At 35.3% G+C, this 115343-nt stretch carries 99 protein-coding genes, 1 tRNA gene and 2 riboswitches; of the genes, 74 read left to right on the top strand and 26 right to left on the bottom strand.

Annotated elements, in window-relative coordinates; translation table 11 throughout:
- Positions 1 to 794 precede the first annotated feature (794 nt).
- The 8 genes from CLV90_RS18195 (at position 795) to CLV90_RS18160 (ending at position 11921) form a co-directional block, all read left to right on the top strand.
- A complete protein-coding gene (locus CLV90_RS18195; protein ID WP_133688937.1) occupies positions 795 to 3893 on the top strand; it encodes a SusC/RagA family TonB-linked outer membrane protein in 3099 nt (1032 codons plus the stop codon).
- A 21-nt stretch (positions 3894 to 3914) separates the two neighbouring features.
- Positions 3915 to 5363 carry a RagB/SusD family nutrient uptake outer membrane protein gene (locus CLV90_RS18190; protein WP_133688936.1) on the top strand — a complete coding sequence of 483 codons (1449 nt, stop codon included), beginning with the start codon at positions 3915 to 3917 and terminating at the stop codon, positions 5361 to 5363.
- 17 nt (positions 5364 to 5380) lie between these two features.
- Positions 5381 to 7297 (top strand): PKD domain-containing protein, encoded by a 1917-nt coding sequence (locus CLV90_RS19560; RefSeq protein ID WP_133688935.1) that lies wholly within the window; start codon positions 5381 to 5383, stop codon positions 7295 to 7297.
- A 183-nt stretch (positions 7298 to 7480) separates the two neighbouring features.
- Positions 7481 to 8392, top strand: a complete 912-nt coding sequence (locus CLV90_RS18180; RefSeq protein WP_133688934.1) for a polysaccharide lyase family 7 protein — start codon at positions 7481 to 7483, stop codon at positions 8390 to 8392.
- Positions 8393 to 8400: 8 nt separating this feature from the next.
- Complete coding sequence (locus tag CLV90_RS18175; RefSeq protein WP_243835552.1) at positions 8401 to 9363, top strand: polysaccharide lyase family 7 protein; 963 nt, start codon at positions 8401 to 8403, stop codon at positions 9361 to 9363.
- A 224-nt stretch (positions 9364 to 9587) separates the two neighbouring features.
- Positions 9588 to 10289, top strand: a complete 702-nt coding sequence (locus CLV90_RS18170; protein WP_133688933.1) for a FadR/GntR family transcriptional regulator — start codon at positions 9588 to 9590, stop codon at positions 10287 to 10289.
- Between the two features lie 207 nt (positions 10290 to 10496).
- A complete protein-coding gene (locus CLV90_RS18165) occupies positions 10497 to 11768 on the top strand; it encodes an Nramp family divalent metal transporter (RefSeq protein ID WP_133688932.1) in 1272 nt (423 codons plus the stop codon).
- A 78-nt stretch (positions 11769 to 11846) separates the two neighbouring features.
- Positions 11847 to 11921 (top strand) — tRNA-Val (locus CLV90_RS18160).
- 17 nt (positions 11922 to 11938) lie between these two features.
- Here the strand turns inward: CLV90_RS18160 and CLV90_RS18155 are convergent.
- Complete coding sequence (locus tag CLV90_RS18155) at positions 11939 to 13216, bottom strand: UDP-N-acetylmuramoyl-tripeptide--D-alanyl-D-alanine ligase (protein ID WP_133688931.1); 1278 nt, start codon at positions 13214 to 13216, stop codon at positions 11939 to 11941.
- A 63-nt stretch (positions 13217 to 13279) separates the two neighbouring features.
- Positions 13280 to 14947: a gliding motility lipoprotein GldJ gene (gene gldJ, locus CLV90_RS18150; RefSeq protein ID WP_133688930.1), complete on the bottom strand. Its 1668-nt coding sequence runs from the start codon at positions 14945 to 14947 to the stop codon at positions 13280 to 13282.
- A gap of 440 nt (positions 14948 to 15387) precedes the next feature.
- Between gldJ and porV the strand changes: the two genes are divergently transcribed.
- From porV to CLV90_RS18105, 9 genes are all read left to right on the top strand, one after another.
- Positions 15388 to 16536, top strand: a complete 1149-nt coding sequence (porV, locus tag CLV90_RS18145; protein ID WP_133688929.1) for a type IX secretion system outer membrane channel protein PorV — start codon at positions 15388 to 15390, stop codon at positions 16534 to 16536.
- A 127-nt stretch (positions 16537 to 16663) separates the two neighbouring features.
- Positions 16664 to 17152: a cytidine deaminase gene (gene cdd, locus CLV90_RS18140; protein WP_133688928.1), complete on the top strand. Its 489-nt coding sequence runs from the start codon at positions 16664 to 16666 to the stop codon at positions 17150 to 17152.
- A gap of 188 nt (positions 17153 to 17340) precedes the next feature.
- Positions 17341 to 18339, top strand: a complete 999-nt coding sequence (gene pdhA / locus CLV90_RS18135; protein WP_133688927.1) for a pyruvate dehydrogenase (acetyl-transferring) E1 component subunit alpha — start codon at positions 17341 to 17343, stop codon at positions 18337 to 18339.
- 4 nt (positions 18340 to 18343) lie between these two features.
- Entirely contained in the window at positions 18344 to 19984 is a 1641-nt protein-coding gene (locus CLV90_RS18130) for a pyruvate dehydrogenase complex dihydrolipoamide acetyltransferase (protein WP_133688926.1), read from the top strand.
- An 87-nt stretch (positions 19985 to 20071) separates the two neighbouring features.
- Positions 20072 to 21121, top strand: coding sequence for a M28 family metallopeptidase (locus CLV90_RS18125; protein WP_133688925.1), 1050 nt, complete (start codon positions 20072 to 20074; stop codon positions 21119 to 21121).
- Complete coding sequence (locus tag CLV90_RS18120; RefSeq protein WP_133688924.1) at positions 21121 to 21801, top strand: SDR family NAD(P)-dependent oxidoreductase; 681 nt, start codon at positions 21121 to 21123, stop codon at positions 21799 to 21801. Before CLV90_RS18125 ends, CLV90_RS18120 begins: the two co-directional genes overlap by 1 nt.
- Positions 21802 to 21803: 2 nt before the next feature.
- The gene (locus tag CLV90_RS18115; RefSeq protein WP_133688923.1) at positions 21804 to 22406 is read left to right on the top strand and encodes a SprT-like domain-containing protein; all 603 of its coding nucleotides are present in this window, start codon (positions 21804 to 21806) and stop codon (positions 22404 to 22406) included.
- A gap of 1 nt (position 22407) precedes the next feature.
- Positions 22408 to 23487, top strand: a complete 1080-nt coding sequence (locus CLV90_RS18110) for a mannose-1-phosphate guanylyltransferase (protein WP_133688922.1) — start codon at positions 22408 to 22410, stop codon at positions 23485 to 23487.
- Positions 23488 to 23489: 2 nt separating this feature from the next.
- The gene (locus tag CLV90_RS18105; protein ID WP_133688921.1) at positions 23490 to 24965 is read left to right on the top strand and encodes a DUF389 domain-containing protein; all 1476 of its coding nucleotides are present in this window, start codon (positions 23490 to 23492) and stop codon (positions 24963 to 24965) included.
- On the opposite strand, the gene CLV90_RS18100 is transcribed toward CLV90_RS18105, so the two are convergent.
- Both CLV90_RS18100 and CLV90_RS18095 read right to left on the bottom strand, forming a co-directional pair.
- Entirely contained in the window at positions 24962 to 25729 is a 768-nt protein-coding gene (locus tag CLV90_RS18100) for an ABC transporter ATP-binding protein (protein WP_133688920.1), read from the bottom strand. The genes CLV90_RS18105 and CLV90_RS18100 overlap by 4 nt on opposite strands.
- Positions 25729 to 26466 carry an MlaE family ABC transporter permease gene (locus CLV90_RS18095; protein ID WP_133674652.1) on the bottom strand — a complete coding sequence of 246 codons (738 nt, stop codon included), beginning with the start codon at positions 26464 to 26466 and terminating at the stop codon, positions 25729 to 25731. Before CLV90_RS18095 ends, CLV90_RS18100 begins: the two co-directional genes overlap by 1 nt.
- Before the next feature lie 117 nt (positions 26467 to 26583).
- On the opposite strand from CLV90_RS18095, the gene pafA reads away from it, so the two are divergent.
- On the top strand, positions 26584 to 28251 hold the full coding sequence (gene pafA / locus CLV90_RS18090; protein ID WP_133688919.1) for an alkaline phosphatase PafA: 1668 nt from the start codon (positions 26584 to 26586) through the stop codon (positions 28249 to 28251).
- A 1-nt stretch (position 28252) separates the two neighbouring features.
- Positions 28253 to 29041 carry a glutamate racemase gene (gene murI / locus CLV90_RS18085; protein WP_133688918.1) on the top strand — a complete coding sequence of 263 codons (789 nt, stop codon included), beginning with the start codon at positions 28253 to 28255 and terminating at the stop codon, positions 29039 to 29041.
- Here murI and CLV90_RS18080 read toward each other — a convergent pair.
- Positions 29028 to 29528 (bottom strand): dihydrofolate reductase, encoded by a 501-nt coding sequence (locus tag CLV90_RS18080; RefSeq protein WP_133688951.1) that lies wholly within the window; start codon positions 29526 to 29528, stop codon positions 29028 to 29030. The two genes, murI and CLV90_RS18080, sit on opposite strands and share 14 nt — an antisense overlap.
- Before the next feature lie 11 nt (positions 29529 to 29539).
- On the bottom strand, positions 29540 to 29941 hold the full coding sequence (locus CLV90_RS18075; RefSeq protein WP_133688917.1) for a 2TM domain-containing protein: 402 nt from the start codon (positions 29939 to 29941) through the stop codon (positions 29540 to 29542).
- 54 nt (positions 29942 to 29995) lie between these two features.
- Between CLV90_RS18075 and CLV90_RS18070 the strand changes: the two genes are divergently transcribed.
- Both CLV90_RS18070 and CLV90_RS18065 read left to right on the top strand, forming a co-directional pair.
- On the top strand, positions 29996 to 31081 hold the full coding sequence (locus CLV90_RS18070; protein ID WP_133688916.1) for an aminotransferase class V-fold PLP-dependent enzyme: 1086 nt from the start codon (positions 29996 to 29998) through the stop codon (positions 31079 to 31081).
- Between the two features lie 148 nt (positions 31082 to 31229).
- Entirely contained in the window at positions 31230 to 31526 is a 297-nt protein-coding gene (locus CLV90_RS18065; protein ID WP_133674658.1) for an isoamylase early set domain-containing protein, read from the top strand.
- Between the two features lie 75 nt (positions 31527 to 31601).
- On the opposite strand, the gene egtD is transcribed toward CLV90_RS18065, so the two are convergent.
- The 8 genes from egtD to CLV90_RS18025 form a co-directional block, all read right to left on the bottom strand.
- Positions 31602 to 32570, bottom strand: a complete 969-nt coding sequence (gene egtD, locus CLV90_RS18060; RefSeq protein WP_133688915.1) for an L-histidine N(alpha)-methyltransferase — start codon at positions 32568 to 32570, stop codon at positions 31602 to 31604.
- A 16-nt stretch (positions 32571 to 32586) separates the two neighbouring features.
- Entirely contained in the window at positions 32587 to 33747 is a 1161-nt protein-coding gene (gene egtB / locus CLV90_RS18055; protein WP_133688914.1) for an ergothioneine biosynthesis protein EgtB, read from the bottom strand.
- A 75-nt stretch (positions 33748 to 33822) separates the two neighbouring features.
- Positions 33823 to 34638: an energy transducer TonB gene (locus tag CLV90_RS18050; protein WP_133688913.1), complete on the bottom strand. Its 816-nt coding sequence runs from the start codon at positions 34636 to 34638 to the stop codon at positions 33823 to 33825.
- 3 nt (positions 34639 to 34641) lie between these two features.
- Positions 34642 to 35466 (bottom strand): thymidylate synthase, encoded by an 825-nt coding sequence (locus CLV90_RS18045; RefSeq protein ID WP_133688912.1) that lies wholly within the window; start codon positions 35464 to 35466, stop codon positions 34642 to 34644.
- A gap of 133 nt (positions 35467 to 35599) precedes the next feature.
- Positions 35600 to 37060 carry a NupC/NupG family nucleoside CNT transporter gene (locus tag CLV90_RS18040; protein ID WP_133688911.1) on the bottom strand — a complete coding sequence of 487 codons (1461 nt, stop codon included), beginning with the start codon at positions 37058 to 37060 and terminating at the stop codon, positions 35600 to 35602.
- Positions 37061 to 37077: 17 nt separating this feature from the next.
- Positions 37078 to 37707: a bifunctional nuclease family protein gene (locus CLV90_RS18035; RefSeq protein WP_133688910.1), complete on the bottom strand. Its 630-nt coding sequence runs from the start codon at positions 37705 to 37707 to the stop codon at positions 37078 to 37080.
- A gap of 85 nt (positions 37708 to 37792) precedes the next feature.
- A complete protein-coding gene (locus CLV90_RS18030) occupies positions 37793 to 38761 on the bottom strand; it encodes an electron transfer flavoprotein subunit alpha/FixB family protein (RefSeq protein ID WP_133688909.1) in 969 nt (322 codons plus the stop codon).
- 37 nt (positions 38762 to 38798) lie between these two features.
- Positions 38799 to 39539: an electron transfer flavoprotein subunit beta/FixA family protein gene (locus tag CLV90_RS18025; protein WP_133688908.1), complete on the bottom strand. Its 741-nt coding sequence runs from the start codon at positions 39537 to 39539 to the stop codon at positions 38799 to 38801.
- Positions 39540 to 39712: 173 nt separating this feature from the next.
- Here CLV90_RS18025 and CLV90_RS18020 point away from each other — a divergent pair, with 173 nt between their 5' ends.
- The 4 genes from CLV90_RS18020 (at position 39713) to CLV90_RS18005 (ending at position 46427) form a co-directional block, all read left to right on the top strand.
- Complete coding sequence (locus CLV90_RS18020) at positions 39713 to 40690, top strand: pyruvate dehydrogenase complex E1 component subunit beta (protein ID WP_133688907.1); 978 nt, start codon at positions 39713 to 39715, stop codon at positions 40688 to 40690.
- 105 nt (positions 40691 to 40795) lie between these two features.
- Complete coding sequence (locus tag CLV90_RS18015; RefSeq protein WP_133688906.1) at positions 40796 to 43297, top strand: DUF5686 family protein; 2502 nt, start codon at positions 40796 to 40798, stop codon at positions 43295 to 43297.
- A 72-nt stretch (positions 43298 to 43369) separates the two neighbouring features.
- Positions 43370 to 43897, top strand: a complete 528-nt coding sequence (locus CLV90_RS18010; protein WP_133688905.1) for an inorganic diphosphatase — start codon at positions 43370 to 43372, stop codon at positions 43895 to 43897.
- Between the two features lie 106 nt (positions 43898 to 44003).
- On the top strand, positions 44004 to 46427 hold the full coding sequence (locus CLV90_RS18005; protein ID WP_133688904.1) for a sodium-translocating pyrophosphatase: 2424 nt from the start codon (positions 44004 to 44006) through the stop codon (positions 46425 to 46427).
- Between the two features lie 61 nt (positions 46428 to 46488).
- On the opposite strand, the gene CLV90_RS18000 is transcribed toward CLV90_RS18005, so the two are convergent.
- Positions 46489 to 47193 (bottom strand): energy transducer TonB, encoded by a 705-nt coding sequence (locus CLV90_RS18000; protein ID WP_133688903.1) that lies wholly within the window; start codon positions 47191 to 47193, stop codon positions 46489 to 46491.
- A 206-nt stretch (positions 47194 to 47399) separates the two neighbouring features.
- Here CLV90_RS18000 and CLV90_RS17995 point away from each other — a divergent pair, with 206 nt between their 5' ends.
- The gene (locus tag CLV90_RS17995; protein ID WP_341777696.1) at positions 47400 to 48428 is read left to right on the top strand and encodes an App1 family protein; all 1029 of its coding nucleotides are present in this window, start codon (positions 47400 to 47402) and stop codon (positions 48426 to 48428) included.
- A gap of 3 nt (positions 48429 to 48431) precedes the next feature.
- Here the strand turns inward: CLV90_RS17995 and CLV90_RS17990 are convergent, their stop codons facing one another.
- Genes CLV90_RS17990 through CLV90_RS17980 form a run of 3 tightly spaced genes read right to left on the bottom strand, consistent with a single transcriptional unit; the run spans position 48432 to position 50633 of the window.
- Positions 48432 to 49034: an aminotransferase class IV gene (locus CLV90_RS17990; RefSeq protein ID WP_133688902.1), complete on the bottom strand. Its 603-nt coding sequence runs from the start codon at positions 49032 to 49034 to the stop codon at positions 48432 to 48434.
- The gene (locus tag CLV90_RS17985; RefSeq protein ID WP_133688901.1) at positions 49018 to 49992 is read right to left on the bottom strand and encodes an aminodeoxychorismate synthase component I; all 975 of its coding nucleotides are present in this window, start codon (positions 49990 to 49992) and stop codon (positions 49018 to 49020) included. Before CLV90_RS17985 ends, CLV90_RS17990 begins: the two co-directional genes overlap by 17 nt.
- Positions 49993 to 50018: 26 nt before the next feature.
- Positions 50019 to 50633 carry a deoxynucleoside kinase gene (locus CLV90_RS17980; protein ID WP_133688900.1) on the bottom strand — a complete coding sequence of 205 codons (615 nt, stop codon included), beginning with the start codon at positions 50631 to 50633 and terminating at the stop codon, positions 50019 to 50021.
- A 195-nt stretch (positions 50634 to 50828) separates the two neighbouring features.
- Here CLV90_RS17980 and CLV90_RS17975 point away from each other — a divergent pair, with 195 nt between their 5' ends.
- The 14 genes from CLV90_RS17975 to CLV90_RS17910 all read left to right on the top strand — a co-directional run bounded on the left by CLV90_RS17975 (position 50829) and on the right by CLV90_RS17910 (position 70583).
- Complete coding sequence (locus CLV90_RS17975; protein ID WP_133688899.1) at positions 50829 to 51686, top strand: GLPGLI family protein; 858 nt, start codon at positions 50829 to 50831, stop codon at positions 51684 to 51686.
- Positions 51687 to 51725: 39 nt separating this feature from the next.
- Positions 51726 to 54404 (top strand): TonB-dependent receptor, encoded by a 2679-nt coding sequence (locus CLV90_RS17970; protein WP_133688898.1) that lies wholly within the window; start codon positions 51726 to 51728, stop codon positions 54402 to 54404.
- Between the two features lie 258 nt (positions 54405 to 54662).
- A complete protein-coding gene (gene metK / locus CLV90_RS17965) occupies positions 54663 to 55919 on the top strand; it encodes a methionine adenosyltransferase (RefSeq protein ID WP_133688897.1) in 1257 nt (418 codons plus the stop codon).
- A gap of 317 nt (positions 55920 to 56236) precedes the next feature.
- Positions 56237 to 56362 (top strand): hypothetical protein, encoded by a 126-nt coding sequence (locus CLV90_RS19555; protein WP_279586554.1) that lies wholly within the window; start codon positions 56237 to 56239, stop codon positions 56360 to 56362.
- Positions 56363 to 56382: 20 nt separating this feature from the next.
- Positions 56383 to 56580 (top strand): hypothetical protein, encoded by a 198-nt coding sequence (locus tag CLV90_RS17960; protein WP_133688896.1) that lies wholly within the window; start codon positions 56383 to 56385, stop codon positions 56578 to 56580.
- Positions 56581 to 56966: 386 nt separating this feature from the next.
- Positions 56967 to 58910 (top strand): CocE/NonD family hydrolase, encoded by a 1944-nt coding sequence (locus tag CLV90_RS17955; RefSeq protein ID WP_133688895.1) that lies wholly within the window; start codon positions 56967 to 56969, stop codon positions 58908 to 58910.
- 93 nt (positions 58911 to 59003) lie between these two features.
- Positions 59004 to 59336: a DoxX-like family protein gene (locus tag CLV90_RS17950; protein WP_133688894.1), complete on the top strand. Its 333-nt coding sequence runs from the start codon at positions 59004 to 59006 to the stop codon at positions 59334 to 59336.
- 14 nt (positions 59337 to 59350) lie between these two features.
- Entirely contained in the window at positions 59351 to 60085 is a 735-nt protein-coding gene (locus CLV90_RS17945; protein WP_133688893.1) for a DUF2071 domain-containing protein, read from the top strand.
- The gene (locus tag CLV90_RS17940; RefSeq protein ID WP_133688892.1) at positions 60076 to 60831 is read left to right on the top strand and encodes a class I SAM-dependent methyltransferase; all 756 of its coding nucleotides are present in this window, start codon (positions 60076 to 60078) and stop codon (positions 60829 to 60831) included. The genes CLV90_RS17945 and CLV90_RS17940 overlap by 10 nt, the downstream gene beginning before the upstream one ends.
- Before the next feature lie 777 nt (positions 60832 to 61608).
- Positions 61609 to 61712: riboswitch (SAM riboswitch) on the top strand.
- Positions 61713 to 61844: 132 nt separating this feature from the next.
- The gene (locus CLV90_RS17930; RefSeq protein WP_133688890.1) at positions 61845 to 63119 is read left to right on the top strand and encodes an O-acetylhomoserine aminocarboxypropyltransferase/cysteine synthase family protein; all 1275 of its coding nucleotides are present in this window, start codon (positions 61845 to 61847) and stop codon (positions 63117 to 63119) included.
- A 137-nt stretch (positions 63120 to 63256) separates the two neighbouring features.
- Complete coding sequence (thrA, locus tag CLV90_RS17925; RefSeq protein WP_133688889.1) at positions 63257 to 66643, top strand: bifunctional aspartate kinase/homoserine dehydrogenase I; 3387 nt, start codon at positions 63257 to 63259, stop codon at positions 66641 to 66643.
- A gap of 229 nt (positions 66644 to 66872) precedes the next feature.
- Positions 66873 to 68330, top strand: a complete 1458-nt coding sequence (locus CLV90_RS17920) for a hypothetical protein (protein ID WP_133688888.1) — start codon at positions 66873 to 66875, stop codon at positions 68328 to 68330.
- Positions 68331 to 68340: 10 nt separating this feature from the next.
- Complete coding sequence (locus CLV90_RS17915; RefSeq protein WP_133688887.1) at positions 68341 to 69372, top strand: hypothetical protein; 1032 nt, start codon at positions 68341 to 68343, stop codon at positions 69370 to 69372.
- A 41-nt stretch (positions 69373 to 69413) separates the two neighbouring features.
- Positions 69414 to 70583, top strand: a complete 1170-nt coding sequence (locus CLV90_RS17910; RefSeq protein WP_133688886.1) for a trans-sulfuration enzyme family protein — start codon at positions 69414 to 69416, stop codon at positions 70581 to 70583.
- A 90-nt stretch (positions 70584 to 70673) separates the two neighbouring features.
- On the opposite strand, the gene CLV90_RS17905 is transcribed toward CLV90_RS17910, so the two are convergent.
- Both CLV90_RS17905 and CLV90_RS17900 read right to left on the bottom strand, forming a co-directional pair.
- On the bottom strand, positions 70674 to 71405 hold the full coding sequence (locus CLV90_RS17905) for a carbonic anhydrase family protein (RefSeq protein ID WP_133688885.1): 732 nt from the start codon (positions 71403 to 71405) through the stop codon (positions 70674 to 70676).
- A 209-nt stretch (positions 71406 to 71614) separates the two neighbouring features.
- Positions 71615 to 72142, bottom strand: coding sequence for a hypothetical protein (locus tag CLV90_RS17900; protein WP_133688884.1), 528 nt, complete (start codon positions 72140 to 72142; stop codon positions 71615 to 71617).
- A gap of 87 nt (positions 72143 to 72229) precedes the next feature.
- Between CLV90_RS17900 and CLV90_RS17895 the strand changes: the two genes are divergently transcribed.
- From CLV90_RS17895 to CLV90_RS17795, 21 genes are all read left to right on the top strand, one after another.
- Positions 72230 to 72640 (top strand): RrF2 family transcriptional regulator, encoded by a 411-nt coding sequence (locus tag CLV90_RS17895; protein WP_133688883.1) that lies wholly within the window; start codon positions 72230 to 72232, stop codon positions 72638 to 72640.
- Between the two features lie 200 nt (positions 72641 to 72840).
- Positions 72841 to 73104, top strand: coding sequence for a DUF2061 domain-containing protein (locus CLV90_RS17890; RefSeq protein WP_036156290.1), 264 nt, complete (start codon positions 72841 to 72843; stop codon positions 73102 to 73104).
- 14 nt (positions 73105 to 73118) lie between these two features.
- Positions 73119 to 73742: a phosphoadenosine phosphosulfate reductase domain-containing protein gene (locus CLV90_RS17885; protein ID WP_133688882.1), complete on the top strand. Its 624-nt coding sequence runs from the start codon at positions 73119 to 73121 to the stop codon at positions 73740 to 73742.
- Positions 73743 to 73790: 48 nt separating this feature from the next.
- The gene (gene cysD, locus CLV90_RS17880) at positions 73791 to 74741 is read left to right on the top strand and encodes a sulfate adenylyltransferase subunit CysD (RefSeq protein WP_243835551.1); all 951 of its coding nucleotides are present in this window, start codon (positions 73791 to 73793) and stop codon (positions 74739 to 74741) included.
- Positions 74742 to 74823: 82 nt separating this feature from the next.
- A complete protein-coding gene (locus tag CLV90_RS17875) occupies positions 74824 to 76071 on the top strand; it encodes a sulfate adenylyltransferase subunit 1 (RefSeq protein ID WP_133688881.1) in 1248 nt (415 codons plus the stop codon).
- 158 nt (positions 76072 to 76229) lie between these two features.
- Positions 76230 to 78320 carry a HEPN domain-containing protein gene (locus CLV90_RS17870; RefSeq protein WP_133688880.1) on the top strand — a complete coding sequence of 697 codons (2091 nt, stop codon included), beginning with the start codon at positions 76230 to 76232 and terminating at the stop codon, positions 78318 to 78320.
- A gap of 5 nt (positions 78321 to 78325) precedes the next feature.
- Complete coding sequence (gene cobA / locus CLV90_RS17865) at positions 78326 to 79165, top strand: uroporphyrinogen-III C-methyltransferase (protein WP_133688879.1); 840 nt, start codon at positions 78326 to 78328, stop codon at positions 79163 to 79165.
- Between the two features lie 88 nt (positions 79166 to 79253).
- Positions 79254 to 80315 (top strand): NAD(P)/FAD-dependent oxidoreductase, encoded by a 1062-nt coding sequence (locus CLV90_RS17860; RefSeq protein WP_133688878.1) that lies wholly within the window; start codon positions 79254 to 79256, stop codon positions 80313 to 80315.
- 157 nt (positions 80316 to 80472) lie between these two features.
- Positions 80473 to 80603: riboswitch (SAM riboswitch) on the top strand.
- Between the two features lie 100 nt (positions 80604 to 80703).
- Entirely contained in the window at positions 80704 to 81693 is a 990-nt protein-coding gene (locus CLV90_RS17855) for a homocysteine S-methyltransferase family protein (RefSeq protein ID WP_133688877.1), read from the top strand.
- 47 nt (positions 81694 to 81740) lie between these two features.
- Positions 81741 to 82094 (top strand): four helix bundle protein, encoded by a 354-nt coding sequence (locus CLV90_RS17850; RefSeq protein WP_133688876.1) that lies wholly within the window; start codon positions 81741 to 81743, stop codon positions 82092 to 82094.
- A 10-nt stretch (positions 82095 to 82104) separates the two neighbouring features.
- A complete protein-coding gene (gene metH, locus CLV90_RS17845) occupies positions 82105 to 84846 on the top strand; it encodes a methionine synthase (RefSeq protein ID WP_133688875.1) in 2742 nt (913 codons plus the stop codon).
- Positions 84847 to 85016: 170 nt separating this feature from the next.
- Positions 85017 to 85970 (top strand): methylenetetrahydrofolate reductase [NAD(P)H], encoded by a 954-nt coding sequence (metF, locus tag CLV90_RS17840; RefSeq protein WP_133688874.1) that lies wholly within the window; start codon positions 85017 to 85019, stop codon positions 85968 to 85970.
- A gap of 115 nt (positions 85971 to 86085) precedes the next feature.
- Positions 86086 to 87183, top strand: a complete 1098-nt coding sequence (locus CLV90_RS17835; protein ID WP_133688873.1) for an acyloxyacyl hydrolase — start codon at positions 86086 to 86088, stop codon at positions 87181 to 87183.
- Positions 87184 to 87187: 4 nt separating this feature from the next.
- On the top strand, positions 87188 to 88003 hold the full coding sequence (locus CLV90_RS17830) for a head GIN domain-containing protein (RefSeq protein ID WP_243835549.1): 816 nt from the start codon (positions 87188 to 87190) through the stop codon (positions 88001 to 88003).
- Positions 88000 to 89133: a serine hydrolase domain-containing protein gene (locus CLV90_RS17825; protein WP_133688872.1), complete on the top strand. Its 1134-nt coding sequence runs from the start codon at positions 88000 to 88002 to the stop codon at positions 89131 to 89133. Before CLV90_RS17830 ends, CLV90_RS17825 begins: the two co-directional genes overlap by 4 nt.
- Positions 89134 to 89204: 71 nt before the next feature.
- The gene (locus tag CLV90_RS17820; RefSeq protein WP_133688871.1) at positions 89205 to 90524 is read left to right on the top strand and encodes a hypothetical protein; all 1320 of its coding nucleotides are present in this window, start codon (positions 89205 to 89207) and stop codon (positions 90522 to 90524) included.
- A 343-nt stretch (positions 90525 to 90867) separates the two neighbouring features.
- Positions 90868 to 91695 carry a prephenate dehydratase gene (locus tag CLV90_RS17815; protein WP_133688870.1) on the top strand — a complete coding sequence of 276 codons (828 nt, stop codon included), beginning with the start codon at positions 90868 to 90870 and terminating at the stop codon, positions 91693 to 91695.
- Positions 91692 to 92840, top strand: coding sequence for a pyridoxal phosphate-dependent aminotransferase (locus CLV90_RS17810; RefSeq protein WP_133688869.1), 1149 nt, complete (start codon positions 91692 to 91694; stop codon positions 92838 to 92840). Before CLV90_RS17815 ends, CLV90_RS17810 begins: the two co-directional genes overlap by 4 nt.
- 72 nt (positions 92841 to 92912) lie before the next feature.
- Positions 92913 to 93779, top strand: a complete 867-nt coding sequence (locus tag CLV90_RS17805; protein ID WP_208295143.1) for a prephenate dehydrogenase — start codon at positions 92913 to 92915, stop codon at positions 93777 to 93779.
- A gap of 5 nt (positions 93780 to 93784) precedes the next feature.
- Positions 93785 to 94867, top strand: a complete 1083-nt coding sequence (locus CLV90_RS17800; RefSeq protein WP_133688868.1) for a bifunctional 3-deoxy-7-phosphoheptulonate synthase/chorismate mutase type II — start codon at positions 93785 to 93787, stop codon at positions 94865 to 94867.
- 155 nt (positions 94868 to 95022) lie between these two features.
- The gene (locus CLV90_RS17795; RefSeq protein WP_133688867.1) at positions 95023 to 97113 is read left to right on the top strand and encodes an OmpA family protein; all 2091 of its coding nucleotides are present in this window, start codon (positions 95023 to 95025) and stop codon (positions 97111 to 97113) included.
- Between the two features lie 60 nt (positions 97114 to 97173).
- Here the strand turns inward: CLV90_RS17795 and CLV90_RS17790 are convergent, their stop codons facing one another.
- Entirely contained in the window at positions 97174 to 97614 is a 441-nt protein-coding gene (locus tag CLV90_RS17790) for a hypothetical protein (RefSeq protein ID WP_133688866.1), read from the bottom strand.
- Positions 97615 to 97804: 190 nt separating this feature from the next.
- Positions 97805 to 98617, bottom strand: a complete 813-nt coding sequence (locus CLV90_RS17785; protein WP_133688865.1) for a hypothetical protein — start codon at positions 98615 to 98617, stop codon at positions 97805 to 97807.
- A gap of 97 nt (positions 98618 to 98714) precedes the next feature.
- Here CLV90_RS17785 and rsgA point away from each other — a divergent pair, with 97 nt between their 5' ends.
- The 10 genes from rsgA to CLV90_RS17730 all read left to right on the top strand — a co-directional run bounded on the left by rsgA (position 98715) and on the right by CLV90_RS17730 (position 108020).
- A complete protein-coding gene (gene rsgA / locus CLV90_RS17780; RefSeq protein WP_133688864.1) occupies positions 98715 to 99668 on the top strand; it encodes a ribosome small subunit-dependent GTPase A in 954 nt (317 codons plus the stop codon).
- On the top strand, positions 99665 to 100117 hold the full coding sequence (gene dtd / locus CLV90_RS17775; RefSeq protein ID WP_133688863.1) for a D-aminoacyl-tRNA deacylase: 453 nt from the start codon (positions 99665 to 99667) through the stop codon (positions 100115 to 100117). The genes rsgA and dtd overlap by 4 nt, the downstream gene beginning before the upstream one ends.
- On the top strand, positions 100117 to 100443 hold the full coding sequence (locus CLV90_RS17770; protein ID WP_133688862.1) for a nucleotide pyrophosphohydrolase: 327 nt from the start codon (positions 100117 to 100119) through the stop codon (positions 100441 to 100443). Before dtd ends, CLV90_RS17770 begins: the two co-directional genes overlap by 1 nt.
- Before the next feature lie 37 nt (positions 100444 to 100480).
- The gene (locus CLV90_RS17765; RefSeq protein WP_133688861.1) at positions 100481 to 101710 is read left to right on the top strand and encodes a 3-phosphoshikimate 1-carboxyvinyltransferase; all 1230 of its coding nucleotides are present in this window, start codon (positions 100481 to 100483) and stop codon (positions 101708 to 101710) included.
- Between the two features lie 79 nt (positions 101711 to 101789).
- A complete protein-coding gene (gene queA, locus CLV90_RS17760; protein WP_133688860.1) occupies positions 101790 to 102839 on the top strand; it encodes a tRNA preQ1(34) S-adenosylmethionine ribosyltransferase-isomerase QueA in 1050 nt (349 codons plus the stop codon).
- A 104-nt stretch (positions 102840 to 102943) separates the two neighbouring features.
- The gene (gene rlmN / locus CLV90_RS17755; RefSeq protein ID WP_133688859.1) at positions 102944 to 103987 is read left to right on the top strand and encodes a 23S rRNA (adenine(2503)-C(2))-methyltransferase RlmN; all 1044 of its coding nucleotides are present in this window, start codon (positions 102944 to 102946) and stop codon (positions 103985 to 103987) included.
- Between the two features lie 443 nt (positions 103988 to 104430).
- A complete protein-coding gene (locus CLV90_RS17745; protein WP_133688857.1) occupies positions 104431 to 105408 on the top strand; it encodes a polyprenyl synthetase family protein in 978 nt (325 codons plus the stop codon).
- A gap of 146 nt (positions 105409 to 105554) precedes the next feature.
- Positions 105555 to 106118, top strand: a complete 564-nt coding sequence (locus tag CLV90_RS17740; RefSeq protein WP_133688856.1) for an RNA polymerase sigma factor — start codon at positions 105555 to 105557, stop codon at positions 106116 to 106118.
- Positions 106105 to 106848, top strand: coding sequence for a hypothetical protein (locus CLV90_RS17735; RefSeq protein WP_133688855.1), 744 nt, complete (start codon positions 106105 to 106107; stop codon positions 106846 to 106848). The genes CLV90_RS17740 and CLV90_RS17735 overlap by 14 nt, the downstream gene beginning before the upstream one ends.
- Positions 106849 to 106937: 89 nt before the next feature.
- Positions 106938 to 108020, top strand: coding sequence for a hypothetical protein (locus CLV90_RS17730; RefSeq protein ID WP_133688854.1), 1083 nt, complete (start codon positions 106938 to 106940; stop codon positions 108018 to 108020).
- A 58-nt stretch (positions 108021 to 108078) separates the two neighbouring features.
- Here the strand turns inward: CLV90_RS17730 and CLV90_RS17725 are convergent, their stop codons facing one another.
- Positions 108079 to 108330, bottom strand: a complete 252-nt coding sequence (locus CLV90_RS17725; RefSeq protein ID WP_133688853.1) for a zinc-ribbon domain-containing protein — start codon at positions 108328 to 108330, stop codon at positions 108079 to 108081.
- 372 nt (positions 108331 to 108702) lie between these two features.
- On the opposite strand from CLV90_RS17725, the gene dnaG reads away from it, so the two are divergent.
- A complete protein-coding gene (dnaG, locus tag CLV90_RS17720) occupies positions 108703 to 110688 on the top strand; it encodes a DNA primase (RefSeq protein ID WP_133688852.1) in 1986 nt (661 codons plus the stop codon).
- Between the two features lie 72 nt (positions 110689 to 110760).
- Here dnaG and CLV90_RS17715 read toward each other — a convergent pair whose 3' ends face one another.
- Positions 110761 to 111390, bottom strand: a complete 630-nt coding sequence (locus CLV90_RS17715) for a response regulator (RefSeq protein WP_133688851.1) — start codon at positions 111388 to 111390, stop codon at positions 110761 to 110763.
- A gap of 166 nt (positions 111391 to 111556) precedes the next feature.
- The gene (gene nadE, locus CLV90_RS17710) at positions 111557 to 112345 is read right to left on the bottom strand and encodes an NAD(+) synthase (RefSeq protein WP_133688850.1); all 789 of its coding nucleotides are present in this window, start codon (positions 112343 to 112345) and stop codon (positions 111557 to 111559) included.
- A gap of 70 nt (positions 112346 to 112415) precedes the next feature.
- Here nadE and gldB point away from each other — a divergent pair, with 70 nt between their 5' ends.
- Entirely contained in the window at positions 112416 to 113393 is a 978-nt protein-coding gene (gene gldB, locus CLV90_RS17705; RefSeq protein WP_133688946.1) for a gliding motility lipoprotein GldB, read from the top strand.
- The gene (gene gldC / locus CLV90_RS17700) at positions 113394 to 113735 is read left to right on the top strand and encodes a gliding motility protein GldC (protein WP_133688849.1); all 342 of its coding nucleotides are present in this window, start codon (positions 113394 to 113396) and stop codon (positions 113733 to 113735) included.
- On the opposite strand, the gene CLV90_RS17695 is transcribed toward gldC, so the two are convergent.
- Entirely contained in the window at positions 113732 to 114391 is a 660-nt protein-coding gene (locus CLV90_RS17695) for a hypothetical protein (RefSeq protein ID WP_133688848.1), read from the bottom strand. The two genes, gldC and CLV90_RS17695, sit on opposite strands and share 4 nt — an antisense overlap.
- Between the last annotated feature and the right edge of the window lie 952 nt (positions 114392 to 115343).

Genomic DNA, 115343 nt, shown 5'->3' with positions numbered 1-115343 from the left:
AGTTGGTGTTATTTCTTATTTTATTTCCACTTTGTACGTAATTGTATTTGGTGATTATCAATTGTTTATTGTCATCACTACTCAGCCATCATATCACCTTCCTATATTTTTAGCAAACCTTTTTTATAGAGAATAGGTAAAAATTCAAGTTTAATTCTGGGTATTATATAGAATTTAACTTTAAATGGTGAACTAGTTTTTACAATGCGGTAAATTATTTGATTCATTGTAATTCTCTTCAAGAACTGTCATTCTAATCTTAGTTTAATCTTTCGGAGACCAATATGTACCGATGTTTTCTTTGATTTAGAAATAACCAGATATTATGATTATTAATTATGAAATACTTAATATAAGATGGCTTTATTGTGTTAAATCTTAAAATTTTGAGTGTTTATTAGTTGAAGTAATTTTTTTTAACAAGATAATAACATATATTTGGTAAACCAGTTTGATGAACCAATTTGGTAAACCAGTTAAAATATCACTTGAGACAAATTTTTACTAACTAAAAAAATAGACATGAAACCTTAAAAAAAAACGGCAGAAAAAAGGATGGGTGCTCGCCTTCTTTTTTTAATTGATAATCACTTCATTTAGAAAGGAGTATCACACAAACATGTAATTATTGCCATAAAACTATTTTCTTGCTATAATAAAAGTTGTATTTAACTATAAATAGGAATAGGTGTATTGGTAGAATGAGGATTTCAATGTGAAAACAACATCACATTTGTAAGTTGATGCAATAATGGTATTAACAAATTCAATAGAACTAACTTAATTTAACAGAAATGAATTTTAGAATTAAACTTTTTATGATTGCAATGTTGCTGGTCAATGTGCAATTATTTGCTCAAGAAGCTTATAGCTTATCGGGTACTGTAGTAGATGTAGACAACGTGCCTATACCTGGAGCAAATGTACTTGTGGCGAACACAACAAAAGGTACGCAAACAGATTTTGACGGTAATTTTACCATTCAAGTTACTAGCGGTGATTTGTTACGTATCTCATATATAGGGTATGGTACAGAATCTGTTGCTATTGTAGCTCAAAATAATGTAAGTATTACTTTAAAAGAAGATACTAGTCAACTAGACGAGGTTGTTGTAGTTGGTTATGGTACACAAAAGAAATCGTCTATAACAGGATCTGTTTCTAAGGTAGTAAATGAAACTTTAGATCAAATCGCAGTTTCAAGGGTCGATGATGCGTTAATTGGGCAAGTGTCCGGTGTTAATATTCAGGCTACAAGCGCTGAGGCAGGTGCTGCTCCTACTATTAGAATTAGAGGTGTTGGTTCTGTAACGGCAGATTCTGGACCTGCATTAGTGGTCGATGGTATTGTCGTGAGTTCTGATTTTCTTGGGAATATAGATATGAATGACGTTGAATCTTTTGAAGTTTTAAAAGATGCCGCATCTGCTGCTATTTATGGTAGTGAGGGTGCTAACGGTGTTATTTTAATTACTACTAAAAGTGGTAAGGCAGGTAAAACGAAATTCAGCTATCAAACCTACACAGGTCGCAAAGAAGCACATGGTAGTGATGATTATAGAAAAAGTGTTTCGAAATGGGCGGCTGAAGAACTTGCTGCTACAGGTGAACTTTCAAATGAGACACAATATGCTCAATTATTAGTAGCTACAACAGGCGTTGATAGAGATTGGCAAGATGTTTTCTTTGATGGCGGTAATATTACAAGTCATTCATTCTCTGCCAGAGGAGGTTCAGAGGATACGAAATTCAGTGCTTCTTTAAGAGCTTTACATGATGAGGGTGTTGTAATTACAGATGATTATAAATTGTATACTGCAAACTTGAAAATGGATACGAAATTTGGTAAAAAGATGCGATTTGGACTTAGTGTAACACCGTCTTATTCTAAACAAAGAAGTTTGCCGACATCCATACACAATCCAATACGCCAATCTCCATGGTTGCCTATTTATCATACTGCTGAATCACTTCAGTTTATAGATAGGGATGTATATCCTGATGTTGGGGTTGGTGATTACTTCTACGAAAATCACTTGTTAAATTTAGATATCAACGGTGACGGCAGTACAAGTAGACCACGTACCTCTGGTGATTCTAACCCTTATGCGCAATATGTTGAAAGAGAGCATTATGAGTACAATACTAATTTATTTGGATCCACTTACTTAAGTTATGAAATTTTGCCTGGTCTTAAGGCTAAAACATCATTAGGTGTTACTTTAGAGCAGCGTAAAAGAACTAGATGGGATGGTACAAAACACCATGCATCTGGTAATAGTAGAGCTCAATACAATCTTCAAAATAGAAATCGTGTAAGATTGGTTTCAGATAATCTTTTAACATACAATAAGACTTTTGGTAATCACGATTTAGATTTGTTGGCAGGTATGACCGTACAGCAAAGATCGAGTCAAAATAGTGAGGTGACCGGTAACGGATATACCAATGACTTGTTGAAGAACTTAGAGGGTGCTACTGCTATTTCTGAATTTGAAGAGGTAAATGTAGTACGCAAAAAAGTAGGTTATTTTGCTAGGTTAAACTATGCTTATAATGATAAATATTTGTTTAATGCCTCTTTTAGACGCGATGGTAGTTCTGTTTTTGGTCTAGATACAAAGTATGGTAATTTCCCTGCAATATCAGCTGGTTGGAATGTTGCTAAAGAAGACTTCTTAAAAGATAGTAAAATCATCAATAATTTAAAATTTAGGGTTAGTTACGGTTTAACTGGGTCAGAGAATTTTAATGTAGGTGACGATAATATCAACACATATCCTTATTTAGCATTATTGAATAATACGAATGCTGTTGTAGACGGAAATGTAGTTACAGGTGTATCACCACTAAACATAGCTAATGCTTTGCTGCAATGGGAGGCGTCAGAAGAATTTAACCCTGCAGTTGATTTCGGGTTTTTTAATAACAGAATATCTGGGTCATTAGATTACTACCAAAGAACTAGTGATAAATTACTATTGGAAAATCCAGTGTCTTATATAACAGGGTTTAGTAGTGGTATTGTAAATCTAGGTGAAGTTCAAAATACAGGATGGGAATTGGAATTAAGGACCAAAAATATCTTAACCGAGAAATTTAGGTGGAATTCTACTTTTATTGCCTCTACCAACCAAAACGAATTATTAAGTTTTGGAGATTCTAATAATGCATTAATAGAAGATACTTATGGTAGAAACTCGCAATGGATTAATCGTATTGGTGAACCTATTTCTTCTTTCTGGGGTTATGTAGTAGATCCAACATATTCAGATGTGGAGTATAGAACAACTTATGTAGACAATCCATGGAACAGAATTAATGGTGAAGCTCAAGATACTAAAGTATTGGATCTGAATGGTGATGGTATTATTACCGCAGAAGATAAAACAATACTTGGTGATCCTTATCCGGATTTAATTTACAGTTTCACCAATGAATTTCAGATAGGGAATTTTGATTTTTCTTTCATGGTTCAAGGTAGTTTAGGGGCACAAGTAAATAATATAGGTGATGAATATTTTTATAACTGGTTCGGTAATCAAACGAGAAGTGGTGGTGCATTACAGGCAGTTGCTGATGGTTATGTGTCTGATGTTTCTTTTATTCAAGAAAAGGTATTGACTAGCGAGGTAATCGCAAGTGCAAATTACTTATCATTAAGGAATGTTAATTTAGGTTATAATTTCTCGCGTGAGTCTTTAGATAAATTTGGGTTGACCGGTTTAAGAGTTTATGGAACAGCACAAAACCTATTATATATCACCGCAAACGATTATCATGGTTTTAATCCAGAATTTATAGATGGTTCTGATCCAAGAGCTTATGGGTCTCAACGTGCGGGTACACCTATATTCAGTACGTTAACTATAGGTATGAACATCGATTTTTAATTTTAATACACACAATACATTATGAAACATATAAAATTTTTAGTCTTTGCGATTACAGGTTCTGTTTTTTTGTCCTGTAGTGATGAGTTTTTGAGCCCATTACCAGAGACTGCTATAGCCGTAGAATCGTTTTTTCAAACAGACGCAGACGTACTATCTGGTATTTATGGTATCTATGACGGTTTACAAGGTGTTAATGAAAATACAGAAGGCAACGAAGCTAATGCCAATAGAGGTGTTCAATTAGAGCATCTTTTGACAGAGCATCGTTCTGATAATACAAGAACACAAACATTAGAAGGGTCTAAAGCCGATTTTCACAGATATGTAGTAGACGCTACTAACGTAGAATCTGAAGATTATTACCAATCAATGTATGAGGTCATTTTTAGAGTTAACAATATTTTAGATTATATAGATATTGCAGACGCGGCTAATCAGCCTAAATACACGGCAGAAGCAAAGTTTCTACGAGCTTATGCTTATTTTAATTTAGTTAGACTTTATGGTGAGGTGCCATTGGTTACAGAGGTAGTACTGTCAGATGATAAAGAAGCGCTTTTTACTAGAGTATCTGTAGAACAAGTGTATGCGCAAATTGTATCAGATTTACAAGAAGCGGTAAGCGTATTGGATAATGGTTCTAAATCGAGAGCTTCTAGAGCTGCGGCACAAGCCTTATTGGCGAAAGTATACATGACACAACCTGACCGTAATTATGTAGGTGCACAACAATTATGTGACGCTATAATTAGTAGTGGTAGATTTTCGTTAATGTCAGACTACAATGATGTCTTTTACTCTGAACTAAATGATGAAATTATTTTTGCAGTACAGTATGTAACAGGAAATGCACAAGAAAGTCAAGGTTTCTCGGCTGAGTTTACTTCTACTTTTCGTCAAGGTGGCGATGATGGTCAAAATATTGTAAATGATAATTTAATTGCAGACTTCACCGCTTTAGGAGGGGATAGAACAAATGTTTCCTATTTTACTTTCCCTACTAGAACAGAAGTAACTAAGTTTTTGCCAGATGGATCTGATTTTTCAGTGTTTCCGCCAACATATGGTAACAATGCCCGTGATGCAGGGAATGATTATATCGCGATTCGTTATGCAGATGTACTTTTAATGCGGGTTGAGGCTTCTATTGGTACAGGAACTAGCACATCAGATTTAGGTGCGCTAATGGCTTTTCAAGAAGTAAGAGATAGAGCATTTCCAGATACCGCTCCAAACAGTGTATCAAGTGTATCTAAAACTGAGCTGCTTGCAGAAAGACGAGTAGAGCTGGCATTTGAGAATCAACGTTTTTTCGATCTGTTAAGGTTTGGGGTGGCAGAAACAGTATTGAGTGCGCATGCAATAGAAATGGGCTACATTTTTACTGCAAGGTCATTATTATTGCCAATTCCAGCAAGTGAAATTAATTTAAGTGGAGGTTTGTTAACACAAAACCCAGGGTATTAATATTAAAATAAAAAACTATGAATCGTAAATTAAGTATATTAAATAAAGCAAAACTGCTGCTGCTATGTTTGGTGACGGCTGGTTTTGTGGCTAGTTGTGTAAATGATGAGCTTTTTAGAGATGATTTACCAGGTGCAAATTCACAGGTTGATACTGCTTTTCCTGCAGCTAGCTTTTCATATGCAGCATCTATAGATGATTTTAAAACCATTACTTTCAGTAATTTATCTTCTGAAGCAAGTAATTTTATTTGGGATTTTGGTAACGGTAATACCACAACAGATAAAGATGCTTCATTCACCTTTGATGGTGAAGGTACCTATCCTGTAACCTTAACCGCTACAGATGCAAACGGTGTTACTGGTTCCACTACTGTTGAAGTACTGGTTGTAGAAGGTCCGTTTCAACCAATTATTTTAGAAGCAGGCTTTGAAGATGGTACTTTGCCAGATGGTGGTGGAGATGGTCGTGATTCTTGGAGAAATAACGATTTAGGTGGAGTAATTCAAATTACTGGAAGCCCGGTAACATTTGGTGATCAAGGTGCTAAATTACCAACTCCTGCGGGAGATCGTGTAGGTTATCAAGAAATTACTGTAGAACCAGATTCAAATTATGATGTTAGTTTCTGGTACACTATGTTAGGTGGTTCTTCAGATCCATCTATGACTGTTGCTATATTAGGTGTCACCGCAAATGGCGGAACTTTTACGACGGATGCAGAGGTTTTAGAAGGTACAATTGCTTCAGTAACTGTTACAGATGATTCTGAGCCAGACGTTTATGTACAACAAAAATTATCTTTTAATTCAGGTGTAAACAATACCGTGGCAATTTACTTTACTAATGGTGAGGTTGAAGGAAGACTTGATGATTTTACCATCGACATAGGTGCAGCAGGTGCAGTGCCACCATCTACAGGGTTTACTTCTGTTCAAAGTGATGAAAATTACTTGGAGTATTCCTTTACTAATTCTTCCACTGGTGCAACAAGTTTCGAATGGAATTTTGGTGATGGTAACACTTCAACAGAAGAAACACCAACTCATATTTATGAAAGTGCCGATACGTACACTGTAACATTAACTGCTACAAATGATTCTAATTTATCGGCTGAGTTAAGTAAGAATATTACTATTTTGGCACCGGTAACTGCAGCTTTTACCTTTGAGGTTGACGCAGCTGACTACCAGACATATTCATTTATGGATGCCTCGGAAGATGCTGTAATGCTTTTATGGGAGTTTGGAGATGGCTTCCAATTTACGGGCATGAATCCTTCACACACTTATGAAGAAGATGGTATTTATACAGTGAAATTAACTGCTACCAGTATTACGGGTAATACAAGTGAAGCTTCTGAACAATTGACAATAGCAGAAGGTTTTGTTGTTGAAGTTCTTAACGGTGATTTTTCAGCTGGCTCTTCTAGTTGGAAACCTTCAAGCTTTGACGGTAGTAATACCAATGCATTTAATACTAGTTCTGATGGTGATGTGTTTGATTATGGCGGTGTAGATACAGGTTCTAAAACACCGGGTGCCAAATATTCAAGTAGCTCTACAATGGTAGGTCCGCTTGAGAATTTATCAAGAACATCTGATACTAGGGCTGCTTATCAAGAAATTACGGTAGAAGCTAATCAACAATATACGATTGAGTTTAGTGCAGCCATAACAAATAGTGGTGATGCTGTTTATGTAGAAATATTAGATGGTTGGTTTGATGGAAATGGTGCAGATGCGTTTGCTAGTTCTACTGGCACTGGTCCTTTGGCAAGAGCTGTAGTTGATGTTGCAAATGGCAAAGGTAATTTTTCACTCGGTTCAGATGTTTTTACATCTAATGCTAGTGGTCAAGTTACCATTTGGATGTATTCTTTAACAACTGCAGATGCTTGGGTTGATAATATTAAAGTTACAGCAGTAGATTAATGAATCTATTATAATCTGTTTTGAATTCCGTTTACTTATTAAATCCAATTCAAGTTATAGATTGTAATTCATTATAAAATAAAAGCCACCCAATTCTAAATTAGAATGGGTGGTTTTTTAAAAATTTAATAGAAAACTAAAAACTAGCTTAATTTTCAGCTGGGTCAATTATTAATAGATGCTATGAGATTTTTTGGGTGTAAGGAATTTACTTTTGTTCTAGTTTTATTTTTGACTTTTAATGTTAATTCTCAGAAAAAAGATAATAGTGTAGCTGGATCTGAGGTAAAAGTTCGGAAAGTCAAAAAAAAGAAGAAAATTAAGATACCTAAGATCGACTTAAGTAACTGGAAAGTAACGATACCTGAGGGAAAAGGAAAAGGAGGCGCAATAAGTGTTGAACCGCCCGAGATTTTGAATTATGCTACAAATGAGACTTTAAAGCCTTATATGTACAATGATTCAACGAAAGGAGCATTAACATTTTACGCTTACCCAACTACAGCGACCACAGCAAATACTAAATATTCAAGATCAGAACTTAGAGAGCAAATGGTGCCGGGTAATGATAATGTCAATTGGACATTTAGTCAAGGCGGTACTTTAAAAGCTAAACTTTCAGTTGATGAGGTCTCTAGGGATAGTAATGGTAAATATCATAAAATTATCATTTTACAAATACATGGTAGATTAACCAATGAACAAAAAAACTTAATAGGTCAAAAAGATAATAACGCACCACCTGTATTAAAGATTTATTGGCAGAATGGTAAGATTAGAGTCAAAACAAAAAAGCTCAAATTTTCAGGCGTAAACGCTGTAGGTATATTACATGAAGAAGCTTGGACAGATGATGAAGGATTTAATTTTGAAGAAGAAGTAGGCTTTGGTAAATTTCAAATAGAAATTAAAGTTACTGAAGGTAAAATGGTAGTATCTCTCAATAATTCAGAATTTGCCGTTTATGATGATGCTAATATGAAACGTTGGGGCATATTTGAAAACTACTTTAAAGCAGGTAATTATTTTCAAAGTAGAGATGAAGGTTCTTTTGCAAAAGTTAGTTTTTATGAACTTGAGGTTGAGCATAAATAATTAGAAATATGATAAATAAAATAATAGAAGTAAGTAAACAGATGAGCTACCAGTTCATTATAGTTTTTACTGTTATAATTTCTATGTGTAGTTGTAGTAACGATTCTGAGGTAAATGAGCCAGAAGTTATTCCAGAGGTAGTGGTTGAAGAAGAAGTTGAAGAAACTCCTGAGCCTGAAGTGGAAGAAGAAGTAATAGTAGAAGGGGTTGATTTCTTTTTACCTAATATTGATTTAAGTAACTGGAAAGTGACATTGCCTATCGGTAGTCCTGATGAGGTTGAGCCACCAGAGATTTTAGATTATGCTACAGATGAAAAGTTAATGCCATATATGTACAATGATTCTACAGATGGTTCACTAGTATTTTATACCTCGCCAGGTTCTTCAACAGCAAATTCCTCCTATTCAAGAACAGAGCTAAGAGAACAAATGGTTCCCGGAAGCAACAGTACAAACTGGACATTTGCTCAAGGTGGGCGTATGAAAGGTACCTTGTCAGTACCAGAAATAACAACAGATGCAAGTGGAGATTATCATAGAACTATGGTAATGCAGATACATGGTAGACTAACAAATGCGCAACGAGATTTAATAGGTGAGAATGATAATAATGCTCCTCCGATATTGAAAATTTATTGGGAAAATGGAAAAATTAGGGTCAAAACAAAAATCCTAAAAGATGTTAATGCCTCAGATGAACAAATATTACATACCGATGCTTGGGGCGATGATGAAGGCTATACTTTCCCTGATGAGATAGGTACAGACATTTTCACTTTTGAAATTATTGCATCTAATGGCAGATTGGAAGTTATCTTAAATGAAACCGAATCTGTGGTATATGAAGACATTCATATGGAAAAATGGAGTGTTTTTGAAAATTATTTTAAAGCAGGGAACTATTTGCAAACCCTAGATACTGGGGCTTCTGCTAAGGTTAAATATTACGAATTAGAAGTAACACATTAGTGTTTTACGATTAATATACCTAGTGTAAATAAGAAAATTGTTTGAGTTAGATTTGTTGAAATGAATTTACTGGTCTTTTTTAGGCCGGTAAGCTTCATTTAACTTTAGGGTTTAGAACTGAGTAATAATACGTTGAAAGCTAATTTTACACAATTGTTAATTTGTGTTACTAATTTTCAGCAAACTGTTTTACTAATCATTTTTCTATTAATGACAAGCTATATATGAAAATAGAAATCCTCACAAGGACCGAAAACCAAGAAATACAAAATGATATTGTAATTCAGATTCGAGATTTAATGAATCATAAAAATCTCGAACCTGGTGATAAATTGCCTTCCGAGAGATCCCTTTCAGATAAATTTGGAGTTAGTAGAACAAGTGTTCGTGAGGCGATTCAAAAATTAGAGTTTTACGGAATATTAATTTCAAAACCACAAAGCGGAACCTTTGTAGCAGATATTGGGCAGATCGCTATGAACGGTATGGTCAATGAAATTTTAAGATTGGAAGAGCCAGATTTTAAATCTTTAGTTGAAACTAGAATATTGTTAGAACTTAAAACGGTTAGACTGGCTGCTAGAAGGAGAACAAAAGAGGACTTGAAAAGATTAAAAAAATCTTTAGATGCTTACAAGCAGAAAGTAGATAATGCAGAAGACGCTGTTCAAGAAGATTTATTATTTCATTTAGCAATAGCTAAGGCAAGTGGTAATAGTACTTTAAACACATTCATGCTGATTATTATACCGGAGATATTGACCAATTTTGAAAAATACCATGTTTGTGATAAAGACATGGCCTTTAAAGGTATTCAAGAACATCAAGATATTTTTAATGCAATTAATGATCAAAATCCGCAATTAGCACGAGAGAAAATGAAAGTGCATTTCAAAAACCTTTACCAATACTGTTATAATATTTAATTTTTTTACTCGAATACTCTTAAAGAACTATCGCAAAAAAATCTAAACTATATGCTGTAATTCATAATAGGCTTTCTGTAAAAGTAAAATACTTGATCTATTTCTATTAAGTAATATAATTATTACAATAAGTGTTCAAATAAATTGAATAAAAAAATACTGCGCTAGTTTTACTTTTTCCATCACATGTAGTTAAAGAACAAATAGATGAGTAAGCCAAATAAATTATCAATCTGGAAAAAAATATTGGCGGTGGTTCTCGCTTTCGGACCAGGTATATTTGCCATAGGCTACACCATAGGTACGGGTAGCGTAACGTCAATGATCGTAGCTGGTAGTACATACGGCATGCAACTTTTGTGGGTGCTTCTTCTAAGTTGTGTTTTTTCGGGTTTATTAATGTATGCATACGGAAATTTCGCATTAGTTACCGGCGAAACAGCACTGTATGCATTTAAGAAACATTTAAAATGCGGTAAGTTAATTGCCATTCTAATAGTTTTAGGTATTTCATTTGGTCAGTGGAATTCCTTAATGGGTATTTTAGGTATTTCTGCCAATATCATTTATGAGATTTTTCTAATATACTTTCCAAGTTTAAAAGACCTTAAATATGAAGCGGTATTGTCAATAGCTATTGTCGTAATAGTTGTATTCTATGGGTTTTTAATGGTTGGTAAATATGCCTTTTTTGAGAAAATACTTGTCATTTTTGTCACGATTATGGGGCTCTCATTTATCATTTCTTTGTTTATGGTATATCCTTTACCTATTGAGATTGTGAAAGGGTTGGTACCAACAATCCCGAAAGTGGAAGGTGGTCAAATGATGGTAGCGGCTTTTGTGGGTACCACAATGGCGGCCGCAACTTTTCTCTCACGCCCACTTTTTGTAAAAGGAAAAGGGTGGACTATAAAAAATCGTTCGCAACAACAGAAAGATGCGTTAATTGCGGCTACGCTGGTGTTCTTGATAAGCGCATCTGTAATGGCTGTGGCATGCGGAGCATTGTTTCATCAAGGGAAACCAGTAACCCAAGTATTGGATATGGTGAATACTTTAGAACCTGTCGCAGGTAAATTTGCGCTTACGCTGTTCTTTTTTGGTACCCTAAGTGCGGGTTTATCATCAATATTTCCTTGTTTGTTAATTGCACCGATATTGTTGGCAGATTATCAATCGGGTGAATTAGATACCAATTCAAAACAATTTAGAATTATAACGGCGACTGCCTGTGTGTTTGCTTTAATTGTACCTGTTTATGGGGCAAACCCTATTGAAATGCAGATTTTATCGCAAGTTTTTAATGTGTTTGTTTTGCCATTGGTGATACTAGGGATAATTCTTCTTATAAATAACAAGAAATTAATGAACAATTATAAGGCGGGGGTTTGGCTTAATTTAGGGCTCCTTGCTGCACTTTTCTTTTCTTGTGTAATTTCCTATAATGGCGTTGTAGTATTACTAGATTATTTTTAGTTCAAAACAATTTTATAGTATCGCTTCTAATTAAAATGGGATAAGTAGTATCTTTACAGACTTGTTTAAAGTTTTAACGGGATATTAGCTCAGTTGGTTTAGAGCGCTGCCTTGACAGGGCAGAGGTCACCGGTTCGAATCCAGTATATCCCACAAAAAGATTTATATATTTAAATCAAATCTAAAACACGCTCTAAAGCCATTCCTCTAGAACCTTTAATCAATATAGAAGATTTAGGGTGTAATGGGTTTTTAGTTAGGTGAGATTTCAATTCTTCAAAATTCTTTAGTTTAATGGCGATTGAATCAGTTAGATAAAAATTCTCTCCAACCAATATTAGTTCTTCAAAATTTAGGCCAGTGGCTAAATCTGAAATATTTTGATGTTCTTCTTTTGCAGACTCGCCTAATTCGAACATATCACCCAGAATTATAACTTTTCGTTGCTTATTTAAAGAATGAAAGTTTTCTAATGCAACACTCATGCTAGAAGGGTTGGCATTATAGGCATCTAAAACAATATAGTGCCCCCTATTATTTAATATCTGGGATCTATTGTTATCCGGAGTATATTTTTCAAGCGCCTTTTTTGTGTCATTTAACTCCACATTGAAATATTTTGCGATAATAATTGCACCACAACAGTTCGAGAAGTTATATGCACCAATTAAATTAGTCTCCATACGAATGTCTTCTACTAATAGGTGAACAAAGGGTTGAGCCTCTGCCAGTTTAATAGTATAGTATTTAGAATCCGTAGAACTAAAACCAAGTTTTTTGGTGTAAGTGCTTAGCTTAGTTTTTTGAATAGGGTCGTCAGCATTTAAAAAAATGTTCTTATTATGAGAGGTTAGATATTCATATAATTCGCTTTTTCCTTTAATAACGCCCTCAACACCTCCAAAGCCTTCTAAATGTGCTTTTCCAAAATTAGTAATATACCCATAATCTGGTTCCGCAATTTTGCAAAGAAATTCGATTTCTTTAATGTGATTTGCGCCCATTTCTATAATGGCAATTTCTGTGTCGGGTTCTATAGTCAATAATGTCAATGGAACACCTATATGATTGTTGAGGTTGCCCTTAGTAGCTATAGTTTTGTAAGTGGTACTTAAAACGGCATTAATAAGTTCTTTAGTGGTGGTTTTGCCATTACTACCGGTAAGACATATAACTTGCGCTTTAGATTGTTTTCTATGAAAATTTGCAAGCTGTTGTAGAGTTGTCAAAACATCTTCTACAAGAATTGTTCTATCATCAATTAGATATTCTTCTTCGTCGATAATGACAATGCTTGCTCCGCTATCAAGAGCTTTTTGAGCATAGGTATTACCATTAAAATTGTCTCCTTTTAAAGCAAAGAATATATCGTTCGCTTTAATTTTTCTGGTATCTGTACTGATTGAAGGGTTCGCTAAAAAAGCGGAATGTAAATCTTGAATTTTCATAAAATCGAAGATAAAAAAAAGCCCCTTAAGAAAGGAGCTTTTTTTAGTATGTAAAGAGAAATATTATTTAGCTTTTTTTCCTCTAACTGTTTTGTTTTTTGTTTTTGACTTAGAACCAACTCTAGACATTGCACATCTAAAACCAATGTAATCAGTAGCCATGTATTGTGGCAAGTATCTTCTTTGAGCTGGATCTAACCAGTAGGCTCTATCTCTCCAAGAACCACCTTTGTATACTCTAACTTCATCATTAATTAATGTAGTTCTGTTGTTAGAAACGTCAAAACCTTTAACAAGATTTCCTAATGAATCTCTTTCTACAGAATGTTTAGGAGAGTTGTACATTTTTTTGTTTGGATCTTCTTCTTCACCGTCATTAAATCTGTTGTAAAATCTTGAAGAGCCCGAATCACCATCTCTGTACCCTCTGTTATCACTAGAAGAGAAATTTGTTCTTAAATACGTTTCTTCCTCATCAACAGGTACCATTTTAATTTCACCTGGTAAGTTTACTGCGACTACTTTTCCGTTTGGCAAAGTATCATAAACAATAGAATCTCTTAAGATGTTTACTTTACCATCTTCGCCTATTGCGGTTTTCATGTAGATGTTACCTCTGTAGTAGTTGAAATCACTTACTTCGTCATCAACTATTGGACGGTAAACATCGGCAGTCCATTCGGCAACATTACCAGCCATATCATAAAGACCTAAATCATTTGGCTTATATGACATTACTTGAGCTGTAATATCCGCACCATCATCAGACCAACCTGCGATTCCGCCATAGTCACCTTTACCTTGTTTGAAGTTTGCTAATTGATCACCTCTGCCAACACGTTGGCCGTTTCGAGTGTAATCACCTTCCCATGGATATTTTTTTCTACCTCTGTAATTGTTATATTCTCTTTGTCCAACTTGAGCCTGAGCAGCATATTCCCATTCAGTTTCAGTAGGCAATCGATATTCTGGCATAATAATACCGCTACTTCTTTTTGCGAAAGTAGACGTGCTATCTTTTTTCATTTTACCTTGAAGAGAATCAATTTGTCCGTTATAAACAGATTCTGGTCTGTTTAAGTAAGCTTCAGTACTAAAGGTACCTTGAACTTCACCTGTAGCCGCTTGGTATTTTGCGTCTTCAGATAGGTAGCCTTCTCTTTCAAGCATTACCTCGTTTACACGATCAGTTCTCCATTCTGCAAATTGAGTTGCCTGAATCCAGTTTACACCAACAACAGGGTATTCTGCATATGCTGGGTGTCTCAGGTAATTATTTGTCATGGTTTCGTTAAAACCTAATCTGTTTCTCCATACTAAAGTATCAGGCAAAGCACCAACATAGATATTAGTGTATTTCGGATTTTCTGGAGGGTAAACACTTTTTAAATAGTCAAGGTATTCTAGATACATAACGTTAGTTACCTCAGTCTCATCCATATAAAAAGACTGTACATGTTGTGCAGTTGGGGTATTGTTCCAATCATGCATTACATCATCTTGTACCTTACCTTTAGTAAATGTACCACCTTCAACAAATACCAAACCCGGAGCGGTTTCTTGCTCTTTAAAGTCGGTATTGTATTGAAAACCACCTTCTTTGGCATTTATCTTCCAACCTGTAGCTCTAGAGGTATTTTTTCCAGATGAGGATTTAGAACAGCTACTTACTGTAAAACCTCCTACTAATACCGTACATGAGAGTACAACTTTTATTAAATGTTTTTTCATAATTAGGACTTGAGTTCAATTTACATAAACTATAGTAGTTTGGTCGCTACAGAATATGATACTATAATTTCTTTTAATTTGTTTGTCACTTTCGCTCAATAGAACGGTGTTTTTATGAGATTATTTTACAATTAAAAATAATTTTAAAAATCTCATATCGAACTGTCAATAAATTTGAGCTCGCTTAATTAGGTAAACGGTTAAAACGGTTAATTAGTATGGTTTTGAATATTTCTTTTTGAAAGCTTTGAAAACTGTTATTATTGTGTATTCTAATTTAAGGAAAGAACATTTAGTGTGTGATGAAAAATAAAATCTTATAAAAAACTTAAGATTCATGCAAGATAACGGGAAAATGTGCGTTTACATGTAAAATATTAAAGCTTGAAATAGGGTAATCACTATATTTCACCTTTAAAAATTTAAAGAACCATTTTAAAATGAGAAAAATCTCAATAATTTTCTTTGTATTAATCGTAGGTAAAGTATTTGCACAAGATAATCAACGTGTTATTACCACAGCTGTACCTTTTCTGACAATTGCAGCAGATGCAAGGTCTGCAGGTATGGGAGACATGGGTGTGGCAACTTCTACAGATGCCTTTTCCCAACAATGGAATCCTGCTAAGTTCGCTTTTGCAGAACGTAAAATGGGTATAGGTGTTAGTTATACTCCTTATCTAGAAAGTATAATTACCGATATTTCATTATTGAACGCTAGTTTTTATAATAAACTAAATGACCAGAGTGCATTTGCAATGAGTTTACGATATTTTACTTTAGGTGAAATAGAATTAAGACAATTTGCAAATGACCCAGGTACGATTGCTAAACCAAATGAATTGGCGCTAGATGGTTCGTATTCTCTAAAATTGAGTCCCACATTCTCTATGGCTGTAGGTGGTAGATACATTAGGTCTAATTTAAGATTGCCTCAAAACGGTACAGAAGATTCTCAAGCTGCAGGCTCTTTTGCAGTAGATGTAGCTGGTTACTATAGGTCCAATGAAATAGCTTATAATAATTTTGATGGTAGATGGAGAGCAGGTTTCAATCTTTCTAATATTGGGGGGAAAATTCAGTATGATGCTGGCGGACAAGAAAATTTCTTACCTAGTAAGTTAAGTTTTGGTGGTGGGTTTGATTTTATTTTAGATCAAGACAATGTAATCGGTATTACAACAGAATTTACCAAGTTGCTTGTGCCTACACCACAAGATTATGATGGTGATGGTGATGTAGATGCTGCGGATAATGATATTTACCAGAACGAAAGCGGGTTCAGTGGTATTTTTAATTCATTCTCTGATGCACCAGATGGTTTTAGTGAAGAGTTAAAAGAATTTACTTGGGCTTTAGGTGCAGAATATGTGTATCAAGATGCCTTTATGATTAGAACGGGTTATTTTAATGAAAGTGAGGAGAAAGGGTCTAGAAAGTTTTTTACCTTAGGTGCTGGCTTTAAATTTAAAGCGGCGCAAGTAGATTTATCTTATTTATTCTCGACTTCTCAGGTTAGAAATCCTTTAGAGAATACGCTCCGTTTTTCTCTAACCTTTAATTTAGGAGAAGAATTTTACAACGATTAAGATTAAAAATATATTTTAAGAATAAAAAAACCTGCGATTGCAGGTTTTTTTATGCGGTAATTTTTTTAATGGTAAATTTATATAGTCACCAGATATATATTTGTAGATTGAAACATTTAAATAAAATATGGTCAACAAAAAGAAAATAAGTTTTGATATTACGGTATATGATTCGTTCAATGAACTGAAAATTGATGACCAAAAATTAATGTCAGCTGCTGTTAGTGCAAGACAGAGAGCTTATGCGCCTTATTCAAGTTTTAATGTTGGTGCTTCCGTTTTGTTGGAAAACGGAGAAGTTATAGAAGGTAATAACCAGGAAAATGCATCATATCCTTCAGGCTTGTGTGCAGAAAGGGTAGCTGTATTTTATGCGGGTGCGAAATATCCAGGAATGAAAATTAAAGCAATTGCGATTACGGCTGCATCTTTAAATCATGAAGTAAGTGAGCCTGCAGCACCTTGTGGTAATTGTAGGCAGGCGATTTCTGAGTATGAATTTAGGCAAGGCGAACCTATTAAAATTTTATTGATGGGAGAAACAGGTAGTGTTATAGAGTGTAATTCTTTAGCAGATCTACTACCGCTCGGTTTCAACAGTAGTTTTTTAAATTAATTTTTCTTGCAAAAAGTATTGTAAATAAACACGTTATATAGTTTATTTGTTAAGCGTATAATTTCTGAATGGATTTGCTTCTAATATTTTTATCGATTCATTTATATGTGTATTTTTGCTGCTCTAGTATACATAGGTCATAATACCTCTGTTATCAATATAGAATTTTAAACCTTTAGTTAAAATTGATGAAAAAAATCACCAAGGAAACGTATTTGAAATGGTATGCAGACATGCTGTTTTGGAGAAAATTTGAGGATAAATTGGCTGCTGTATATATTCAGCAAAAGGTAAGAGGATTTTTACATTTGTATAATGGGCAAGAAGCTGTATTGGCTGGTGCACTACATGCAATGGATCTAACCAAAGACCGTATGATAACGGCTTATAGAAATCACGTTCAGCCAATTGGTATGGGTGTGGATCCTAAAATGGTAATGGCTGAGCTTTATGGTAAAGTTACCGGTACTTCTAAAGGTATGGGCGGGTCTATGCATATCTTTTCTAAAGAGCACCGTTTTCATGGTGGTCATGGCATCGTTGGTGGGCAAATTCCATTAGGTGCAGGTATGGCATTTGGTGATAAGTACGCTGGTAGAGATAATGTTACCCTATGTTATATGGGTGATGGTGCTGTTAGACAAGGAGCATTACATGAAACATTCAATTTAGCAATGCTATGGCAATTGCCAGTTGTTTTCATTTGTGAAAATAATGGTTATGCTATGGGTACTTCTGTGGCTAGAACATCTTTTTCTACAGAAATCTGGAAGTTAGGTTTAGGTTACGAAATGCCTTGTGGACCGGTCGATGGAATGAACCCTGTGACGGTTGCACAAGAAATGAGTAAAGCTATTGAAAGAGCTCGTAGTGGTGGTGGACCAACTTTTCTTGAAATGAAAACATACAGATATAGAGGTCACTCCATGTCAGATGCACAGCATTACAGAACGAAAGATGAAGTTGAAGAGTATAAGAAAATAGATCCGATTACTCAGGTTTTGGATATTATTAAAGAAAATAATTACGCAACTGAAGCCGAAATCAAGGAAATTGACAAAAATGTCAAATCAATGGTTAAGGAGTGCGAGAAGTTCGCAGAAGAATCAGATTATCCACCTATAAACCAATTATACGATATGGTTTACGAACAAGAGGATTTTCCATTTGTTGAACATAAATTTTAATTAGATGGCTATAGTAGTAAATATGCCCCGTTTAAGCGATACCATGGAAGAGGGTACCGTAGCTAAATGGTTAATAAGCGTTGGAGATAAAATTCAAGAAGGAGATATATTAGCCGAAATCGAAACTGATAAAGCAACGATGGAGTTCGAATCATTTAATGAGGGGACGTTGTTGCACATTGGTATTCAAGAAGGTGATACTGCCCCTGTAGATAGTCTTTTGGCTATTATCGGTGATGAAGGTGAAGATATTTCAGCTTTGTTGGGTGGCGGTGCGGCTGTTGCAGAAGATAAATCATCTGAAGCGGAAGTTGATACTGAAGATTCAGATGAAGAAGCGAATGGTACTGGTGAAATTCCTGAGGGAGTTGAAATTGTAAAAATGCCTCGTTTAAGTGATACCATGGAAGAAGGTACTGTGGCAACATGGTTGAAGAAAGTTGGTGACGATGTTGAAGAAGGTGACATATTAGCAGAAATCGAAACCGATAAAGCTACGATGGAATTTGAATCTTTCTATAATGGAAAACTATTATATATAGGAATACAAGAAGGTGAATCTTCACCTGTAGATGCTGTGTTGGCAGTTATAGGTCCAGAAGGTACAGATATCGATGCTGTTTTAAATAACAAATCAGGCGGAAGTAAAAAGAGTGCTGCAATCGAAACTAAGAAGGAGGATAAAAAATCAGATGATACTTCTGATAATAAAGAGGCTTCAATTTCGGTGGTCGATGGTGAAAGAATTTTTGCTTCTCCCTTAGCTAAAAAAATCGCTGCCGATAAGGGTATCGATTTGGCTAAAGTTTCTGGTTCTGGTGATAATGGAAGAATTACAAAAAAAGATATAGAAAATTATACACCAAGTGCCGCCGCTGTTTCTGCTCCAGCAGCTACCGCAAGTGTAAAAGCTGATAACGCAATCGCTGCCCAACCTGTATCAATGGCTTTGCCATCTGGTGAAGAAGGTACCGAAGAGGTTAAGAACTCTAATATGCGTAAGGCGATAGCTAAGGCATTAGGTAATTCTAAATTTAATGCTCCACATTTCTATCTTACCATTGAGGTAGATATGGATAATGCAAAAGAATCTCGCGCACAGATCAATAGCTTGCCAGATACCAAAGTGTCATTTAATGACATGATATTAAAGGCATGTGCAATGGCACTTAGAAAGCACCCTCAGGTTAATACTTCGTGGAGTGCCGAAACTACAAAGTACCATAAGCACATTCATATGGGTGTTGCTGTTGCTGTTGATGAGGGTTTAGTTGTGCCAGTTATAAAACACGCCGATCTATTAGGTTTAACGCAAATAGGTAGTGCCGTAAAAGATTTAGCAGGTAAGGCACGTAATAAGAAAATTGCTCCTTCAGAAATGGAAGGCAGTACGTTTACGGTGTCAAACCTAGGTATGTTCGGTATACTTGAATTTACTAGTATTATCAACCAGCCAAATTCAGCAATACTTTCGGTTGGGGCAATTGTTGAAAAACCGGTTGTTAAAAATGGTGAAATCGTAGTGGGCAATACAATGAAATTGACGCTTGCTTGTGATCATAGAACTGTTGATGGTGCTGTTGGAGCTCAATTTCTTCAGACATTAAGATATTTTGTTGAAAATCCGGTTACTATGTTAGCATAGAAAATTGATTTTAAAAATAGAATTAGAAAAGCATCCTTTCATCGGGATGCTTTTTTTTTATCTTTATATTCTAAATGTATCCTTGTTATGAAATATTTAAGCTTAGTACTTCTCAGTACACTGATTCTTAGTTGTGGTGGGGCGAAAGTTGATCAATCAACAGTCTTGAATCCTACAAATCCGAAGGGAGTAAAAGGAACGGTTTTACGTAGTAGTACGGTTGAAAGTTCTGATGGTAAAGTTAATATGAAATCCTCAAAGCTGAAGGCGCATACCACTCCAGGCGACATTGAAAAAATTATGACGTTTTTAACTTCAGATAAGCTACAGGGTCGAGATACAGGCAGTGAAGGTATTGCAATGGCAGCCGATTATATTGAAGGTATATTTGAAGAGAATAGAATCGCACCTTATTTTACATCATACAGAGATACTTTAGAAAATTATAACGATGGCGTAGCTTATAACGTAGTTGGTTTTTTACCAGGTAATGATGAAAAGTTGAAAAACGAGTTTGTTATTATAGGTGCACATTATGACCATATCGGTTTAATAAGTGGCGGTGGAGATGATTCAATTGCGAATGGTGCAAATGATAATGCATCTGGTACAACCACAGTTTTAGAATTGGCGAAATACTTTGGCAAGTTGAAAGGGAATAAGAGAAATATAATTTTCGCATTGTTTACGGCTGAAGAAAAGGGGTTGCTAGGTTCTAAGCATTTGGCTTCAAAATTAAAGGCTCAAAATATTGATTTATATGCCATGCTAAATTTCGAAATGGTAGGTGTACCTATGGTCGATAAAGATCATAGTCTTTATTTAACTGGTTATGAGTTGTCAAATTTAGCAGACATCAGTAATTCGTACGCGCATAAAAATTTAGTAGGTTTTCTTCCGAAAGCAAAAGAGTTCAATTTGTTTAGAAGATCAGATAATGCTCCTTTTCACGATGAGTTCAATGTGCCTTCGCAAACATATAGCTCTTTTGACTTTACAAATTTCGGTGAATATCATAAAGTAGGCGATGAAGTATCGTTGATGGATTATAATTTTATGTCAACAGTTGTAAATGAAGCCATCCCTATGCTAGAAGGTATTATTAATGCACCAATAAAAGAAGTAAAATATAATTAATGGAATACGTAATTGTAACAGGTACCAGTAGGGGAATTGGTTTTGAATTGAGTAAGTTGTTGGCCGATGCCGGTTATAAAGTCTTGGCGCTGTCTAGAAATGAAAAACCGATTAAGAACCTTAACCATAAAAATATTGAGACATTTTCCTTTGACGTCTCTTCGGTAGTAGATAGAGATAATTTATTTAATTATTTAAAAGATAAAAAGGGTAATGTAATAGCACTTATAAATAATGCGGGCAAGCTGATTAATAAGCCTTTTTTAGAATTGACAGAAGAAGAGTTTAAGGTGGTATATGATGTGAATGTTTTTGGGGTTGCGGCTATGACAAGGTTGGTGGTGCCATTCATGAATACTTATGGTCACGTACTTACTATTAGCTCTATGGGTGGTATTCAAGGCAGTGCAAAATTTCCAGGTCTTTCGGCATATAGTTCGAGTAAGGGGGCAGTTCTTACACTAACAGAATTACTAGCTGAGGAATTTAAAGAAACAGGTCCGGCATTCAATGCACTCGCATTAGGTGCGGTACAGACAGAAATGTTAGAAGAAGCTTTTCCTGGTTATAAAGCTCCTGTTACTGCATTAGAAATGGCTGAATATATAATGGAATTTGCCTTGAAAGGTCAAAAGCTATATAATGGTAAAATATTACAGGTAAGTAGTAGTACACCGTAAAAATGCAAAAAACGTTAGCTAAATATCTTCCAGAATTGGCGGTTAGTCCATGTTATGAGCTAATTAAAGTTAGTCAGGTTCATTTAAAAATCGTGAATGAGCGTGTTACAAGGCATGGCGATTATAGAAGGCGAAAAGATGGTAATCATCAAATAACGGTCAATGCGTCTTTAAATAAGTACCGGTTTTTAATTACTTTAATTCACGAGATTGCTCATTTAATGGCGTTTGAGAAATATGGTCGACATATTAAGCCACATGGTTTAGAATGGAAAAAAACCTTTCAGCATTTAATGCTACCCTTTATACGACCAGAGATATTTCCTTCACAGCTTTTACCCTTATTGGCTAGACATTTTAAGAATCCGAAGGCAAGTAGTAGTACCGATGCCCAATTATCTATTGCTTTAAAACAATTCGATGAACAACAATCGGAAAAAACTTACGTTTACGAATTACCGATTGGGTGTGTGTTTCGCATCTATAATGGTAAATTATTTAAAAAAGGAAATAAACGAACTAAGCGTTATGAATGTGTAGAATTATCCTCAGGTAGGATGTTTCTGTTTCAACCTAATGCTGAAGTGGAATTAATAAAAAGCTGACATGAACAAAAATTATTATGCCGTTTTAATGGCAGGAGGAGTAGGATCTAGATTCTGGCCAATAAGCACAAGTGACAATCCGAAACAATTTCATGATATGTTGGGTACAGGTGATACCCTTATACAAAAAACATTTCAGAGGCTGAACAAATTTGTACCTACCGAGAATATTTTGATTCTTACCAATGAACGATATAATGATTTGGTGTTAGAGCAATTGCCAATGGTGAAACAAGAACAGGTAGTTCTTGAACCAACAATGAGAAATACAGCACCATGTATTTTGTATGCTGCTATGAAGATTCAGAAAATGAATGAAGATGCAGTTATGATCGTGGCACCAAGTGATCATTGGATTGAAGATGAGGACGCATTTGCAAAAGATGTTACAGCTTGTTTTAAAAAATGCGAAACCGAAGATGTGCTATGTACGTTAGGTATAAAACCTTCTTTTCCTAATACAGGTTTTGGATATATAGAATATAATAAGGCAGATAAAGCACAAATTAAAAAAGTAAATCAGTTTAGAGAAAAGCCAGACTACGAGACTGCAAAGGATTTTCTAGCACAGGGGAATTTTTTATGGAATGCGGGAATCTTCATGTGGAGTGCAAAGACAATTGTTAACGCATTTCAAAATTTTCAACCGAAACAATACGCATTGTTTAGAGATGGTTTAGTGTGTTACAATACCGATGATGAGAAGAAATTTATATCAGAAAACTATCCTAAGGCAGAAAATATCTCAATCGATTATGCCATATTGGAAAATTCAGAAGCTATTTACGTTAAAGAAGCAACTTTTGATTGGAATGATTTAGGTACTTGGGGTTCGTTATACGACAAGCTTGATAAAGATGAGAATAAGAATGCTATAGTAAATGCTAAAGTATTGACGGAAGACGCTAATGGTAATATGATTAGGTCTAAAGCTGGTAAAGTAGTTGTTGTAGACGGACTTAACGATTATATTATAGTTGATAAAGATGAGGTACTTTTGATATACCCAAAAACAAAGGAACAAGATATCAAACAAGTTTTAAATAAGGTAAAAGATACCTTTGGTGATGAATTCGCTTAAATATGGAGAACAATCTTAATCAAGATAACATTACCCCTAATAGTAATGAGGGTAGTGGTAGTGAAGAAGTAAAAAAAGATTTTCAAGGTCTTTTGGGTAGTGTTAAAACGTTTCTTTCTGAGCTGTTGGATATTAGAACCAACACAGATCAGCAGGCGACGAAAGAAGCTATTATTGCCGATATTCCTTTTAAGGGGCATACTTCTTGGATTTTGATTTGTTCTATTTTTATAGCATCTATTGGTCTTAACGCCAATTCTACTGCTGTAGTTATTGGTGCGATGTTAATTTCTCCCTTGATGGGTCCTATTTTAGGTATTGGTATGTCTGTGGCAATAAATGATATTGACACACTAAAAAGATCATTGAAGAACTTTGCCGTAATGGTAGTTTTGAGTGTAATAACAGCCTATTTATTCTACAGGTTTTTTCCGCTTAGAGATGAGTCTTCAGAACTTTTGGCAAGAACCGAACCTGATATTAGAGATGTTTTAATTGCATTTTTTGGTGGGTTGGCATTGGTTATTGCTCGTGCTAAGAAAGGTACAATAGCTAGTGTTATTTTCGGTGTGGCTATTGCAACAGCGTTAATGCCGCCATTATGTACCGTAGGTTTTGGTCTGGCAATCGGTAATTGGAATTATGCATCTGGTGCGATGTATCTGTTTATTATCAATACCATATTTATAGCTCTTGCAACCTTCTTGGTTATTAAGCTATTAAAATTTCCTATGGTTCGCTATGTGAATTCGCAGCGAAGAAAATTAATAGGTAGACTAGCATCTTTATTAGCTATACTGGTAATGATACCTGCGGGATTTACTTTTTACAGCGTTTTCAAAAAATCGTTATTCAATAGAGATGCCGAAACTTTTATAACAGAGAAAATAGTGCCTTATCAATTCGCAGGTGAAGGTAAATTTTTGAAAGATTTTAGTGAGGTAGATTATGATGCTGAAGGTAAGTCTAAAATAGAATTGGTTTTCATGGGTAATGACGGTATACCAGATAACGTAATTGCTACTTGGCGTGCCCAAATGGCTGAGTACAAACAATTGCAAGGAACTGAACTTAGCATTGTTCAAGGTTCTAAAAGTGACGAAGCAAATGAGCTCAAATATGTTAATGAGCTTTATGAGTCACAGAAAAGTATTCTTACCACTAAAGATGAGAAAATTCAGCTTTTAGAAAGTGAATTGGTACGTTTAAATCAGATATCATCAAATCAGATTCCTTTCAAAGAAATAAGTCTAGAGGCGAAAACAAATTATGAAAATTTAGAACGAATAGGTTATGCTTATTTGATTTCAACAGATTTTGCCAAAACGGATAGTATACCATTGTTTGAGGTGACCTGGAAGAAGGAAGCTAAAAGAGCAGAAACGGTTAAAGATATGACCAAGCTACAGGATTGGTTACGTCTAAGACTAAGTAATAAGAATATTCAGATTAAAGAAGTGCCTACAGAGAAGGGTTAATTTTGTTCTTGAATATACATTTGACGTACCTTTTTAAAAAGGTCAGATGAATATACAAAATTTGTCACCGCTTCATTATCGGTCTTAAAGATTTCGTTTTTGGTACCTTCCCATTCTAAGAGTCCGTCTTTAAGAAAAATTATTTTTTCCCCAATTTGCATTACCGAGTTCATATCATGAGTATTAATTACGGTAGTAATATTGTATTCTTCGGTAATTTCTTTGATAAGGTCATCAATAAGAATAGCAGTCTTAGGATCAAGACCAGAATTAGGTTCATCACAAAAAAGATATTTCGGATTCATAACTATGGCACGAGCAATAGCTACACGCTTTTGCATACCACCAGAAATCTCAGAAGGGAATTTATGATGCGCATCAATTAGATTAACTCTTTTTAGAACAGCATCTACACGGTCTTTCATTTCAGATTTAGACTGTTTGGTAAACATTTCTAAAGGGAACATTACATTACCTTCAACCGTCATACTATCAAATAGAGCGCTACCTTGAAATACCATGCCCATTTCTTGTCTTAAATCGCGTTTCTCGTCATTGGTAAGATCGGTATATAATTTTCCGTCATAGGCAATGCCACCTTCTTCGGGAATAAATAGTCCTAGAAGGCATTTGAGAAATACGGTCTTGCCCGATCCACTTTGTCCAATGATCAAATTGGTTTTTCCTTTTTCGAATGTGGTGGTAACCCCTTTAAGAATATGAGCATCACCAAAAGATTTATGTATATCTCGTACTTCTATCATTATCCTAGTAAAAGTTGGGTTAATATGTAGTTGAGTATGATAATTACAACACTCGTCCAAACGAACGCTGTCGTACTTGCCTTCCCAACCTCTAAAGCTCCACCTCGCATATAAAATCCATGAAACGATGGTATTGTAGCGATTACAAAGGCAAAAATCAATGTTTTTACAAATGCATAAGCGATATGAAAGGGTACAAAATCTGTTTGTAGTCCGGTTATAAAATCTTCACTAGTTAAGAATCCGCCGAAAACACCAGCCATCCATCCACCGAATATTCCGACGTACATTGAAATTGCAATTGCAAAAGGGTAAAATAGCATTGCAATTATTTTTGGGAATACTAAGTAATTTAATGAGTTTACACCCATTACCTCAAGCGCATCAATTTGTTCGGTAACTCTCATGGTACCGATACTAGATGTAATATATGATCCCACTTTACCAGCCATAATTATAGAAACGAACGTAGGTGCAAACTCTAATATTACAGATTGCCTTGTCGCGAAACCAATAAGGTTTCTCGGTATTAATGGGTTGGTAAGGTTGAGGGCAGTTTGTATAGCTACAACGGCACCTATAAAAAAGGAGATGAATATAATAATACCCAATGAGCTAAAGATTAGCTCATCTATTTCCTTAAAAATAAGTGATTTCATTATTCTCCATTTCGTAGGTTTTTTAAAAACCTCTCGGATCATAATTGCATAGCTTCCTACAGATGCTAAATAGTTCATTCTTTACAAATAAATTTCTTATCGTAAAAATAACAATAAAGGACTTGATTTAACCTCCGTTTAAACTTTAAACGTCGAAATTATTTACTTTTGCGTTTCAATCTCACCAGTATCAAAATGAAAATAATTTTAAGTACATCATTATTGATGGTTACATTGTTGTTGACAAGTAGTTTAACAGCGCAAAAGAAAAACAAAGATAATACGACCGACGATTTATTACGGGTGAAGCCAAAATTGGTGGTTGGTATTGTGGTAGACCAAATGCGATATGATTATCTAACCCGTTTTTATGATCATTTTGGAAATGACGGATTTAAAAGACTTGTAGAGCAAGGCTTTAATTGCAAGAACAACCATTTTAATTATGCGCCTACAAGTACAGGCCCAGGGCATACTTCTGTATATACAGGCACCACGCCAGCAGTACATGGCATTATCGGTAACAATTGGTACGATAAAGAAATAGATAAAAGTGTGTATTGTGCCGGCGATGATTCATACACTTCGGTAGGTACAACTTCAGATGCTGGGCAAATGTCACCGCACCGTATGGGGGTTACGACATTAACAGACGAGTTACGCTTAAATAACCAAATGCAAGGTAAGACCATTGCCATTGCTCTAAAAGACAGAGGTGCAGTTTTACCTGGTGGGCACACGGCTAATGCAGCGTATTGGTTTCATGGTGCAAATGAAGGGAATTGGATAACAAGTTCTTATTACATGAACGAGCTACCCAAATGGGTTAATGATTTCAATTCATCAGGTACGGCACAATCATATAAAAGAGAGTGGAATACGTTAAAAGATATCAAGGAGTATAGAGAAAGTGGAACAGATAATAACCTTTTTGAAGGAAAATTTGAAGGAGAATCTACAACCTCATTCCCTCATAATGCTCCGGCATTATTAGACAAGACCAAAGATTTTGATATTATAAAGGCTACACCTTTTGGTAATTCGTTAACTGCAGATTTTGCTATAGAAGCATTAAAGCAAGAAGGTTTGGGTAAAGATGATATTACAGATTTTCTTGCGGTAAGTTTTTCAAGTACCGATTATGTTGGGCATATGTATGGGGTGAATTCTAAAGAAGTTCAAGATACTTATTTAAGGTTAGATGCAGATTTAGAAAGATTGTTCAAGGCATTAGATAAGAATGTAGGAGAAGGGCAGTATACGTTGTTTTTAACAGCAGATCATGCGGCTATTGAAGTGCCAACGTATTTAAAGAGTGTAAAAATACCATCTGGTTATATAGAAACAGTAGCGAATAAAAAGAGGTTAGCCGAGTTTTTGCAGTATAAGTATGGTACAGAAGATATAGTTAAAAACTATTCTAACGATCAAATATTCTTAGATCATAAAATTGTAAAAAATCTAGATTTAAGTCTGGCAGAAGTTCAAGTTGAAATAGCACAAGAAATTTTAGATTACGATGCTATAGATAGAGTATATACTGCCAATCATATGTGGAGTACTAACTATACTTCTGGTATACCTTATATATTGCAGAACGGTTATAACCAAAAGCGATCAGGTGATGTATTGGTAGTGTTGAAGCCAGGTTTTATTTCTTATGGTTCTACCGGTTCTACACATGGCTCACCACAAATTTATGATACACATGCACCGTTATTGTTTTATGGTATGGGAATAAAACCGGGTTCTACATTTAACAGAACAGAGATTCCTGATATTGCACCAACCATTTCAGCGTTGTTAGGTATATCTTTTCCTAATGGTACAACCGGTAAACCTATAACAGAGGTGTTTAAATAATATGGATGATAGGCAAATAGGTATTTTTGATTCTGGTATTGGCGGCACATCTATATGGGGCGAAATACAAGAACTTTTGCCAAATGAAAATTGTATTTATTTGGCAGATAGTAAGAATGCGCCTTATGGTGAAAAATCTAAAGAGCGAATACTAGAGCTGAGTATAAAGAATACTGAATATTTATTAAGCCAAGGTTGTAAAATTATAGTCGTTGCCTGTAATACGGCAACGACAAACGCCATCGATTATTTAAGGGCGAACTATAATGTGCCTTTTATAGGTATTGAGCCGGCACTAAAACCTGCGGCTATAAATACCAAAACTAAAATTGTGGGTGTGTTAGCTACTAAGGGGACCTTATCGAGTAGTCTGTTTCATAGTACCTCAAAAAATCATGCTGCCGGTATAACAGTGTTAGAACAACGAGGCACCGGTTTAGTGGAGATGATCGAAAACGGAAACCTACAGAGCGATGAATTATACCAGTTATTAGAAGGTTATATAAAACCTATGCTCGAAAAGGGGATGGATTATTTGGTATTGGGCTGTACCCATTACCCATATTTAATTCCATTATTGAAAAAAATGTTACCAGAGAATGTAACTATTATAGACTCTGGTCAAGCAGTGGCGCGACAAACGAAAACGGTTTTAGAGGAAAATGAATTGTTAACAGGTGCTACACAACAAGGTTTACATCAATTTTATACCAATGGCAATGAAAAAGTGCTGGCTAGTATTTTAAATATGCCACAGTTAAATTTAAGCGTAGCTTTTAAAGACTTTTAAGCGTATTTTCTTTTTTAACGTAAGTCAAATAAGTGAAAGATAATTTATGTTTTTCGTCTGTAGGATGAAATTCTTGCTGCGTTAACATCCAATAGTTTTCGTCAATTTCAGGAAAGAAAGTATCTGCATTTTCAAAAGTGGCATGCACACGGGTAAGTTCTATTTTATCAGAACGTTTTTCTCCTTGCTTGTAAATTTCTCCACCACCAATTATAAAGGCAATTTCATTGTTAACTAAGTCTATAGCTTCATCAAGAGAGTGCACTACAATACACTCATCATAGTCTACCGAGTAATTTTTATCTCTGGTAATAATAATGTGAGTTCTGTTCGGTAAGGGCTTAGGAAAACTTTCATATGTTTTTCTCCCCATGATAATTTTATGACCGGACGTTAAGTTTTTAAATCTTTTAAAATCATCTGGTAAATGCCATAGCAAATCGTTGTCTTTGCCTAAGGCGTTGTTTTCTGCTGCCGCAGCTATCATTATAAGTGTGCTCAAAGTAATTTTTTTTTAGGTTCAGGTTCAATTGCGGTAGGTAGTTTTATTTCCTGTTCAATCTCTTTTTCCATTTCGGCAATGCGTTTCTTTTGCTTCGCTACTAATTTCTCACGTTGTGAACGTTCCCAGTCATTACCCATAAATTTATTGGTGACAAAAACATTGAAAATGTGTAGAACAAATAGAAATCCCCAAAAGGTAATTGCCCAAACGAACCAATTATATTCCTGTCCGTATTTCAATATTTTATTGATAAGCACCAAGAAAACACTACCAACTAAAAATACTACGAAATGTGTATAAAGGCGTTTTTTCTGTTTAATCCTTTTTTGAGCATTCTCTAATAGCTCATGCTGCTCTAAATCTAATTTGGAGGTATTTTTATTTCTAGAAAACATACTCTTCCTATCTTTGGTATAAAGATACAGGAAATGTATTATACGCTATAATCAATGGAAAAATTTAGAAAAGAATTCCCGGTATTAAGAAAAGGTATTTATGCGAACACCGCTGTGTATGGTTTGCTGTATGATTCTCTGTTAGAATGGCGGCAAGAGCATGATCTAGACTTTTTAGTAGATGGTAGCGATATGCGCGAACAATCTTTAAAAGTGATTTCAGATACGCGTACAAGCGTTGGTAAGTTCTTTAATTGTAAACAAGAGAACGTAGCATTGGTTAGCAATTTTTCATCAGGACTTAATGTGTTGTTAGAAGGATTGAATTCTAAGAAAAAGGTGCTACTTGTAGAGAATGATTATCCTTCTCTTAATTGGAGTTTTGAGAATAGAGATTTTGAGGTCTCCTATATAGCTATGTCTGCTGATTTAGAAGAGCGTATTCAAGAAACAATATCAAATCAGAAAATCGATGTACTTGCTTTAAGCTTGGTGCAGTGGCTTGATGGTTTTGCCATTGATTTAGGTTTTTTGAAAGATTTAAAAAAACAGCATCCTAATTTAATCATCATTGTAGATGGTACCCAGTTTTGTGGTAGTACTAGCTTTGATTTTGATAATTCAGGTATTGATGTTTTAGGTGCTAGTGCCTATAAATGGTTATTGGCTGGTTATGGTAACGGATTTATGTTGTTTTCAGATCAAGTTAAAAATGAGTTCGCAATAAATAATATTGGCTTTAATGCTGCCGACGGAGATTTTGATAAAAAAGATGAAATTAGATTTGCTAAGAAATTCGAGCCGGGCCATCTGTCATCGCTAATTTTTGGAAGTTTAAAGTTTTCTCTAGATTTTTTTGAAAGAATAGGGATGGATAAAATAACAGAACACAACCGTAATTTATCAGAAAAGGGAAAGTCAGAATTTCAAAAGTTAGGACTATTATCTGATGCTGTTACGGGGAGAAAGCAGCATAGTACCATTTTTAATATCAAAGCAAACGAAGCTACTTATCAAAAACTAATAGACAATGACGTGTTTTGTGCCCAAAGAGGCGACGGAGTTCGTTTAAGTTTTCATTTCTATAATACCGAAGCAGAAATAGATGCAATTGTAAAAATCTTAAAAACAGGAAAGTAGCTATTCACAATTAAGTAATTTTGTAGGGTTAAATTTCGTTGAACATCTATAAAAAGCATAAATATTAAGGATTTGATAAAAATTGCTTAAGTGTTGTAAATGAGTATTTTATTATGCTAGTTTTGCTTTAAATATTAAACTTAATATCATGGCAATTGCAAAAAAATATTTAAAAACTAAGCCAGTATGTAAGGTTACTTTTACGGTACCTACAGACGATGCAAAAAAAGTAGCTGTTGTAGGCGATTTCAATAACTGGAACGCAAAAAAGAGCGCATTGAAGAAACAAAAGAATGGCTCTTTTAAAGGGACTTTTGATCTTCCAAAAGAGAACTCATTTGAATTCAAATACATTGTTGACGGAGAATATGTAAACGATGGTGAGGCTGATCGTTACCAATGGAATGATTTCGCTGGTTCTGAGAATGCTGTATTAGAATTGTAATAGAAATAATACTGAAATATAGAAAGCCTGCTATTTTATATAGCAGGCTTTTTTTATACTATTTGGTAGTAGCATCTAAGCTTTTTTAAAGACACAGTTTTTATAACCATATGCTGTTGATTCATACGAAGTCGTCATTTTTAAACCAGATTCTTTCGCAAGCCAAGTAATTATTTCATCATCGTACTTTTGTGAAATTTCGGTGTGTATGGTCTCCCATTGCTTAAAACCGACGGTCAGCTCTAAATTTTTAATGTGTACAGTTTGTTCAATTTTTGAAACTAAATAACTCTTTGCGGTTCCTGTTTCGGGGTTATAGACTTCCCAATGTAAAAACTGCTTTAAATCAAAGTTTGCATTTAGTTCGGTGTTTATTCTTGCAAGAACATTTTTATTGAATGCTGCAGTAACCCCTTCTTTGTCATTATAGGCATCTAAAATCGTTTGCGGATTTTTCTTTTGGTCAAACCCCATAAATAAGAGGTCTTCAGGTTGCATTAGCTGTTGAATCTTATTCATGAAAACAACAGCTTGCTCATGCTCCAAGTTGCCAATATTAGAACCTAAAAACAAAATTATTTTTCTGTTCTCACGACTGTTTATTTCTTTAAGCGCTTCAAAATATGTGCCTTGAAAAGGTTGAACTTGTACATCAGGTAGTTCTATTTCAATAGATTGCTGTAATTGATTTAATGCGTTGTCACTTATATCAATGGGTACATAAGTAAAATCAATTTTTTGGTCGCTGAATTCTTTTAATAGAATCTTGGTCTTTTTTCCATCTCCAGCACCAAGTTCAATTAAGTCGAAGGATTCAAAACCAGTAAACAGATTTGAGATTTCTTCTTTATTGTTCTCAAGAATTTCATATTCAGAATCGGTAAGATAATACGTTGGCATTGCCATAATATCTTGAAAAAGCTTATCTCCTTTTTTGTCGTAAAAATACATTGAAGATAAGTGCTTGGGGTTATCTGTCAAGCCTTGGGAAACTTCTTTTTCAAAATCACTTATACTGGTAATTGTCGTCTTTGTGTCTTGCATGCGTAATCTGTCGTATTTATTTGGCTAACCTTATTCCGGTAAACTGCCATTTTAAATCGGTTGGAAAAAAGTTGCGATAGGTGTGTCTTGCATGTTTGTTAGGGGTTGCAATAGAACTGCCTCTGAGTACTTTTTGGTTTACCATAAACTTGCCGTTGTATTCACCTAAAGCTCCATCAACTTTTTTATAATTAGGGTAGGGTAGGTAGGCACTTTCTGTCCATTCCCAACGTTGTCCCCAGTTAAATTGTTCCTGAGCGGCTTCCCACTCAAATTCGGTAGGTAGGCGACATCCTTTATATTGAGCAAAGGCAAATGCTTCAAAATAAGAAACATGGGTAACAGGCGCATCTAAATCAACTTCAGTTAATCCATTAAGGCTATAGCAATGCCAAACGCCGTCAATCTCATGCCAGTATAATGGCGCTGTTACTTGGTTTTGCTGTACCCAATCCCATCCAGCGGCATGCCAAAGGTCGAAACGGTTATATCCGCCTGCTTTAATGAATTCAATGTATTCGGCATTGGTAACGAGTTTATTCGATATTTGATAATCATGAAGATATACTTTGTGTCTTCCTAATTCATTGTCAAAACAGAAGTCAGTAGAATTATGACCTATCTCATAAATTCCTTCACTCATAGAAATCCAGCTTTGAGTGTCTTTCTCAATGGTGAATTCCTTAAAAGTGTCTGAGTATTTAGGTAGTAACGGGTTGTTTCCGAGAATATATTTAATATCTGTAAGTAGTAATTCTTGATGTTGCTTTTCGTGATGTATACCAATTTCTAGAACGGCTAATAATGTGCTGTCTTCATTAGATGCTAGAAAGTTTTTCATTGCTTGAGTCACATAATGTCTATATTCATACACCTTATTTACTGAAGGTCTAGACAAATTACCGCGGTCTGCACGTACCACACGTTTACCTACGGTTTCGTAATAGCTGTTAAATACAAACGAGAAATCATCATCAAAAACTGTATAAGATTTATCGTATGATTTAAGAATGAATTCTTCAAAAAACCAAGTCGTATGACCTAGGTGCCATTTTGGTGGAGAGACGTCAATGATAGGTTGTACCACATAATCTTCAATTTCTAGAGGCTTGCAAATAGCCTCGGTATGCTCTCTGGTTTCTAAAAAGAAATCTAAGAACGTATCAGTACTGACCATGAAAACAATTTTTATGGAAAGTTAACTAAAAATGATCAATCCGTTTTAACCTGATAAATTAAGAAATTGATACTATCAAAGCTTGAAGTTAATAGGAATGGAGTATGGTACTTTTTTAGGTACACCATTTTGGCTTCCTATTTGAAATTTTGGCAGTAATGAAATAATTCTTCGAGCTTCGTTTTCTAAAATTGGTGCAGGACCTTTTGTTTTAATGTCACCAACATTACCTTCTTTGTCAATAGTGAACATGATACTTACTCTGCCACTGATCTTTTTTTCTAAGGCTTCTTTTGGATAAACAAAGTTAGAACCTATATGAAGTTGCATTAGGATATTAAACGTTTTTCTATCTGTTAAATCATTTACCCTTGTCTGATTTGGAAATAAAGGCACTTCTTCAATAACACCACCTTTGAAAATAGAACTACTATCTAGAGGAATTTTTTTTAATAGATTATCGTTTGTTAGGTAATCGTAATTCAAGCTGTATTTTGGTCTATTCTTAATAGGTTTTTTGTTATCGACTCTTAAAACATGCAATTCAGCAATTCTTTGATTGAGTTCTTTAGAGAATTTTTTATTCAGTTTTTTATCATTGATGTAAGTATGAATTCTTTCAACATTGATCTGATTTAAATTAATTAATTCGAAAGTTATCCTTGTTTTTAAAGTATCGATTTCCTGATTTCTCTTTTTTAATAAACCTTCTAATACATCAAGAACTTCATTTTCAATTTTAAGACTTAAGCAATCATTTTTATCTAGAGCATCTGCACACTCATCAATTATTATTTCTTCTTGTGGAAAATAAATAGAATCGTCTTGTGAAAAACAATTCATTGAAATGAAAGTACAAACGATAAGTAAAAGAGATGCTTTTAATTTCATAGTTTAAATAGCTACTTTCCCTTTTATATGAGGATGCGGATTATAATCTACCAATTCAAAATCTTCGAACTTGAAATCAAAAATATCTTTCACTTCAGGATTCATTTTCATTTTAGGCAATTCTCTAGGTTCTCTACTTAGTTGCAGTTCAACCTGCTCCATATGATTGTTATAGATATGGGCATCTCCGAAAGTATGAATAAAATCGCCAGCTTCATAGCCGCATACCTGAGCCATCATCATGGTAAACAATGCGTAAGATGCAATATTGAACGGTACACCTAAGAAAATATCTGCACTACGTTGGTATAATTGGCAAGATAATTTGCCGTCTGCAACATAAAATTGAAAGAATGCATGGCAAGGAGGTAAAGCAGCTTTACCATTAGACACATTTTCAGAAAATGATTTAGAAGTATCTGGCAATACACTAGGGTTCCAGGCAGACACTAACATTCTTCGGCTATTAGGATTGGTTTTTAAAGAATGAACTATTTCTTTAATCTGATCGATTTCATCATCGTTCCAATTTCGCCATTGATGACCATAAACCGGACCTAGATCTCCGTTTTCATCTGCCCATTCGTTCCAAATACGAACACCGTTTTCTTGTAAATACTTAATATTGGTGTCACCTTTCAGAAACCAAAGTAACTCATATACGATAGATTTTAAATGCAGTTTTTTAGTAGTGACCATAGGGAAACCTTCGCTGAGGTCAAAACGCATCTGATACCCAAAAACACTTTTAGTTCCTGTTCCTGTGCGGTCACCTTTTTGGTTTCCTTCATTAAGAACATGTTTTAAAAGGTCGTGGTATTGTTTCATAGCAATAGAATTATGTATACGCCAAATTGATTCATCAGCGTATTACAAAAATACTATTTAGATGAATTTTTGAGTGGGATTTAAAGTATGGGTTATGAAGATCTTATTAACTAAATTAAAGTTGGAAATATTATTACCCTAAAATCATACCCGCAATAGTTGCAGAAAGTAATGATGCTAATGAACCACCTAAAACTGCTTTCATTCCAAATTCGGATAAAGTCTTTCTTTGTCCTGGTGCTAGTGATCCAATACCGCCAATTTGAATACCGATAGAAGCAAAATTTGCAAAACCGCATAACATATAGGTAGCCATAATTACAGACTTATTGAACTTTAAATGTGGCATTGTGGCAATGTCTTTTAACTCTGCCAATTGTATATAACCTACAAATTCACTTGCAACCAATTTAATACCTAACAATTGCCCCATTAACATAATGTCTTCGTTTGCTACACCAATAAGCCACATTAAAGGAGCGAATATGGTACCTAAAATTGCCTCAAGAGAAAATTTAGAATACGAGGTATTTTCAGCTATCCAACTATTTAGGTGCGTAAAATCTCCGGTCCATTCTAGAATACCATTTACCATGGCAATAATCGCTACAAAAACTAAAAGCATAGCACCTACATTTACTGCAAGTTTTAAACCTTCGGTAGTTCCGTTTGCAATTGCATCAAGTACATTGGCACCGATTTTTTCAGAAGAAACGTGGACATCACTATTTACTTCTTCTGTCTGTGGGTATAGTATTTTTGATATTACTATGGCTCCAGGAGCTGCCATAACAGAAGCTGCTAATAAATGCTTTGCAAATACTAATTGTAACAATTCATCTTCGCCACCTAAAAAACCAATATAAGCAGCTAGAACTGCACCGGCAACGGTTGCCATACCACCAATCATGACCAATAGAATCTCTGACTTGGTCATTTTTTCTAGATATGCTTTTATCAATAAAGGAGCTTCAGTTTGTCCAAGAAAAATGTTTCCGGCTACCGAAAGACTTTCTGGTCCAGAAATACCCAACGTTTTGGAAAGTGCCCATGCAAGCCATTTTACTACTTTTTGTATCAATCCTAAGTAAAATAAAAGAGATGTTAGAGCAGAAAAAAATATAATGGTCGGTAGCACTTGAAAAGCAAAAATGTATCCGAAAGTACCTGTATCCACTACCAAACCTTCAAAAAGAAATTTACTGCCTGCGCGTGTAAATTCTAGTATACTGACAAAAATTCTTCCTATTTGTTCAAAAACCAATTGTACGAAAGGTATTTTAAGTACACCAATAGCAATAACCAATTGAAGTGCTAGACCAATTCCAACAGTTTTCCAATTGATAGCTCTTCTATTAGAACTGAATAAAAATGCCAACAGTAATAACACGGCCATGCCCAGAATACCTCTACCAAGACTATTAAATGAAAAGCCTTCATTAGGTTCCATGCCCATAACACTTGCAGTTGCTACATTCTCAGCCAGGGTAGTGTCAGTGGTACTTTGTATGGTTTGAGTTACGTCTACGTCTTGAGCAAAAGTAATTGTGGTAAGAATTAGTGCAAAAAATAGCAACCATTTGCCCTTTTTCATAAACTATTATTTAATGTTTAGTTGCGTTTAGAGATTTCATCTCTCAGTTTTGCCGCCTTTTCGTAGTCTTCGTTAGTGACTGCCTTTTTTAATTCTGCTTCAAGTTCATCTATAGTAAGTTCTGTATAGCCATCGCTAGCACCAGATTCTATTTCTATAGTTTCACCTTCTTGCAAAATTTCATCGACCATTATGCTGTCATCGTTGTCTTTTTTATCTTTCTCTTTAGAGGAAAATTTCAAGAAAATACCCGCTTTGTCCAATATGGTCTTATAGGTAAAAATAGGAGCGTTGAAACGCAGTGCTAAGGCAATAGCATCACTGGTTCTGGCATCTATGATTTCTTCGATACCATCTCTTTCACAAATAATGCTCGAGTAAAATACGCCATCGACTAATTTGTGTATAATAACCTGTTTGATCACGATATCAAACCTATCAGAGAAGTTTTTAAAAAGGTCGTGTGTAAGCGGTCTTGGGGGCTTTATCTCTTTCTCCAAAGCAATTGCTATGGATTGAGCTTCAAAAGCGCCAATTACTATAGGTAATTTTCTATCGCCTTCAACTTCATTCAAAATAAGAGCATAAGCTCCGTTCTGAGTTTGGCTGTAAGAGATACCTTTTATTTTTAATCGTACTAGACTCATAGATTTTCAACTAAAAAAGGCTGTTCGAATACTTGGGGCTCCAACTATACGAACAGCCCTTTAAGGGGCACAAAATAACAAAAAATTACCCGTTTTGTGCTTTAAAATCCTTTAATTTTTCAATCAATTGTGGAACTACTTCAAAGGCGTCTCCAACAATACCGTAATCAGCAGCTTTAAAGAAAGGTGCTTCAGGGTCGTTATTGATAACAACTTTTGTTTTAGAAGCGCTTACCCCAGCTAAATGTTGAATCGCTCCAGAAATACCGATAGCAATGTAAAGATTACTCGCTACTGGCTTTCCTGTTTGTCCAACATGCTCGCCGTGAGGCCTCCAGCCAAGATCAGATACTGGTTTTGAACAAGCTGTTGCAGCACCTAAGACATCTGCAAGTTCTTCTATCATTCCCCAGTTTTCTGGTCCTTTCATTCCTCTACCTGCAGAAACAACAACATCAGCATCTGCTATAGTGGCTTTACCTACAACTTTATCTATTTCAACAGATTTAGTGTCATTTGTAGCAGCATCTGTAGCACCACTAATTTCTTCAATAGAAATAGCTGTTTTGTTTTCCTGAGCACCAAAAGCATTATTAGATACACCTACTATTTTAATATCTGTATCTATTTGAGTGTGTGCAAAACCTTTATTACTGAAAGCAGTTCTTTTAACCGTAAATGGAGAAGTGCTATCTGGAGCCTGAACTACATTTGGTGCGTAACCAGCAGATAGTTTGGCGGCTAATAAAGGCGCTAAGTACTTTGTATCTGTGCTTGAACTCAAAATAACAACCTTTGCTTCTGTACTTTTAACTGCTTCAGCTATAGATGCTGAGAACGCACCAGCGTTAAAAGTTTCTAACGAGCCATCTTTAACGTTCATTACTTTTGAAACTCCATATTCGCCAAGAGATTCGCCCTCGGTAGTATTGAAAGCGATTGCTGTAACAGTTGTACCCATCATTTTGGCAACTGCAAAGGCATATGAGGCAACCTCGAACGCATTCTTTTTAAATTTCCCTTTTTCTGATTCTGTATATACTAAAACTGACATCTTTTTTATTTTTAATGGTTACCTAATACATAGGTTATTAAATGACTTTTGCTTCGTTATGTAGTAGGTCAATTAATTGATCTACACTATCGGCAAGCTTAACTTGACCTTTTGCAGCAGGTTTGTCGAACTTTTTATCTTCAGTTGCTTTAAGCCCATCAACAGGTTCAAGAACAGAAAGTGTTTTCTTTCTTGCCATCATAATACCTCGCATGTTGGGTATACGAAGATCACTTTCCTCAACAAGACCTTTTTGGCCGCCTACTACCAAAGGTAATGAGCTGCTTAATTTTTCTTTCCCGCCATCGATTTCTCTAACAGCTGTAACATTATTGCCATCAATTTCAAGGTTGATACAAGAGTTGATGAAATTCATATTCGTTAAAGTAGCTAAAATACCTGGTACCATACCACCATTATAATCAATAGATTCTCTACCGCCAATAACTAAATCGTAACCACCGTTCTTAACAACTTCTGCAAGTTGTTGTGCAACAAAAAATCCGTCGGTAGGTTCCGCGTTTACTCTGAAAGCTTCATCTGCGCCAATGGCAAGAGCCTTACGCATTGTCGGTTCAACGGTTGGGTCGCCAACAGTAGCTATATGTACTGTAGCACCTTGTTTTTCTTTAAACCACATAGCTCTGGTCAATCCAAATTCATCATTCGGATTAATTACAAACTGTACACCGTTAGTGTCGAATTTTGTATCGCCATCTGTGAAATTTATCTTAGACGTTGTGTCTGGAACATTACTTATGCAAACTAATATCTTCATGTTTAAAAAACTTTATATCAATGGTGACGAAGATAGCTATTTAAATCCTAATTTACTATGCATGCATAGTAAATTTTATAACTTTTTTTAAATATGGCATTCTATTTTTTGATATTATATTTCCTATTTTTGCTTGCTTTCTAGCATATAACAAAGAATAATATTTACCATACATGAAAACACTACAATTTAGGCAAGCAATAGCCGAGGCCATGTCCGAAGAAATGAGGAGGGATGAATCTATCTATTTAATGGGTGAAGAGGTAGCTGAGTACAATGGCGCTTATAAAGCTTCCAAAGGTATGTTGGACGAATTTGGTCCTAAAAGGGTTATTGATACTCCAATTTCCGAACTTGGTTTTGCTGGTATAGGAGTTGGTTCTACTATGACGGGTAATAGACCTATTATAGAATTCATGACCTTCAACTTTGCGTTGGTAGGTATCGATCAAATTATAAACAATGCAGCAAAGATCAGACAAATGTCCGGTGGGCAATTTCCTTGTCCTATAGTATTTAGAGGTCCTACAGCTTCTGCAGGTCAATTGGCGGCAACACATTCACAGGCTTTTGAGAGTTGGTACGCTAATTGTCCGGGATTAAAAGTTGTTGTGCCATCTAACCCGGCAGACGCCAAAGGATTGTTAAAAGCTGCAATTCGAGATAATGACCCTGTAATATTTATGGAGTCTGAACAAATGTATGGTGATAAAGGTGAAGTGCCAGAAGGTGATTACACTATTCCATTAGGTGTTGCAGATATTCGTAGAGAAGGTAAAGATGTAACAATAGTTTCATTTGGTAAGATTATTAAAGAAGCAGATAAAGCTGCCGATGAATTAGAGAAAGAAGGAATTAGCTGTGAAATTATTGATTTACGTACAGTTAAGCCTTTGGATTACGAGGCTGTCTTGAAATCTGTTAAGAAGACAAACCGTTTGGTTATTTTAGAAGAAGCGTGGCCATTTGGTAACGTTGCAACAGAAATTACCTATCATGTACAGGCACATGCATTCGATTATTTAGATGCGCCTATTGTTAAAATTAACACTGCAGATACACCGGCACCTTATTCTCCTGTACTGTTAGAAGAGTGGTTGCCAAATTATAAAGATGTTGTTGAAGCTGTTAAAAGAGTTTTATACAAATAAAAGATATACTTTTGTAAAGTACTTTAGCTTCTCCGACCAAGTCTGGAGAAGCTTTTTTTATTGGTATGCTATTTGCGAAAAAAATATCTTGAACGACTAATTTTAATGAGGGTAATATTTTTTACATTTTTAAGTCTATGTTTTTTCATAGCCCAGGGTCAGACCAAGGTTGGTGGTATTGTCATCGATGAGCAAGGTGAGCCTGTATCTTTTGCGAATGTCTTTTTTAAGAATTCTACAGAAGGCACCATTACAAATGACGACGGTAGGTTTTACCTGGAGTCGGAAAACGAGTACCCCACTGTAATCATATCGTTTATAGGGTATACAGATTATGAATTGCGGTTAGATTCTAAAGTTTCTTTTGATTTAAAAATTACACTTATTGAAGCTGCTGAGCAGTTAAACGAAGTGGTTTTAATTGCGGGTAAACAATCTAAAAAGAATAACCCTGCTATAGATATATTAAGAAAAATATGGGCTAAAAAGAGGCAAAACGGGGTTCGACAGTTTAATCAATATGCGTTTGATAAGTATGAAAAAGTCGAATTCGATCTCAATACCATTGATAGCTCACTAATTAAAAGTAAAATATTTAAAGGACTGGAATTTGTTTTTCAAGATTTAGATACCTCTCGTATTACGGGTAAAACCTATTTGCCAATTTTCTTAAACGAAACCTTTTCTAAAGTTTACGGTGATAATAGAATTAAAGAAGAGAAAGAAGAGGTACTTGGTAACAAAAACTCAGGTTTTGAAAACAATCAAGCTATTATTGCCTTTGTAAAAGATTTGTACCAGGAGTACGATGTATATAATAACTATTTGAAGTTCTTTGATAAGAGTTTTACGAGTCCGCTATCAAAAACCGGAGTAGATGTGTATAATTATGCACTTCGAGACAGTGCTTTTATAGATAATAAGTGGTGTTATAATATTGTATACTATCCGCGTCGTAAAAACGAACTGACCTTTAAAGGAGATTTTTGGGTGAATGATTCCACCTTTGCGGTAAAAAATATTAATCTTCAAGTAACCAAAAGTGCCAATATTAACTGGGTCAAAGATATCTACATTGAGCAAGATTTTGAAGTAATGAATGATTCTGTGTTTCTTTTGAAACGCGATTATATGTTGAGTGATTTCAGCTTTAATAAAAAAGAAGAATCAAAAGGATTGTATGGTAAACGAACAAGTGTTTATGATAATTACGAGTTCAATAAAGTTAAACCTAGAGAGGTCTATAAAAAAGATAGAAACCCGTTAGATGTTACGCAAATTATTAAAGACGATGCCTTTTGGGAACAGAACAGGTTAGAAAGTTTAAATAAAGATGAGCAGGGTATTTATAAGTTGCTAGACACCCTTAAGACCGTACCCAAATTTAAAACCTATTATAATTTTGTAAGTATTTTAGGTTCAGGTTATGTTGAGGTAGATAAATGGAACTTAGATTTAGGATCTGTTTATGATTTCTTCGGCTACAATACTGCAGAAGGCGCAAGAGTGCGACTTGGGGCAAGAACATACTATGGGCAAAATGATCTTTGGCGAGTTGAAGGATACACGGCATACGGATTCAAAGATCATAAATTTAAACACGGCTTGGCGGGTAAAATGCTGCTAGATAAAAATAGCAGATTAATCGTTTCTGGTGGTAACCGTAGAGACATAGAGCAACTTGGTGTTAGTCTAACGGCAACTAATGACGTTTTGGGTCGAAGTATTGCATCTTCTTCATTATTAACTGTAGGTGCAAATAATAGATTAACGAATATTAATTTAAGTGCACTTAATTTTGAAATTGAACCACTAACCAATTTAAAATTATCTGTAGGTGGTACGTTCAGAACCTTGAGTTCTGCATTGCCCGGTGATTTTAGTTTAGATTATGTAAATCCAGAATCTCCAACAGGGATTTCATCAGAAATTCGACAGTTTGATTTTAATGCATTGGTATTGTATACCCCAGGTAAGAAAACCATAGGTTTTGGTGTTGAACGTAGAGATGTAAATGATACATATAGTACTATATTGTTAAATTACACCAAAGGAACAAAGGGAGTGCTTGATAGCGATTTTGACTATAGTAAGCTTCAGTTTTCATATAGTCAGCCTTGGCAATTGGGTGGCTTTGGTAGATTGTTAAGTACAGTTGAGCTTGGTAAAACATTTGGTGAGGTTCCTTTAGGGCTGTTGAGTGTAGTACCTGGCAATCAAACCTTTTTCTCTAATTATGGCACATTCCCAAATTTAGATTTTTATGAATTTGTGACAGATACCTATGCGGCTGTACATTTGCAACATAACTTTAACGGTCGGTTTTTCTCTAGAATTCCGTTCTTAAGAAAATATAATTTAAGAGAAATTGTAGCTATTCGCGGAGTTTGGGGAGATTTGTCTGATGAAAATATTGCCTTAAGTGCCCCAGCGACAATAAATACGCCATTAAGAGCTCCATCAGATAAAATATATTACGAATATTCTTTCGGTATCGGTAATATCTTTAAGGTATTTAGATTAGATTTTAATTTTAGAGGAAATTATTTAGAAAATCCCGATGCGAGAAAGTTCGGTGTAACCGGTACGTTTGGATTTGTCTTTTAATTCGATTAATTTTTACAATTATAACAACTTAGTAACGTTTCATAAGAAACTATAAATTAAACAATTTTTAATATGGCAGCAGCAAAAGGCTTAACCTTTGATGTTTTAATAGAGATTCCGAAAGGAAGCAGAAACAAATACGAATACGATTTTGATTTACATAAAATTCGTTTTGACCGTATGTTATTTTCTTCAATGATGTATCCTGGTGATTACGGATTCATACCTGAAACTTTAGCGTTAGATAAAGATCCATTAGACGTTTTAGTAATGGGAACAGAACCTACATATCCAATGACGGTGATGGAAGTAAAGCCTATAGGCGTATTTCACATGACAGATGAGAAAGGTCCAGATGAGAAAATTATCTGTGTGCCGGTTTCAGATCCAATCTGGAGCAATAACAATGATATAAGTGATTTGAATCCGCATAGATTAAAAGAAATCGAACATTTCTTTCAAGTATATAAAGATTTAGAAGAGAAAAAAGTGGATACAGGCGGGTGGAGTGATGCTGCTAAAGCAATCGAAATTTATCACGAATGTGTTAAGCGATATGACGAGAGCGAACATAAAGCGAAGCGCACTTTTGTCATATAAATAATATTTTACTTTATAAAAGCCACTTTTTTTAATAAAAAGTGGCTTTTTTTATTCTATTCTAATTTACTACATTAGTCGAACTAACAACTAACAAATAGATTAAATGGAGTCAATGATGATTTACATGCCAATTTTTATGGCAGTACTAGGCCTAATTTATATGGGCATTAAAAGATCTTGGGTATTAAAGCAAAATGCCGGAGATGGAAAAATGAAAGAAATATCAGATTACATTTATGAGGGCGCCCTCGCCTTCCTAAGTGCAGAATATAAGCTTTTGGCCATATTCGTGGTAGTGGTAAGTGTTTTACTTGCAATAGTTTCTTTTATAGTGCCAACAACGCATTGGCTAATTGTAATAGCATTTATTTTTGGTGCTATATTTTCTGCTTACGCAGGTAATATAGGCATGAAAATAGCAACCAAAACCAATGTAAGAACTACACAGGCGGCACGTACAAGTTTGCCTAATGCATTGAAAATTTCTTTTGGTGGCGGTACCGTAATGGGTCTTGGTGTTGCTGGTTTGGCTGTATTAGGTCTTACAATATTCTTTATAGCATTCTTTCAATTTTTCATGGGCGGTGTTTGGACATCGACTATGGATATGACAATTGTTTTAGAAACCCTTGCAGGATTCTCTTTAGGAGCGGAGTCCATTGCATTGTTTGCTCGTGTAGGTGGCGGTATTTATACCAAAGCAGCCGATGTAGGTGCAGATTTAGTAGGTAAGGTAGAAGCTGGTATACCGGAAGATGACCCTCGTAACCCAGCTACAATTGCCGATAATGTTGGTGATAACGTAGGTGACGTTGCAGGTATGGGGGCAGATTTATTTGGCTCGTATGTAGCAACAGTTTTGGCAGCTATGGTTTTGGGTAACTATGTAATTAAAGATATGGGTGGCAGTATTTCTGATGCTTTTGGTGGTATCGGGCCAATATTATTGCCAATGGCAATTGCGGGTGCAGGTATTATTATATCTATCATCGGTACCATGTTGGTGAAAATAAAAAGCAACGATGCCAAAGAAGCTGAGGTTATGGGAGCTTTGAATATTGGTAACTGGACATCAATTGTTTTGGTTGCGATCTCATGTTTTGGCTTGGTTACTTGGATGTTGCCAGAAACCATGAAAATGGAATTCTTTGGTGAAGGACTTTTAGAAATATCTTCAATGCGTGTATTCTATGCCACTTTGGTTGGTTTAGTAGTAGGTGCAGTTATTAGTTCAGTAACAGAATATTATACCGGATTAGGGAAGTCTCCGATCTTAAAAATTGTACAGCAATCTTCAACAGGTGCAGGTACGAATATTATCGCAGGATTGGCAACGGGTATGATTTCTACATTCCCGTCAGTTTTATTGTTCGCGGGCGCTATTTGGGCATCTTATGCATTTGCAGGTTTTTACGGTGTTGCTTTGGCTGCCTCTGCAATGATGGCAACTACGGCTATGCAATTGGCGATTGATGCCTTTGGCCCAATATCTGATAACGCAGGTGGTATTGCTGAAATGAGTGAGCAAGAACCAATCGTAAGAGAAAGAACAGATATATTAGATTCTGTAGGTAACACGACTGCGGCTACAGGTAAAGGTTTTGCTATTGCTTCTGCAGCATTAACCTCGTTGGCATTATTTGCAGCCTATGTAACTTTTACGGGTATTGATGGTATAAATATTTTTAAAGCTCCGGTATTGGCAATGCTTTTTGTAGGTGGCATGGTACCAGTGGTATTCTCTGCACTGGCAATGAATGCTGTTGGTAAAGCAGCGATGGAAATGGTACAGGAAGTTAGACGTCAGTTTAAAGAAATACCTGGTATTATGGAAGGTACCGGTAAGCCTGAATATGATAAGTGTGTAGCTATTTCTACGCAAGCTTCTTTGAAAGAAATGATGTTACCTGGTTTATTAACTATCGGTTTTCCGTTGGTCATTGCATTCGTTCCTATGTTATTCGGAATGAACAAATTGGCAATTGCAGAAATGTTAGGTGGTTATATGGCTGGTGTTACCGTATCTGGTGTATTATGGGCAATTTTTCAAAACAACGCTGGTGGTGCTTGGGATAATGCCAAGAAATCATTTGAAGCAGGTGTTGAGATCAATGGTGAAATGACGTACAAAGGTTCAGAAGCTCATAAGGCAGCCGTAACTGGTGATACTGTTGGTGATCCTTTTAAAGATACTTCAGGTCCTTCAATGAACATCTTAATTAAATTGACTTGCTTAATAGGTTTGGTAATTGCACCAATATTAGGCGGTCATGCAGAAGAAGGTGTTGCATCGTTAAATGATACGAAAGAGGTTACTATAGAAATGAATGTAGAAAGTGCTGATTTGGCGGAAGCTATTGTTACTTATTCTACTACGGTAAATGGTGAATCTATTACTGAAGAAGCAGTTTATAATGGTACAAAAGCAGAGGTTGAAGCGCAATTGCAAGCATTTGAAAATGCAACAATTGCCAAGAAAGGAACCGCTACAGAAATTACTATAGAAAAAGTGGAGATTAATAAATAGTAATTTCACATTTAGAATATAAAAAAACCCTCAGCTTAGCTGAGGGTTTTTTGTTTTGTAACTATTGTAGTTTGAATGTGATTGGAATTGCAAAAGAAACTTTTACAGCAGCACCTCTTTGTTTTCCAGGAGTCATTTTTGGCAGTTTAGACAAAATTCTTACCGCTTCTTTTTCTAGTACATCATGCGGACCTCTTTTCAGAATAGCACCAATAGTGCCATCATTATTTATCATAAATTGAGTGTTCACTCTACCTTGAATATTCATTTCTTGTGCTAGTTCTGGGTAACGAAAGTTTTTACGAATATGCTTTTGCATCATGTCATTAAAACAAGCTCTTTTATCTTTTTCATTTTCACAACCTGGAAAAATTGGTACTTCTTCTATAGTTGTCCAAATTACATCGACTTCAACAGGTACATCTACTACTTCAAAATCTGAGGGATCTACAACCTCGGTTTCCGTATTTACTTCGATGGCGATAACTTCAGTTTCTTCAATAGGGTCATCATCTTCAATAATTTCTATCTCAGTTGGTAGAACTGGTGGTTTTGGTGGTGGAGTTACTTCTAATTGAAAAACAGTAGGCTCTTCTTCAATAGAGGGGTCAATATCGTTCATGGCTACATCAATATCATAGATGGGGTCAAATGATTTCCATTCTAAGGCAGTGTACACCATACCTAATACTAATAGTAGTCCGATTACAAAGAACATTCCGCTCTTTTTGTTCAGGTCATTCTGTGGATTCTTTTTTGGTCTCATAATATTTGAATTTTAGACTTGTATAAACAAGTAGGGTTATTATTTTTTTGCTTGTCTAAAACTATGGCAAACCTAAGGGCTGTGAAACGAGTAATGAGTTAACGCTGCTTTTGGGTGAGTGAAAGCACTTTTATTTTTTATCTACATTAGTAAAGGATATTTTAGAATGATAAAATCAATAATTATTGAAATAAAAATTTTAAAGGTTGCTGAAAGACCGTAATTTTATGCCCATGGGTATTTTTAAGAAAGATAAACTTCAAATCATCAACTTTCAGTCATACGGTAGCAATAGTCGCCTGTATGTTAGGGGTAGAGCTATTGAAGATGAAAATATCGATTTAGATCAGAAAGGTATTTTTAATCTGATGAAGAATACCTGGAAGCGTTTTGAAACGGATGAAATTAAAAATGCTCCTTTAAAAATTACCTTCTCCAATGGAGACACGGTTAATGGCGCTACAGATGAAGACGGATATTATCTAATTGATGAGAATATTGCGGGACTCCAAAAATTAGCAAATGAAGAAGGTTGGGTTACGTTCGAGTTATCGTTTACAAATTCCAATCTGAAACGAGAGATAATTTTGCAGAACCGTTTTCCGGGTGAGATGTTGATACCTAGTGAAAATGCCAAGTTTGGGGTTATCAGCGATATTGATGATACTATTCTGCATACTGGCGTTGTATCTTCGCTTAAATGGAAAGTGATTTTGAATACCATGTTCAAACGTGCGACCAAGCGATTACAATTGGAAGGGACTTCAGATTTTTACACAAAACTACACCAAGGGAAAACGGGTAATGAAGCAAATCCAATATTTTATGTAAGTCATAGTCCGTGGAATTTATACAGGTATCTTGAGCTTTTCTTAAAAACCAATAATTTCCCTAAAGGTCCTATTCTATTGCGTAGTATGGCGAGCTTTAAAATGAGGAAGAAAAGTGATGAGAAGCCGCAGAAGCAAAAAGAGATATCGAACTTATTAAAATCCTATCCAGATTTGAAATTTATACTAATCGGCGATAGTGGTGAAAAAGATGGGGATATTTATCAGGAGATTTCCACACTTTTTCCTGGTAGAATAAAAGCTATTTATTTACGAAGTGTAAATCACTCAAAACGAATGAAGAGAATAGAAAATCTATTTGTAGATTTTAAGGATATTCCCTTTTTAATGGTCAATAAAACAGCAGAAGCTATAGACCACGCCAAGAAAAACGGATTCATTTAAGCTTTAGTCCTTCTTAATGTTTTGAATGGAAATCCATCTGCTTTCATCAAAGTCATTGAGTGCATTGACCAACTGAAAACTTTCAAAATTTTGCAGTTCATCTACCGAAATAGATTTCTCGACAATACTATTTTCATCTAAAAGTCTAGCTCTGCAAGTACCTTCAAGCAGGGGAGTAGAAGGAGTTACTATTTGTTTGCCGTCAAAGAAAAGTATATTTGAGTAAGATGCGTCTGTAACTAGTCCGTTTTTAATAATCAAAACATCATCGGCCTCGCCTCTTTGTAAAAAAAGTGCATTTAACTTTTTGCGATTGTTCTTTTTTAAGGCGTAAGAAATGGTGTCGTCACTTACCAACTTTAGTGAGGTAGCTATGCTATTTTTATATTCAGAAATAGAGTAGCGAGTACCATTTTGTTTGTAACCTATGCGCAACTTATATTTTAAGTTGTCGTCTAAATTTGTTAGATGAATGCCGTCAAACAATGTATAAGTTGGGTGGGTTTTATACTGCTGCATATAAGATCTATGGAATCTAGCCTCATGGTATGCTACATTCTTAATTTGGCTATTTTCAATGCAAACGGATTCAAATAATAGGTACATATATTTTTTCTAAAAGTTCTTGGTATTCTTCTTCCATCTCGCTCAAATGAGTAATGCCACCGCCACTTTTGTAAACAAGTTTATCGTTCATTTTTTCTATAAATCGAATGCTTACAGCGCTATCGATTTGCTTTCCGTCGAAGACTCCGAAGATTCCGGTATAGAAACCACGTGGTGCGATTTCCGCTTTAGAAATAATTTCTAAAGTTTTCTCTTTAGGCGCTCCGCTTATGGATCCTGCCGGTAGTGTTTTTAGTAATAAAGAGGCAAAGTTATCTTTCCAATTCTCAGGTAATTCGCCTTGAATTTCAGTACTGGTCTGTAATAGTTCTTGATTTCCTTTTTTAATTTTATCTACGAATCTAAATTTATTTACCCTTACTTTTTTGGCAATCATAGAAAGGTCGTTGCGTATAAGGTCTACAATAGTATTATGCTCGTACAGTTCTTTTTTGTTGGAAAGCAATAATTCTTGTGCATTCGGTATGTCGCTATTTATCGTACCTTTCATAGGGTATGAGAAAATTTTCCCATTCTTGATTTTTAAATAGCATTCGGGAGAAAAAATAACGAATTTATCTTTGTATAAAAGCTTGTATGGCGCATGAGCTTTATGATAAATCTCATTTAAACCTATCACTGTGTTAAGAGCAGTAGGGAATGTAAGATTTAGCAAAAAGCTATTGCCATTATTTAGTTCTTGTTTAACGGTGTTAAAGGCTTTCTCATAAATTTCTTTAGAAACCAAGGTTGGTTTTAGGTCAAAATTTACACCTTCAAGCTTTGTGTGGGCAAGTGTTTGGTGGTTTCTATTATCTTTAATAGAAAAGAAGATGTTTTCTTTGGCAGCTTCTTCATATGTAAATACCTGTTTAACCGATTTTTTAAAATCGATTATAAATAAAAAAGGAATTCCATCTTGAAGAAAGTGGGTAACTTTTTTTTCAAAATTTTCCAATGGTTTCGGGCTTTTCGAAAGTGAACTTAAAATAGACCGTTAATTTGAGCATCAATCTTATTAAGTATGCTACCTAAATCTTCAGGGTTGTCAACAAAATCTAAATCATCAACATCGATGATCAATAAGTTTCCTTTTTCATATCCATGAATCCAAGCTTCGTAACGTTCGTTCAATCGACTTAAATAGTCAATAGAAATCGTGTTTTCATATTCTCTACCTCTTTTGTGAATCTGTTTTACCAGATTAGGTATAGAGCTACGTAAGTATATTAGAAGATCAGGCGGTTGCACCAAGCTTTCCATTAGGTCGAATAAACTAGAGTAATTCTGAAAATCACGATTGGTCATTAAACCCATCGCATGAAGGTTAGGTGCAAAAATATGCGCATCCTCATAAATGGTTCTGTCCTGTATAATTTCTTTTCCGCTTTCTTTAATCTGTAAAATTTGGCGGTATCTACTATTTAAAAAGTATATCTGAAGGTTAAAACTCCAGCGTTCCATCTGATTGTAAAAATCATCTAAATATGGGTTCTCAACAACATCTTCATAATGAGGTTCCCATTTATAATGTTTTGATAGTAATCTAGTTAGGGTTGTTTTTCCGGCACCGATATTTCCGGCAACTGCTATGTGCATAGAATTAAATTGATTAATGGTTGTGTTCTTATATCAGAATAAGATTCTGATGGTACAAGATACAAGATAACTACAGGAAGTAAAAACATATTTGTTGTATGGTATAAAAATAATTACCTGAATTCATTTATTAACAGATATCGATTAAACCAAAAGCGAAAAATAATGTCATACTTCTATATTTAATTTTAGAAAATGAAAAGATTTAATTGGTTTATAGCATATGCAATTGTTTTTATAGGTGTTACCGCGCAAGCACAAGATTTTCAAGGTAATGCAGTTTATCAGAGTAAAACGCAGGTAAATTTCGATTTTGGTAATAGAAATATACCAGAAGACCGAAAGAAATCTATGATGGAGCGTATGAAAAAGGCGAATGAAAAAACTTTTGTGCTCACTTTTGATAAAACAGCATCTTTTTATAAAGAGGAAGAAAAACTGGAACAACCAGGTGAAGGAGGTGGCGGTCGTGGTCCGCGCTTTGGTGCTATGGCTGGTACTGATGGAGATTTATATAAGAATATTAAAGATCAGCGGTATTTGATAAAGAATGAATTACTGGGTAAAATTTTCTTGATCGATGATGAATTAGAAGCCTTAGATTGGAAAATGGGCAGCGAATCTAAGAAAATAGGTAGTTATACTGCTTTTAAGGCAACAGCTACAAAGACTATCAAAAGACCAAATATGAGCGCTATTTTCAGAAGACCAGGTAGGGGTGAAGAAAATAAAGAGGAGGAGAATAAAGAAGAAGAATTTACGATAAAAGAAGTGGAAATTGTGGCATGGTATACTCCTGAAGTGCCTATTAATCAAGGTCCAGGATTATATTGGGGTCTTCCGGGTTTAATACTCGCCGTAAACGATGATGTTACAACTATTGTTTGCTCTGAAATTACGATGAACCCTTCAGAGAAAATTGAAATAAAAGCGCCAAGTAAAGGCAAGAAAGTAACGCAGGCAGAATATGATGAAATCTCTCGAGAGAAGATGAAAGAAATGCGTGAGAATTTTAGAAACCGTGGCGGTCGTGGTGGCGGTAGACCAAACTAAAATACTTTTTCATAATTCATTCTTTTTTATAGCAATCACATGATAAATAAAGTGCTTTTTGCCCTATTGCTGCTAGTAGCAACTATTGGTTCGGCTCAAGAAATATCGTTATCAGGTACCGTTAAAGATAGCTTGGGCGTTGGTGTAGATATGGCGAACGTTATTGCTATAAATACTGCAACACAAGGTTTAGAATCTTACGGAATTACCAACCATGCGGGACTCTTTAAATTGAAATTGAAAACAGGGGAGCAGTATACGGTAAAAGTGACTTACCTCGGTTTTAAACCAGAATCGTTCACATTTACTGCCGGCGAGCAAGATGCCGTTAAAGATATTGTCATGCAAGAGCAAGCGGCACAATTAGATGAGGTAGATGTTACCTATGAAATGCCGGTTTCTGTCAAAGGAGATACTATAGTTTATGATACAGATGCCTTTGTTTCTGGCACAGAAAAGAAACTAAAAGATGTGTTAGAAAACCTCCCGGGCATTGAGATAAACGATGACGGTCAAATAGAAGTAGAGGGTAAGACCGTAAGTAAGATCATGGTAGAAGGTAAAGATTTTTTTGACGGCGATACGAAGTTGGCGGTAGAGAATATTCCGGCGAATGCCTTAAGTAAAGTAGAGGTGTTGCGAAATTTCAATGAAGTTTCTCAAATGAAAGGGTTGACAAATGACGATGACAATGTGGCTTTAAATATAAAGTTGAAAGAGGGGAAAAAGAATTTTTGGTTTGGTGAGTTAACGGCAGGCTACGGTCCTGATGATAGGTATTTAGCGCACCCAAAGTTATTTTACTACAGTCCTAAATACAGTATTAATATCATCACCGATTTAAATAATATAGGTGAAGTGCCTTTTACCCGTAGCGATTATAGAAACTTTACAGGCGGATTCAGAAATTTGAATTCCAGGGGAGGTAGTTCCATTTCTACAGGTGCCGATGCATTAGGGCTTTCTTCGGCACAGAATAATAGGGCAAATGATATTGATACTAAATTTGCGGCGGCTAATTTTAGTTATGCACCCATGGAAGGGTTGGATTTAAGCGGATTCGGTATTTATTCATACACAGGTACGCTCATGAAATCTGAAGGTACCACATCATATATTGCCAGTAATGATATAGAAAGCACCACCACCAATACAGATCAAACCGTACATTTAGGTTTAGCAAAATTGAGTGCCAAATACAAACCTAATGAAGATTTTCAGTTAGATTTTGATGCACTTTTAAAACAATCGGATGATAGAGAGGAAGTTAACGTACTTTCCATTTCTTCCATTACCGATCAAATTGATGAGGTGAAAAAGCAGAAACCTTTATCGGTAAACCAGAATTTAAATATCTATTACACGTTAAACGAAAAGAACATATTTGCGGTAGAGGCACAATATTTATACGCTGATGAAGATCCTTTTTATGAGGCAATACGTAACGAATTTGCCTTTGTAGATATTTTCCCTGTAGATGAAAATCAAGATGTATATAATATCAATCAGGCAAAAAGTGTCGTGACCAATAAGGTCGATGCCAAGGTAGATTATTATAGGGTGTTGGGGAGCAAAAGCAATATTAATTTAACCTTAGGTACTACACAGAGTAATCAGAATTTCAATTCAAACATATTTCAGATTTTAGATAATGAGTCTGTTTTAAATATGAGCGGCGATGAGTTTGGTAATGAAGTAGGTTTTCATGTATCCGATATATATGCAGGCTTACATTACAAAGTTATTTCGGGGATATTTACTTTTAACCCTGGTGTTACGCTGCATCAGTTCAATGTTAAGAATGAACAATTAGGTACAGTGGTAGAAGATAATTTAACGTCTCTGCTGCCTGACTTGTATATTAACGCGCAACTAAAGAAATCAGAGAATCTTCGTTTTAATTATCGTGTAACCCGGTCGTTTACAGATGTCAGTAATTTTGCGCAAGGTTATGTGCTTAATAATTACAATTCGTTGTATAGTGGTAATCGCGATTTAGAAAGTGCATTGAACCATAATGTGTCGCTAAATTTTTTCAGCTTTAACATGTTCAATTTCACCAATATTTTTGCGAACGTGGCGTATACCAAAAGAATAGATGCATTAAAAAGCGGTGTGAATATTATTGGCATCAATAGGGTAAGTAGTACTATCAATTCTAACTTTGATGATGAATCTTTAACCGCAAGCGGAAAATATGAGCGAACGTTCGGTAAAATAAAAGCATCGTTACAAGGTAATTTGGGTTGGTCGACTACGAACAACTTGGTTGACAACGCGCAACGAACATCAAATTCATTAACACAGAATTATAATGCAGCGCTTTCTACCAATTTCAAAGACGCTCCTAATTTAGAATTAGGCTATAGGTATACGGTAAACAATTACGAGAATGGAGATTTAGAAACCACATTTTATACGAGCAGACCTTATGCTCGTTTTGATGCCAGTTTTTTAAAGAACTTCATATTTACGGTAGATTATGATTATTACAATTATACCGATGATGCCGATACCATTTCTAATACTTATAGTTTTTTAGAAGCTGACCTAACATACCAAAAGAAAGATAGCCGTTGGGAATATGGTATTAAAGGAACGAACCTATTAAACACTACTACATTAAATAGAGATAGTACCAACGAATTATTCTTTAGTACACAAGCCTATTTTGTACAACCTAGATATCTATTATTGTCTGTGAAGTATGATCTTTAATTCTAGCAGATTTAGGGCAAGAATTATCAAATCTTTTAATTGAGTCAATAAATAACATCATATTAAGAATTGAACAGAACATTTTTTCTATTTTTGCATCTGAATTAAAAAAGTGAGGAGGGATTTGACTGATTGCAACCTCTGTTTTAGCCTTAGGGTATAAAGCGAAAAAAATGCTAAAGCAGTTGATGTTGATATCACTTCGCATCATACTTCTTTTCGGCATTCATTCAAATCCTTTGAAAAAAAAAGATTGTTATGCCATATTTATTTACATCAGAATCTGTTAGTGAAGGACATCCGGACAAAGTTGCGGATCAAATCAGTGACGCGTTATTAGATAATTTTCTTGCCTTTGATCCAGAAAGTAAAGTTGCTTGTGAGACATTAGTAACAACTGGTCAAGTTGTATTAGCAGGTGAGGTAAAAAGTGATACCTATTTAGATGTACAGAACATTGCCCGTGAAGTCATTAATAAAATAGGATATACAAAAGGAGAATACCAGTTTAGCGGAGATTCTTGCGGAGTAATATCGTTGATACACGAGCAGTCTCAAGATATTAGCCAAGGTGTTGACCGTGGTTCAAAAGAAGAGCAAGGTGCTGGTGATCAAGGTATGATGTTCGGTTACGCAACTAGCGAGACTGAGAACTACATGCCATTAGCTTTAGATATCTCGCACAAAATTCTGCATACATTGGCAGAAATGCGTCGCGAGAATAAAGAGATTTCTTATTTAAGACCAGACGCTAAGGCACAGGTTACTATAGAATATTCAGATGCCAATGAGCCAATACGTATAGATACTATTGTAGTTTCTACACAGCATGATGCTTTTGATGCAGATGATGAAAAAATGTTAGCGAAAATTAAGTCTGACATTATTTCAATATTAATACCTAGAGTAAAAGCGCAATTGCCTGCAGCTACTCAGAAATTATTCGATGATCAGATCAAGTATCATATTAACCCAACAGGTAAATTCGTAATCGGTGGTCCGCATGGCGATACCGGTTTAACAGGTCGTAAGATTATTGTTGATACCTACGGTGGTAAAGGAGCTCACGGTGGTGGTGCTTTTAGCGGTAAAGATCCAAGTAAGGTAGACCGTAGTGCAGCTTATGCAGCACGTCATGCAGCAAAGAATTTAGTAGCTGCAGGTGTAGCAACTGAGATTTTGGTGCAAGTTAGTTATGCGATTGGTGTGGTAGAGCCTACCTCTATTTATGTAGATACCTACGGTACATCAAAAGTAGGATTGAGTGATGGTGATATTGCTAAGAAAGTAGCGCAGTTATTTGATATGAGGCCTTTTGCTATTGAAGATCGTTTAAAACTAAGAAACCCAATTTATTTAGAAACCGCTGCATACGGTCACATGGGGAAACAGCCAACAACTGTTACTAAGGTTTTTGAATCGCCATATAACGGTCGTATCGAAAAAGAAGTAGAATTATTCACTTGGGAAAAATTAGATAAAGTAGCAGAGATAAAGTCAGCGTTTAATTTATAACGTCATTGCGAGCAAAGCCAAGCAATCTGTTTATGATGAAATCATATTTCAATATGTCATATTTAGCGCAGTCGAAATACATTGCTGTTAGAAAGTATATTAATGTAGTATAAGTATTGTCTTTCAAATGATTATAATATAAGTGCCTCGTGTTTCACGGGGCATTTTTTTTGTTTTAAAATTACCTCACAAGCAAATTAACACCCCTTCACAACAAGTTAGAATGGTTTGACCACAAAATCTATTTTGTAGGAAAAGGATTACATATATTTGAAGTGTAATAATTAGAGAATTCCAAATCTCGCCACCTACAAAAGATGAAATATATAGTACTAGTACAAACGAAAAACGGACAACGTTTAGTTCAGGTTGAAGCCCCAAAAGTCAGCTTGTATTTAACACTGTTAAAAGGTATCGATTCTTTGAAAAACCTATTAAAGTAATAACTTAACCTACGAATGCCATGTCATTAACCCACAGAATTTCTCTAGCTATTTTGGCTTGCATAATATTACAATCTTGCTCAAAAGAAACCGACCTAATTTCTGAGTATGTTGTTTTAGATGCAGACAAACCCGAATATCGTTCGGTGAAAATTTATTCGGATTTTGAAATTGAAAAATCTAAAAAAACAGTTGCATTAATTCCTTTTTCTGATTAAATTCCAACACACTAAACATTAACTTAATGAAAAATCAATTACTCCAAGAAACTACTGTTCAAGAATATAAGGGAGATTTTTTTTCGGGCATACTTATGCTTGTTAGAAAGTTGTTCATGGTATAATCTTGTTCACAATTGTTTCATAAATGCTATCGTCTGATAGCATTTATGAAACATTTTCCCCTTCTAAATAACTCCGCTTATTTTTTAAATTATATTGATTACGCCTATTAATCTGTATTGCGTAGTTGATAAACTAGGACGTAATTTGGCAAACTTCAACTTAGGTATTCCATAGGTCAAAATTTTCACGCGTCTACCTATCCATAAATCTTCAAAAATCGGGTAAACTTTCTTAGCTTTAAGAATTCAAATTCCTAAGACATGCCGAAGATTACCATCAAACACTTTTTTACCTTTATTTTACTAACTACAGTACTTGTTTCCTGTAGAAAAACAGCACCTAAAGTAGCAGACGCAGAAGTTTCTGATACTTACGTTGCAGACAATTACACGAAGAAAGAAGTCAATATCACCATGCGTGACGGTATTAAACTGCACACTACGGTGTATTCGCCAAAAGACACTTCAAAAGAATATCCGATCATCATGCAACGAACTCCCTATAGTTCGCAACCATACGGAGAAGGTGAATTCAAGACAAAAATTGCTCCAAATATTCACATGATGCAAGATGGCTACATTGTCGTCTATCAAGATGTTCGTGGTCGTTGGTTAAGCGAAGGTCATTATGAGAACATGCGTGCTTTCAATCCCGATAAAAAAACGGAGAAAGATATCGATGAAAGTTCAGATACGTATGATACGATTGACTGGTTGGTAAACAATGTAGAAAACAATAATGGTAATGTGGGTATATGGGGAATCTCCTATCCTGGTTACTATTCAACATACGCTGTTGTAGATGCACACCCAGCATTAAAAGCAGCATCGCCACAGGCGAGTATTGCCGATTTCTTTTTTGATGATTTTCACCATAACGGAGCGTATTTACTGAGTTATTTTAGAGCAACATCATTATTCGGTACTCCGAGACCAGATGGCGATAAGCCAATAGATACTGCATGGTACGTATTACCAGATTTACCGACCGAAGATCAATACCAATTCTTTTTAGATGAAGGTCCGTTAAAAAACTTAGATCGTTTCTTTGAATACGAAACTGCCGATACACCACGTATGGCAAAAGAAGGGGTAACCGATGATTATTTCTGGAACGAGCTAAAGCAGCACCCTAATTACGATGAAATGTGGCAGAGTAAGGGCTTAATTCAGCATTTGAAAAATGTAAAACCAACAGTTGCCACTATGGTAGTTGCAGGTGAGTTTGATGCCGAAGATTTATACGGACCGTTAGAGACCTACAAGAATATTGAAAAGTACAATGCCGATAATTACAATACTTTGGTTTTCGGACCATGGGATCACGGCGGATGGGCACGAAGAAAGGGTCAGAATATTGTTGGTAATTATTACTTCGGTGATGGAATTTCAGAGTTTTTTCAAGAGAATATAGAAACTAAATTCTTTGACCATTTCTTAAAAGGAAACGGAGATAAAAATAGCGGATTACCGGAAGCCTACGTTTTTGATACCGGTAAAAAAGATTGGAAAACGTATGATACGTGGCCACCAGCAGGAGTTGTTAAAAAAGACATGTACTTATCTCCAGACCAAGAATTGACCTTTGAGCCAAAAGCAGTTGAAGAAGTGAAGTTTATCAGCGATATTAAAAAACCGGTACCGTATTCAGAAGATATTAAAACGGTATTTACTCCGAGAAAATACATGACAGACGATCAGCGTTTTGCGGCACGTCGTGGCGATGTATTGGTATTTGAAACCGAGGTGATGGAAAATGATATGACCTTGGCAGGTGATATTCTAGCGAAGTTGAAAGTAGCCACTACGGGTACTGCTGCAGATTGGATCGTTAAAATCATTGACGTTCACCCAGCAGATGAACCTGCCTATGAAGGCATGCAAGACCATTTGAAAATGAGCAATTATCATTTAATGGTGCGTAGCGAAGTTTTAAGAGGTAGATTTAGAAATAGCTTTGCCAACCCAGAGCCATTTGTAGCGAACCAAAAGACAGATATTACTATTAAGTTGCAAGATGTGTTCCATACTATTAAAAAAGGGCATAAGTTGCAAGTGCAAGTGCAAAGCACTTGGTTTCCGTTAATAGATTTAAATCCGCAGACCTACGTTGATAATATCTTCGAGGCAGATGAGTCAGATTTTAAAACTCAAACGCATACCGTTTTTACAGATTCTAGCATTGAGTTTTCTGTGTTGGAGTAGGTAAATGGAAATCGTAGTATTTTACTGTTATCTTAATTTTAAAAAGTAACTATCAAAAAAAATATAAAAGCAGTTTTAACTCTTTTAATTACCATGGTTTGGTTCTTAAATGGTTTGGTATGCAAAGTGTTGAATCTAGTTCCTAGACATCAAGAAATTGTTGCAAGAATTCTTGGTGACGAGTATGCTAGAACAATAACAGTTTTGATTGGTATTTCAGAAATTATGATGGCTGTTTGGGTATTGTCAAAATACAAATCGAAGTTCAATGCGGTTGTACAAATGGTTATTGTTTTAACAATGAATCTATTAGAGTACTATATAGCGCCAGATTTATTGTTTTGGGGAAGAATGAATATCGTATTTGCTTTGTTCTTTATTGGGTTAGTATATTATAATGAATTCATCCTAAAAGAACACTCATAGATAGAAGTTTCAATATGAAGTTTTTAAAAAATCATCCTTTTGCGGTAGAAGCCTTTTTTGAAAGTTCGGTTGTGTTGACTTTTGCAGTACCAAAGGAAGAACTTATTCAATATATACCAAGCTGTTTAGAATTAGATACGTTTCAAGATGAATGGGCATTTATAGCTGTTGCTATGGTGAAAACAAAGAATCTTCGTCCAAAAGGTTTTCCAAAGATGTTAGGAAATGATTTCTTCCTATTAGGGTATAGAATTTTTGTACGATATAGAAATAACGCAGGTAAAAGTTTACGAGGTCTTTATATAATTAAATCGGAAACTGATAAAAGAAAAATGGAATTGTTAGGTAATATTTTCACTCATTATAAATATTCTAAAACAGATATAAACGAATTTAAAAAGGATAATTTACGAGTAATAAAATCAGATAAATCAGATTTTGAGATAGTCATTTCAGATGCCAATGCAAGCAATGAAATATCATGCGATTCTCCTTTTGAAAATTGGAAAGATGCTCGAAAATTTGCTGGTCCATTACCGCATACCTTCAGATATGATAGTATTGATAATTCAGTATTAATAATTCAAGGAATACGTCAAAATTGGACTCCAAAACCAATAACAGTTGAAAATTATAACTTTGGGTTTCTAAATAATTTTAAGTTTAAGAAGATGATTTTGGCAAGTGCTTTTGAAATAACTAATGTCCCGTATTATTGGAAGAAAGGTAAGATTGAAAAATGGGATTAGAAAGAAAGCCTTTTCAAGGCGTATTTAATATTATTCGTTTCAATTGGCATTTTTATGTCATTGCAGGTGCCGTATTGATTGTCTTGTTTATCATAAAGTATTTTGTACCAGTTTTTCTTCAATCAGTCATAATTTGGTTGGGAATTCTAATTCTAATACCTATTACTGTTTCGGTATTAACTTCATTTTATGTGTATGACTATTCAGATTTATATAAACTTTATTGGTTCTCGGATTTAAATGAGAAAAAAGTATTAAATGTTAATGCAGGCTTTGATGAAACAAGTGCAATTATCAAACACATTTTTCCAAAGACAGATTTAACTATTTGCGATTTTTATAATGCAGAAAAGCACACTGAAATATCAATGGAAAGAGCAAGGAAAGCTTATCCGTCTCATAAGCATACTGTAAAAGTTGATGCTAGTGCATTACCTTTTAAAAATGGTGTATTTTCTCACGTAATTACTATTTTTTCAGCTCATGAAATAAGAAACCAAAATGAGCGTATACTTTTTTTAAAAGAATTAAATAGAATTACAGAACTAGACGGTCATATTTATATTACAGAACATTTAAGAGATTTTAATAATTTTTTGGCTTATAATATTGGCTTTTTGCATTTTTACACCAAAAGTAGTTGGCTAAAAGTTTTTGAAAACTCAGATTTATATTTAGAACGGGAGATTAAGATAACCCCGTTTATTTCAACTTTTGTTTTAAAGAAAAATGGAAATACATTTTAATATTATTGGGGCTATTCTAATCATTTTAGCTTTTGCTCATATGATTTTCCCATTTTATTTTAATTGGACGAATGAGTTACAAAAGCTAAGTCTTGTTAATAGGCAAATGATGAAAGTACATACTATTTTCATTGCATTGACAGTATTGTTAATGGGGCTGTTATGTTTGACTTCTTCAAAAGATTTGATAGATACTAATTTAGGTAAAACAATATCGTTAGGCTTTGCATTTTTTTGGACAATAAGATTATTGATTCAATTCTTCGGATATTCTTCTTTATTATGGAAAGGTAAAAAGTTTGAAACCATAGTTCATATCATTTTTTCAATCTTATGGATTTATATAAGTGGAGTCTTTTGGCTAAATTACTTCCAGTGAATTAAATAATTTTTATAATTATTTTGATTTGGATAAATCAGTAAAATATTTCTTTTTTAATAAAAACTACCAAGCGAATCAATACCGATTCGACCTGAAGGCGGACAATTTATACTCCCGAAAAGGTCGTAAAAACCACTCGAAGTGACATCTGTACTTAGTTTAGTAAAGTTTTTAAAATTCAAATATCCGTATTGTCAGTTCGAGTGCTTTTGACCTAATTTTTCATTAGGACAAAAGTGTATCGAGAACCTCGTAGCTGATGAGGTTTCTCGTTTCCTTGAAACCCGCAGAAAAATAACAACACAACCTCAAATTATATATTTTTCTTAAAATACTAGGTTATTAGAATCTTCTGCCCTTATATTTGCTAACTCAAAGTTCAAACACTTATTGAATAGTTATCAAGAAAGGTGGAGGGATTAGACCCTTTGAAACCTTAGCAACCCTTTGTTCAATACAAAGAAGGTGCTACATTCTACCCTCAGGGGATGGATAACAGTAATCGATTTTTCATCGATATTACTTTCTTATAACTTTTTGATTTTTACCTACCCACATTTTGTGCTGGTCAAGGTTTGGCTTTTAATTTTTAATATCCTTAGGATTAACAATTTTTAAAAACAACAAAATCATGAGTAATCACAAATTAGCAACAAACGCATTACACGCAGGTCACGACACAACTACTAATGGTGGTACGAGGGCAGTGCCTATTTACCAAACATCATCGTATGTATTTAATGATACCGACCATGCAGCAAACTTATTTTCACTAGGTGAATTAGGTTTCATTTATACAAGACTGAACAACCCTACCAATCAAATTCTACAAGACAGATTAGCTGCAGTAGAAGGCGGAGTAGGAGCAGTAGTTTTTGCATCAGGTACAGCAGCAATCTCAACTGGTTTATTGACTTTATTAAAAGCGGGTGATCACATAGTGGCATCGAGCAGTTTATATGGTGGTACGTTTAATTTATTGAATGTTACCCTTCCAAGATTAGGTATAACAACAACGTTCGTAGATGCTTCTGATCCTGAAAATTTTGGAAAAGCAGTACAAGACAATACAAGAGCATTTTTCGTGGAATCTTTAGGGAATCCGAAGTTAGATGTGTTGGATTTAAAAGCAATCTCAAAAGAATCTAAAGCAGCAGGCGTACCATTTATTGTAGATAATACAGTGGCTACTCCGTCATTATTAAATCCTATTGAACACGGAGCAAACTTGGTAATTCATTCCTTAACAAAATATATCGGCGGACAAGGAACTTCATTAGGTGGAGCAATTATTGATGCAGGTACTTTTGATTGGACCAACGGAAAATTCCCGGAGTTCACACAGCCATCTGCAGGTTACCATGGTTTGGTATATAGCGAAGCACTTGGTGCAGCAGCATTTACCTTCAAATTAATATTAGAAGGCTTACGTGATTTCGGTGGCGCATTGAGTCCGTTTAACGCATTCCAAATTATTCAAGGTTTAGAGACGTTACCAGTTCGTATCAAGCAACACAGTGCAAATGCATTAGAATTGGCTACATGGTTAGAAGGTAGGTCAGAAGTAGAATGGGTAAATTACCCAGGACTTAAAAGTAACAAATACAACGAGTTGGCTAAAGAATACTTACCAAAAGGACAAAGCGGATTAGTAACCTTTGGCGTGAAAGGCGGATTCGATGCTGCTAAAAAAGTTACTGATGCTACTAAGTTATTCTCATTGTTAGCGAATATTGGCGATACCAAGTCATTGATTATTCACCCAGCAAGTACAACGCACCAACAATTGACGGCAGAACAGCAAGAAAGTGCTGGTGTAGGTCAAGACCTAATACGTTTATCTGTTGGGCTAGAAGATATTGAAGATTTAAAAGCCGATTTAGAACAAGCTTTTGCCAGTCTTTAATTTTGGAGGCTGAGCGTAGCCGAAGCTACAAACACGAAGCAAACGTACACTTCGGAACCGCCCAGTGACCGATATTCATGAATTTTATAAAGAAGGTGGCTGAGCGTAGCCGAAGCCACAAATTGATTTTGAAATAGATGTTACATCAATTACAGATTAAAAAATACAAGACCTTAAATGGTACCTCGCAAGATATTCAATTGTCGTATCAGGTATTTGGGAAAGAGCTGCACACGGCACCAATTATTTTGGTGAACCATGCGTTAACGGGTAACTCTAATGTTACTGGTGAAGATGGTTGGTGGTCTGCACTTATTGGAGATGGAAAATGCATCGATACCCAGAAGTATACCATTTTGGCATTCAATATACCCGGTAACGGTCATGATAAGTTCGTGATTGAAAACTATAAAGATTTTGTAGCTGGCGATGTAGCAAGAATGTTTTTGTTGGGCTTACAGCAGTTGAAAGTAGATTGTTTGTTTGCTTTAATTGGTGGGTCTTTAGGTGGTGGTATCGCTTGGGAAATGGCAGCATTGCAACCAGAATTGACAGAGCATTTAATACCTGTAGCATCTGATTGGAAATCGACCGACTGGTTAATTGCCAATTGTCAGATTCAAGAGCAATTTTTGGTGAACTCAAAACAACCAGTGCACGATGCACGTATGCATGCGATGTTATGTTACAGAACTCCCGCTTCCTTCAAAGAGCGCTTCAAAAGAAGTACAAATGAAGAGTTGAAAGTTTTTAATGTAGAAAGTTGGTTAATGCATCATGGCGATAAGCTACAAGAGCGTTTTCAATTATCGGCTTACAAGTTGATGAATCAGCTGTTGAAGACCATTGATGTCACTAGAGGTGGAGATGAAAATTTCATCAGACTGCAAAATAGCGATACCAATATTCATATTATAGGTGTCGATTCTGATATGTTCTTTACCGCACAAGAAAATAAGGATACGTTTAAGCAATTGGCGCAAGCGAAGAGCAACGTAACCTATGGCGAAGTACAGTCGTTACATGGGCATGATGCCTTTTTAATCGAGTTCGACCAAATGGAGAAATTGCTAGGTGGTATTTTTAATACCAACGGTAATATCAAGAAAATAAAGATTCTGAAGTTTGGTGGTAAGTCCCTAAGCAATGGAGAAGGACTAGAGCGTGTTTTAGATATCGTTGCCAATAAGGTAAAGAATGATGAGAACATTGCCATCGTTTTATCCGCTAGGGAAAAAGCCACGGATCAGTTAGAAGATATGTTGCAGAAAGCTGCGAAGGGAAAAGACTATAAGTCGGACTTTGTAGCGCTAGAAAAATATCAGAAGCATACATATAAAAATATCAGCTTGTCCGCAGAATTTAAAGGTTTGGCAAAGTTGTATGAAGGTGTTTCTTTATTAGGAGATTACAGTGCTAAAATTAAAGATGAGGTACTTGCGTATGGCGAACTGATTTCTGCAAAATTGGTTACTAAATTATTGATAGGTAAAGGCATCAATGCAGTACTGGTTGATACACGTAAGGTGATAAAGACCGACAATACATTTGGTGATGCCAAGGTCTTGGAAGCAGAATCAAAAGAGCAGGTATTACTGAAGTTTGCTGAAATACCGAAAGATACTGTAGCTGTAGTTACGGGCTTCATTTCATCTACTTTAGATGGAGAAACAACCACTTTAGGTAGAAATGGTAGTAATTATTCCGCAGCTTTATTGGCGAATTTTTTAGATGCTGAAGAATTACAGAACTATACTCATGTTGACGGAATATATACTGCGAATCCTGATTATGTGCCAGAGGCTAAAAAACTAGAGAATCTGTCGTATGAAGAAGCGAATGAGTTGGCAAATTTTGGAGCAACAATTCTGCATGCAAAAACGATTATACCGCTAATTGAAAAGAACATTCCACTGCGTATTTTAAATACGTATAATGATGATAATGAAGGAACGTTGATCAGTGCTAAATCAAGCAAAGAAGGTATTAAGTCGCTTTCTGTAATTGAAGATGTAGCGATGATTAATATAGAAGGTCGCGGTTTGTTAGGTAAAGTGGGTGTAGATGCTAGAATATTCAAGGCATTAGAATCAAGTAATATTAGTGTTAGTATAATATCTCAAGGTTCTTCTGAAAGGGGAATCGGTCTTGTGGTGAAGAAAGACAAGGCTAAGAGAGCAAAATTGGCTTTAGAGAATGAATTCAGTAATGACTTTGAATCTAAAGATGTAAATATGATTACGGTGATAGATGATGTTTCAATTATATCTATTGTCGGTCAAGACTTGAGTACATTCCATAATCCGTTTAACGCATTGATTAAAAACCAGATTGTGCCGTTGTTGTTCAATAACACGGTATCAGGTAATAATGTTAGTTTGGTGGTGAAGAAATCTGATTTGCACAAGGCGGTAAATGTCATGCACGGACAAGTTTTTGGCATCAGTAAAAGGATAAATATTCTTGTTTTTGGACATGGGAATGTAGGGGGAACACTGATCGATCAAATTCTTAAATCAACCAAAACGATTAAGGATCGTAAAAAATTAGATTTGCGTGTATTTGGTATTGCGAATTCCAAAAAGATTTTGTTGAATGAAAAGGGAATCACCAAAAACTGGAAAACGAACCTAAAGCAAAAAGGAAAGCCTTATAAGGTTGATGATGTTTTTGATTTTGCAAAACGACATCATTTAGAAAACCTAATAGTTATTGATAATACGGCAAGTAAAGATTTTGTGGCAAATTATTTTGAGTTCGTAGAACGCGGATTTGATATTGTTTCATCCAATAAAATTGCGAATACCTTACGTTACGATTTTTATCAACTATTGCGAGAAGAGCTACAGAAAAATCAAAAGCAATACTTGTATGAAACCAATGTGGGAGCAGGCTTACCATTGATAGATACCATAAAGTTACTCCATTTATCCGGAGAGAATATTACGAGAATAAAAGGAGTGTTTTCAGGATCGTTAAGTTATATATTCAATACCTTCTCAGAAGCAGATGTGCCATTTTCGTCCATTTTAAAAGATGCGATGCAACAAGGATTTACAGAACCGGATCCTCGTGAAGATTTATCAGGAAATGATGTAGGTAGAAAGCTGTTGATTTTAGCAAGAGAATTAGATTTACATAATGAGTTTGCGGATATAAATATTGATAACCTTATTCCAGAGAAATTACAAGACGGAGAAGTGGCTTTCTTTTTAGAGAATTTAGATGTTTTAGATACTAAGTTCAATGAAATTAAAAAGAATCAGAAGCCAAATCATGTATTACGTTATGTAGGTGATTTGCACGGAAATTTGCAAAAAGAAAAAGGAGTATTAGATGTGAAGTTGATATCCGTTCCAAAAGAAAGTGCTTTAGGGCAAGTAAAAGGATCAGATTCCATCATAGAAATATATACAGAGTCTTATGGAGAAAATCCGTTAGTAATACAAGGCGCAGGTGCTGGTGCAGCAGTTACGGCAAGAGGAGTATTTGGAGATATATTGAGAATTGCGGAGAAAGGGTAGCTTATTTAAGTAATTGATGTAATACATATTAGGTAAAATCACAAAACAATCTTGTTATAATGAGTTGGTGTCTTTAATTTGAATAGTTACATATTATTGAGAACCTTTAACAATTTTAAGAATAATATTTTGTCCAGAATACTCATTGCTCATATGTAATTTCACGTGCACACTAGTATTAATTAGTCTCTTGAAGTTGGGTTTAAGGACAAGTATTTTATAATTAAATTTGAAAGAACTTAATTTTTTAATGAAAATCAATATGTATAAAACGATTTTATTTGCACTACTTGTTTTCTCTATTGGGAAGACTTATAGTCAAAACACAAATTTTGAAGGCAGCTTTATTAAGAAGCTAAATAAGAAGTACGATTTTGTTTCAGTCAAAGATAAAGTTGACCCACAATTTTATGAAAAATGTAATAAAATTGTGGTTGGGGATTATATATATGGTCCTAGTGATGGAGGTGGTTCTTCTGTAATAGGGGCTAAAAATTTAAAATTTATCGATGTAGATGGAAATGAAGTAGGTGCGCCTACTGATTTTAAACTTTACCAAGTGAATAGATATGACCATAGCCAAGTTTTGATGGCAAAGTATTCAAACGGTCTTATTGGTCTACTGGATTTATGTGGAGAAACTATAATGGAGCCAAAATATGCTGAAATCAATGCATTTAATGAGCAGGGCTTGGCTGTAACATTTATAGCAAATGAAATTGATGTGATTGATACTTTGGGTAATTCATTATTGGATAAGAGGATTAATTATAAAATTAATTACGATACATTCAATGTAGCACCAAAAGGATCTTTTTATTCATCCATGAAAATTGTTGATGGAAAATTTTTTCAACGAGGACCAAATAATCTCTTGGCAGTGTATGATGTAGTAAACAAAAAGACTCTTACGGACTATAAATATGATTTTATAGATTTACATGCTATAGAACATAATGAGGTGAAATATTTTAAGGTTAAAAAAGGAGATAGTTATAACCTTGTCAATATTGAAACAGGTCAAGAATTATTATCAGGCAATAGTTATGCAGATATTAGAGAATTTAAACGGCTATTTAAGGATACGGCTGTTGAGGTTTTAACCAATGAAGAAATCAGTAATTGGAACCTCGTTCGTTTAACCGATAATAAAATTTTATTCCCTACAGATATTCCCATAGTTTCTTTTCAAGGTAGTACTATAGGTGAAACTAATAAATGGGTTACACTATTACATGGTAAGGAAAATGGCAATAGTATTTTTAATGTAGAGGTTGGGGAGTATGTGATAGAACCTAAAAAAGAGTATAAAGAATTTAAATTTAATAAGGACTTTATCAAGGCGAATACTGTTGTTGTAAAACTGACAGATGACTCAATTCAATTGTTTGATATATTAAATAAAACAGAGAGAAAATTATCTATTTCAGGTAAGAAATTGGATGTTGATTCTATTAGGTTTGAAGATGGTAAAATTTGGTTTAAGGCCTTCTCTGAAAAACGATTCTCCGATTTTCGAGAAATAACACTTTATGATGATAAATGGCGTCAAGTTTATAATGGAATTGCCAAGGTGGTTTTAGATGATGGCCTTATAAAAATTTCAGAAAGTACAGACACAGAAAGTACAAAAAGACCTTACTTATTGCAAAGTGATGGAGAACCAGTTGAGGCTATAAATAATTAATCGTACCCCTATGATTTTGAGAAACAATAAAGTGATAATGCTTGTTATGTTAATTTTAATATTACAAGATAGTATTTACGGTCAATCTTTAAAAGGAGAATCATTTAGGCTGTTTAAGTTGAACGTACCAGAGATAAAAGTACCAGATGATTATAAATATTACGATTTTGAATTAAAAAATAATGTCGGTAATATTTTGGTAAACATTGATGGTGAAAAGTCACCAATGGATTATAAGCAGCCAGATATAACTAGTTATATAAATAGAATCAGATTATATAATAATATATATTATTATATACCGGATTTAATTATTAAAATAGATGGATTTAATTTAGAACACAACTATTATGTTGAATCAGATTCAAAAAGAGTAGGTAGTGAAAAAGTAACCTATTATACAGCTATTTTTGATGTAGTTGGAAGTTTAAATTTAAAACTTGAAGATAAAACTGGTAGTGTACTTTTTGAAGAAAGAATTGAATATCGTAAAAATGCTGATAAGATTGCTGGAGATGAAGACTCTGGACCATTTAAGGATAAAGCAAAGGCTATTAGTGCAATGGTGAAACAAGCGCCTTACAGTTCATCTAATTATAAGAGTTACCATAAAGAGGTGCTGAGAAATTTAGTCGCAAATTTATCACAGAAATTAAATAGAAAGGCTGTGTCCTATTATTATCCAATTAATGAAAATCTTTATTTTTTTAAAAAGCCTGAGAAATTTAATTTTGATATTAAGTTTCTTTTTAAAGATTTATTCGAATTAAAATCGATAAAGAAATATAGTGAGGATTACAGAGAAAAATTTCAGATTGTTTCGACAAAGCTTAGAGGGCAATTGTTAGCAGAGCTTGCAAAAATTACTGAAACTGATAAAAGTAGTGAGTTAAAGAAAAAATGGGTTTTATATACAAACTTGGGAAATATAGAATATGCATTAGGTAATATAGAAAAGGCTCAAGAGTATTTAAATCTTTCAAGAGAACTTAAGGTTTATAAAAATTATCATGGTTTGTTTGACCTTATTAATAGAAAGTAAAAGAATTTACCTAAATCTTAAAAAATAATTTTTGAATATTCATGAAGAATAATAATAAATTTGAAACGAACGCTATACGCACACAATTAAAGCGAAGTGAGAACTTGGAGCATTCTGTTCCTTTGTACTTAACTTCAAGCTTTGTATTTGAAGATGCTGAAGATATGCGTGCGTCGTTTGCAGAGGAAAAGGAGCGTAATATTTATTCGCGATATTCTAATCCGAATTCATCTGAGTTTATAGATAAAGTATGTCAAATGGAAGGTGCCGAAAGCGGATTCGCATTTGCATCGGGTATGGCAGCGGTTTTTTCTACATTGGCAGCGTTGTTGGATAGTGGTGACCATGTATTATCGGCAAAAAGCATATTTGGTTCAACGCATTCGTTATTTACGAACTTCTTCCCAAAATGGAATATCGATCATACTTATTTTAAGATAGACGAATTGGACAAAATTGAAGGTCTGGTCACTCCGAAAACAAAAATCATTTATGCGGAGACTCCCACTAATCCTGGTGTAGATGTGTTGGATTTGGAGGAGTTGGGAAAGATTGCGAAGAAAAATAATTTGATTTTGGTTATCGATAATTGCTTTGCATCCCCTTATTTACAACAGCCGATTAAGTTTGGAGCAGATTTGGTTATCCATTCTGGAACTAAATTGATGGATGGTCAGGGAAGGGTATTGGCAGGTATTACTGTCGGTAGTGCAGCATTAATGGATAAGGTGTATCGTTTTTCACGTATAACAGGTCCCGCTCTATCACCATTCAATGCATGGGTACTTTCAAAAAGTTTAGAGACACTGGCAATACGAGTAGACAGACATTGTGATAATGCCCTGAAGTTAGCAGAATTCTTAGAAGGGAACGATAAAGTGAACTGGGTGAAATATCCATTTTTAAAATCGCACCCAAAGTATGAGATTGCCAAAAAGCAAATGAAAGCAGGTGGTTGTGTAGTAGCTTTTGAAGTTAAAGGAGGTCTAGATGCAGGAAAGGAGTTCTTTGACTCTATTAAACTGTTGTCACTTTCTGCGAACTTAGGAGATTCAAGAACCATAGTAACGCACCCGGCATCGACAACGCATAGTAAATTAAGTGTAGAAGAACGGGCAGCAGTAGGTATCTCAGATGGTACAGTTCGTATTTCGGTAGGGTTGGAGCATATTGATGATATTATTGCAGATATAGCTCAGGCACTGGGATAGTATAAGAATAGACTGTTTTGGTAGGTGTTCATAAAAATAACAAAAGCCCTTTTTGCAGAGAAAGGGCTCTTTGATTTATAATTTTATGTTTTAAAGAAAATTGACCACTCCGGTATCCATGTCATAAACGGCACCTCTAATATCTATTTCGCCTTTGTTCATCATCTCGTTAAGTATGGGGCTATCCTTTTTTATTTTATCGATAGCTACTCGAACATTATTTTCACTAACCTCATGTACCAGCAATCTATTTTTAGAAGTTCTAGGCCCTTCCGATTTAGTTGACATTTTTACGGCTGGTTCTATGTTTTTTAACATTTTGGTAATATGACCTAACTCAGCGCCATCTATTGCAGCATGAATTGCTACACAATTTTCATGACCTAAAACTAGTATTAGTTTTGCACCCGCCACTTTGGTTGCAAATTCCATACTACCAAGAATATCATCGTTAATAAAATTCCCTGCCACACGAGCAACGAAAATATCACCAATTCCTTTGTCAAAAACATCCTCTACAGGTACTCTACTGTCAACACATGAAAGAACTATTGCTTTTGGATATTGAGATTCTGCACTTTCTCTAATTTGCATAGAATGGTCTCTAGCAGTAAGGTCGCTCATTACAAATCTTTCATTTCCTGCTGATAAACTATTAAATACATCTAAAGGTGTTAATGCTGCCTGTTCCTCTGCAGAAAGTACCGATTCTACCAGAATTTTACTTTTGTCTATCTCAATTGTTTCGCTTTCAGATTGTTGCGAGGTCATGGTGGTTGAAAATGCGAGTAAGCTAACAAGTAATACTAAATTTTGTCTCATAATCATCGTTATTTAATTCTTAGCAAATGTAAATAGCAAAACCCAAAATGAAACTATTACTATTCATAAATAATAGTTAAAGTATTAATTATTGATAGTATTACTATTAAAATATGAAATTCAATATTTATTATATGGATTTGAGCTTTTGATAGAAACAAAAAATGCCCGGTATATACCGGGCATTTAAATATGTATAAACATTATGTCTATTTACTTAACGTCATTGTATAAGTAGCACTAACAGTGGTAGTACCTCCAAAAACCTCAACAGTATCATTTAAATCGTATTTAAGATTCATTTTAGAATCTGTTAGCTCTGTAATAGTCAAACCGATTTCTTCTCCGTCAGCAGAAACAAAATATAATGTGCTGCCATCTAATCTCCATTTGTCAGACTGAAAAAAATCATCGCCTTCTATTTCTTCAGATTGAGACTCGCCCATAAAGGTTGTAGTTAATATAGTCGTGTATGAACCTTCGCTAGTAACATTCTGTGGATCCTCAGAAAAAGTGATTATGGTGTCAAAATCTTTTCCAACAGAAGAGAAAGTGGTTTCTATAGAATTTCCATCAAAATCGGTATTCGATTTTCCATCTTTAGTTTCAAGTGCGGTTAAATTCCATGTGCCTATAATTTCACTCTCGTTAGCATTTGAAACAGCATCTTCATCATTTGAACAAGATGTGAAGACCAATGATAGTGCGATAATCGATAATAAGAATACTTTTTTCATAATTAATTTAATGGTTGAAAATGTATAACGATGTTTTGTTGGTTCAAGTATTTGATGTATATTTTTTTATTTGGCTATCTTAGCATTATGCTCTCGAAAAAGACAAAATATGGTTTAAAAGCATTGGCCTATTTAGCGGCACAGCCAGATAAAAAACCAGTTCAAATTTCAGAAATCGCTGAAAAGGAGAACATCTCCCAGAAATTCTTGGAGAGTATACTCTTGAGTTTAAGAAAAACAGGATTCTTAGGCTCAAAAAAAGGCAAAGGAGGTGGTTATTATTTAATAAAATCTCCAGAAGAAATATCTATGACAGATGTTATGAGGGTTTTAGAAGGACCAATTGCCATGGTGCCTTGTGTAAGTCTTAATTTCTATGAAACTTGTGATGACTGTCCAGATGAAAACACCTGTTCGGTTCATAAGCTAATGCTGCAAGTGCGTGATAGTGCGTTAGATGTATATCGAAATAATACATTAAAGGATATCATCTCGTAAATTTCATCATTTTATCAAATCTTTATTTTGCAGTAACACAATTCATTGCGAAATATGAATTTTTCATGCTCTTTTGTTAATAATCTACTAAATCTATAGGGTAAATGAAATTTATCTAAAATATGAGCGACTACATTGGAAAATAATACTATTTTTGAAAACTCTATTAAATTAGTAGGGTAATAAAAATGAAGTAAAAGATGATTGCAGATCAACTTATATTAAATAAAAAGGAAAACAAAACTACGTATCAAGATGATAAAACATCTGAAAAGCCAATTCGTAGTATTGCCAAGGCTTTCAGTTGGAGAGTAATAGGTACGGTAGATACGTTAATTATATCTTATATACTTACGGGTGAGTTTTCGGTAGCAGCATCAATAGCCTCTATAGATTTTGTAACAAAAATGATATTGTATTTCTTTCACGAGCGTTTTTGGAATTTAGTAAAGTGGGGTAAATAATAAAGAAAAGGATTATGGCATTGACAGAAGCACAAGTTCAGAAGTTGAACATTCAATTTAAAGGTATACCGCCAGAAGAAATTATTTCTTGGGCAGTAAAGCATGCAGAAACTCCCGTAGTAACAACAAACTTCAGACCATATGAAGTAGCTATTTTACATGCGGTATCTGGTGTAAAAAAAGATATTCCTGTAGTATGGTGCGATACGGGTTACAATACTCCGAAAACGTACAAACATGCAGATGAGATAATCAACAAGTTGAATTTGAACGTAAAATTGTTTGTACCAAAACAAACTACTGCGCATAGAGATGCTGTTATGGGTATTCCTCAAATTGATGATCCCAGACATGCGTTATTTACGGAGCAAGTTAAGTTGGAGCCTTTTAAAAGAGCTATGGCGGAATTTAAGCCAGATGTTTGGTTTACGAACCTAAGAAAAGGGCAGACTGCACACCGCGATAGTTTAGATATTTTAAGTCTAAGCAAAGACGGCGTGTTGAAGGTGAGTCCGTTTTACCACTGGAACGATACACAATTAGATGCCTATTTAAGAAAATATAAGCTACCGAACGAGCATAACTATTTTGACCCAACTAAGGTGTTAGAAAATAGAGAATGCGGATTGCATAGTTAATCAGCGGTTGTAGAAAAGAATAAGATAATTTATCTAAGAAAATATAGAATGAGTAATACAAGTACGGAATTGGAAGTAACCCCATCCATAGAACTTTTAAAAGATACCTCTCATATAAATGCCCTTGAAAATGAAGCAATTTATATTATAAGAGAAGTTGCTGCTCAGTTCGAGAAGCCGGTTCTTTTGTTTTCAGGAGGAAAAGATTCGATTACATTGGTTCGTTTGGCTCAAAAAGCATTTTGGCCATCGAAAATTCCATTCCCATTAATGCACATTGATACGGGTCATAACTTTCCTGAAACTATCGAGTTTAGAGATAGATTGGTAGAAGAGTTAGGGTTAGAATTGATTGTGCGTAATGTGCAAGATTCAATCGATCAAGGTAAGGTAAAAGAAGAGTCAGGTAGATACTCAAGTAGAAATAGTCTTCAGACAACAACGTTATTAGATGCAATCGAAGAATTTAAGTTCGATGCTTGTATTGGTGGTGCGCGTAGAGATGAAGAAAAGGCACGTGCTAAAGAACGTATTTTCTCTGTTCGTGATGATTTTGGACAGTGGGATGAGCGTAACCAACGCCCAGAGTTGTTCGATATGTTAAACGGACAAATAGAATTGGGTCAGAATGTACGTGTTTTTCCAATATCTAACTGGACAGAATTAGACGTATGGTCTTATATTAAAGAAGAGCAAATTGAAATTCCTTCAATTTACTTCGCACACAAACGTAAAACTTTCTTAAGAGATGGTATGATATGGTCTGCAGAAGACGGTATTGTATTTAGAGAAGAAGATGAGGTTGTAGAAGAAAGATTGGTTCGTTTCCGTACGGTAGGCGATATGTCTTGTACCGCAGCAGTACTTTCAGATGCGGAAACTATTGATAAAGTGGTAGAAGAAATTAGAGATTCATCTATTTCTGAACGTGGTGCACGTATAGACGACAAACGTTCAGAAGCTGCAATGGAGAAAAGAAAACAACAAGGATATTTTTAATATGGTTGATGGTTGTTGGTTGTTCGTTGATAGTAAATAGCGAACAAAACCAACAACGAACAACCAACAACGAACAACGAAATTGGAAGTACTAAAAATAGCAACGGCAGGTAGTGTAGATGATGGTAAAAGCACCTTGATAGGGAGAATGCTTTACGATACAAAATCTTTGACCAGCGATAAGTTAGAAGCAATAGAAAAAACCAGTAAGCAAAAGGGGTACGATTATTTAGATTTCTCTTTGGCAACAGATGGTTTGGTAGCAGAACGAGAGCAAGGTATTACCATAGATGTGGCTCATATCTATTTTTCCACGGCAAAGAAAAGTTACATTATAGCAGATACACCTGGGCATGTGGAATATACCCGTAACATGGTTACAGGTGCATCTACATCTCAAGCGGCAATTATATTGATAGATGCACGTAAGGGTGTAATCGAACAAACGAATAGACACTTTTTTATCAATAATTTACTGCGCATTAAAGATGTTGTAGTAGCTATTAATAAGATGGATTTGGTGGACTATTCAGAGGAAACTTACAACGCTATTAAGGCTGATTTTGAGGAGTTGATGGCGAAAAGAGACTATCAAGATCAGAAAATAACCTTCATTCCTGTAAGTGCATTGAAAGGTGATAACGTAGTAAATAAAACAGACAAGACACCTTGGTATACAGGTCCGACTTTGTTAGAACATTTTGAAGCGTTGGATAGAAAAGATATTTTCAATGCAGGTACGCCACGTTTCCCGGTGCAATATGTTATCCGTCCGAAGACAGATGAGCATCATGATTTTAGAGGATTCGCAGGTAAAGTGTATGGAGGTGAGTTAAGTGTAGGTGATGAGGTAGTAGCGCTTCCATCGCAAACACGTTCAACTATAAAGGAAATTTATTTCCACGATAAAAAATATAAAACAGCATCAAGGCGTTCGTCGGTTACAATTACGTTAGACGATGAAATTAATTTAAGTCGTGGTGATATGTTAGTGAAGGCTAATGATTTACCAACGGTTGATAAGCAATTTACTGCTACTATTTCTTGGATGGATTCATTGCCGTTAGCTGCTGGTAATAAATATATCGTACAACACGGTGTCAATAAAGTATTGGCAAAAGTAGAACAAGTACATCATAAGATAGCTCCTGATTATTCAGGTATCGATTCAGAAACCGATGCATTGGGTATGAATGATATTGCCCAGGTTAGTTTCCGTTTAAATAAGCCAATTTTCTACGATCAGTTTAAGAATCATAGAACAAACGGTTCATTTATATTGATTGATACGAAATCGAATAGTACCGTAGGGGCGGGATTTATACAATAAAAAGCCCCTAGCCCCCAAAGGGGGAATTCAAAATAGGCATCATATTTTAATTAGTATAGTAAGTCTATAGGTATAGTAAAGTAATTAATTAATAATAACGCTTGTTTTTACCCGAGTAAGTGTTCCTCCCTTTTGGGGAGGTTAGGAGGGGCTACAATATGCAAAGTTTTAGAACAGAAATAGAGAATCAAGTAGTTGCTAAAGATATTTTAGAACTGGAACGCAAGATTCATGAGTTCCATGGCGGCAAATTAGATGAGGAGAAATTTAGAAGCCTACGTTTGGCTCGTGGTGTTTACGGTCAGCGTCAAGAAGGGGTTCAGATGATCCGCATTAAGTTGCCATATGGTAAGGTGACTTCTAAACAATTGCTACGTATTTGTGATGTGTCCGATGAATATTCTACCGGTAGATTACATATTACTACACGTCAAGATATTCAGATTCACTATGTGGATTTAAATAGGACTCCCCAGTTATGGTCAGAATTGGAGAAAGACGATATTACGTTAAGGGAAGCATGTGGTAACACGGTACGAAATGTAACGGCAAGTGAAACTGCGGGTGTAGATGTAGATGAACCTTTTGATGTTTCGCCTTATGCACATGCATTGTTTCAATACTTTTTAAGAAACCCTGTGTCTCAAGAAATGGGGCGTAAGTTTAAGGTTTCTTTCTCAGCGAGTGATGCCGATACTGGTTTGTCATATATGCACGATTTAGGCTTTATTGCTAAAATCGAAAATGGAGAAGTAGGTTTTAAAGTGATGTTGGGTGGCGGATTAGGTTCTCAGCCAAGACATGCCGATGAATTGTATAGCTTTTTGCCTGCAGATCAAATTATTCCGTTAATGGAAACCGTTATACGTGTTTTTGATCGTTACGGTGAGCGTAAGAGTAGAGCAAAGGCAAGAATGAAATTCTTGTTGAAAGATTTAGGTTTGGACGGATTCAAAGAATTGTTAGCTGCAGAAAAAACAGCGGTTCCTTTTGATACATTTCCTATTGATCCTGAAGATTATCCTAAGGTAAAAGTTTCACAATTAGAAGTTCCAAAAGTTGAAATAGCAGATTCGAAAGAATTTGAACAATGGAAATCTACAAATGTAGTTTCGCAGAAACAACCAGGCTATGTGGCTTTGGGTATTAAAGTTTTATTAGGAGATTTCTATACGGATAAAGCACGTTTGTTAGCGAACTTGGTACAGAAATATGCAGCAGGTGAGCTTCGTTTATCACTTCGTCAAAACATTTTAATTCCTTTCGTAAAAGAAGAGAATGTTGAATTTTTCTATACGGAATTAAAGAAATTAGGTTTTGCCGAAGCAGGTTATAACAAAGCATTAGATATAACTGCTTGTCCTGGTACAGATACCTGTAACTTAGGTATTGCCAGCAGTACTGGTATTGCAGAAGAACTAGAAAGAGTTATAAAAACTGAATACCCTGATTATATTAATAACGAAGATGTTGTTATAAAGATCAGTGGTTGTATGAACGCATGTGGTCAACACAACATGGCAAATATTGGTTTCCAAGGAATGTCCGTTCGTACAAAAGATAAATTAGTTGCTCCGGCATTACAAGTATTGTTAGGTGGTAGCACAGATGGTAACGGTCAAGGTCGTTTTGCTGATAAAGTAGTAAAAGTGCCAAGTAAAAGAGGACCTGAAGCATTACGTTTAATCTTAAATGATTTTGATGCTAACGGTGGCGAATTGTCGTTCCCAGATTACTACGAAGAAAAAGGGCAAATGTATTTCTACGATTTTCTAACGCCACTTTCATCTGTAGATGATTTAACGCCGGAAGATTTTATCGACTGGGGAAATACAGAGCGTTATGAAAAAGCAATCGGTGTAGGTGAATGTGCAGGTGTGGTTATTGATTTAATTGCGACGCTTCTTTTTGAAAGTGAAGAGAAAATACAGAATGCACAAGATATGTTCGATGCTGAAAAGTGGTCTGCAAGTATTTATCACGCATATTCTTCTATGGTGAATTCAGCGAAAGCGATGTTAACATCAGAGAATACAAAAGTGAATACGCATGTAAGTATCATTAAAGATTTTGATGAGAAGTTTGTTGCCGATGGAAGAATTGCTGTTGCAGGCGGATTCGAGAAACTGGTGCTTCAATTGAATCAGAATGAACCAACAAAAGAATTTGCAAATTCATATATAAAAGATGCTAAGGTGTTTTTAGAGACAGTAGCAAAATTTAGAGAACAAGAATTAGCAGAAGCATAAACAGTATGAGTTTAGAAATCAATATAACGAAGACTGAGGGCAGCCGAAGGCAAGTAGAAGTTCCCCCTTCGGGGGCTAGGGGGCTTTTAACTGTTGTCGGTGCAGGACCTGGTGATATAGAGCTAATCACTTTAAAAGCAATCAGGACTTTGGAAAATGCCGATGTAGTTTTATATGATGCTTTGGTAAACGAAGAGCTGCTAGACTATGCAAAAAATGCAGAATTGATTTTTGTGGGTAAAAGAAAAGGATGTTATGCCTATCAGCAAGAACAAATAAATGAACTAATTGTTAGCAGAGCAAAATCTGCGGGACATGTAGTACGATTAAAAGGCGGAGATCCGTTTGTATTCGGTCGTGGTTCAGAAGAAATGGATTACGCTGCTTCTCACGGATTGGAAGTTGCCATGGTGCCCGGTATTTCATCAAGTTTAAGTGTACCGGCATCTCAAAATATACCAGTGACCAAAAGAGGGGCTTCTGAAAGTTTCTGGGTAATTACAGGAACTACAAAAGAGCATAAACTATCAACCGATGTTGCTTTGGCAGCAAAAAGTAGCGCAACAGTGGTGATATTAATGGGAATGTCAAAACTCCCACAAATAGTAGAACTGTTTAAAGGTGAAGGCAAAGCAGAGATGCCCATAGCTATCATTCAAAACGGGACTCGTGAGAATGAAAAAGTTGGGATTGCAACGATTGAAACCATAGTAGATGTGGTGGAGAAGGAAAACCTTTCTAATCCTGCAATTATTATTATTGGTGAAGTAGTAAAGCATCGCGAAGCATTAGTAGAAGCTAAAAACCAGTATTCACAAGAGAATGGTAGTTTGAGCGAAGTATAAAAAGTACAAAGTATTAAGTACAGAGTTGAAGTAAAATTAAAAGAAGTTGAAAAGTGATTATTAATTACTTTTTACTAAAAAGAAAATTATGATTAAAACAGATATGCTCATCATAGGAGCGGGACCAACCGGATTATTTACGGTGTTTGAAGCAGGATTATTAAAGTTAAAAACGCATTTAATTGATGCATTGCCGCAACCAGGTGGGCAGTGTTCAGAGATATATCCTAAGAAACCTATTTATGATATTCCTGCATTTCCAGAAATTTTGGCGGGTACTTTGGTAGATAATCTTATGGAACAAATAAAACCTTTTGAGCCAGGTTTTACCTTAGGCGAAAGAGCTGAAACCTTAGATAAGTTAGAAGATGGTTCATTCGTAGTTACTACAAATAAAGGAACCAAACATAATGCGCCAGTTGTAGTTATAGCAGGCGGATTAGGTTCATTTGAACCAAGAAAACCACCTATCTCAAATATTGTAAATTTTGAAGATACCGGTGTTTCTTATATGATTAAGGATCCAGAAGTATATCGAGATAAGAAGGTGGTTATTGCCGGTGGTGGTGATTCAGCATTAGATTGGGCCATATTTTTAACCGATGTAGCTTCAGAAGTAACTTTGGTTCATAGAAGAGATGAATTCAGAGGAGCTTTAGATTCTGTCGAAAAAGCAGCTGAGTTAGCTAAGTTGGGTAAAATCAAATTGATTACAAAAGCCGAGGTTAAGGAGCTTCACGGTAAAGAACAACTTGAGGCTGTTGTTATTAAGCATACGGATAGAGAAAAAGAAGACACCTATTTAGAAGTTGATAATTTTATTCCATTGTTCGGTTTATCACCTAAATTGGGTCCGATAGGCGACTGGGGCTTAGATATTCATAAGAATGCCATTAAGGTAAACAACGCAAAAGATTACCAAACAAACATACCGGGTGTATATGCTATTGGAGATGTCAATACATACGAAGGTAAGTTGAAATTGATCCTTTCAGGTTTCCATGAAGCTGCGGTAATGTGTCAGTATGCATACCAACAAATTAATCCGGGTAAGCGCTATGTAATGAAATACACGACCGTTGGCGGAGTAGAAGGATTTGATGGTTCTAAGAAAGAAGCCAAAAAAGAAGTAGTACAAAGTATTGCATAAAGTTATAATTTGGTCAGTAAAACCTCCAGATTCTTTATGATTCTGGAGGTTTTTTTATGACAATTTTCTAAAAATTCGTTGGGTAAAAAACCTGTTGAAGTTTTGGATTAGAGCATACTGTGCCGTTACTTTGCAAATCGTTCATAAATATATTGAAACGTTATCAAGAAAGGTGGAGGGACTAGACCCATTGAAACCTTGGCAACCCTTTCCTAATATGGAAAAGAAGGTGCTACATTCTATCTTTATTCTGCTTACTCCTGCAGAATGTGTTATTCTAAATAACATTATCAAAGACAGATAACTTAAGAAGAGGCGTCTAGCCTAACTTTCCTTACTTGATTTCGAATTAGTTTTTTATTGGATGTAGAATCTTTTACAACGTAAAATGAAGGATATAAAAGAAATTTTAAAAGAGCGAATTCTCATATTAGATGGTGCCATGGGTACGATGCTACAACGCTATAAGTTTACTGAGGAAGATTTTAGGGGAGAGCGTTTTAAAGATTGGGAGCACCCATTGCAGGGTAATAATGATTTGTTGTCCCTTACACAACCCGAGGCAATTGCAGAAGTGCACCGTAAATACTTTGCGGCAGGTGCTGACATCGTAGAAACCAATACATTCTCAGGTACTACTATCGCCATGGCAGATTATTATATGGAAGATTTGGTGTACGAGTTGAACTATGAATCTGCACGCATTGCAAAAATGGTAGCAGATGAATTCACTAAGAAGGAACCGAATAAACCAAGATTTGTAGCGGGTAGTATAGGTCCTACAAACAAAACGGCGAGTATGTCCCCAGATGTAAACGATCCCGGTTTTCGAGCTATTTCTTTTGATGAATTACGTATTGCTTACAAGCAGCAAGTAGAAGCCTTGTTAGATGGTGGATCTGATATTTTATTGGTAGAAACTATTTTCGATACCCTTAATGCAAAAGCGGCATTGTTCGCTATTGAAGAGGTCAAGGAAGAACGAAATATAGATGTGCCAATCATGGTCAGTGGAACAATTACTGATGCTTCGGGAAGAACATTGTCCGGACAAACAGCAGAGGCATTTTTAATATCAATATCTCATATTCCGATATTATCGGTTGGGTTTAACTGTGCTTTAGGTGCGAATCAACTAGTACCACATTTAGAAGTATTGTCGACCAAAAGTGAGCATGCAGTTTCTGCGCATCCAAATGCAGGATTACCAAATGCCTTTGGAGAATACGATGAGACTCCCGATCAAATGGCAGAGCAAATAAAAGAATACGCAGAAAAAGGATTAGTAAATATAGTAGGCGGTTGTTGTGGAACAACTCCGGAGCATATTTCGGCGATAGCTGAGGTGGTGGAAAATTTCGCTCCGCGTCAATTTTAGTTGTTGGTTGTCGGTTGTTAGTTGTTGGATAATAAAATAGTGATACTATGAAAGTCTATACAGAATTGGAAGTTTGGAAGGAGTCAAGAATTCTTGTGAAGGATATTTATACTATGACCAAGTCGTTTCCAAAAGAAGAGACTTACGGACTTACTAATCAACTTAGACGATGTGCTGTATCTATTCCTTCTAATATAGCAGAAGGTTGCGGAAGAAGGACAGCTGCTGACACGATACAGTTTTTACATATTTCAAGAGGTTCATTATATGAGTTGGAAACTCAAATTTATATAGCCCTTGATTTGAATTATATTGAGAATGATGATTTTGAAGCTATTAATAAGAGAATTATTAGCTGTAAGAAATTGATAAATGGATTTATCAATTATTTTAAAAAGTGATATAGATTAAATGAGCAATAGGTCTGAAATACCAACAACCAACAACCAACAACCAACAACCAGATATCTGCGGTTGAGCGGCTTAGAACCCCTAATCGTAACCCCCGAAACTAACTTCATAAACGTGGGGGAACGGACAAACGTTGCCGGGTCTAAAAAGTTTCTACGTCTTGTAAAGGAAGAGAAATTTGAAGAGGCATTGGCGGTCGCCAGAGAGCAAGTGGAGAACGGAGCCCAAGTTATCGACATCAACATGGATGATGGGTTGATTGATGGTAAGCAGGCTATGGTCAAGTTTTTGAACTTAGTTATTGCCGAACCAGATATTTCGCGTGTCCCTATCATGATAGATAGTTCTAAATGGGAAATCATTGAAGCCGGACTACACGTTGTTCAGGGTAAATGTGTTGTAAACTCCATTAGTTTAAAAGAAGGCGAAGAGCAATTTTTGCATCACGCGAAATTGATAAAACGTTACGGAGCAGCAGTAATTGTTATGGCGTTCGATGAGGTGGGGCAGGCAGATAATTATGACCGCCGTATAGAAATAGCAAAACGATCTTATGACGTTTTGGTAAACAAAGTGAATTTTGCGCCAGAAGATATCATCTTCGATTTAAATATTTTTCCTGTTGCAACAGGTATGGATGAGCATAAATTAAATGCCATCGATTTTATTGAAGCAACCAGGTGGGTGCGTGAAAACCTACCGCATGCAAGTGTTAGTGGTGGTGTTAGTAATGTTTCGTTTTCGTTTAGGGGAAATAATCCGGTACGTGAGGCAATGCATTCTGTATTCTTGTATCATGCAATTAAGGCGGGTATGAATATGGGAATTGTGAACCCGAGTATGTTAGAGGTTTATGATGATATCCCTAAAGATTTATTAGAGCGTGTAGAGGATGTTATTCTAAATAGAAGAGACGATGCAACTGAGCGTTTACTCGATTTTGCTGAATCTGTAGTTGGAAAAACGAAAGAGAGTAAGGTTGATTTATCTTGGCGTGAAGAGCCGTTACAAAATAGAATTACACGTGCCTTGGTAAAAGGTATTGACCAATATATAGTTGAAGATGTAGAGGAAGCTAGAGTTGCTGCAGATAAACCTATTGAAGTTATTGAAGGTAATTTGATGACTGGTATGAATGTGGTGGGCGATTTATTCGGTAGCGGAAAAATGTTCTTACCACAGGTAGTGAAATCTGCTCGAGTAATGAAAAAAGCAGTGGCCTACCTGTTACCATATATTGAAGAGGAAAAATTATTAAATCCTGTTACCGATGGGTCAGGGGCACCCGGAAAAATATTAATGGCTACTGTGAAGGGTGATGTTCATGATATTGGTAAAAATATTGTGAGTGTAGTACTTGCTTGTAATAATTATGAGATTGTTGATTTAGGGGTTATGGTACCACCTGAAAAAATAATTGCAGCTGCTATTGAGCATAATGTAGATATTATAGGACTAAGCGGATTAATTACTCCGTCGTTAGATGAAATGGTCCATTTGGCAAAGGAAATGGAGCGTAAGAAATTTAAATTCCCGCTGTTGATTGGTGGTGCGACGACGAGTAAAGCGCATACTGCCGTAAAAATAGATACGCAATATAGTGAAGCGGTAGTTCATGTAAACGATGCTTCAAGGGCGGTAACTGTTGTGGGCGATTTGCTTAAAAAAGAAACATCGCAAGGCTATAAAAAGAGTATTAAAGATGATTATGATGTGTTTAGGGAGAAGTTCTTAAATCGTTCATCAAGCAAAACATACAAACCAATTTCTGCAGCACGTAGAAACAAGTTTAAAATAGATTGGAAAACTTCTGAAATCGTTAAGCCAAACCAATTAGGTATTCAGGTAATTGATGATTTAGATTTAAATCTGTTGGTTCCGTTTATTGATTGGACACCTTTTTTTAGAAGTTGGGAATTGCACGGTAAATACCCGGCAATATTGACCGATGATGTTGTTGGTGAACAAGCCACAGATCTTTTTGCTGATGCTAAAGACATGCTAAACAAAATTATTTCTGAAAAGAAATTAAAAGCAAAAGGCATTTTCGGATTGTTCCCGGCAAACTCAGTTAATGATGATGATATTGATGTCACCCTGAGCGCAGTCGAAGGGCGAGAAAACGAGCAGTTTACTTTCAGAACCCTACGTCAACAATTAGAACGTAGAGAAGGAGTGGCAGATTATGCTTTGGCAGATTTTATAGCACCAAAAGAATCTGGAAAACAAGATTACATGGGTTGCTTCTGTGTATCTACAGGTTTTGGAACTGCAGAATTAGCGGCAAAATATGAAGCAGATTTAGATGACTATAATTCCATTATGGTAAAGGCTCTTGCGGATAGATTGGCAGAAGCATTTGCAGAATATTTACATAAGGAAGTCCGGATTAAACACTGGGGTTATGCTTCTAATGAGGAGTTGAGTAATGAAGATTTAATTAAGGAATCTTATAAGGGAATTCGCCCTGCACCGGGCTATCCTGCGTGTCCTGATCATCTGGAGAAACTGACCATTTGGGATATTTTAAAAGTGAAAGAGACAATAGGCGTAGAACTTACAGATAGTTTAGCCATGTGGCCGGCAGCATCTGTAAGTGGGTATTATTTTGGGAATCCGCAAGCGCGTTATTTCGGATTAGGAAAAATCAAAGAAGACCAGGTAAAGGATTTTGCAGAACGAAAAGGTATGCCATTAGAGGATGCTGAAAGATGGTTAGCGCCGAATATCGTAGAAGTTTAGTGCGTTAGGGATTGAAGCGGCATCTTTTTCTATGCTGAAGTTTTGAATTTAAGTATGAAAATTGATTAGAAAAAATACAGCTGAAAGCCCGCTCGAACGCCCAAATAATTGAAATATAAATAATGATGCCTCATTGAGGTTTGCTCTCAAAAAGGGTAATAGTAGAATATATGAAAGTAACAGACCATATCACCAACGCAAAAGGAAAGACACTTTTTTCATTTGAAATAGTACCACCGGTAAAGGGTAAAAATATTCAAGAGTTATATAGTAATATTGACCCGTTAATGGAATTTAAACCTCCGTTTATTGATGTGACTACATCGCGTGAAGAGACGATTTATGTAAAAAAAGAAGGTCTGTTAGATAGAAAAACTACACGTATGAGACCTGGTACGGTGGGCATTTGTGCTTCTATTCAGCATAAATATGATGTAGATACCGTGCCGCATGTAATTTGTGGCGGATTCACTAAAGAAGAAACAGAATACATGTTGGTTGATTGCCACTATTTGGGCATACAAAATGTGATGGCTTTACGTGGCGACGCCCGTAGCGAACAGAAATATTTTGAGGCTACCGATGGCGGACACCCTTTTGCAATTGACTTGGTGAAGCAAATTCAAGATTTAAACTGTGGAAAATATTTACATGAAACCATAGAGAGCGAGCACTGCAGCGATTTTTGTATTGGTGTGGCGGGTTACCCAGAAAAGCACTTAGAATCACCTTCATTACAATCAGATTTAAAACGATTGAAAGAAAAGGTAGATGCGGGTGCCGATTATGTGGTAACGCAAATGTTTTTCGATAATAAAAAATATTTTGAGTTTGTAGAAGCTGCAAAAAGTATTGGAATTACCGTACCAATTATTCCGGGTATCAAACCAATTGCGGTTAAAAGACATATGCAATTATTGCCACAGGTATTTAGAATAGATATGCCCCAAGATCTAATTGAAGCAGTTGATGGTTGTGCTACAAATAAAGATGTACGTAAAGTAGGTATAGAATGGGCTATTCAACAATCTAAAGAGTTGAAAGCCGCTGGTGTACCTGTGCTACATTACTATTCTATGGGTAAATCTGATAATATTAAGGCGATAGCAGAAGCACTATTTTAGTTTGTAGGAAAGTATTAAGTATAAAGTACGAAGTACAAAGTACAAAGTATCGGTTGATAATAATACTTACTACTTAATACTTTGTACTTAATACTTATAACTATTTTTGCCCCCAATGAATTTTAAGTTTCTATCCATTTTACTGATTTCAGTAAGTTGTTGTTTCGCACAAGAATCTGGTGAGCAAAAAAAGTATACCCTAGATGCTAATCAGTTCTACGGGTCTATCATTCTGCATAATCCAGATATATCACATTTGATTACATCGCATCCTGCAGGAGTGATTTTGAGTTATAATCGAAAAACTTATGGTTCTGAAGAATGGGAAGAATTATATAACTATCCAGATTTGGGATATTCGTTTATCTATCAGAATACGAACAATAGTACGTTAGGTGATAATTACGGACTCTACGCGCATTATAACTTTTATTTTTTTAAGCGAAACGTGCAGCTTCGAGTGGGTCAAGGTGTTGCTTATGCAACCAATCCGTACGACAAAGAAACTAACTTTAGAAATAATGCCTATGGCTCTGATGTGTTGAGTTCTACATATTTAATGTTCAATTACCATAAGGAGAATATTATAAAAGGGTTAGGGTTTAAGGCAGGTATTTCTGTAATACATTATTCAAATGCCAACTTTAGAGCACCCAATACCTCGACCAATACCTTGGCTTTTAATGCAGGTGTTGTTTATGATTTAGATGGTGGCAAAGAAATAGAATATATACATAGAGATAAGGAAAAAGTAACAGAGCCTTTGCGTTACAATTTTGCTATAAGAACAGGTATAAATGAAAGTGATGTTATTGATTCTGGTCAATATGGTTTTGTTGTGCTCTCTGCCTATGCTGATAAAAGAGTGGGACGAAAAAGCGCACTGCAATTTGGTATAGATGCGTATTTCTCGAATTTTTTAAAGGAATTGATTCGCTATCAAAGTATTGCTTTTCCAGAAAATGGTGTTGATGCAGATGACGATTATAAAAGGGTAGGGGTATTTGTAGGTCATGAGCTGTTCATCAACAAAATGTCTATCATTTCTCAATTAGGTTATTATGTGTATTATCCGTTTGATTTTGAGGGGCGTATGTATAACCGAATGGGTTTAAAACGCTATTTTGGAGAAAAGGTATATGGATCAGTAACCTTAAAATCTCACGGTGCAAAGGCAGAAGCTGTAGAATTCGGAATAGGAATAAGATTGTAGAAATATGATGTTAGAAAATAGAAATCAGAAAATATACTTTAAAGGAAGGGGCATTGGTAGAAAGCTTTTTTCCATGTCGGCCATTCTAGTTTTAATACTATCCTTTATTTCTTGCGATTCGGAAAATGCATCTGATTGTTTTCAGACTACAGGTGATATCATGCGAGAAGAGGTTTTGGTTGCAGAATTTACTTCCATAACAGCTTTTGAAAATGTAGCCTTGGTCATTAAACAAGGAGATACACAAAAAGTAGAAATTGAAACAGGAGAAAATCTTCGAAATGAAGTAGCAGCGGTTGTTGAAGACGGAAGATTATTACTAACCGATACCAATGACTGTAATTATGTACGCGATTATACTACGACCACAATATATGTGACCACTCCCAATTTAACCAGTATTCGTAGCAGTACCGGTTTTCCTATTCGAAGTGATGGAGTGTTAGCTTTTGAAAGTTTAAGCCTGCTATCAGAAAGTTTTACAGATCCAGAGGCAGAAACCACAGATGGTGAATTTAATTTGGAATTAGATGTTACCAGTTTAAGCATTACCAGTAACGGAATTTCTTATTTTAAGTTGAAAGGTAGCGCAGAAAGTTTCAATATTAGCATCGCAGCAGGTGATTCTAGAGTAGAAGCTCAAGAACTGATTGCACAGCGGGTAAATGTGAACCATAGAGGATCTAATGATTTATTGGTGAATCCGCAAGAGCGATTAATTGGGGTTTTGAGAGGTACTGGCGATTTGCAAAGTTATAACCGACCGGCAACCGTTGCCGTAGAAGAATTGTATAACGGTCGTTTGATCTTTGTGGAATGAACCCAATACTTAAATATCTAAAAAACGTATTTGCTGCTAAACGCGTTCTGGCAGATGACAGTCAGTTAAGCGGACTTGTAAAGGCTGATTTTTTACTACAAGAATTAATTAAACATGATAGAGCTCCGGGGATTGCAATTACTGTTTTAAAAGACGGCAAAACTATTTTTCAAAAAGGATATGGTTATGCTGATTTAGAACAAAAACAATTCATTGATACACGAAAATCTATATGCAGAGTCGCCAGTGTTTCGAAACCTATCGCTGCAACAGCATTGGCTTATATGGTGCAAGAAGGACTTATAGATTTAGATGAATCTTTTTACACGTATCTGCCAGATTACCCCAAGAAAGAATGGGATTTTACGATTCGTCAATTAGCTAGTCATACAGCAGGCATTAGAGTATACAAAGGCAAAGAATACGGGCTGAATAAACCTTTGTCTATAAAAGAAGGTTTAGACATATTTAAAAATGACCCATTGGTTTATGAACCGGGTACTGAGTATTTATATAATAGTTTTGATTGGGTAATGATCTCTGCAGCAATGCAAAAAGCAAGCGGAATTCCTTTTGAGGAGTATGTTCAAGAGAATGTATTGAATCCACTAGGGATGAAAAACACCTACATTCCAGAATGTCATTCTGATGATAATTATAAAAAATCGGGTATAGATGTTAATACTATTGCATCATCCGAAGAACAAAACCAAGTAGCTACATTTTACACAAAAGGCATTTCAGGATTTAGAAAAGCGATACCTGTAGATAATTTTTACAAATTAGCAGGTGGCGGATATTTGTCCACGTCGGCGGATATTGCAAAATTCGGACAAGCATTTTTAGATAAGAAAGTTGAGATTAAAGAATCAATTTTAAATCAATTTTTAACTGCTCAGCAAGTAAATGGTAATTCTACGTACTACGGATTAGGTTGGCAAGTAAGTGAAGATGCAAAAGGCAGAAAGTTCTTTGGGCATGTTGGCAACGGAGTAGGAGGGTGCTCTAATTTCTTTGTTTACCCTAAAGAGCAACTTGTATTTTCGATTTTGGTGAATTGTACAGACCCTAAAATACAGGGAGAGTTAGATGCTGTAATCAATTGCTTTTTTGACGAGGTTGATTCTTAGTGATTTAATGTTTTATAAGTTTTAAAGAAAGGGTATATTAGTCTCACTAACCGTGAGATTTTTAATACAGAATGAGCTTGCCACCAGAAACCACCCCAATTGTAGAAAATAAAAAGAATATAAAATGGCTTCAACGACTGAAAGAAGAAAGTTGGGAAGCAGAATTGTTAGTCTCTGCAATTGCCATTTTTGGTACGTTTCAATTATTTGGTTTTATAGAGTGGGTTACTAATAAATTAATAGACTTATTACCTATTGAACAGCATATTTATGGTTACATAATAACTATTATAGGGTTGTTGGCTATTAGTGTTCTAGTGTCCATGTTTGTAATTCATTTTATTTTACGAGCGTATTGGATCGGCCTGGTAGGCTTAAACTCGGTGTTTCCTGATTATAGTGTTGAAGATAGTGCGTACTCTAAAATTTATACGGAGATGTTTTTAGCTATACTGCCAAAACAAGAAGTTACTATAAAAAAGGTAGATGAATTATGTAGTGTTATTTTTTCTGTAGCATTCACTATTCTTTTAATCTATTCATATATGTCTTTGTTTTTATGCATTTATATGTTGATTTATAATTTGCTGTTAGATTATGTACCTAGTTTTATACTGTTATTACCTCTTTTACTAATCTTAGGACTAATTATAGTTCAAACGATTTTTGGCATTGTAGGGAATTTGAAAAAGTTCAAGAATAACGTTGGTGTTCAAACATGGATGTTTAAAGTGGTAAGATTAGCTTCAATGGTTACTTATGGTCCATTGTACCGAAATTTACTTCAGGTTACTATGGTATTTGGGTCTAATTTTAAAAAGAAAAAATCTTTAGTGTATCTCGTATTATTATTTTTTGCATCAGGTATGTTTTTAACCTTTGTTAAAGTAACTGACACAAATATTTTTCATTTGATTTTCCCTAAAGAGCATGATGTTAGTCTTATGTATTTAAGCTATTATGGTGACCAAAATCATGATAAATCATTTTTGTTGACTCCACAAATTCAATCGGATATTATAGAAAATAGTGCAGTAAAATTATTTGTTCCAGTTTTTCATCATGAGCGTAATTATCAAAATAATACCTGTGGTGAATTTAATGATGACGAAAGTTTGAGTAATGAGGAAAATAGATTGAATAGTCGTAAGTATTTTCTTGATTGCTATCAAAAATATCATAAGGTTGCGCTCAATGGCGCTCCGATAAGTATTGATTTTCTTAAAAAAGATCATGCTATTTCAGAGCAATTTGGTATTGTGGGTTTTATAGATAAAGAGTTCTTACAGAATGGTGAGAATACTTTAGTGGTAACAAAAACGCTAGGCGATGTAAAAGAGTTTACGTGGACTATTCCTTTTTATTATCAACCCAATACAGGCTCAAAGTAATAAGTAGTTTCGTGGTTTAAATTCATTTTATTTTAATTTTTAACACAAAACCCTCACTTTTTGAGATAGAAATTGATTTTTTTAAAAAAATAAAACGGAAAACGACCATTTTTAAATATAATTACTACATTAGCCAAAGTTTACAAGCATAATGACAAAGCAATATTTCTGGAACGGTTTTTATTTTTACTTCTTTTTTAAGAGAGGTACGGGACTGTTGTAGTATATTTTAAATATAAAATAGAATCTAAGTTCCGGTGTACATCGGAACTTTTTTTTTGGCAAAAATTGAAATCGCTCCAAGCATATGTAAAGGGTATATCAGTAAGTTGAAATGTGAATTATGAGTTTAAAAATAGCCATACAGGGAATTAAAGGAAGTAATCATCATCAGGTAGCTAAAGATTATTTTGGTAATGATATTGAACTTGTAGAATGTCTTTCTTTCGATGCTTTGGTAGATAGGTTGTTGTCAAAAGAAGCTGATCAAGGTGTCATGGCCATAGAGAATTCTATTGCGGGTTCTATAATTCCAAATTATGCTTTGATAAACCGAAATGACTTGCATATTATTGGGGAATATTATTTAAATATCCATCATAATTTAATGATGTTGAAGGGGCAGAAAATTGAAGATATAACTGAAGTCAGTTCTCACCCAATGGCATTGTTACAGTGTAAGGAGTATTTTAGACAATATCCGCACATTAAATTGGTAGAAGATGTAGATACTGCAGAGACCGCAAAGCGCATACAAGAGCAAAAGTTAAAGCACGTTGCAGCTATTGCACCAAATGTTGCAGCAGAATTATATGGGTTGGACATCGTAGCGAACGACATACAGACGATACAAAATAACGCTACTCGTTTTATCATTGTAAAGACAAAAAACAATGTGCTACCTGAGGCTGAAATTACGAAGGCTTCGTTAAGGTTTATAACCGACCATAAAAGAGGAAGTTTAGCGGCTGTGCTTAATGTTATGAGCGATTGTAGATTAAATTTGACAAAAATACAGTCCTTACCGGTAATAGAAACACCATGGAAGTATTCATTTTTTGTGGATGTCACTTTTACTGATTATGCAGATTTTACCAAAGCAAAAAGTCTATTGAACATCATGGCAGAAGATTTTAAAGTTTTGGGTGAATATAAAAATGTAAGACAATGATACGTACAGCCGAAAGGTTAAATACAATACAGGAATACTACTTTTCAAAAAAATTGAGAGAGGTACGGGGCTTAATGGCACAAGGTAAACCGATAATAAATATGGGTATCGGTAGTCCGGATCTGGCTCCGTCTCAAGAAGTATTGAATGCTATACAGCGTGCGGTTTTAGAAAGTGGTGCGCATCAATATCAAAGCTACCAAGGGTTACCCCAGTTAAGAGGCGCAATTGCTAATTTTTATAAAAAAAGATTTAGTGTTGATGTCGATCCAGAATCTGAGATTTTACCCCTAATGGGCTCAAAAGAAGGTATAATGCATATTAGTCTTTCTTTTTTAAATGAAGGTGATGAGGTTTTAATTCCTAATCCGGGATACCCGACCTACACTTCCGTTACTAATTTGGTAGGCGCAGTGCCTACATATTATGATTTGACAGAAGATAATGGCTGGTTTCCAGATTTAGAAGTTTTGGCGAAACAAGATTTATCTAAAGTAAAGATCATGTGGTTGAGTTACCCACATATGCCCACAGGTTCTTCGGCTACCAAAGACCAGTTTGTAAAAATAGTCGACTTTGCTAAGCAGCATCAAATTCTGTTGGTAAACGATAACCCGTACAGTTTTGTTTTAAATGACGAGCCGGCGAGTATTTTAAGTATACCAAATGCAAAAGAGGTGTGTTTAGAATTAAATTCTTTGAGCAAAACCTTTAATATGGCCGGTTGGCGTGTAGGTTTTGTACTGGGTAGCGATGAGCATATCAATGCTATTTTAAAGGTAAAAAGTAATATGGATTCTGGTATGTTCTATGGCATTCAGAAAGGAGCTATAGCAGCATTAGAAAGTACCGATGAATGGTTTGAAAATTTAAATGCAGTGTATAGTGAACGTAGAGAGTTGATTTTTGAATTGGCAAACAAGCTTGGATGTGCATATGATAGAAATGCCGTGGGCTTGTTCGTATGGGCAAAATTACCAGAAGGTAGTGTATCATCAGAAGAATTTATAGATAATGTATTGTATACAAAAGATTTGTTCATTACTCCAGGTACCATATTTGGTAGTAATGGCGAAGGCTATATTCGTTTTTCGCTTTGTATATCAAAAGAAAAAATAAAAGAAGCAATTAAAAGATTTGATTAGTTGAGAGCAACGGCGATCAACTAAAGTGAAGTAAAAACTATAACCATCTTTTAGAATGGTTAGCAGATGATTATGAATGTATTTGTAATAGGTATCGGTTTAATAGGAGGTTCTTTGGCAAAAGATATAAAGTCTGCCTTTGACAATGTTACCGTTTATGGCGTAGAATCTAATGAAGCAAATTTAGCCGAGGCATTGACTTTGGGTATCATTGATAAGAAAGCGACCTATCAAGATTTGCAATTGGCAGATATGGTTATTGTAAGCATACCTGTAGATGTTATGATTACTGAGCTTCCGGTAATATTGGATGCTGTTCATGAAGACTGTGTAGTTTTTGATGTAGGGTCGACCAAATCCTTAATCTGTAAGGTGTTAGAGAATCATCCAAAGAGAAGAAACTTTTTAGCGTGCCACCCTATTGCCGGAACAGAATTCTCTGGTCCGTCTGCAGCGATAAACAATTTGTTCAAAGACAAAACGAATATTATTTGCGAGGTAGAGCTAACGGCTTTTAAATTGCAAGAGAGGGCTTTAAAAGTTTTTCAGGTCATTGGTATGCGAATTCGATATATGAACCCTGTAGCCCATGATAAGCACATTGCTTATGTATCTCATTTATCGCACATAAGTGCATTTATGTTGGGTAAAACAGTAATTGAAAAAGAAAAGAACGAACGCGATATTTTCGATATGGCGGGTAGTGGATTCGAGAGTACGGTGCGTTTGGCAAAAAGTTCACCAGCCATGTGGACACCCATTTTCAAACAGAATAAAGATAATGTAGTTGAAACATTAGAGGAGTATATTCAAAATTTAACGGCATTTAAAGAAATGTTGTTAAACGATGATTACGAGGGCATTTATAATGAAATGAACAATACGAATAAGATTAAAGGAATATTAAATAGGAATACCGTTAAACAAGAAATAGAATAATTAAAATGGAAAATTCAAAACAAATGAGAACATGGTTGGATGATTTAAAGCTAGACCATCCACTAGTAATAGCAGGGCCATGTAGTGCGGAAACAGAGGAACAAGTGCTACGTATAGCACACTCCTTAAAAGATACCGATGTAAATTATTACAGAGCCGGTATCTGGAAACCACGTACTCGCCCAGGAAATTTTGAAGGAGTAGGCGCTTTGGGCCTTAAATGGCTTCAAAAAGTTAAGGCTGAAACAGGTATGAAAACTGCAACAGAGGTTGCTAACCGTGCGCACGTTGAATTGGCTTTAGAGCATGATATCGATTTGTTATGGATCGGAGCAAGATCAACTGTTAGTCCGTTTATTATGCAGGAATTGGCAGATGCATTAAAAGGTACCGATAAGATTGTATTGGTGAAGAATCCAGTAAATCCAGATTTAGCTTTGTGGTTAGGTGGTATCGAAAGATTGCACACTGCAGGTATCAAAAGATTAGGGGCAATTCATAGAGGATTTTCTACTTACGAAAAAACGAAGTATAGAAATATACCAGAATGGCAAATGGCCATTGATTTCAAGAACAAATTTCCAGATTTACCTTTAATAAACGATCCTTCGCATATTACAGGTAATAGGGATATGATTTTTGATGTTTCGCAAACTGCCTTAGATTTGAATTTTGACGGGTTAATGATTGAAACACACCATGATCCAGATAATGCTTGGAGTGATGCTGCACAACAAGTTACACCAGATAAATTGGTGCAGATCATGAGAGATCTTAAAATTAGAAAAGAAAGTGATCCAGAAGCAGAGTACAATTCTCAGTTGAGTAATTTAAGAGCTCAAATTGATGTTATTGACAGTCAGCTTATTGAGACTTTAGGTAAAAGAATGAAAGTTTCTGACGGTATAGGTGAACTTAAAAAGCAGAAAAACGTTGCCGTTCTTCAATCTAATAGATGGAATCAGATTTTAGGAGCTATGATTTTAGAAGGGGAAAGTAAAGGACTAAGTGAAGAGTTTATTCTTCGTATGTTCAAAGCTATTCACCAAGAATCTATAAATCATCAAGAAAAGATAGTGAACGCTTAAGGTTAACTTAACTTTATACCTAAAAAACATCCGTAATATGCGGATGTTTTTTTTAGCTTAATTTTTAAATAGTAAGAAAAGTAGTACGTAATAACAATATACCCCAATATGTATCGTTTAGGGGACTAAAGAACCATTTTAACCAAACCTGAAGTATGAAAAAAGTAGTTTTAGTTGCCATTCTGTTGGTCGCATCACTATCAGCAAAAGCACAATCTTATATCGGCTATTTAACCGATAACTATAGTGGAGTAAACGGCGTAATCTCTAACCCGGCAAACATTGCAGATTCTCGTTTTAAAACCGATATCAACTTGGTCGGTGCAAGTGGTTTTCTTGCCAATGATTATGTAGGTGTAGGGTATTCAGATTTAATATCAAGTGATTTTGAGTATGATGATGACGCCGTATTGTCGCTATCGGACAACAATAATTTTTCTGGCAATGTAGATGTATTAGGTCCGTCTTTTATGTTCAATATAGGCAGAACATCTTCTATAGCCGTTTTCACTAGGGCAAGAAGTTTTGTAACCGGTAATGAATTTAATGGTGAAAGTATAGATGATTTAGATGACAGCATTGATGAAAGTGAAGATTTTATAGTAAACGAAGGAGATTTCTTTGCGGCTGGGCATGGCTGGGCTGAAGTAGGTATTACCTACGCCCAAGAATTGATGAATAAAGACGCGCATTTTTTAAAAGGTGGTCTTTCATTAAAATATTTAAAAGGATTTGGTAACGCATATGTAACCGGTAGAAATGTAACTATCGATTATGATGCTGACGGTGCCACGTTACCAGATAGTTCCACTATAGGTACATTGGAATCTACGGGAGATTTAATTTATGGTCGTGCAGATGATTATGATGATGACAACTATGATTATGAAGTGCCAGATGCAAACGGATTCGGTTTTGATCTTGGTTTCGTTTATGAGTGGAGACCAGATTACGAAGATTATGTAGTAACAGGTGCTGACGGAGAAAAAACAGTGATGAAAGATAAAAACAAGTACAAACTTAAATTTGGTTTGTCGCTTACAGATGTTGGTTCAGTAAATTATAAAGGAAGTTTAGTAGATAATTATAACATCAACAATACTATTACCCAAGATGATTATGATAATATAGAAGATTCTGATGATTTACAGAACCTATATACGTTTACACAAGCTACAGAAGCTATAAAAGCTGGTTTGCCGACTGCACTTCATTTTAATGCAGATTGGAATATTAAAAATAACTTTTATTTGAATTTCAATACAGATGTATCTATGCGTTCTGCAGGTGAAAACAACCTAAGAACAGCAAATGTTTTTTCGTTGACGCCACGTTTTGAGAGCAAGTGGTTCAGTTTCTATTTACCGGTAAGCAGCTACCAATATAGTGGCTTGCAAGTAGGAGCAGGTTTACGTGCCGGTCCACTTTATATTGGTTCAGGTTCGTTGATATCTACATTTACAAAGAATGAAATTCAAGGTGCTGATGTTTACGCGGGTTTAAAAGTACCAGTTTATTATGGTCAGCCTAAAGATTCTGATGGTGATGGTATACCGAATAAAGAAGATGGTTGTCCTAAAAAAGCAGGACCAATTGAAAATAACGGTTGCCCATGGGGAGATACTGATGGAGATTCTGTTTTAGATAATGAGGATAAATGTCCAGAAGAAGCAGGGCCAGCAGAAAACAACGGATGCCCATGGGTAGATTCTGATGGCGATACGATATTGGATAACGAAGATCAATGTCCAGATGAGGCAGGACCAGTAGAGAATAATGGTTGCCCTTGGGCAGATTCTGATGGAGATTCTGTTTTAGATAAAGATGATGAATGCCCTAATGAAATGGGTACGGTTGCAAACAAAGGTTGTCCAGAGCCAGTAGTTACCGCTGAGGTTCAAAAGTCATTGAACGAGTATGCCAAAACAATTTTGTTTACGACTGGAAAATCTACGCTTAAAGATGAATCTACACCAGTGTTAGTAGATATTATTGGGATATTGAATGAATACCCAAATGCTAACTTCACAATTGAAGGGCATACCGACAGTATAGGTTCTGAAGCTACCAATCAAAAATTATCAGAGAAGAGAGCACAAGCCGTATTGCAATTTTTAATTAATGGTGGTATTTCACCAACAAGATTAACTGCTATCGGTTATGGGGAAAGTAAACCAATCGCTACCAACATGTACAAAGATGGTAGACAGAAAAATAGACGCGTTGAAATAAATTTGGCACAGTAGTCTTAAGAAAATAAAAATGGAAAGCCCGGCATGTACCGGGCTTTTTTATGACTATTAGTTTTATCTTTTAAAGATGTATCGGGTAATGAAAATACCTTGTCCGTCTGTATTACCGGCATCTGCTTCAACACCGCTGGTAACAAAAACAAGCTCCCAACCATTTTTGGTCATATCACTTAATTTAGAAGAGATGAGCGCATCATTGGCAGCAATGTTCTGAAAACGAATACCCGCAACATTATAAAAGTTAAGCAATTTTGTTTCTTCAAAATCCTTAACTCTAATGTTTCCACGTTTAGATTTGTTTCTGGTATTGTCCTCCTCGGTTTGCTCTGATGTAAATTCCTTGAAATCCCTATCTGCATTTGCATCAATGATACGTGATCTCCCTAATCCGCTAGGGACAATAGATTCTACGCTGGTAATAACTTTGTATTCTTGTGCTGTAATTGTGGTGATTCCTAAAAGGGCAATAAAACTCAATAAAATAATTTTTTTCATGATAGTGGTTTTAAAAATTGATTGTTCATTGTGCTATGAAAGTATACTCTTAAATGAAGAATGCAAAGAATTGAACATCATATAAATGTAAAATGATACGAAACCCTTAAAAAAATCTACCAGAAATCCATAGTCAAAAAAAGACCCGATACTTTTGGTATCAGGTCTTTATATAAAATATGTTATTTTTCTATTGAATAGAGAAATCAAAAACCGATTGGTTCTCTCTGCCTTGAGGAACTTGACCTTGGTAAATAAAGCAATATTCACCTGGCTCTAATGAATCAGGAGTAACTTTGAATTTATTTCCTTCAATTTCCTCGATAGCGAAGTTAAGGGCGTACTTAGGGTCTATACCACTACTACTAGTGATCCAGCTACTTTTACCTGTAATAACTTCTCTAAGATTCTTTTTCTCTTTTACGGTAAGTTTTACCAAAACAAACTCGTTAGGGTTACTTGCCATTCTAAACCACCAGTTAAAAATACCCGCATCGCTACCTTGGTTGTTTTGCATGTTATCTACCTGAGTAACACTAGGGTCAAAAATAAAGGTGAATTCTGGCTGACTTTGACGAATAACATTATTAGATTGAGTTTTCGGTAATTGAGCTTTCTGTTTTGCGTTGATTAAACCAGAAACTAATTTCTGTGCAACTTGATTAGAGTTTGCTCCAGAAAATACACTTGGCTGAACCAATTTGTCTTCACCACTAGCATCTGTAAAATAAATACCAGTTTTAGACATTGTATTTTGTTTTGACTTATCCATAATTAAAGACAAAACCTCAGAAGAAACTCCAGCATTTTTCATTTGCCCAAGAGCGGTAATAGATGCATCGAACTTAACATCAGAAGTGTTTATTTTATCGATAATCATGTAATCATCGAAACCAAGCTCGACCATTTGTATTACAGATTCGTTGGTAATAGTTTCTTGGGCAATCCCAAAAGTGAATGCTGATAAAGTTAAAGTCAGCACAAATTTTTTAATGAATTTCATTTTCTTGATTTTGGTTGTTATTGTTCTAATTCCAAATTTATATTAATTTTTATATTTAAAGCAGTTACTTTGTATAAATGGAAGGTATTTTGGATAAATGGTAGGAATTGTTTACAAATCTACAGGAAGTTGGTATACTGTTAAGGCAGAAGATGGCGATTTCTATGAATGTAGAATAAAAGGAAAGTTTAGAATAAAAGGTATTAAAAGTACAAATCCGGTTGCGGTTGGTGACTCTGTGCGTTTTGAGGTAGAGACTACTGGCGATGATACCTTTGGTATTATTAATGAAATTGAAAAACGAAAAAATTATATCATTCGTAAGTCTGTTAACTTGTCGAAACAGACACATATCATCGCTGCAAATTTGGATCAGGTGTTTTTATTGATAACGTTGAATAACCCGCCGACCTACCCAGTTTTTATCGATAGATTTTTAATAACGGCAGAAGCATACGAAGTACCGGCAGTTTTACTTTTTAATAAAGTAGACACATATACACCAGAAGAGTTAGATGAAATCAAATTTTTAGCGGCCCTTTATCGTAAAATAGGATATATCTGTATTGGTATTTCTGCTTCAACAGGAAAAAATGTAGAAAAGGTACAAGAAATGATGTTAGGTAAGACTTCTATGTTTTCTGGACATTCTGGGGTTGGTAAATCTACCTTGGTAAATGCCATTGAGCCTAATTTAGATATTAAGACAAAACAAATTTCTAAGCAACATCTTCAGGGTCAGCATACCACAACTTTTGCTGAAATGTTCGATTTAAGTTTTAATGCACGTATTATAGATACACCCGGAATAAAAGGATTTGGTATTGTTGATATGGAAAAGGAGGAAATTGGCAACTATTTTCCAGAGTTTTTTAAATTGAAACAAGAATGCAAGTTTAATAATTGTATTCATGTAGATGAGCCAAAATGTGCCGTTAAAGATGCTTTAGAAACAGGTGATATAGCTTGGAGTAGGTATAACAGTTATTTACAGATGATCAAAGGCGAAGACGAGCATTATAGGGTAGATATACATGACGAAAAAAAATGAGAGCAGTAATACAGCGAGTTTCCAAAGCAAGTGTAACGGTTAATGAAGAAAAGATAAGCGCCATTGAAGAAGGTGTTTTAATTCTCATCGGCATTGAAAATGAAGATACCCAAGAAGATATTGATTGGCTTACAAATAAAATAGTTAACCTTAGAATTTTCAATGATGATATAGGAGTGATGAACAATTCTCTACTAGAAACAAACGGAGATGCTATTGTGGTAAGTCAGTTTACGCTACATGCCAGCACTAAAAAAGGAAATCGCCCATCTTATATAAAAGCGGCAAGACCAGAAGTAGCTATTCCGCTATACGAAGCTTTTATTTCAACTCTAGAATCAAAGATGAATAAGAAAGTAGGCACAGGTATATTCGGGGCAGATATGAAGGTGGAGTTATTGAATGATGGTCCTGTAACTATATTGATGGATACAAAAAATAAAGAGTAATGAACATTGAAAACGCACAACTAGAAGTAGATAATTGGATTAAGGAACATGGCGTTCGTTATTTTAACGAGCTTACCAATATGGCACAGCTAACAGAAGAAGTAGGGGAGGTCGCTAGAATTATTGCAAGACGCTACGGTGAACAAAGTGAAAAAGAATCTGATAAGAACAAAGATCTAGGCGAAGAATTGGCAGATGTAATGTTCGTGGTTTTATGTTTAGCAAATCAAACAGGTATCGATTTACAACAAGCTTTCGATAAAAAGTTAGATTTAAAAACAAAGCGAGATCATGACCGTCATCACAGTAATAAAAAGTTGAAATAGGCGTATATTTGGCGTTCTATTTTTAAAACTATACGCATTGAAACTTCACCTAACTGGTCCGTCAAATCATCAATTAAAAGATACTATAACTATAACAGGTTCTAAAAGTGAATCTAACCGTAGTTTATTATTGGCTGCATTATTCCCAGATATTAAAATAGAAAATATTTCAAATTCTGATGATGCCCAAGTCATGGCAAAAGGTTTGGAAATTTCAGAGGGTACGGTCGATATTCATCATGCTGGTACGGCAATGCGTTTTTTAACAGGTTATTTTTCTTCTCAAGAAGGTAAGGAAGTAATTCTTACCGGATCTAAAAGAATGACCGAAAGACCTATTAAGATTCTTGTTGATGCTTTAAGAACATTAGGAGCAGAAATATCTTATGTACAAGATGAAGGCTATCCACCTATAAAAATAAAAGGGCAACGTATTGTAAAAGATAAAGTAAGTCTGCCGGCAAATGTTAGTAGTCAGTATATTTCTTCTCTGTTGTTAATAGCACCAAGCTTAGAAAACGGATTAGAATTAGAGTTGGTAGGTAAAATTACTTCGGTACCGTATATTAAAATGACTTTAGCATTACTTGAAGAAATTGGTGTAGAAACTTCATTTGAGGATAATATCATCAAAGTGTCTTCTAAGTCTAAGGTAGCACCAACAATATTGGTGGTGGAGTCCGACTGGAGTTCAGCCTCTTATTTCTATGGTATTTGCGCACTTGCGGCACCAGGCACAGAAATAACCTTGTCTGCCTATAAAAAGAAAAGTCTTCAAGGTGATAGTGTACTTGCCGATATTTATGCGTCTTTTGGGGTAGAAACTACATTTGGCGAAAATAAGATCACCTTAAAAAAGACAGATAAAAAGGTGTTAGCTAAAAATGAATTTGATTTAGCCAACGCACCAGATATTGCACAAACTATTGCAGTTACTTGTTTCGGATTAGGGGTTGGTTGTCATTTAATAGGTCTGCACACCTTAAAAATTAAAGAAACAGATCGATTAGAAGCTTTACATACAGAGCTTTCTAAATTGGGGGCGAATATTTCGGTAACAGATAAAACACTTACCATTTTACCAACGTCTGAGATTAACGTAGATGTAGCTATAGATACGTATAACGACCATAGAATGGCAATGGCTTTTGCGCCTTTGGCAATGAAAACTCCACTTTTTGTGAACGATGCAGAGGTAGTATCTAAGTCGTATCCAGATTTTTGGAACGATCTAAAACAACTAGATTTCAGTATAAAAGAATTATAATTAGCTATTTACTTGACAAGGCCTATCTTCAGATTGTATATTTGCAGCCGCAATTTGCTGCATTAAATATAATAGCTACATGAAATTATCAAATTTTAGTTTTGAGCTTCCTAAAGAATTATTGGCGGAGCATCCTTCTGAAAATAGAGATGAGTCTAAATTAATGGTGATCCACAGAGATACCGGAAAAATTGAGCACAAGATGTTCAAAGACATGATCGACTATTTTGATGAGGGCGATGTAATGGTTCTAAACAATACTAAAGTTTTTCCTGCCCGTTTATACGGTAACAAGGAAAAAACAGGTGCGCGTATCGAAGTTTTTCTTTTACGTGAGTTGAACGAAGAGCAACGTCTTTGGGATGTTCTTGTAGATCCAGCACGTAAAATTCGTATTGGTAACAAACTATATTTTGGTGATGATGAAACATTGGTAGCTGAGGTTATCGATAATACTACCTCTAGAGGTAGAACATTACGTTTCTTATATGATGGTGCATATGTAGATTTTAGAAGAAAACTTAGAGAATTAGGCGAAACTCCGTTACCTAAATACATAAAAAGAGACGTTGAGCCAGAAGATGAAGGTCGTTATCAAACTATTTATGCAAAGCATGAAGGTGCAGTTGCCGCTCCAACGGCAGGTCTTCATTTTTCTAAACACTTACTAAAACGTTTAGAAATTAAAGGTGTTGATTTTGCAGAATTGACGTTACATGTTGGTTTAGGTACTTTCAACCCTGTAGAAGTTGAAGATCTTTCTAAGCATAAAATGGATAGCGAAGAGCTATTTATTGATGAGAAAGCTACAGATATTGTTAATAATGCTAAGAGAGAAAAACGTCGTATTTGTGCAGTAGGTACTACAGCAATGAGAGGTTTAGAAAGTGCTGTTTCATCTAAGCAAACGTTGAATACGTATGAAGGTTGGACGAATAAATTCATTTTTCCTCCATACGATTTTAGTATTGCAAATGCGATGATAACAAATTTTCACTTGCCAAAATCTACTTTATTGATGATGGTATCTGCATTTATGGGTCATGATTTAATGAATAAAGCTTACAAAGAGGCAATATTAGAAAGCTATAAGTTCTATTCTTATGGTGATGCTATGTTGATTATATAAGTTCAAAATACATCCTTTCTAAAAAGGAAGAATAATAAAATCCCGCTTTATCACATATTGAGAAAGCGGGATTTTTATCACTAGTAATACCTACCTTTAAAAAGATGGAAGAAATAAAGAAAAAAGATATTCGGGCACTAACGCGAGAGCAGCTTAGAGAATTCTTTGTTTCTAACGGTGACAAAGCTTTTCGTGGTAACCAGGTATATGAATGGTTATGGCAGAAAGCAGCGTATTCTTTTGATGTGATGACAAATCTATCAAAGGAAACTAGAGAAATGCTAGAAGCTAGTTTTGTAATCAACCATATTAAGGTAGATCTTATGCAGCGTAGTAGTGACGGTACAATTAAGAATGCCGTTCGTTTACATGACGATTTAATTGTAGAATCGGTGTTGATACCGACAAAGTCAAGAACCACTGCCTGTGTATCTAGTCAGGTAGGTTGTAGTTTAGACTGTAGGTTCTGTGCAACGTCTCGTTTAAAACGTATGCGAAATCTGAATCCCGATGAGATTTACGATCAAGTAGTTGCTATAGACAATGAAAGTCGCCTGTATTTCGAAAGACCATTGAGCAATATAGTTTTTATGGGGATGGGAGAGCCTTTAATGAACTACAATAATGTATTGAAGGCAATTGATAAGATTACTTCTCCTGACGGATTGGGTATGTCTCCAAAACGAATTACCGTTTCCACTTCTGGTGTACCTAAGTTAATTAAGAAAATGGCAGATGATGAGGTGAAATTCAAATTGGCAGTTTCCTTACATTCTGCTGTTGATGAAATAAGAACTTCAATTATGCCTTTCAATGCCAAGTTTACATTGAGCGACTTGCGAGAGTCTTTAGTATATTGGTACGAGAAAACAAAAAGCCGTATTACCTACGAATATGTAGTTTGGGACGGAATTAACGACACTCAAAAAGATGTCGATGCCTTGGTGGAATTCTGCCGTTTTGCACCATCTAAAGTAAATCTAATAGAATATAACCCTATTGATGATGGTGAGTTCAAGCAAGCCTCAAACTCAGCCATTGATCGCTATGTGAATACATTAGAGAAGAATAATATAGTCGTAACCGTTCGTCGTTCTAGAGGAAAGGATATCGATGCCGCATGTGGGCAGTTGGCTAATAAAAGTTAGAAGTACAAAGTATCAAGTACTAAGTCTTAAGTTAGAAGAGAGAAAATAGAGTATAGAAAATAGACTTGTTACGAAGTGTTATGTTTAGCAAAGCTAAACTTAGAAAATACAAAGTGTTAATAGAGTTATTACTATTGTAACATCTTAGTACTTTATACTGATTACCTAATACTAAAAAACGCGAAGCGTTTAAACCAACAACCAACAACCAACAACCAACAACCAACAACCAACAACCAACAACCAACAACCAACAACCAACAGCACTTTTGCATTTGAACTTGAACTTGAGTTTTGAACTTGAACTTACATTTCCAACAAACAACAACCCACATCTAATCCCTAACCACTAGCTCCTAATTACTCGAGAAACCATTATCTATCCTCCCAATTACTGTTAACTGCTAGCTTTTGACTAATTTTGGAGTCCAAATAAAGAGCAACTGAAAATAGTAGCACAAATAAAGGAACCTGTCTATCAGGAAATGGAGCTGTTTGAATCTAAGTTTAGAGATTCAATGACCTCTAAGGTTGCATTACTCAATAGAATTACTCATTACATCGTAAATCGTAAGGGGAAGCAAATGCGCCCTATGTTCGTATTTCTAACAGCCAAGTTGTTGAATGGTGGCGAGGTGAACGAGCGTACCTATCGTGGTGCATCGGTGATAGAATTGATACATACCGCAACATTGGTGCATGATGATGTGGTTGATGAAAGCAATAAACGCCGGGGATTCTTCTCAATAAATGCGCTGTGGAAAAATAAGATTGCCGTTTTGGTAGGTGATTATTTACTGTCTAAAGGTCTTTTGTTATCTATAGATAACGGAGATTTCGATTTGCTTAAAATTATCTCAGTTGCCGTTCGTGAGATGAGTGAGGGCGAATTATTACAGATAGAGAAAGCAAGGCGTCTAGATATTACCGAAGATGTGTATTATGACATCATCAGGCAAAAGACGGCAACGTTGATTGCAGCATGCTGTTCATTGGGTGCTTGTTCGGTTAAACCGGATAGTACAGATGTAGAAACTTTCAGGAAATTCGGAGAGCTCTGTGGTATGGCGTTTCAGATCAAAGATGACCTTTTTGATTATGGAACCAAACAAATTGGAAAGCCGACAGGTATCGATATTAAAGAGCAAAAAATGACGTTGCCCTTAATATACGCACTGAACCACTGTACCAAAAAAGAGAAAAGCTGGGTCATCAATTCCATCAAAAACCACAATAAGGATAAAAAGCGCGTCAAACAAGTTATCGGTTTTGTAAAAGACAAAGGCGGATTGGATTATGCAGTATCTAAAATGCTACAATATAGGGACGAGGCTTTAGAACTGCTAAGTACCTACCCTGATTCTGAGTATAAAAGTGCTTTAGAGTTGATGGTGAATTACGTGGTGGATCGTAAAAAGTAAATCCGTCAAAAAAAATAATCCTCTTTTTATTATTTTTAAGTATCTGTATTTCAGTATTTTAAAAATTAATTTTATTTTTTGTTTATCTTCAGGCAACTATATGTTCTTCTTCTGCGTCTATGTTAATAGAAGACCAAACCAATATTTTGAAAATTATACCTTTTTATAAAAACGAGCAGCAGCTCATTAAAAAAGCAACATCGGGTAACCGCGATGCGCAAGAGCGTTTGTATAAAAAACATGCTCCAAAAATGTTGAGTGTCTGCCGTCAGTATATAAAAGATATTCATTTCGCGGAAGATGTAATGGTGCAAGGTTTTCTGAAAATGTTCAATAAGCTAGATACGTTCAAGTTTGAAGGAAGTTTTGAAGGATGGTTGCGGCGGATAATGATACGAGAAAGCATCTCTTATTTAAGAAAGCAACAGTTTGTGGTATATGATGATGAGGTGTACGAGAAGAATCAATCTGAAGAAATATCGCAAAGTACCGATTTAGATACTGAGCATATTCAACAATTGATAGATGCTTTACCGCAAGGTTATAAAATGGTATTTGTGTTGTATAATGTAGAAGGGTATAAGCATAAAGAAATCGCAGAAATGCTCTCGATCACAGAGAGCACTTCAAAAACACAGTTATTAAAAGCCCGAAAATTGCTTCAAGAACAATTAAGGCAACAAAATAGTATAGGGTATGGAAACCGATAAATTCGAAAAACACATAAAGGCCAAGTTACAAGAGCGGGAGATAAATCCGTCAGAAAATGCTTGGTCAAAAATCTCATCAGAATTAAAAGATGATGATAGGAAGAAGAAACCTGTGTATTTGAGGATAGGTGTTGCCGCTAGCATAATAGTGCTGTTGGGTGTTGCATTATTTTATTTTAATGGAGCAAATGAGTTGAACGAATCACCAATAGAATTGGTAGAGACAGAAAACGAAAATAAGGTCGAAGAGGTAATCACTAAAGACCCAGTTCAAGAAGAACAAGTGGTTATTGTAGAAACAAATACAAAAACAGAAAGTACGACTGTTAAAAAGGAAGAGTATAAAATACCAGAAGTACAAGAGAACAAAACTTTAAATGATGCCGTTGAAATAGCAGTTGTTGAAAATGTACCTGGAGACCAATCTACTTCTAAATTAGAAGTATCAGACGAAATAATCAACTCAAAAGTAGCCGATATAGTAGCTCAAATAGATGTTTTAGAGCAGTATAGTACGGTTACCGATGCGGAAGTAGATTCGTTATTGAAACGTGCTCAAGATGAAATATTAAGAGATAAAATATTTAATACAGATAAATCTGTCGATGCAATGGCTTTGTTGACAGAGGTTGAAGAAGAACTTGATCAATCTTTCCGAGACCAAATTTTTAATTCTTTAAAAGCCGGATTCATAAAAGTGCGAACTGCAGTGGCAGACCGTAATAATTAATCAAACACAAATCGTTTTGTCCTTCATCTCTTTAAAAATTATAGGGACAGGGAGCGGAGTTTTATTCATCAATTAAAATCAAAATCGAAATGAGAACAATTACAATGTATTTAATCGTGATGCTGACCCTATTTATGGTGCATAATTCAGTAGCGCAAGAAGATTATCAAAAAACAGTTAATATTTTAAAAGAGCAAAAGCTAAGTGTAACAAGACAAGAAAAGGAAGCTTTAAAATTTGAAATAGCAGCGATTTCTAAAAGATTAGAGAAAGGCGAAATCACACAAGAAGCAGCAGATACCCTGAAAATGGAAGCGGCTGAAAAGCGAGCTTTAAATATTGAAGATAGAATTGCCATAATTGACAACAAAATTGCCTTATTAGAGCGAAATAATGGAGAGATAAAGGAATTAGACACCTTGAATTATAAGTTTGCTTTTCAAATCGGTTTCGGAGATGATGACGGTGACGATGCAAAGCTTTTCGGAATTCGACTTAATGAAAATCAGAATAGAAGAGAACCTATGTATGACAGAAGAACATATTCAGATTTGGTGGTTGCTGTTGGTCTTAATAATGCTATTGTAGAAGGGCAGTCTTTAAACGATTCACCATATAAAATAGGCGGTAGTAGATTTTTTGAAATGGGATGGCAATGGCGTACCAGAGTATTTAAAAATACGAATTTCTTAAGGTTTAATTACGGATTCTCATTTCAGTTTAATGGTTTAAAGCCTAAGGATAATCAGTATTTAGTGTCGTTAGAAAACGGACAATCAGAACTTCAAGAATTCGATTATGAGTTAGATAAGTCGAAATTCAGAATGGATAACCTCGTTTTTCCGATACATTTTGAATTTGGTCCATCCAAGTTGAAAACTACCGATAATACCATGCGATATTCTTTAAAAAATCAATTTAGAGTGGGAATAGGTAGCTATGGCGGATTTAATTTGGGGACACGTCAAAAGTTAAAATATAACCTTGACGGTGATAATGTAAAAGATAAGTTGAAGCGTAGTTATAATACCAATGATTTAATTTATGGTTTAAGTGCCTACGCAGGTGTAGATGGTGTTTTGTTCTATGTAAAATATGATTTGAATCCTATATTTAAAGATGCAGTTGTAGAGCAAAGAAACATTTCGTTAGGTCTTCGTTTCGACCTTTAATAAAAAATTCATCAATCAAATTAGCTGTGGTACCGTGTGTAAAAACCGGTTAGTACAGCTAATTATTTGTATTAGATAGTTCTCTGTTCATCTCTTCGGTAAACTCTTTTTCATAATACCCACGTTTACAATGGCTGCATTCTATTGTAGTCGTGCTAGATATTTTAAAGAGCTTTATCCAAAATATATGAAAATAGTTCTTTTGGGTGAACGCGGTTAAAGTCGCGCTTTGCTGGCAATATGGACATGTACTGTTAAAAAGTTTTTTAGTTTCAGGCTTTCCTGGTCTAGTGCCAAAGAATAGTATCATAATATAAAATTAGCGTTGTTCTTTGTGCTGTTTAATTTGGTTCTTATAAATGGATGTCACTTCGAGTGAATTTTGAGACCTTTTCGAGAACAAAATTAGTATCGAGAATTTTTCTTGTACTAAAGGTTTTCGATTCATCTTATTTTTTCAATAATAATATTTTCGAATAAAGTATTTGAATAGAAGTGCAAATTATTTTCTATCATACTATAAAACGATTAGATGCACTAATGTAATAAAATAGATATCTTTTTTTATAATTTAAAAAGCACATTCATTTTTGATTGCATATGTCAACCGCTTAAATTTTAATACTTTTATAAATTATTTAAAAACAGCGTTTCCCTCCTTTGGAGGGACTAAGGGAGGAATATGATTTCAAAAATTACCATAGATAAAGTATATGAAACTTCTCGTTTAGAAGAGGTTATTGGTGATTTTGTACAGCTAAAAAAATCGGGATCTAATTTTAAAGGACTTAGTCCTTTCTCTGACGAGAGATCACCAAGTTTTATGGTATCACCTGTAAAACAGATTTGGAAAGATTTCAGTAGTGGTAAAGGCGGTAATGTAGTCGCTTTTTTAATGGAGCATGAGCATTTTACGTATCCTGAGGCTATAAAATACTTAGCAAAGAAATATAATATTGAAGTAGAGGAGACCGAACAATCTAACGAACAAAAAGAACAAGCTAGCGAACGTGAGAGTATGTACCTGGTGTCTGAATTTGCCCAAACGCATTTTAAAGAAATGCTGTGGGAGTCAGAGTTGGGTAAGGCAATAGGACTTAGCTATTTTAAAGAACGTGGTTTTACAGATGAAACCATCAAGAAATTTGAGTTAGGGTATTGCCTAGATCAATGGGACGGATTTACAACAGCTGCTTTAGATAAAGGGTATAAACTAGAATACCTTGCTAAAACAGGATTGACCATAGTTAAGGAAGATCCTAATAACCCGAATGGATCACGAAAGTTCGACCGATTTAAAGGTCGGGTTATGTTTCCTATTCATTCTCTAAGTGGTCGTGTACTTGGTTTTGGCGGTCGTATTTTAACGAACGATAAAAAGGCAGCTAAATACCTGAATTCTCCCGAAAGTGACATCTACCATAAGAGTAAGGTACTTTATGGTATTTACCATGCTAAGCAATCTATTGCTAAAGAAGATAATTGCTATTTGGTAGAAGGGTATACCGATGTAATTCAATTTGTACAACGCGGTATTAATAACGTAGTATCCTCAAGTGGTACGGCATTGACGCCAGAGCAAATTAGGCTCATTAATAGATTGACCAAAAATATTACGGTATTATTTGATGGGGATGCGGCAGGTTTACGAGCATCGCTACGTGGTATTGATCTTATTTTGGAACAAGGTATGAATGTGCGGGTTTGTACATTCCCGGAAGGAGAAGATCCAGACAGTTTTGCCAAAAATAATGAGTTAGAAGATGTCATGAACTATCTTAATGACAACTCAAAAGATTTTATTCAGTTTAAGGCATCGCTTCTTGTGAAAGAGGCAAATAACGATCCAATAAAGAGAGCAGATACGGTAAGGGATATCGTGAACAGTATTGCTAAGATTCCCGACCGTATTCAAAAAGAAATTTATATACAAGAGTGTGCCCAGATCATGAATATTTCTGAGGCGGTTTTGTACAACACACTTGCTCAAATTGGTAAGAAAGAAGAGAAGAATATACAAGCAACGCCAAAAGAAGAGCAAAAAGCTTTTGATGTTGTTCGTAATACGGATGAGCAGAAAGAAGAAAAAGTAGATGTACAATATTTGTTAGAGCGAAAAATTATTGAATCGCTAATGTTGTACGGAAACCACAAAGAGCAGTTTGAAGACCTTGTGCTAAAAGAAAATGAAGCAGGAGATTTGGTGTTAGAGCCAGAGTTGTCTGAAATTAAGGTTTATGAGAAAATCTATTTAGATCTTCAAGAAGATGAAATAGAATTGGCCAATGAAGATTTTCGTAATATGTATTCAAGGCTGATTGAAGCCTTAAATGAAAAAGAAGAATTTTCGATTACCAATTTTGTCAATGGTTTAGAGCAAGAGATGGCGAACCAGATTTCTTCTATTTTAATGGAAGAGGAACGGTATAAGTTAGACGACTGGGAGCGTAAAGAAATTTTCCCAAAGAGTAAAGAAATAGGTGTTGCGCAGTTGGTAAGTGAGACGATACTTACGTTACGCTGCTTTTTAATAAAAAAGAGAATGAATACTTTGCAAAATACTACTCAAGAACCTAATAGGGATAATAGAGAGGCATTAGAGGAGATTATGAACTATATACAGTTGAATAAATTACTGAATCAGAAATTGAATAGGGTTTTATCATAGTATAAAAATAGAGTGCATAAAAAAAGACCTACTTTAAGCAGGTCTTTTTTATTATTTGCCAGTTGTAAGAATTTAGTACAATTCTAAGGCTTTAGCCTGTTGTAATAAATCGACCATATTGTCTACATTTAATTTTTTCATTAAACGAGCTTTGTAGGTACTAACTGTTTTTTCATTTAGGTTCAATCCTAATGCAACTTCTTTGTTACGTTTACCACTAGCTAAAAGTTTTAAAACTTCTATTTCTCTAGTAGAAAGTTTTCTAAAGAACCTTCTAGGTTTTTTAGTTCCTTCATCAAAAGCAAGACGTTGTGCAAGTTCGTTTGTTATGAACATGCTACCTTCACTTACTTTAGTTACTGCTGCAGTAATATATTCTACACCAGATGATTTTGATAAATATCCGAAAGCACCGGCTCTAATCGCACTTAAGGCATAAACATCTTCAGATTGACCGCTGTACATAAGAACTTTTACGTCTGCGTAATCTTTTTTAATTCTGCGTAATGCTGCTATTCCGTTAACATCAGGAATATCCATTTCTAGCATGACCACATCGGGGGTTGTGTCTTTAAGTTTTTCAAAAAGTTCTTCGGTAGTAGCTACCTCATCGATCAATTCAAATCCCTCAGCGGATTCTAGAGCCTTCCTAACTCCCATTCTAATGATGGGGTGGTTATCCGCTATTAAAACTTTGATCATTAATTGTTTTTTTATATAGATTTCAGAACCTATTCTTGTCTGAAAAGACAACATGCAATGTAAGGCTTAAAATTCTAAATTAGAAGTCAAAGTTGCATTATTTTACTATTAACGTAAAATTTTAGACTTTATTTTCGATTTAATACCTTGATTCTTAGTTGAGTTGTTATTTTAACTGTTTTGGAATCTCACAAACGGGTATTGGCAACATCTTATGTTGGTTCATGGTATGTAATCTTGTAAAGATAGTGAAAACTTCCTTTTTTCTTCCTTCAAAGTCATCAACTGTTTTGCCTTCGTCTTTCATGTCCATTGCCCATTCTAGCTCAGGATACGAAGCACCTATTTGGTCTTCATCTGTTCTATCATCGCCCCACAATCCATCAGTTGGTGCAGCACTGATTATCTCTTCATTTATGCCTAAAACCTTTGCTATGGCATAAACTTCGGTTTTCATTAAATCTGCGATCGGACTCAAATCTACACCACCATCTCCGTACTTGGTGTAAAATCCTACCCCAAAATCCTCGACCTTATTTCCAGTTCCGGCTACAAGGTAGCGTTCAAGTGCAGCAAAATAGTATAAGCTAGTCATACGTAAACGAGCTCGTGTATTTGCCAAAGACATAAATCTGTCCTCTTCGTTATGAACAGCTGGTAAAGTAGCAACCAAACTGTCGAAAACCGGTGTAAGGTTAACCGGTTGTCTTTTTACATTCTTAAAGTTCTCTTGTAACCACTCAATATGGCGAGATGCACGATTGCTTTGATTCTCGGCTTGGTGAATCGGCATTTCTAAACAAAGAAGGTCTAAACCTGTCTTAGCGCATAGGGTAGAAGTAACTGCAGAGTCAATTCCGCCAGATATACCAATGACAAAACCTTTCTGTTTTGCGTTGGTAGCATAATCCTTTAACCAATTAACAATGTGCTCAATTACCTTTTCCGTTTGCATACCGTTCTAATTATTTAGTAAAATCAATTAACTTTGCCATAAAAATAAGTTGAACGCTGTGAATAATAAAATGTATTGTAAAATACTTGACAAGGTCAAACCTATTTTTATACTATTATCAGTTTTTTTCATTCTTTCTAGCTGTAATGATAGTGATAAGGTAACCGAAGAGATAGCTGCTATACCAGTAGATCTTAAAATTTCTAGATTTGATCGTGAGTTTGCCTCCTCGGGTAAGGAGGGATTGTCGGCTTTGCGTAGAAAGTATCCATATTTGTTTCCGGCACCTGATAGTGTTTGGATCGCCAAAATGAACGATTCTCTTCAAATTGAATTATTTCAAGAAGTGGGTAATGCTTTTCGCAGTTTTGAAGATGAAGAAGAAGGGTTGGTACAATTGTTCAAACACATCAAATATTATTTTCCAGAATACAAAACGCCAAAAGTACTTACCGTTACCAATGATGTTGATTATAATAATAGAATCATTTTAACCGATAGTTTATTATTTATCAGTCTTGATAATTATTTAGGTTCTGAACACAAGTATTACGGTGGTTTTCAGCGTTACATAGCACAGTCTTTAGACCGTAATTTTTTAGTGAGCGATGTTGCCAGTTCTTTTGCCAAGCAAGTAGTGCCAAGACCTAGAGACCGTACATATCTTGCTCGAATGGTTTATTTCGGTAAAGAATTATATCTTAAAGATAAGTTGATGCCCGAGGCCAGCGATGCAAAAAAAATAGGGTATTCTCAAGAAGAAATAGACTGGGCTTTAGCAAATGAGGAGCCAATATGGAGAAATTTTATAGAGAACGAATATCTATATAGCACGGATAACAAATTAAATCAACGATTTTTAGAACCAGCCCCATTTTCTAAATTCGGATTAGAGTTGGATAATGAGTCGCCAGGTAGGCTTGGTCGTTATATAGGTTGGCAAATTGTGCGTGCCTTTATGGAAAATAATGATGTAAGCATGATGCAGTTAATGCCGATGCCTGCAGATGAAATATTTAAGAAATCAAATTACAAACCGAGAAATTAGATGGCAGATTTACATACTTCAGAAATTACACTGCGCGTAGGATTAGATGAAAATAGAATTCCGGAAACATTAAACTGGTCTGCACAAGACGGTGGTATAGAGAACGAAGCCGCTAAGGCAATGTTATTATCCGTTTGGGACAGCAAGAATCAGGAGTCTTTAAAAATTGACTTGTGGACAAAAGATATGCCTGTTGATGAAATGAAGACTTTCTTTCATCAAACATTGGTTTCTTTGACCGATACTTTTCAAAAGGCAACACAAGACGATAAAATGACGGCTACCATGAAAGATTTTTGTGATTACTTTGCTGAAAACCTAAATCTTAAAGAAAAAGACTAAGCTGTTTTCAACTTCTTTTTTCCTTTTGTTTTTTTAATCCAGTAGACAATATAGATAGTTCCTAAAACGGACGGAGTCATCCATGCCCAAAGGGTGTCTTGGTGCATACCGGCAACTATAAATGCGGTAACCGAGGCTATAAGTGCACCTAATATTCTACTAAGGTGGTTTATAAGCCAAAGCTTCCTGTTTTCTAATGTGGTTCTAAATAGTTTATAATCTCCATAAGGTAGAAACAGACCTATAATTCCGAAGAACAGAAAAAGAATGCTTTGCGAATAGCCATTTAGGAGTCCGGTAATACCAAAGCCAATCATTAACAAAGCCGATAAAGCCATAATGCCAGAAACCAATTTATCGGTCAAATTTGCTTTTGTTTTTTTGACAGTTTTAAATGTCAGCGCTCTATTACCCGCTAACACCATATAAATAGTAAAAATACCGATCAAGAATAAAAAGGTATTGATGTGGTTGGGCATTCTCGCAATCACCAAAGATATAGCAGAACTAATAATCATAGACCAAGAAAACCATTTTCCAAGACGCTTATGGTTAAGTTGACCTTTTTTTACGACAATACTCGCAATACCGGTAATAAGCCCCACACCACCAAAAAAGGCATGTATGTAAATGAAAATTTCAATGATAGTTTCCATGGTTAGGTTGGTTTTATGTTACTCAAAGATGGAGGAATTATTCTTTGGAAAATAAGTTAAGTTACTCAATTGTAAGTTTTGGGCGCTGAGTTGGGAGAAGAGAAGTACGAGGTTTGAGGTACAGGGTATTAAGTACTAAGTATTAAGTAAAAAGAATACGTCATTGCGAGGAGCTTTTTCGCAACGTGGCAATCTGTTGCACCCAAAGTAACTAAGTGAGTTGTCAGTACCATTGTCAGTCTGAGCGCAGTCGAAGACCTTTGCGTGTCCCATTCCCTTCGACTGCGCTCAGGATGACATCGCGTTTTGTTACAGTAAAGAGTATTAAGGACTTAGTCTTATGTAAAAAGTATACGCCATCGCGAGGAGCTTTTTTGCGCCGTCGAAATCGGTAGCATTAATATTATCAATGTCAGTTCGAGTGGTTTTATGATGTAGCATAGCGGAAACATAAAATTGTATCAGAACAGGTTCGATACATGCAAAGATTCTCGATATAAATTAGTACCATTGTCGGTCTGAGCGCAGTCGAAGACCCATGTGTGTTCCATTCCCTTCGACTGCGCTCAGGGTGACAGCGCGTTTTGCTATGGCAAAGAGTATTAAGTAAAAAGTACTAAGTCTTAAGTAAAAGAATACGTCATTGCGAGGAGCTTTTTCGCGACGTGGCAATCTAGTTGTTTTAAGTAGGTGTTCCAAATGGTTCTCGATACCCTCTTACTTGGCGGGCAGACATTTTTAATTCAATGAAAAAATTGAATTAAAAACCACTCGAACTGACAGTAGAGAAACTGAGAAAAATAATTTTTAGAATAATCAGTGTTGCTTGCACTTCCCAAATCCAAATAATTTAACTTTTGCTAATTGCTAATTGCTAATTGCTAATTGCTAATTGCTAATTGCTAATTGCTAATTGCTAATTGCTAATTGCTAATTGCTAATTGCTAATTGC

The sequence above is a fragment of the Maribacter spongiicola genome, from assembly GCF_004364165.1.
In the GTDB taxonomy this organism is placed as follows: Bacteria; Bacteroidota; Bacteroidia; order Flavobacteriales; family Flavobacteriaceae; genus Maribacter; species Maribacter spongiicola.
Note: the sequence above shows the minus strand (reverse complement) of the source record. Positions and strands in the feature narration are given on the sequence as shown.

Bases quoted from the DNA above. Each gene is read 5' to 3' on its own strand.
- CLV90_RS17770 (WP_133688862.1), top strand. From the start codon at position 100,117: ATGAACATTGAAAACGCACAACTAGAAGTAGATAATTGGATTAAGGAA.
- CLV90_RS17940 (WP_133688892.1), top strand. From the start codon at position 60,076: ATGGGATTAGAAAGAAAGCCTTTTCAAGGCGTATTTAATATTATTCGT.
- metH (WP_133688875.1), top strand. From the start codon at position 82,105: ATGAGCAATAGGTCTGAAATACCAACAACCAACAACCAACAACCAACA.
- CLV90_RS18050 (WP_133688913.1), bottom strand. From the start codon at position 34,638: ATGAAATTAAAAGCATCTCTTTTACTTATCGTTTGTACTTTCATTTCA.
- CLV90_RS17870 (WP_133688880.1), top strand. From the start codon at position 76,230: ATGCAAAGTTTTAGAACAGAAATAGAGAATCAAGTAGTTGCTAAAGAT.
- CLV90_RS18175 (WP_243835552.1), top strand. From the start codon at position 8,401: ATGATAAATAAAATAATAGAAGTAAGTAAACAGATGAGCTACCAGTTC.
- CLV90_RS17910 (WP_133688886.1), top strand. From the start codon at position 69,414: ATGAAGAATAATAATAAATTTGAAACGAACGCTATACGCACACAATTA.
- egtB (WP_133688914.1), bottom strand. From the start codon at position 33,747: ATGGTCAGTACTGATACGTTCTTAGATTTCTTTTTAGAAACCAGAGAG.
- rsgA (WP_133688864.1), top strand. From the start codon at position 98,715: ATGGTAGGAATTGTTTACAAATCTACAGGAAGTTGGTATACTGTTAAG.
- CLV90_RS17955 (WP_133688895.1), top strand. From the start codon at position 56,967: ATGCCGAAGATTACCATCAAACACTTTTTTACCTTTATTTTACTAACT.
- metK (WP_133688897.1), top strand. From the start codon at position 54,663: ATGCCATATTTATTTACATCAGAATCTGTTAGTGAAGGACATCCGGAC.
- CLV90_RS17900 (WP_133688884.1), bottom strand. From the start codon at position 72,142: ATGAAAAAAGTATTCTTATTATCGATTATCGCACTATCATTGGTCTTC.
- CLV90_RS17730 (WP_133688854.1), top strand. From the start codon at position 106,938: ATGAGAACAATTACAATGTATTTAATCGTGATGCTGACCCTATTTATG.
- CLV90_RS17990 (WP_133688902.1), bottom strand. From the start codon at position 49,034: ATGTACCTATTATTTGAATCCGTTTGCATTGAAAATAGCCAAATTAAG.
- CLV90_RS18005 (WP_133688904.1), top strand. From the start codon at position 44,004: ATGGAGTCAATGATGATTTACATGCCAATTTTTATGGCAGTACTAGGC.
- CLV90_RS17785 (WP_133688865.1), bottom strand. From the start codon at position 98,617: ATGAAATTCATTAAAAAATTTGTGCTGACTTTAACTTTATCAGCATTC.
- CLV90_RS18025 (WP_133688908.1), bottom strand. From the start codon at position 39,539: ATGAAGATATTAGTTTGCATAAGTAATGTTCCAGACACAACGTCTAAG.
- CLV90_RS17715 (WP_133688851.1), bottom strand. From the start codon at position 111,390: ATGATCAAAGTTTTAATAGCGGATAACCACCCCATCATTAGAATGGGA.
- CLV90_RS18110 (WP_133688922.1), top strand. From the start codon at position 22,408: ATGAACAAAAATTATTATGCCGTTTTAATGGCAGGAGGAGTAGGATCT.
- CLV90_RS18015 (WP_133688906.1), top strand. From the start codon at position 40,796: ATGAGGGTAATATTTTTTACATTTTTAAGTCTATGTTTTTTCATAGCC.
- pdhA (WP_133688927.1), top strand. From the start codon at position 17,341: ATGAAAAAAATCACCAAGGAAACGTATTTGAAATGGTATGCAGACATG.
- CLV90_RS17930 (WP_133688890.1), top strand. From the start codon at position 61,845: ATGAGTAATCACAAATTAGCAACAAACGCATTACACGCAGGTCACGAC.
- CLV90_RS18130 (WP_133688926.1), top strand. From the start codon at position 18,344: ATGGCTATAGTAGTAAATATGCCCCGTTTAAGCGATACCATGGAAGAG.
- CLV90_RS18020 (WP_133688907.1), top strand. From the start codon at position 39,713: ATGAAAACACTACAATTTAGGCAAGCAATAGCCGAGGCCATGTCCGAA.
- CLV90_RS17855 (WP_133688877.1), top strand. From the start codon at position 80,704: ATGAAGGATATAAAAGAAATTTTAAAAGAGCGAATTCTCATATTAGAT.
- CLV90_RS19555 (WP_279586554.1), top strand. From the start codon at position 56,237: ATGAAATATATAGTACTAGTACAAACGAAAAACGGACAACGTTTAGTT.
- thrA (WP_133688889.1), top strand. From the start codon at position 63,257: ATGTTACATCAATTACAGATTAAAAAATACAAGACCTTAAATGGTACC.
- CLV90_RS18075 (WP_133688917.1), bottom strand. From the start codon at position 29,941: ATGTTTTCTAGAAATAAAAATACCTCCAAATTAGATTTAGAGCAGCAT.
- CLV90_RS18105 (WP_133688921.1), top strand. From the start codon at position 23,490: ATGGAGAACAATCTTAATCAAGATAACATTACCCCTAATAGTAATGAG.
- dnaG (WP_133688852.1), top strand. From the start codon at position 108,703: ATGATTTCAAAAATTACCATAGATAAAGTATATGAAACTTCTCGTTTA.
- gldC (WP_133688849.1), top strand. From the start codon at position 113,394: ATGGCAGATTTACATACTTCAGAAATTACACTGCGCGTAGGATTAGAT.
- CLV90_RS17850 (WP_133688876.1), top strand. From the start codon at position 81,741: ATGAAAGTCTATACAGAATTGGAAGTTTGGAAGGAGTCAAGAATTCTT.
- cobA (WP_133688879.1), top strand. From the start codon at position 78,326: ATGAGTTTAGAAATCAATATAACGAAGACTGAGGGCAGCCGAAGGCAA.
- nadE (WP_133688850.1), bottom strand. From the start codon at position 112,345: ATGCAAACGGAAAAGGTAATTGAGCACATTGTTAATTGGTTAAAGGAT.
- CLV90_RS18045 (WP_133688912.1), bottom strand. From the start codon at position 35,466: ATGAAACAATACCACGACCTTTTAAAACATGTTCTTAATGAAGGAAAC.
- CLV90_RS18040 (WP_133688911.1), bottom strand. From the start codon at position 37,060: ATGAAAAAGGGCAAATGGTTGCTATTTTTTGCACTAATTCTTACCACA.
- CLV90_RS18035 (WP_133688910.1), bottom strand. From the start codon at position 37,707: ATGAGTCTAGTACGATTAAAAATAAAAGGTATCTCTTACAGCCAAACT.
- CLV90_RS17915 (WP_133688887.1), top strand. From the start codon at position 68,341: ATGATTTTGAGAAACAATAAAGTGATAATGCTTGTTATGTTAATTTTA.
- CLV90_RS17695 (WP_133688848.1), bottom strand. From the start codon at position 114,391: ATGGAAACTATCATTGAAATTTTCATTTACATACATGCCTTTTTTGGT.
- CLV90_RS17975 (WP_133688899.1), top strand. From the start codon at position 50,829: ATGAAAAGATTTAATTGGTTTATAGCATATGCAATTGTTTTTATAGGT.
- CLV90_RS18120 (WP_133688924.1), top strand. From the start codon at position 21,121: ATGGAATACGTAATTGTAACAGGTACCAGTAGGGGAATTGGTTTTGAA.
- CLV90_RS18165 (WP_133688932.1), top strand. From the start codon at position 10,497: ATGAGTAAGCCAAATAAATTATCAATCTGGAAAAAAATATTGGCGGTG.
- CLV90_RS18080 (WP_133688951.1), bottom strand. From the start codon at position 29,528: ATGATAGCTGCGGCAGCAGAAAACAACGCCTTAGGCAAAGACAACGAT.
- CLV90_RS18000 (WP_133688903.1), bottom strand. From the start codon at position 47,193: ATGAGACCAAAAAAGAATCCACAGAATGACCTGAACAAAAAGAGCGGA.
- CLV90_RS18065 (WP_133674658.1), top strand. From the start codon at position 31,230: ATGGCAATTGCAAAAAAATATTTAAAAACTAAGCCAGTATGTAAGGTT.
- CLV90_RS17800 (WP_133688868.1), top strand. From the start codon at position 93,785: ATGGAAAATTCAAAACAAATGAGAACATGGTTGGATGATTTAAAGCTA.
- CLV90_RS17960 (WP_133688896.1), top strand. From the start codon at position 56,383: ATGTCATTAACCCACAGAATTTCTCTAGCTATTTTGGCTTGCATAATA.
- CLV90_RS17885 (WP_133688882.1), top strand. From the start codon at position 73,119: ATGGCATTGACAGAAGCACAAGTTCAGAAGTTGAACATTCAATTTAAA.
- CLV90_RS18070 (WP_133688916.1), top strand. From the start codon at position 29,996: ATGGAAAAATTTAGAAAAGAATTCCCGGTATTAAGAAAAGGTATTTAT.
- CLV90_RS18155 (WP_133688931.1), bottom strand. From the start codon at position 13,216: ATGAAAATTCAAGATTTACATTCCGCTTTTTTAGCGAACCCTTCAATC.
- CLV90_RS17950 (WP_133688894.1), top strand. From the start codon at position 59,004: ATGGTTTGGTTCTTAAATGGTTTGGTATGCAAAGTGTTGAATCTAGTT.
- CLV90_RS18030 (WP_133688909.1), bottom strand. From the start codon at position 38,761: ATGTCAGTTTTAGTATATACAGAATCAGAAAAAGGGAAATTTAAAAAG.
- CLV90_RS17830 (WP_243835549.1), top strand. From the start codon at position 87,188: ATGATGTTAGAAAATAGAAATCAGAAAATATACTTTAAAGGAAGGGGC.
- CLV90_RS17890 (WP_036156290.1), top strand. From the start codon at position 72,841: ATGATTGCAGATCAACTTATATTAAATAAAAAGGAAAACAAAACTACG.
- CLV90_RS18195 (WP_133688937.1), top strand. From the start codon at position 795: ATGAATTTTAGAATTAAACTTTTTATGATTGCAATGTTGCTGGTCAAT.
- CLV90_RS17860 (WP_133688878.1), top strand. From the start codon at position 79,254: ATGATTAAAACAGATATGCTCATCATAGGAGCGGGACCAACCGGATTA.
- CLV90_RS17725 (WP_133688853.1), bottom strand. From the start codon at position 108,330: ATGATACTATTCTTTGGCACTAGACCAGGAAAGCCTGAAACTAAAAAA.
- gldJ (WP_133688930.1), bottom strand. From the start codon at position 14,947: ATGAAAAAACATTTAATAAAAGTTGTACTCTCATGTACGGTATTAGTA.
- CLV90_RS18095 (WP_133674652.1), bottom strand. From the start codon at position 26,466: ATGAACTATTTAGCATCTGTAGGAAGCTATGCAATTATGATCCGAGAG.
- CLV90_RS18115 (WP_133688923.1), top strand. From the start codon at position 21,804: ATGCAAAAAACGTTAGCTAAATATCTTCCAGAATTGGCGGTTAGTCCA.
- CLV90_RS18190 (WP_133688936.1), top strand. From the start codon at position 3,915: ATGAAACATATAAAATTTTTAGTCTTTGCGATTACAGGTTCTGTTTTT.
- murI (WP_133688918.1), top strand. From the start codon at position 28,253: ATGGATGATAGGCAAATAGGTATTTTTGATTCTGGTATTGGCGGCACA.
- CLV90_RS17970 (WP_133688898.1), top strand. From the start codon at position 51,726: ATGATAAATAAAGTGCTTTTTGCCCTATTGCTGCTAGTAGCAACTATT.
- CLV90_RS17825 (WP_133688872.1), top strand. From the start codon at position 88,000: ATGAACCCAATACTTAAATATCTAAAAAACGTATTTGCTGCTAAACGC.
- CLV90_RS17795 (WP_133688867.1), top strand. From the start codon at position 95,023: ATGAAAAAAGTAGTTTTAGTTGCCATTCTGTTGGTCGCATCACTATCA.
- CLV90_RS17945 (WP_133688893.1), top strand. From the start codon at position 59,351: ATGAAGTTTTTAAAAAATCATCCTTTTGCGGTAGAAGCCTTTTTTGAA.
- CLV90_RS18125 (WP_133688925.1), top strand. From the start codon at position 20,072: ATGAAATATTTAAGCTTAGTACTTCTCAGTACACTGATTCTTAGTTGT.
- CLV90_RS19560 (WP_133688935.1), top strand. From the start codon at position 5,381: ATGAATCGTAAATTAAGTATATTAAATAAAGCAAAACTGCTGCTGCTA.
- CLV90_RS17820 (WP_133688871.1), top strand. From the start codon at position 89,205: ATGAGCTTGCCACCAGAAACCACCCCAATTGTAGAAAATAAAAAGAAT.
- metF (WP_133688874.1), top strand. From the start codon at position 85,017: ATGAAAGTAACAGACCATATCACCAACGCAAAAGGAAAGACACTTTTT.
- CLV90_RS17815 (WP_133688870.1), top strand. From the start codon at position 90,868: ATGAGTTTAAAAATAGCCATACAGGGAATTAAAGGAAGTAATCATCAT.
- porV (WP_133688929.1), top strand. From the start codon at position 15,388: ATGAGAAAAATCTCAATAATTTTCTTTGTATTAATCGTAGGTAAAGTA.
- queA (WP_133688860.1), top strand. From the start codon at position 101,790: ATGAAATTATCAAATTTTAGTTTTGAGCTTCCTAAAGAATTATTGGCG.
- rlmN (WP_133688859.1), top strand. From the start codon at position 102,944: ATGGAAGAAATAAAGAAAAAAGATATTCGGGCACTAACGCGAGAGCAG.
- CLV90_RS17735 (WP_133688855.1), top strand. From the start codon at position 106,105: ATGGAAACCGATAAATTCGAAAAACACATAAAGGCCAAGTTACAAGAG.
- CLV90_RS18170 (WP_133688933.1), top strand. From the start codon at position 9,588: ATGAAAATAGAAATCCTCACAAGGACCGAAAACCAAGAAATACAAAAT.
- CLV90_RS18180 (WP_133688934.1), top strand. From the start codon at position 7,481: ATGAGATTTTTTGGGTGTAAGGAATTTACTTTTGTTCTAGTTTTATTT.
- CLV90_RS17895 (WP_133688883.1), top strand. From the start codon at position 72,230: ATGCTCTCGAAAAAGACAAAATATGGTTTAAAAGCATTGGCCTATTTA.
- CLV90_RS17835 (WP_133688873.1), top strand. From the start codon at position 86,086: ATGAATTTTAAGTTTCTATCCATTTTACTGATTTCAGTAAGTTGTTGT.
- cdd (WP_133688928.1), top strand. From the start codon at position 16,664: ATGGTCAACAAAAAGAAAATAAGTTTTGATATTACGGTATATGATTCG.
- CLV90_RS17905 (WP_133688885.1), bottom strand. From the start codon at position 71,405: ATGAGACAAAATTTAGTATTACTTGTTAGCTTACTCGCATTTTCAACC.
- egtD (WP_133688915.1), bottom strand. From the start codon at position 32,570: ATGCAAGACACAAAGACGACAATTACCAGTATAAGTGATTTTGAAAAA.
- dtd (WP_133688863.1), top strand. From the start codon at position 99,665: ATGAGAGCAGTAATACAGCGAGTTTCCAAAGCAAGTGTAACGGTTAAT.
- CLV90_RS18100 (WP_133688920.1), bottom strand. From the start codon at position 25,729: ATGATAGAAGTACGAGATATACATAAATCTTTTGGTGATGCTCATATT.
- CLV90_RS17790 (WP_133688866.1), bottom strand. From the start codon at position 97,614: ATGAAAAAAATTATTTTATTGAGTTTTATTGCCCTTTTAGGAATCACC.
- CLV90_RS17980 (WP_133688900.1), bottom strand. From the start codon at position 50,633: ATGCACATAGCAGTTGCCGGAAATATCGGTGCCGGAAAAACAACCCTA.
- CLV90_RS17810 (WP_133688869.1), top strand. From the start codon at position 91,692: ATGATACGTACAGCCGAAAGGTTAAATACAATACAGGAATACTACTTT.
- gldB (WP_133688946.1), top strand. From the start codon at position 112,416: ATGTATTGTAAAATACTTGACAAGGTCAAACCTATTTTTATACTATTA.
- pafA (WP_133688919.1), top strand. From the start codon at position 26,584: ATGAAAATAATTTTAAGTACATCATTATTGATGGTTACATTGTTGTTG.
- CLV90_RS18010 (WP_133688905.1), top strand. From the start codon at position 43,370: ATGGCAGCAGCAAAAGGCTTAACCTTTGATGTTTTAATAGAGATTCCG.
- CLV90_RS17805 (WP_208295143.1), top strand. From the start codon at position 92,913: ATGAATGTATTTGTAATAGGTATCGGTTTAATAGGAGGTTCTTTGGCA.
- cysD (WP_243835551.1), top strand. From the start codon at position 73,791: ATGAGTAATACAAGTACGGAATTGGAAGTAACCCCATCCATAGAACTT.